This window comes from Vibrio metoecus (assembly GCF_009665255.1).
In the GTDB taxonomy this organism is placed as follows: domain Bacteria; phylum Pseudomonadota; class Gammaproteobacteria; order Enterobacterales; family Vibrionaceae; genus Vibrio; species Vibrio metoecus_B.
The window spans coordinates 980415-1095757 of record NZ_CP035686.1 but is presented as its reverse complement, the minus strand read 5'-3'; the positions used below and the strand labels follow the sequence as shown (position 1 = coordinate 1095757).

Genomic DNA, 115343 nt, shown 5'->3' with positions numbered 1-115343 from the left:
GGAACTGGCAAGGCTCGCTGAAGCAATGCAACAAGAAATCGTACGTTATAATGCTTAACTGAAGCTAACTGATTGAGGCGGAACATAATCCGCCCTTTCAGGCACATTTTCAGGCACACTCATTAAATCAGCACAACCTTGTAGAGCTTTATTCTAGATTTGGCTCCAAAAGCCTCAGAATTTGATCTTGAGCCACAAACATAACTTTGCTGAATGTTTTGTCTCTGTACTACATGCAAAGCGTGGTAGTTTGAGCCCAATAGAGCTATGGCTCTATTTATTACAACAATAAAAAGGGTTCACCTATGCATAAATCACTCTCCTTAGCCGTGCTTCTGACTCTCGTGCTGGTTGGCTGTCAGTCAGAAGAAACACAATCTACTCAACTCAGCTCACAGGCAAAGGCGGATGCGGTTGTCGCTCAAAAACGCCAATTGGCAGAATCGTTCAGCCAACATTATGCGGCATACGCGCAAACGCTAAAAACGCAGATCACCGCAGATAATCTCAGTATTTCCATGTCGGAATTGGTTGACGTGGCACCGAACTCCGAAATCAGCCAACAGTTGCGTTCAGCCGATAATCGAGTTCGTTCCCTAAAAGGGATTGAGCAATACACGGATCAATTGCTGCAATTACGCTTAGCCGATGCCTCAATGCTACAAGAATGGCAAGAGGGTCAAAGCCCGCTGTTTGCATTTGAACCCAGTGGTAACGATGAATCTTGGCAGTATATTGAGGCTTTCGATGTGTACGGACAGATCCACCAGTTAGATGTTTATCAATTACCCGATGTCCCTGTCTTTGTGGTGGATAACGATAGTGCAATCGAACTAAAAGCCGGTCTGCAAGTGATGCGAGCAGAAATGCATCGTTTGGGACAAAATTCACAGCTTGCAACAGAAGAAAGCAGCTCTGTTGAATCATCCGCTCGTGCACTCAATCGTAGCGCGGACGCGGATACCCCACCACTCTCTACCACTGTGCTGAAAAAAATCCGTTTGCAAGATGACAAAGAACCTTGGATTTCAGGACGTGCCGAAATTTACGCATTAGTTACGGGTGTAGACCCAAGCCGCGACGCCCCAACCATTGATCTGATTGATATGCCCTATCTGGATTACGACCAACAAGACTACTTCCCGAATCAAGTCGTCATCCACTGGGCTCGTTATCGTTGGGGCGCGGCAGACATGATTCTGATGGAGCAAGATGATGGCACCGACTACAAAGAGTTAGCTAAACAGCTCGTTAAAGTAGCCGAAGAAGTGCTCAAACTCATCCCAGATCCAGAGGTACAAGGTTACGCCATAATTGCTCAGATTACGGGAAAAATTATCGAGGCAATCCCAGATGGGTTACTGGTCAATGACGATGACTTTGTCGATGTGTTTTACACCTTAATGCAGGATACCTCTTACACGGATCACCCTGGAGCGAATGGTAATGCCGTCGCAACATTTGAGCCGCTCACCATCTATCCGACCAAATAATTTTTTCTACTCACATACAGAAGGCAGGCTTACACCTGCCTTTTGCCGTTCAACGGATAGTACAAATGCTTGATGACTAGGCTAAAAATGTAATCCCATTTGCAATAATTCAGCTCTTGCTTGATGCGCATCCACAAATTGAAAAGCATGAAAACCTTGCTGACGCGCCCCCATTACATTCACCAACATATCATCCATAAAGACACTTTCTTGCGGGTCCAAATGCTGACTTTCTGCCAAATATCGATAAATCGCCGGATCCGGTTTGAGTAAGCCGCACTCACTCGACACAACCGCGCCTGTGAATTTTGGCCAGAAGTCATACTGCTCTTTTAGGTAAGCGACAATTTCATTGACATTGTCCGTCAGTGCATAGAGGCGGTAGCCCGCTTGCAGCAAATCATCCATCAGTTTTTGCGTGCCAAGCAGTAACACTTGCGTTTCTTTAATGTGGAAGAACAGTTGCTCTAATGTATCGTGGGGAAGACCGAGTTGCTGATGAAACGCTTGCTTCACTTCTTTCTCGGTGTAGTGGCCTTTATTGAGATCACGCCACAGTTCACTTTTAAATACGCTTGTCGCTAATGTGGCACTTTGTTCACCCTCACCAAAGGTCAGTTGAGCAATCTCTTGTGGCGCCCATTTCACAATTACGTTGCCGACATCAAATACCACATTACGAATGGTCATTCCGGACTTCCCCTTGTTGAGTTGGAGGCAAGAGTTTAACTAACTCGCTCGCATATTATTGGCTAAAGGGTCACAAAGTAATCAAATGATTCAGGCACAAAGAAAGGCAGCACTCGAACCATTTGCTTGGGGGAAGCATCAGGAGCGATGTGCGAGTGCTGCAGTTTTGGGGATTATCGATTCGATGATCGGGTTTTGTCTGGCGTTGGAGGTGTTTGAGTAAATAACAACTCAAACAACGCAACTAACGCCATCCGCTCAATCACACAATTCGTTTGTTGAAGCCGCTGCCGGTAATGGTCTGCCATCGAGTGTTCATTGATTAGCGATTTGCACATACCCTGCACTCCTTGTTGTGTTGACATCGCTATTGTCTCTCCGATTAAGGAATCTAAAAACTGAGCAAATTGCTGCACTTTGCTCCGCTTTTGCCGTTTGAAATGCCTTATTTCGGGTGAAAGCACTCATCAAAGTAGAAATGAGGAACAAACAAAACACAGGTTTTCACCATTAGGGATGCGGATATTCACTACAATAGCCGCAAGATGACAGGAGCATGAGGTAACCGTGTCCGATCTCAATTTATTACGGTATTACGCCCGACTCGCACCATTGGGAGTCGGCAATGATATAAAAACCACCTTGCCCGAATTGGCAGAACGGCTTTTTACTAGCCCTCGTCATGCGCGAAATTTACTGGTGCGCCTCAACCAACTGGGTTGGTTAACTTGGGCACCAAAGGCGGGACGACATCATCGCTCGTCGCTGCAATTGCACACCAAACTCGCTCAGCTCAAAGAACAGCTAGCTGCAAAGCGCGTACAATTGGGCAAATATGAAAAAGCACTCGCGATATTGGATAACGATGAGATTGCTTTCGCCAGATTGCTGAAGAAAACGTCAGGGGCCACGCTTCAAGAAGGCCGACTGCATATTCAATTGACTTATAAACGTCCTTTTGAACCTTTACTGCCCCATCTTCCTCAGCGCAGCAGTGAGCGTTTCTTGATTCGTCAAATTTACAGTTGTTTGGTCAGCTCTGATACTGATGGACATGTATACCCTGAACTGGCGCATCATTGGCATTATGATTCGAAAACTTGGCAATGGACTTTTTATCTGCGTCCCGAGTTAACGTTTCATAATGGGTCTGCAATTGATGCCACAACCATCGTCAGCCTTTTTGCTAAGCTCTCTAGCCTTGAGACACACCAAGCTGAACTGGCACACATTACTGATATCAAAGCGCCAACCCTGTTCAAAGTCGTCTTTAATCTCGATCGCTCGGATCCAGGTTTTGCGGGTTTAATTTCAGGTGTGAAATACGCAATACAACCTGTCAGCCAACTCAATTACAGTCAGTGTCATGATGGGCAAATGCTACCTGTTGTCGGCTGTGGCCCCTTTGAAGTTCAAGAACACACCCATCACAAACTCAAACTTAAAGCATTCAGCCAGTTTTATGGTTGCCGAGCCTTAACCGACCGGGTCACGATTTGGCAAGTCGATGAAGAACGTTTAAGCAACCCGCTGATTGAAACTAATCAACCAGAAGCGAATACAGCCAGCTGCCATCATCAAGTGATCACCGATCTTCCTCATTCTTCTTTCGCCACTCAACATCAAAGCCGAGTTGAAGATGGGTGCTTAATGGTGTTATTTAATCAATCCGCTCCTGCGGCGCTCACTCAAGCACAAGCGCATTTATTAAGTGAAAAACTCAACCCAATCTCGATTGAAGAAAATATCCGCCAACATGGTGTGATGTTTGGAGTCGAACCCGCTTATAACCTATTACCTGTTTGGCGAGCAGTATTGAAAGCCCCCGCCCCTTCTGTAGCATTACCCAAAAAGCTGACCTTAGCACTCTACAACTACACTGCATTGCAAACGTGCGCTCAAGCAATGGCTCGATTACTGGCTGCGCAAGGTATTGAATTAGAGACTCACACCTACACGTACCGTGAACTTCAGCAACGAGCACTACATGGCGAACTGGATGAAACCTTGGTTCTGACGAACATCAACTTGGATGACAATCGCCATGCTTCTGCGTTTGCCATGCTGTTTAGTAACCCACTGCTGCACGCTTGCACCACTCCGAGAGATAAAGCTTGGCTAATGCAGCAATTAAACACGCTACGTGAACAAACGCCGCTGCCTGAGTATTTGCATCAGCTCGAACCCATCGCGTCTTTATTGGTTAGTGAATCTTGGCTTGCACCCCTTTTCCATCATAGACAAACCTTGCGTTTCCATGGGGTGTTACATGATGTTGCGCTCACCAACTGGGGTTGGCCGGATATTCGCAATGTGTGGTCGGCGGACTAGCTCTCCCAACGATTTGCCCAAAAACGCAAAAGCCAACCTCTGTAGGTTGGCTTTGAATCAGCAAAAAAATGACTGAGTTCTAGATGAGTTAGAAAGCTTTACGACGACGTAACCAACCACAACCGAAGAGCAGAGCTAAGGCAGCCCCACCTAGGCTACCGCCGCCACCTGAACGACTATCAGTTATTGGTGGTAAATCAAAAAGATTTGGGTCATGGCTAAACTGGCTCAACATCACTTTACTAAGTGCATCATCATTTAAAGTCGATCTTTCATAGACCAGTTTTACCGTATTGGTCGGTTCATACATAGAGATGCTTGCCATACCCTCGGTATTGTTCCAAAAATCCTTTTCAAGTTTACCATTGACATACACATTGAACTTATCCCAAATCGAGTTAGATGAAACGTTATATCGAAACTTTAAGCGTCCTTTCGGTAGGTTTTCCAAAACAATCAGCGACTTTTGCCCTTTTTCTAAGCTTGCCGTTTGTAAACTGTTACCTTGTACCATCCATGGATGATCATTCACATGCACTTTATGCGCAGGTAAATTTGCCAAGTAATTTACCGTCTCAGTAGATGCTGGCGCTAGAGCCTCAAAGTAGCGCCAAGCATATACATGCTCGCTACTCATGGTCGTTGAGCTAAAATCGAGTTTGATATGGCCTTCAGTAAGAGTGGTGATGTCATACTCCACATCCACATGACAAGAATCGCCGCTCGCTAGATCTGCTGGGCAGGTATTGGTTACCACCCTTATGTTTTGAGTACCGATTGAAGCGGTCGGTGTCGGTGCAGTTAAATTAATCGGATTGATACTCGTATTGGTAAATTCAAAACGCTGAGTATAGTTATCTAGGCGTACGATCCCTAGAACCTGCTTCTGACGGTAGGAAAGACCTAAACGCTGATCGTTAATCCAATTATTAAAAGCACTGAGTTTGGTGTAAACACCCGGTTTATCAGGTTGACCACAGCCTGCCCCCCAACTCACCACGCCCATTTGGGTTAAGCCACGGTTAGTACGAAAGAAAATCGGACCACCACTGTCTCCAGCACAAGAATCTTTGCCCTCAACGCCAGCACAAAACACTCCATCCCCTTGCGTCTCATAGCTACCACCTTTCTTACGGCATTCCGCAATAGGTACAAAAGGAACATCGACCTGATGTAATTTTGTGGGGTAATCACTCCTGTTGCCATTTACTTCCTTGCGAGCACCAAAACCGATAACTGTCAGTAAATCATTTTCACGCAATTCATCAAAATCAACAGGAATGGCAATAGAAGTGAATTGGTTCAATGTTGGGGTGCTTTCTAGCTCTAACACCGCGATATCATTACCACCTGAAGCATAAGCATAATTCTGATGTACATAGATTTGTTTGACTCGGATGCGCTCTGCAGCACTGATATTGTCCATATCATATGCGCCAACAATAACATCCATAGTGGAAGGATCTTTTTTATCAACACAGTGTGCCGCGGTTAACACATAGCGCTCACTGAGCAAACTACCACCACACCATGCAGAACTTTTATCACGCGTTGTTAGCGCAACCATATAAGGCCATGCGCCTACAGTCGCTTGTTCTCCACCAATAATACGGCTAGAGACTCCGGATTCCGTTCCAGAAGCACTGAACTGAAAAGATGTAAAAAGAAGTGATCCAACCACTCCTGATAAAAATGTTTTGTTCATAGATACCTCTGATAACTCCCACCCAGACTATTGATGGGAACGGTACCATACCATGAAAAAATAAAATGTAAAGCAATGTGAATAGATCATTCACGGAAATATAAGACTATGAACGAATTTCACACTAGATATCTTTTAATTATTAGTGATTTATCACTAAGTCATTCAATACTCTGCATTTATAAAAAGAGATCTTCATTCATAAAATTAGAATAAAAACTCTATTTATTGAATTAACCTCATGTTTCATAAGCACTAAGTTTTAATGAAACCGAACAAGATCTTATAAAACACAGCTCAAACATACTGATAATCAATAGGTGTTACTGTGTCTTTTCAAAAACGCTTCCAACGTCATCCGATCACTTTAGCCTGCCTGTTTGCAGGACTTTCTCACCCTATCTATGCGCAAGCCACCTGCGAGATTCAAGATTTACAGCAAGCTCGTGATCTCTCTGAGCAAATCGCCACGGCAAATCAAGCTTGCTACAGCTCGTGGTTTTATGCGCCTGCCGTGACCTTAAACAATCTTTACAGCGAAGCCTCTCTTGCGCATCTACACACGGTATTGGATGCAGAAATTACTCGTTATACCGGAGAGGCGGAGCAAGCTCGCCGATTAGAAAATTATGGCGAATTTATCCGCGCGGCTTACTACGTTCGCTATAACGCTGGCAGTGAACCTTATTCTCAAGCGCTCAGTCAGCGTTTTGCTCAATCTATCGATCGCTTTTTGCGTCATCCGCATGCTTTTGACCAAGGTCGCGAACAAGTCGGTGCCATGAAAAGCCTGAGTTTAATGGTCGATAACGTCAAACAATTGCCCTTGACGATGGATGCCATGATCTTAGCTCTGCATCGCTTTAACCAAGAGACAGCGCAAGACACGCAATGGGTGGATGGGTTAAATAATCTCTTTCGTGCCATGTCTGGCCACATTGCAAATCCTGAGTTTTATCGCTATTTAGCCGCCAACACTCAGCACATCGATACCTTATATCAATTCGCTTTGGATAATGAATGGGCATTGGATACCGATGCGGGATTTTTGGTTTACAATGCGTTACGCGAAACAGGCCGTTTGTTGGTCAGTCCTGATGCAACAACCAAACAAAAAGCGTTACAGGTTATGCAGCAGGTGATCGCTCGTTATCCATTGGGTAGTCAACATGACAAATTATGGCTCGCCGCAGTCGAGATGTTGCGCTATTACGCGCCCGATGCGTTACATGCACAAGGCATTGATTTGGAGGCAGCAAAACGTGATCTTGCCACACGCATTTTGCCAAACCGCTTTGAATGCCAAGGCCCAGCGATTATTCGCTCACAAGATCTTTCCGATACGCAAGCCGCGCAAGCTTGTCATGTGCTAAACCAAAAAGAACAAGATTTTCACCAAGTGGCGAATACGGGATTTGCTCCTGTCGCCGATGACCACAATGATCGCGTTGAAGTAGTGGTATTTGCCAATAACAGCAGCTACGTTAACTACTCTGCCTTTCTATTTGGCAATACCACCGATAATGGCGGCCAATACTTAGAAGGCAACCCTGCCGATCATAATAATCAAGCTCGCTTCATTGCTTATCGTTATGCCAATGACACCGATCTGTCAGTCCTCAATTTAGAGCATGAGTACACCCATTATCTTGACGCTCGTTTTAACCAATATGGTTCATTTAATGACAACCTCGCACACGGCCACATCGTTTGGTGGTTAGAAGGTTTTGCAGAATACATGCATTACAAACAAGGCTATCAGGCTGCCATTGAACTGATTTCACAAGGTAAATTGAGTCTGTCTGATGTGTTTGCGACCACCTACTCAAATGATACGAACCGCATTTATCGCTGGGGCTACTTAGCCGTACGTTTTATGCTGGAAAAACATCCACAAGATGTCGAAAGCCTACTGGTACTCTCACGCTCTGGGCAATTTGCACAATGGGCAGCAACAGTAAAAAACTTAGGCGAACAATACAGCGCAGAGTTTACGACTTGGCTTGATACGCTAAAAACCGACACACCAGAAACCCCAGATCCTACAGTACCCGAAACAAAACCGGAGGCGTCGATAACGGCGCTGAGTGCTAATCAATCCGTCACCCTTTCGGGACAAGCGTATAGTGAACATCTTTTCTATATTGATGTACCTGCATACAGCCGTGAATTCCAGATCACAATTGCAGGTGATGGCGATGCCGATCTCTACATGAGTTATCAAAAGATTGCGCATTATTATGACTACCAAGTCAGCGAATATACTTCCGGTAGCCATGAGAGCATTAGCGTCAAAACGGAGCAAAATGGATACATCAAACCCGGACGCTATTACTTCAGCGTGACTGGGCGTGGCGATTATTCCGCGGTCACTCTCAACTCACAACTAGTGACAGAACAGCCAAATCAACCCGATGAACCTAAAGATGATCTCGCGCCATTGGTGCTTGAATCTGCTCAGGCGCAAATGCTCACCATTCATCAGCAGCGTTATGCGGCGATCTATGTACCAGAAGGCGTCAGTGAAGTGCGTGTCTGGCTCACCGCTTCAACATCACAGGAAGGAGATATCGATCTATTCGCCGCCAGAGACTATTGGCCAACGCGCGAAAAGTTTGATCATGCCTCCACGAGTGAGGGCAGTAACGAATACTTGCGGATTCCGGTTACACAGGCAGGTTACGTGCACTTTTCTTTAAATGCACAACAGGCTGGCGGCAACGTGGAGATGGTCGCTTATCTCCATTAATGTTTAGCCTGGTTGCCCTCACTTTGGTGAGGGCAATTATCATCAAACCTCTTCTAACACCCCTTTCTCTGCTCGACAACGAGAGCGGAAAGTCAGCACTTTTTTATAGAGATCGGCATACTGCGCATTGAGCAACTCTTCTTCATTCATTAATTGATGAATGGTGTGATGGCAGTTTTTCAACAACAATTCCGTTTCCGCTTCACTCAACGACTTGGGCCAGTAGCGCGATAAAATCGTCACTACTTTCATGCATACCGTGCGCAGTGTCGGACATCTATCCAAAATTTCGATATAAATATCGAGCAGAGAGTCAATCGTGAGTTGTTTATTGCACAGGGTATGATAACGCTGTTCTAACCACTCCAATTTATCTTCATTGGCTTGTTTTAGGGCTTTCCCTAGCGCAATTTTGCTCTCTAAGAGAATTCCGGTTTCTTCATTCAACAGTGCTTCATTACACCAACTGATGCATTTTGCGAATTCAGAATCAAACGCCATCACATTGAGTAACCATGTAAAGTGATAACGGTCCTCAAATAATTCAAATGGTCTCGTTCGGTAAATTTTATTTAAAATTTCTACGGAAACCGCGAAATTACCCTCTTCCATCGCAAAATGAGCGGCGATCAATTCTAACTGTGGCAGCAGTTCTTCATGCTGGCCTTTATCATAAAGCCCTTTCAGGATCGACTTCGCTTCTTGTAACCACAGAGATCGCTGCGGCTCTTTTGCTTGCCGTACGGCATATAACAAACTGCGAATGAAATTAAGGTGCATATGATGGGTATTGCGATGGGTCTCTTTGTTGATTTCTGAATACAAACGGTAACGCTCAAGCGCCGAAACCGTGTCACCCACAGATAAACATAAGTTGGCCAGCACCCATTCTCGATCGGTGTGTCCGGGAACAATTTGGTTGGCAACCTGCAGATGGTGGATTGCTTCTGGAATCGAGTTATTACTGAGGCTGATGCTCGCGGCTTCCACCCGAGCTCGGACATTGTTTGGTGCATTTGAAAGCAGGTCTTGAATAACTTGATTGGCTTCAACATGACGCCCAGTTTGCTTTAAGGCATTCGCAAGACCAATTTTTGCCCAATCAAAGTCTTTATGTTCTAACGTTTCAAGGTAAACTTCGCGCGCGTGATCGAAACGGCGCAGCTGAGTTAAAAATTCCCCGCGAAATTTTTGGATCACGAAATAGTAATCGCTATAAAAAGGTTCCAGTTCATCACACAAACTCAGACCCAATTCTGCATCACCATCGCGTTCCGCTTGATAGAGGGCTTTAAGCGCATGTTTGCGTGAGATAGCGTTCGCCAACCGCTCCTGTAAGGTCATGATATTGAAAGGCTTGAGGATATACTCATCCGGTTTTAGTTCCAGAATGGAGTGCACAACATAGGCCGAGCTCTCTCCTGTAACTAATACAAAAACCGCCTCTTGTTTGATAAGTTTATAGTGCTTTAACTCCTCAAAAAGCTGCTTACCATTCAACCCCTTACCGAAGTTGTAATCGCAAATAAAGATATCAAATCTCTGCCTCCCGGCCATGAATACCGCAGCTCGTGGACTTTTACTCCACACTATATTTGGCTCAGTAAAACCCAGCTTGAGCAACATGCTGCGTAAACTGGCAATGACTATCGGCGCATCGTCGATGATTAAAACTTTTAATTCAGCAAAAGTAGGTACAGCCATAACTCTCGGTACTATTTTAATGTTACAAAACGCACCAATTCCATGGCCGATTTAATCCCTAATTTGGTCATAATCCTAGTCTTGTAAGTGCTTACGGTTTTTTGGTTGATATCGAGTTGTAAGGCGATTTCTTTATTCGTCAGACCTTCAACTAACATTTTCGCAACCGTCAACTCTCGCTCAGAAAGCTGAGCAAGCTCTTCTTGTTGCGCCTGTGGGCGCACATTGCTCTGCTGCGCTTGCAGTAAGATCCGGGAGCTGGTTTCCATCAAAGTATTCGCTTTGACGACGATGACCTTGTACTTATCTGGTTGAGTCTCAGGGGTTAATCCATCATGCAGCACCAAGATCGCTCCTCGATAGTAAGGCTCAAGCAACTCATGAAATGCCGCAGGACTGATTGTCGATAAAAACCGACTTTCGACGACCAATAGGTTGATCGGTAAATCGCGCAGTTTGTGCAGCGTCTGCTCAATATCTTGTGCCACAAACACCTTGCTGACGTTCTCTTCTTTATTGAGCACTTTTTGTAATGCCGTGGCGCTGAGCATATGGTTATCCACCAGCAAGATTTGCCAGCCATCATCCATACTTTTACAACCTAAACACTGACGACGATTTTTAGTGTAAAGCTCGCTCAACTGAGCAATCGGCATGGGCTTAGCGGCGTAGTAACCTTGGCAGGTATCTACCCCAAGTTGACGTAAGTATTGCCATGTCTCTTCGTTCTCTACCCCTTCGACGACGCAGTGCAACCCCAAAGATTGAGCCAGCAACAAACACATATTGGTCAATTGTTGGTGTTTGTAGTTGGTTGCCAAATCATGCACAAAGCTGCGATCAATCTTGAGTTCCGTAAAAGGCAGTTGAGCCAGTTGACCTAATGACGCGTAGCCCGTACCAAAATCATCAATCGATAACCCAACGCCATACATTCGCAGTCGAGCAAGGTTGGCCAATGAGGTCGGGGTTCCGTTGTACACCTCATGCTCCGTCATCTCTAGAGTCAGTTTGCTTGCGGGAAAGCCATACCGCTCACAGATGGAGAGAATGGGATCACAGATCGAGTGTTGCAAGTTACGTTGGCTGATGTTGACGGAAAGCTGCAAGTCAGCACCAATACTAGCCAATGCAGAGACCGACTTTTCTAATACGGTAAGGAAGAGTTTCTCATGCAAGCCACACTGCTCAATTAAAGGCAGAAACACCGCTGGACTTAACATACCATGAGTTGGGTGCTCGTAACGTACTAGCGCTTCAACGCCTACCATCGCCCCACTGCGAAAATCAAACTGTGGTTGATAGTAATTAAAAATATGATCGTGCAAAAAAGCTTGTTCGATCTCGTCACAGGTTAGCGTGATTGCAGGTTTGTGACTGGCCTCAGGCTCCGTTTGCTTTTGAAACCCCTCGACAACACGCTGTAAATCTTCCACTTCGTAAGGCTTAGGCAGGCGATCAACATAAGCGAATCCAGCCAAACTACACATGTTGTGAGTTAACTCAAGAATCGCATCTTCCACCGCGCTGAGTATCACCACACCTATCTTAGGTGCCTGTAAACTCAGTTGTGATAACAAACTGATCCCATCCATCTGCGGCATTCGAATATCGCAAAACATCAAATCGATACCCACTTTGTTACACAGTTCTAAGGCAGCAAATCCGTTTTCAGCCAAGATGACGTCATCCAACCCAAGCTGTCTTAGCTTGAGCTTCAGGCTCGTCGCCTGAATTCGATCATCTTCTACTATCATTATTTTCATAACGTTATTCGCTCTGATGCTGATGAAGCCACTGTTGTGCCTGCTCGACCACTTCATGCATGGCATTGATCAGTTGCTGCTTATCGGCCACAAGTTGTTGTGGATCGTTTTGTTTCTCAACGGTTTTAGCCAAATCGGCTAACCGCTGTAGTTGAAGGGAGCCGGCTGCCCCTTTGATTCGATGTGCCAGTGCTTTGACATCACAGTCTGGCTGATTGAGTAAAGCGATATCTTGAACAAATGACTCTGCCACCACTAATGCCATCTCTTCGCGCTCCTCTTCTTGGTAAGCGTCAAGCCAAGATTGTTCAGGTAGTGCGACCCATTGCGTTGTGAGATAGCGACTGAGAACTTTGCGCAAGTTGGCTAAGGTATAAGGCTTATAAATAACCTTATCCATACCCGCTTGCAGAGCTTGTTCCGCCGCTAGCCTCGAATCTTCTGCAGTACAACCCACAACCGCGCCTTTAAAGAGGGATATCTCTTGCTTCACTTTTCGCGTTAAAGCAAACCCATCAAGATGTGGCATATGGCAGTCAGTAATCAACAAATCATACTGCTCAGGATGTTGCGAGAGCTTTTCGAAAGCTTGCAATCCATCACTCACCAAGGTGGCACTCAAACCAAGCTCACTGAGCTGTTTTTTGATCAATAAACGGTTAATCGCATCATCATCGGCCACTAATACGTGTCCTTGTAGCAAACGAGAATGGGCAGGATCAGCTTGAGTCTGGGTCAAATTGGAGACCTCTCTGAGCCTATTGAGCAGCAAATCTGGATAAATATTGTGGCCACTCTGCTCGACCCACTCTTCATTCTCTTCTACTCGCATTCCTAGCGCTTTTGCCCAGAGCATATAAGGGGAGCGATAAGACATAGCGACGACTTGCCCACGAAACTCATCACAAGTTTGCGTCACAAGAGGCAGGCTCACTTTAATTTGCGTCCCTTGGTCAAATTCGCTCATCACCTCAATCTTGCCATTCATCAGTTCAATCAGGTTGGCGACAATTGACATACCTAAGCCTGTTCCACCAAAGCGACGAGTGATTGTGCTGTCAGCTTGCACAAAAGGAACAAACAGCGAATCGATTTGTGTTTGAGTCATACCGCAACCGGAATCTTCGACCACGATAGTTAACACTTCAGGTGCAACGTCGATTTTAAAAACCACTCGTCCTTGGTCAGTGAATTTGATGGCATTAGAAAGAAGATTGGTCACAATCTGGTTAAAACGCAAGGCATCGAAGTTCGCAAGCAGTAACGAATTCGGCGACCAAATCACATCAAACTCAATCTCTTTGAGCTGGGCACTGGCTTCAAATCCACGCAATAACGGCCCAAGTTCATCGGCTAAATTGTACAGCCCAATATCCAGCTGTAACTGCTGCGCCTCTATCTTTGAGAAATCCAAAATATCGTTAACGTGTAATTTCAAACGCTCTGCCGAGCTTATCGCATTGGTCAACAGCAGTTGGCTTTCGCTGCTTTTTAAACGTGAAGCCAAAATCTCCATCAGCCCTAGCATCGCCGCAATCGGTGTACGTAACTCATGACTGACGACTGCTAAGAAATGATTTCGCGCTTCTACCGCCTGTAACGCTTGCTCATTGGATTGACGCAGAGCCTGCTCAGTTTCTTTTAATTCCGTAATATCGTTGAACAGCGTTAAATAGTACTTGCGTTTATTAATTGGGTGAGAAATAGCACGGCGTGTCACATGGAAATAGTGTTCGCCGATAGAGCAGCTAGATTTTGGAGCTTGAATAATAATTGAGTATTCCGCTTCATGTTGGTCTGAAAGCGCAATAAATGAGCACTCAGGCTGCGGTTGAACACACCCTTTTTCACAGCAGGTGTGATAAATTTTCCGATAAGCCGCATTGGTTAAAACAACCTCACCTTTTTCATCCGAAATAAATATCATGCTCGGAATGGCGTCCAGTAGTTCCGTCAACCAACGTAGCTGCTCAGTAGATAATTTAGCAACCTGTTCGGAGCTGCGTAATTTACCGCGTAAACGACTGAGCGATAAGGTGAGGATAAGTCCGATACTTAATAAACAACACAATATGATTAAGGCATATATCAGGACTTTCTGTTTGTCATAGCCAAAATAGACCGTGACTCGGTCATAGGCACCTTTGATTTCATCAATCTCTTGTTGGCTGAAGGTGGCTAACACCTTTTGCAGCATGTTTTGTAAACCTCGGGCATCTTTGCGTAGGAGCATCGTCATATCGGCTCGAAGATCTTGCCCCTCAGTCAATGGGGAGAGTTTGAAAGCGTCTTGATGGCCATCCAACAACATCTGATTAATCAGCACCTTATTGAGAAGTGCGTGCGTAATATCTCCATTCTCTAACGCTTGCTCAAGGTCATACATGCTGCGGTATACTTTCACATCAGATAAATTCTTTTGTGCCGCAATATAAGTGTTGAACTTGCCTGTGCGATCAAGAATACCGGTAATTGGAGTGGTATAAGGCCGAGTTGTTTCTATATAACCAAATTGGATATCCGTGTATTTTCCTGTATGAATGAAATATCGATCATCTACATAAGTCATATTAAAACTAGGGATAAGATCTACTTTTCCATGACGCAGCATATCTTCTACATCTCGGCCGTAGGCAGGAACAAACTCAAATTTAAGAATACTTTTAGTACTGATTCTCTCTAATAAATCATGTACATAACCTTTATATTTTTTCTCTTTTTCATCCCAATAAGACATCGGGAATAAATCGTCTTGAATTGTATAACGAACGACTGGATTAACATTTTCATTTCGTAAAATTTTTAGATTCGCTTGATCATTAAGGAAATAAACATCTGCTGAGTTTAATTTATTTTCCGTTAACCCCTGATGATCAGCGTCAATCACTTTATTTATTGCTGACTGTAACAGTGGTTCATTGTTATTGATCAATATACGGTTTGTTTGCACTCCCAGATCTGGATCAAAAATCACTTTACCCAATGCTAGGCGCTTTTGACTTAAGTAGTGGTTTAAGGAAACATAATTTGTCACGGTCGCATCCGCAATTCCCTGACGAATCATTTCCACAGAACTGCTGTAGTTACGAGCCATAATAATATTGGGGTAACCACGATCTTTGAGAATTTCACAATAGGATGTGCCTTGAATGCAAACCCATTTCAAGCTAGCAAAGGGTTTTTCTTCCATGGCTTTATCGCGTAACCAAATAACGCGCACATTCTCATATAACGGCTTAGAAAATAAGAACTTTCCTTCACGAGCAAGGGTTTGTCCAAACCCTATCGCCATATCCGCTTTACCTATGCTGACTGCGTTAAGTAAGGCTTCGATAGTATCAAAGCCTTTGTACTCAATATTGATCCCCAGCTCTTTGGCTATCCCTGAGGCAAAGTCATGTTCAATACCTATCGGCTCTTGACCTGTCCCCCCCCAATAAGGCATCCAGACTTCTTTTAACACTGCAATGGTGACTGTGGATTTTTGCTCTAGATACGCTTGCTCATTCGGATCCAAATAATCCGCAGCACGCACAAATAATGCAAAAACACTTAACAGTAATGTAAAGAAATATCGTTTCAATCGTCACAGACCCATGGCAGAGATCACACTTATGGATAAATAATAATGTAATAAAGATAAAATAGGCAATCTTATTAATAGCTTTAGCGTAAATAAATTCTCATATTCTGTTGTAGTTATCTTTTTGAGAGAAATTTCCTACAGAAGAAAATTAGTGAGATGAATATTATTTTATTCATCACCAAACAATATCATGCAAATGCATAGCTCTGACCAAAACTTTACGTAACTATTACATTTTCCACCACATTTTGGCTTGCACTGACAAAACTATCACACCTATAATCCCCGCCGCTCAAGCTGTTGAGCATTAAAATCCTTTTGATTAGAAAATCATGGCCTTCAAGGCTATTTTTAGTCAAAAGGAAATATACTGTGTAATTACAGCATCTCGTTAGGCGAGGCTCCTGTACAAACATAGGCCACTGATCTCACGACATCCAGAGATGCCCAAGATCAGGACAGTTTTCATCGGATTAAGGTGTTAACCCAAGTGGCTTTCGCGTGAGCGAATACGTTGTGCAGTGCTGAAGCTAGGACTCGGGGATGAAGCCTTTTTCATACCATTTCCTTTTCGCTCGTCCAATTACTGCTGTTTTCTTGCATCAAAGTTCAAACAATTCAGGTCTGTCCTGAGTCACATGAGGTATGTGTGATGAATGTAATGAAAACAAACCACTCTGTTGTTGCGGCAGCACAACTGAAACAACTCAATGAATTTGCTCGCAAACTCGCGCACTCCTCACGTCGCGATAAGTGGGTGGAAAAACTGTTCAAACTCACCGAACAAGAAATTCATTTTGTTTTACAACAGCTCACTGGGGAACAACTGGCTGAACTGATCCTGTTGCTATCTCCTCCCCGTGCAGGCCATTTACTGTGTGTTATGGATACCAACGCCCTCAATCTTGGCTTGGCTTACGCCAATCCTCGTATTGTCGAAAAAGCCTTACGTAGCTTAGATGAAGACGAGCTGCATGGCGTTTTCAACATGATGAATCCGATCAATGCGGAGCGTTATCGTGAACGCCTGCGTTGGGGAGAAGAGAGCGTTGCAGCGCATATGCACACGCAACGTTTACCGCTTCTCGACTCACAAACTGTGGTCGAAGCCAAAGAGGTTCTGTACGAATCTTGGGGAGATCCGCAAGCTCGTCATCGTTTGTATGTCACCAACCAACATGGTTTGTTACTCGGTGCTATCAATCCTAAAACGCTGCTGATGGCACATTCCGATCAGGCACTGAGTGAACTTATTGAGCCACAATGTCTGACTCTCGATGCCGATCTTGACCAAGAGCAAGCAGCGCGTCTGCTGCTTGAGCACAACTTATCGGTGCTGCCCGTCGTACATCAGCAGCAGTTAGTCGGTTTTTTCCATCTTGAAGAAGCGGTCAGTATCTTGGAAAAAGAGACCACGGAAGATGCTGAAATGCAAGGTGGCTCAATGCCACTTGACGCGAGCTATCTACAAACGTCACCTTGGCAATTGTGGAAAAAGCGCATTGTCTGGCTTCTGGTGCTGTTTGTAGCGGAAGCCTACACTGGCACCGTTTTACGCTCTTTTGAGGAGCAGTTGGAAGCGGCGATCGCCCTCGCCTTCTTTATTCCGCTACTCATCGGTACTGGTGGTAATAGTGGTACGCAAATTACCACCACCATAGTGCGCGCCATGGCAGTCGGCGAAGTGAGTTTACGCAATATCGGCACCGTACTTCGCAAAGAACTGTCAACCAGCACGCTGGTTGCACTGGCGATGGCAATGGCTGCGTGGATCCGCGCTTGGACGCTAGGTGTCGGCCCTGAAATCGGTTTGGTAGTGATGCTAACGATTCTGGCAATAGTGCTATGGAGCGCGCTGGTATCATCGGTCATTCCTATGGTACTGCGCCGTATGAATGTCGACCCAGCGGTAGTCTCCGCACCGTTCATCGCGACCTTAGTCGATGGTACTGGCCTTATCATCTACTTTGAAATCGCCAAACTGATCTTGCCTGAATTGGCTTAACCCACATTGGATTGAATGGATAACGAACACCGCCAGCGTCATGCTGGCGGTGCTATATGAGGCCTTTTGCCTTGCTCCGAGGTTACCGCAAACGCAGCAAGCTGACCCGATACAACAGCAAAGAAGCTAACAAAAATCCACAACCCAACATTTTGTTAAATGGCATGGTTTCTTGGTAAATCACCACACTTAACACTAACGTCCACACCGGCTCCAACAGCATCAGTAGCGCCGCATTCGTCGGATTAGCACTCTTTTGTCCCATGGTTTGCATTAAATAGCGCAAGCTAGTGGCCAGTAAAACACTCAATGCAAACCACTTCCAGGTCACTAGGCTAATGGTCACAGGCCAACTTTCGGTTAACCAAGATAACGTGATACCCAAACAACCTGCGGTAAACAGTTGTAAGGTGGTCAATAACATAGGCGGAAGCTGACTTGAGAAACGGCTATTGAAGTTAAAATGCAGCGCCAAACAGCAGGATGCCGCTAAAAACCACAACTGATTCGCAGCAAATTGCCAAGTGCCATTCCATGCCAACAAGAATAGTCCCACGACCGCCACGGGAAGTGAAAGCCAAAAGGCACGAATCGGTCGCTGTCCGAAAATCGGCCATGCCAATAGTGGCACAAACAACATAGAGAGGCTCATGATAAATGCGCCCTCACCTAAGGTATCACTGATTGAAATGGCGTGGATCCAACAAAAAAGTGACGCGGCGAGTAAAACCCCGACCCCCATCGATTGCAAACACGCTTGACGCGATGCTTTTTTCAGCGCGCCTAAACAAAAAGGGAGTAAACAAAGTGACGCAGCAATAAAACGCAGGCCGATAAAACCAAAAGGAGGAAGTTCTTGAATCGCTTGCTTCGAGAAAACCCATCCCCCAGCAGCCAACAGAGTCGTCAATACAAGCAGCAGCTCAGCAGGAAAACGTGTACGCATTAATTATGTTGTTCATTCGGATAGTTATGACGGCGATTGTGCGCGAAATTCGTGCCGCATGCCAGTCTCTATTCTTCTTTGCGCATCCTCTTGCTTATGCTTGAACAAAAACCGAGCAAACAATCAAAGTTACTGAAAAACATAAAATTTAAGAATTAAATCCCAAGCATTATTGAAAAACAAAGAATTAAACGCCAAGTTTTTCAAAATTTCATAGTTTGCAACGTAAGCACAAATGGACAATAGCAGTGAATATGACCAGCCTCTCAAAATGATCATAACCACTAATAGGAGTAGGATTCGCCGCATTATTATTTTTAGATAAGTGAGATTTCAGTGAAAGACTCTCAGGAATTTACCCAATTTAGTGCTGCCCGTTCAACAAATTGGACTCAACATGATACTTATTGGCTACTGAGCTTATTCGGTACTGCTGTGGGTGCCGGTATTTTATTTTTACCGATTAACATTGGTCTTGGTGGTTTTTGGCCACTGGTTCTTATGGCGGTTCTGGCATTCCCTATGACCTATCTTTCGCATCGCGGCCTTGCGCGGTTTGTGCTTTCCTCTCGCCGTCAGAATGCGGATTTTACCGATGTAGTCGAAGAACATTTCGGCCAAAACGCTGGCCGTTTAATTTCCCTACTCTACTTTCTCTCCATTTTTCCTATTTTGCTGATCTATGGCGTTGGTTTAACCAATACTGTCGACAGCTTTTTAGTCAATCAAGCCGATCTAGTCTCGCCACCGCGTGCGCTACTTTCTGGCGTTTTAGTGTTTGCTCTTATCGCGATCATGCTCAGTGGCGAAAAAATCATGCTCCGCGCATTTGCTGTGATGGTTTATCCGTTAGCGGCGATCCTTGCCCTACTCTCGCTGTATTTGATCCCTTACTGGTCTATGCCTTCGTTTGATTTCCCGCAAACCAGCGATTTCTTACACACAGTGTGGCTTGCCGTTCCGGTAGTGGTCTTCTCATTCAGTCATGCGGCCGCCATTTCAAGTTTTGCCAATATCCAACGTCGTCATTATGGTCAGCAGGCGGATCACAAATCTGAGCAGATTTTACGCCGCACCAGCGTGGTATTAATTCTGTTTGTATTGCTGTTTGTTTTCTCTTGTGTGTTGGCCCTTTCACCACAAGCTCTGCAAGAGGCGAAAGCCCAAAATGTTTCCGTGCTGACGTATTTAGCGAATGTGACCGATAATCCCTTTATCGCTACCTTAGGCCCTTTGGTGGCTTTCATTGCGATTACCTCCTCTTTCTTAGGCCACTTCCTCGGTGCGCGAGAAAGCCTAACGGGATTATTGACCAAGAACCTCGGTGTCACCATGCGCTTTGCCGAGCGTATCACCATCGTCTTTCTGTTTGTCACTATTTGGATTGCAGCGATCATCAATCCAAGTATTTTGGGCATGATGGAAGCACTTTCTGGCCCAGTCATCGCGATGATTCTGTTTATCATGCCGATGATTGCCGTATTCAAAGTGCCAGCTTTACACGCACATCAAAACCGGTTCAGCACGTTCTTTGTTCTGCTCGTGGGTTTGCTTGCCGTTTCGGCTCTGATTTACAGCCTACTTCGCTGATCTTTATCCCTTGTTGGCTCCCTGACGGGAGCCAAATTCCACATTGCCGTCTTTATGATGAATAAATCCGGTACTGCCTGTCACAGAGTTCGTTGATAATCAGTGCAAGATTTCATCTTCACAACATACACTTAACTCAAGGTGTAAATCGGTTGTCGAGCAAAATGGCGGTGGAAAACATGACCCAATCCTTTTCAATTGCAGCACTTTTCGTCTTATTACTGAGCGCATGTACACCAGAAGTCCCCCCTCAAGCACTCGGCACTTTAGAGCGTGACCGCATTACGTTCAGCGCAACCAGCAATGAAATCATTCGTGAACTTCCAAAAAATGAAGGCGCTTTCGTAAAAGTGGGTGACGTTTTGGTCAAACTCGATACCCGAACTCAATCAGCCTTACTCAACCAAGCCATGGCACAACAAGCCAAAGCGCAGGCTTCGCTCAGTAAGCTGACTAATGGCGAACGACCCGAAGATCTTGCGGTCGCCCAAGCGCGAGTCGCTAAAGCAGATGCTCTCTACCAAGAAGCCGACCTCACCCTACGCCGTAAGACAGACCTTGTTGAAAAACGCCTGATCAGTCAATCCGAGGTGGATACCGCGCGATCGGCACGCGATTCCGCCCGCGCTGAGCTAGCCTCAGCCCGTGAAGAGTTCAGCAAGCTGACCGCAGGAGCACGCATCGAAGACATCGAACAAGCACGTGCGGAACTGGCCGCAGCTCAAGCTAACGTGGCTTTACAGCAGCAAAAACTGGATGAACTTACCATCATCGCAACCCGTGACGGCATCTTGGATAGCTTGCCCTATCACTTAGGTGAGCGTGTCACCGCCAATACGGTCGTGGCCATTGTACAAGCCAATCGCACACCTTATGCTCGGGTTTATGTCCCTGAAACCCATCGGGCAAGTTTTACCTTAGGTCAAACCGTGCAGATTCATGTCGACGGTATTGAAACGACCTATCAAGGCACGGTTCGGTGGATTGCCAGTGAGCCTTCATTTACCCCTTACTATGCATTAACAGAAAAAGAGCGTTCACGTTTGATGTATTTGGCCGAAGTGGATCTGCCTGAGAGTGCGATGTCACTGCCATCGGGTTTGCCCGCCCAAGTCGATTTGCCGTAAGGAGCCACAATGAGCGATTACGCCATCCATGCCGAAAATGTCGTCAAACAATTTGGGCACTTTACCGCTATAGAAAACATTAACTTAAAAGTAGAACGCGGCAGTATCTATGGCTTTTTAGGGCCGAATGGCTGCGGTAAATCGACCACGATTCGTGTGCTCACCGGCTTGCTACAACCCACCGCAGGACAGGTCAACGTACTTGGGCTCTCAATTCCCAAGCAATCCGAACTGCTACGTTTGAAAATTGGTTATATGACGCAAAAATTCTCTCTGTATGACGATCTTAGCGTTCAAGAAAACTTGCAGTTTATCGGCCAAATTTTTGGCATGGATCGACGCACGTTAAAACAGCGAACCCAAGAACAACTGAAAACCTACGGCCTGGATGAACGTCGTAAACAGCGAGTGTCAGGCATGAGTGGTGGGCAAAAACAACGCTTAGGATTAGCCGCAGCCACCATGCACAATCCAGAGTTACTGTTTCTAGATGAGCCTACTTCTGCCGTTGATCCCGAAAACCGTAGAGAATTTTGGGAACAGTTATTTGACCTTTCAGCGCAAGGCACCACGATTCTGGTTACTACGCACTATATGGATGAAGCCGAACGTTGCCACCGTTTGGCCATTATGGAATCGGGTGAAATTCGCGCTGACGATGAGCCTGAAAAATTGATGCAGCAGATGGGTGTGAATATTGTTGAGATCAAAGCTCCTGCTCTGCGCCATTTAAAAGAGCAGTTGCTTACCCTGCCGCAAATTCGCTCCGCGGCACAACTGGGGGTGCGCTTACGCGTATTAATTTATCGGCAAGTTGATGACCCCATTCTTTGGCTACGCAGCACTTTCCCACATTTAGCACAGGCAGAACTGACATTAGCACGACCAAGTTTGGAAGATGTGTTCGTCACCGTGACAGGTAAGGGGCGACAATGAACAGCCTATTTCGCATTAAAGCAGTGCTAGTTAAAGAGTTTCGTCAACTGTCACGAGATCGAATTACCTTCGGTATGGTAGTGATGATCCCCCTAATCCAACTGTTGTTGTTTGGGTTTGCCATCAATACTGATGTACGTAATATTCCTATCGGCGTCGTCGATCAAAGCCATTCCACATTCAGTCGGCTTTTAGTGGAGTCAGTGAAAGTCACCCAAGTTGTCAGCGTCAAGCAACATTACTTCACCGTGCCAGAAGCTGAACAGGCCATCGAAAGTGGCGCAATTCGCGCGGCGCTGATTTTGCCAAAAGATTTGGTGGCGCGCAGTCAGCAGCAGCGTGAACTTGGACAATGGCTGATTGATGGTTCTGACACCATGATTGCCGGCGCGCTGAGTGGCCTCAAAAATATGCCTCTCACCGACTTTACGGTGCTGAAAACCCCACAGGCCTCTCGCACTTTTGAAATCACATTGCTTTACAACCCTAGCCGACGTTCAGCCGTCAATATTGTTCCCGGCCTGCTTGGGGTCATTTTGACCATGACGATGATCCTATTCACCAGTGCCGCGATTGTGCGTGAACGCGAGCGCGGAAATTTGGAACTATTAATCACAACACCCGTACACTCGATTGAGCTGATGATCGGTAAGATCGTGCCTTATATTTTTGTAGGACTCATCCAAGTGGTGATTATTCTTGGCTTGGGGCATTTTATCTTTGCGGTTCCAATCAATGGCTCACTCAGCCAGATTTTATTTGGCACATTGCTGTTTATTTCCGCCAGTTTGACCTTAGGTTTAGTTATCTCAACCATTGCCAACACTCAACTACAAGCCATGCAGATGACGGTGTTCATTCTACTGCCTTCTATTCTGCTTTCCGGGTTCATGTTCCCGTATGAAGGCATGCCTATTGCGGCACAGTGGATATCTGAAGTGCTGCCCGCCACACACTTTATGCGGGTGATCCGAGGCATTGTGTTACGTGGTGCAGACTTAGTGGATTTGTGGCGCGATACGCTCTGGCTCGCGCTGTTTACCATTGTTGGATTACTGATTGCCGCCATGCGCTTTAAAAAATCGCTTGATTAGCCCCCAATTGGGGCAAATTAAGGCCTAGCACTGAATACTATGAATGAGATAGCGAAATAAAATGTGAGGATAGCATTAGAAAATGTACGGCAAATGAACGTTGACGATAGTGTGACTGAGTTCTAACTTTTTAACTCAGTCGCTCGAAAATCGGAGGTTTGCCAATGAAACGTAACAGTAAGAGTTTTCGCCTGAAAATGATTAAAGAGGTCGCCACACGTAGACAACGAGTGGAAAGTTGCAGCGACCCAATGGCTCGGTATATTTACGAAATGATGACCCAAGTAACAGATCCTAATGCCAACGAACCTCGCAAGTTTGCTGGTAACCATTTTGATGATCAAGTGGGAGGTTGGGTCAGTGACTTATGGTCTGAATGATCCACTCAAAACAGAGTGGGCTGAGCGTCTGTCATTTGCGGTTCACTTTCGCTCAGGCTCACTGTTTGCTTCTGACCACGCGCCTCCGCCTGCTTACGGCGATAACGCTGTCGACAGAGTTTGATCACATGCAGTTGCTGAGCTGGGGTCATACTCAACCAACCAAAACGTTCTTCCCGCTTGCGTAGGCAACCTTTGCAATAGCCTTTCTCATCGACACTACATACCCCAACACAGGGGCTGACAATATTGAAAAACTCAAGTTGCTCCATGAGTAACTCACATCCTTATTGACTGACTTCGGGCTCGGCTCTAAATCGACTAGGTTCAAAGTTTCATATAAACCATGACCTTATGCTGACAAAAACAGTGTTTTATTCACTATACTGTGCGGGTTTCCACATTCGGAGTGAATATTATGAAGCTTAGTTCAAAATCGTTACTTGCTGCAATTACCCTACCTGTATTGATGACAGCTTGTGCAAGCAATGGTGATAACGTGCAAATTACTGCTCAAGATCTTCAACACCACAATTGGCAACTGACCCAAATTGATGGCAAAGATGTGGCGAAAGATGAACACAATGAAGCCCCTCGTTTAGAAATCGGTGAAAAAATGATGGCCAGCGGCAATGCCGGCTGTAACAACTTCTTTGGTAAAGCAGAACTTAAAGATAACCAATTCCGCATCGAAAAAATGGGGATGACCATGAAGATGTGTCTAGGTGATGTGATGGATACGGAACAAGCCGTGTCACAAACACTGACCGACTGGAGCAACATCACCCTAACCAAAGAAACATTGACTCTGAAAAACGATGTTCACACTCTAACGTTCACTCTACGTGACTGGGTAAACTAACCCTCATTTCAGAGTGATTGAACGTTTAACGGCAGCGGATTAAGCTGCCGTTTTTGTATCTTCATTTCCCTATGGACAACAAGGAAACCGAGCATTTTGATTTTTTTCCTTCATAATGAAAGACAAGCATCATTTTGTCGGTCTAAGAATACGATACAGTCGAATAATAAGGACAATTCATGAAAAAACTGCTGACCTTCCTCTCTGCGTGCGCCCTTTCATTTACCGTTTCTGCGCAGTCATGGGAAGACATCACTGAAAAAGCTCGTGGCCAAACTGTTTACTTTCACGCATGGGGCGGTAGCCAAGAAATTAATAGCTATTTGCGCTGGTCAGCAGATCTACTCAAGTCGCGTTATGGCATTACTTTGCAACATGTTAAAGTGACCGATATCGCTGAAACAACCACTCGTTTAATTGCTGAAAAAGCGGCAGGTAAAAACGAACAAGGTAGTGTTGATCTCGTGTGGATTAACGGTGAAAACTTCAAATCCATGAAAAACAATGGGTTACTTTATGGCCCGTTTGTTGAAATGTTACCTAGCTGGCCAATGGTCGATCAAACTCTGCCCGTAAGCAGCGACTTTTCTGAACCTACCGAAGGGCTAGAAGCACCTTGGGGGTTGGGCAATTGGTGTTTATCCATGACAAGCAACTACTGAATAATCCTCCAGCATCATTTGCTGAATTACTCAGCTATGCGCAAGCCTTTCCAAATCGCATTAGTTACCCGCAACCACCTGAATTTCATGGCACCAGCTTCTTAAAAGCCGCTTTAATTGAGCTGACTCAGTATGCCCCAGAATTGAATCATCCTGTCGACCCCGCCACCTTCCAGCAAATCACTCAACCGCTCTGGCAATATTTGGATGAGTTGCATGCTGTCGCTTGGCGTAAGGGCAAACAATTTCCTTCAGGCTCAGCACAAATGATGCAATTGCTGGATGATGGGCAATTAGATCTCGCGATCACCTTCAACCCAAATGCGGTTTTTTCAGCGCAAGCGACCGGCAAATTAGCCCCGACCGCACAAACTTATGCGATGAAAAATGGAGCATTGACCAACATTCACTTTTTAGCGATTCCTTGGAATGCCAATGCCAAAGAAGGTGCTTTAGTAGCTATCAATTTCTTGCTCAGTGGGGAAGCTCAGTCACGTAAAGGGGACTTAGCGATTTGGGGAGATCCTTCTGTATTGAAATCGCAATATCTCAATGGCAGTGCGAAAAACACCATGCTGTTTCCCGCCATTGCAGAACCTCACCCAAGCTGGCAAAGCGCACTAGAAACCGAGTGGCAAAAACGTTACGGCAACAGTTTGAAGTAACGGTATTGCCCCATGCTCAGGTACGTTTATTGGAGCTTGATCTGTCTTTGTATCGCGCCAATCCTACCCGGATTGGCGGGGGTGGTGATCTCCTCTTTAGGCTGCCTGAGCGCGCTTGAACACTCTGCTTTTTCGTTACAAGGTTTTAGCCAAGTATGGCAATGGCAAGGCGTGGAATACGCCTTGTTGCTATCGTTCAGCTCTGCCCTATTGAGTACTTATTTAGCCCTTTTCATCAGTTTTGCCATTTTACAGCACTTCTGGTTTCATCCTCGGTGGCAACGTATCGAAAACAGCCTCTCACTACTGCTTGCTCTGCCTCATGTCGCCTTTGCGATTGGTTTTGCATTTTTGTTTTCGTCGACGGGTTGGTTTGCTCGCCTGCTGCATGAGCTATTTCAATATCGAGATCACAGCCAAGAGATCACTGGCTTGGTACATGATCCTTATGCTCTCGGCCTTACGTTGGCCTTGGCTATTAAAGAAGTCCCTTTTATTTTGCTGATCAGCTTACCGATTTTGCAGCAGTTTAATTTAGCCAGAATCCAAACCCTGAGCGCTTCATTAGGCTATTCATCTCAACAGATGTGGTGGAAAGTCGTCTTTCCACAGTGGTTACGCAAAATTCGTTTTACCTTATTTGCAGTCGCCGCTTACGCAATTTCTGTGGTTGATTTCAGTTTAGTGTTGGGGCCAACCACGCCGTCCACTTTCTCAGTATTAGTATGGCAGTGGTTTAATGAACCTGACTTGAGTTTACTGCCAAGAGCTGCATCCGGTGCGCTACTCCTCTTGCTACTTGCCAGTCTTATGTTGCTCACCATCTGGATGATCGAATGGTTAGTGACTCGTGGTTTCCGTGGTTGGCAATTGTCCGGCCGCTATGCCCCCCGTTACCACAAAAAACCTTACTTGCCCTTTTGCTGCTCACTTCAGCGATGATCATTCCTCTTACAGCAACGTGGAGCATGGCACAGCGTTGGCGTTTCCCTGATCTCTTTCCTACTCAATGGACACTACAATTTTGGCAAGACGAATGGCCAAATGTACTGCTGAACATTGAAACCAGTGTGCAACTTGCTCTGTGCTCCGGCACCCTAGCATTGCTCATTGCGGTATTCGCCCAAGAGTATCGTTTACAAAGTAAACGAGCGATCCCCGTCTATTTGATTGCGCTACCGATGTTGTTACCACAACTCTCGCTGCTGTTTGGGCTTCAAGTCTTGTCCTTAGTGGTTGCCTCAAATGCGTATGCTTTATGGGTGGTTTGGGCGCACACCTTTTTTGCTTTTCCCTTGGCTTACCTTGCACTCAGTGGCCCATGGCAAAGTTATAATCCCGATTATTCAAAAATGGCTCGCAGCTTAGGTAAAAATGAATGGCAGATCTTCTGGAAAATAAAACTGCCATTGTTATTTCCAGCCTTGCTGTATGCGTGGGCAGTGGGGATCAGCGTGAGTCTTGCTCAATATCTTCCCACCTTAATGTTGGGCGGAGGGCGTTTAACGACCATCACCACCGAAGCCGTTGCGCTTTCCAGTGGTTATGATCGCCGAGTAGCGGCGATTTACGCAATCTGCCAAGCCGTATTGCCTTTTGTGTTCTTTTCTCTTGCCCTTTTGCTCGGGCGCGTGCAAATTCACCGCCATCGGGCAGTCCAATTTAAAGTGGTATTTCATGATTTTTTCTCTCGAAAACCTCACCATCCATAGAAAAGACGGTAGCTGCCTATTGGCAGACTTTAACCTGACTATTACAGAAGGTGAGATCGTTAGTTTAATGGGACCTAGCGGCTGCGGAAAATCAACGCTACTCAGTGTGATTGCAGGGCATCTCGCAACAGATTTTACCTTCCAAGGCACACTTAAACTCGGTGATGCTCAACTCAATTCGCTACCAGCCCACCAGCGCCAAGTCGGTATTTTGTTCCAAGATGACTTACTCTTCCCACATCTGAATGTGTGGGAGAATCTCGCATTTGCACTCCCCAATACTGTGAAAGGTGAACAGCGCAAAATAATCGCGCTAGAGGCACTAAAAAACATCGCTCTCGCAGAGCTAGCCAACTCCTTTCCCGAGCAGATCTCAGGTGGACAACGGGCGCGGATTAGCTTGATGCGCATGTTGCTTGCTGAGCCAAAATTAGTCCTGCTAGATGAACCGTTCAGTAAACTGGATAAAACGTTGCGCAGCCAATTTCGTGATTGGGTATTTAGCCAACTCACTAGCGCAGGAATTCCTACCTTGATGGTGACTCATGATCATGATGATGTACCGGTAGGCAGTCGTGCCATTGAATGGCCAACTGAGGTGAACCATGCTTGATCGCTACGCTATCAAAGTGATTCGCTGGCCAGTGACTCAAATAGCCAGCGTGTTGGACAAAGCCAACATCACGGCCAACCAAGTGACACTAATGGGCTTCGCTGTTGGCGTTCTCGCGCTACCGGCCCTTGCAATGGAACAATATTGGCTCGCGCTGATTCTGATTGCCGTAAACCGCATTTGTGATGGGCTCGATGGTGCACTGGCACGCCGCCAAGGTTTGACTGATGCTGGTGGATTTCTCGACATCAGCCTCGATTTTTTATTTTATTCGTTAGTGCCTTTTGGGTTTGTTCTTGCCAATCCCGACCACAACGCGATTGCAGGAGCTTTCTTAATTTTTGCCTTTATCGGCACAGGCAGTAGCTTTCTCGCCTTCGCGGTAATGGCCAGTAAACGCGGCATCGCTAACCCGATTTATCAGCACAAGTCTTTGTATTACATGAGTGGGCTGACTGAAGGAACCGAGACCATCGCGTCCTTTGCACTGATGTGCCTCTTCCCTCAATCGTTCTCAACCATCGCTTGGGTGTTTGGCGCAGCCTGTTGGTTTACCACCACGACTCGTATTTATTACGGCTTCCAAACATTGCAACTTGCAGAAAAGAGCGAAGTAGCACAACAGTAGTCTTCTACCCTCATCGCCTAAAACCTATACGATGAGGGTAAATTTCCACCAAGCTCGCTTACTCTTTCGCACTCATCTTCAACACTGGCCAAGGCAAATCCCATGGAGACAGCCAGCTTTCAATGCCTTGACTCACCGCCTCTTCTTGCCATTTTTTACCTAAGTGTGAAAACTGGCGCGGATCACACAACCATTGGTAGACCTCACCTTGATAGGTAAAACGCAACGCAAAAGCGTGTAGATAACCACGATCGGCTTGTTCTGATTCGGAGGCGTTATAAATAGGGTCCCCGACAATCGCCGATCCTATCGATTTGAGTGCCACGCGAATTTGGTGAGTTTTTCCTGTGTGGGGTTTACATAAAAACAAGCGCTCCCACGGTGCCGCCGTTGTAGAGAGAAATTGCGTAATCGCAGGATTTTCTTGCGAGTTAACCAACTTCCATGATGAGCGACGTGAACGCTCCATGTCTCCGCAGATCAAACCTTGTTTTTTCTTCGGCTTTTTACTCCCAATCGCTAGATAGAATTTTTCAACCTGGCGCTTAGCAAAGCCTTGCGAAAGCTCACTGGCCGCAGCGGCATTTCTTGCCAATAGCAAAATACCCGAAGTCATCTTATCCAACCGATGCACCAAGTAGAGCTGGCCATCCCCGGTTTGCGTCGCCACTTCTTGCAGCAACATGGTATCGCCATCATCTTTATGGACAGATACGTTGGGGTGTTTATTGATAAGTAGAAAATCAGGATGGGTAAACAGAATATCAAACATAAATACGCCTCACTTTGCGACGTGATTATACTTAAAACCTTCTCAGCCTAAAGAAAAAGCGGCTCAAAAGCCGCTTTACTGTAAAACCTATCTCTCTGATATTTCGATTAAGCAAAAAATACCATCAACATCAGAACCGGGCAGACAAGACGCACATACCAAGGCCAGATTTTCCAGAACAGGCTGGTTTCAATATCAGGGCAACCTTGTTTTAGCTCAGACAGAATCTGATTACGATTCCAAATCCAACCAGCAATCAAAGTAATCAGCAGAGCAATAATCGGTTGTGAATAAACGGTTGTAAGCTCAATAACCAATCCGAACAGACTTGAGAAGTTCAGAACAATCACACCTGAAATCACCGTGACTAGACCACCAATCCACATTACAGCAGTAGAACGTTTTTGCTGTAACTCTTCAACAGCACAAGCTACTGGTACTTCTAACATGGAGATGGAAGAAGTTAATGCCGCAATGATCATTAATAAGAAGAAGATGATGCCAATCACCGCACCAATCGCGCCCATGGTTTCAAACATCGCTGGCAAAACCGTGAACACTAAAGTATCAGAGTTGAGTAATTCACCGGAGGTGGAGAAAATCTCTACCCCGTTGTGTTTCGCTACAAACATGGCAGGCAGAACCATCAATCCCGCAATAAATGCAACACCCGTATCAATCAATGCCACTTGAGCGGCGGTTTTTGGCAAGTTGGCTTCTTTATTAAGATACGAGCCATAGGTGGTCATCACACACACACCCAAAGAGAGTGAGAAGAAAGCTTGCCCCATCGCACTGACCACGACCTGTGGCGTGAAATGGCTAAGATCCGGAACCAAATACATTTTGAGTCCGTCCATCGCACCTTCTTGGGTGAAGATATACACCGTCAATAGACCAAACAGAACGAACAACAGTGGCATCAGTCGGGTGGACCATTTCTCGATACCATCTGCAACGCCGTTGCGCACGACAAACATGGTTAAGGCCATGAAGGCCATCATCAAAACAAGATTTCGCTCGGTACTAAAAGAGGTTAACCAATGACTGGCACTCTCTCCACCCACCAGTGTTAGACCGCTACCAAACAGTGATCCGACTAACCATCCAGCGACAATCGCATAGAAGCTGAGGATGAGAGAAACCACCACCATCCCAACCAAGCCCAGTAGAATCGCACCCACTTTGCCTTTAGGCCAAACGGCACGAAATGATCGAATCGGGTTTGATTGACCATAACGGCCAATGGTTAGCTCCGCCACCAACATAGGGTAAGCCAATAAAAACACCATACACAGGTAGACCAAAAGGAAAACGGCACCACCATTACTCGCGGCTTGAGTGGGAAACCCCCACACATTGCCAAGACCTACCGCAGAACCTGCCGCGGCCATAATAAAACCAAATCGAGAGGAAAATTGACCTCTAGAGCTACTTGCCATATTTGCTACCAATGAATTGTGTTTGCTTAGTTATTTGTGGGTGTAAACTAATAATTACACTCGATAAAGTCATCACTAACTTTAGAAGTATGGCAAGTAAATCAGTTCGAGAATAAAATTGGAAGCCCGAACAGTCTATTTTGCTACCACCAATTTGATTTTGCGGTGTGTTTGTTTATTTTTTACTCGAAAGCTGACGCCTTTCACTTGTTTTTACAAATTAATAACAAGATCATTCTGCTAAACTCTTCGATTAATTTGGCCGCTTTGCTTTCTTCTCTTATGCTTTCGCTTTACTATCCCAAATGAATTTCAGTTTCTTATTGGATAAGAATGGACAAGCTCTATCACTTTCTCACACTGCTCAGCATTGGTATCTACTGGTTATTAGTAGCGGGTGTAACTATTCGTGTGGTTCTTAAAAGGCGCGCAGTCAGTGTATCGTTGGCTTGGTTGATGGTGATCTACATCATTCCATTTGTTGGCGTGCTTTGTTATTTCCTATTTGGCGAGCTCAACCTTGGCCGCAAAAGGGCAGAACGTGCTAAAGAAATGTTTACCCCCTTTGGTCATTGGTTTCGTTCATTAAATGATTGTCAAGCTCATGTACAAGAAGGCATGGGCGCTCATATTTCTCGTATTGATGAGTTATGTAATAACCGGATGGGGATCCCAGCCCTCAGTGGCAATACCCTATCGCTTCTGAACTCTCCTAATGAAATTTTACATGCAGTGATTGAAGATATTGAACGCGCTCAGTTTCAAGTTCGCATGGTGTTTTATATTTGGCATCCCGGAGGCTTAGCCGATGGAGTTGCTTCGGCCTTGATTCAAGCCGCCAAACGTGGAGTGGATGTCAAACTTCTCCTCGACTCCGCAGGAAGCCCGAGATTTTTCCGCAGCCCTTGGGTACAAATGATGCGTGACGCTGGGATTGAAGTGGTTCAAGCCTTGGAAGTGAGTCCATGGCGTATTTTCCTGCGCAGACTGGATTTGCGGCAGCATCGCAAAATCATCGTGATTGATGATGAAATCGCCTATACCGGATCAATGAACATGGTTGACCCAGCTTACTTCAAGCAAAACGCCGGTGTGGGGCAATGGATCGATATCATGGTGCGTGTCACAGGCCCTACGGTTAACGTACTTTCTGCTATTCACTGTTGGGATTGGGAATTTGAAACGGGATTACGCCTATTCCCTCAAAGCCCAGAGTGCAGCCTTGAGCCTAATCAACCTCAGCATCCCATTCAGGTGGTGCCGTCAGGCCCGGGGATGCCAGAGAATTTAATTTCGCAAGTGCTCACCTTAGCCATCAACCAAGCTAACCGTTCTGTTTGTATTACAACGCCTTATTTTGTTCCTAGCGCAGATTTGCTCGCAACGTTGAAAATGACTGCTCAACGAGGAATAAATGTCGACATTATCATTCCGAAGAAGAATGATTCTCTGATGGTGCAATGGGCTTCGCGTGCTTTTTACGGGGAATTGCTTGAAGCCGGTGTACGCATTCATGAATTCGATGGCGGCTTGCTGCACACCAAATCCGTAGTGATTGACCAACAATTTTGTTTAGTCGGAACTGTAAATCTGGATATGCGCAGCCTGTGGCTTAATTTTGAGCTCACTCTCGCCGTGGATGATCTGGAATTTACCCAGCAAATGCATTGGTTACAACAGCAATACATTCTGCAATCTCACCCTGTGATTGAAGCGGAATGGGCACAGCGGCCATGGCACAACCGGTTTTTAGAGCGAATCTTCTATCTATTTAATCCTCTTCTGTAGTTTTCTCACTGCGCAGGGTTGCAATCCTGCGCGGCTCCGTGTTTTAAATAAACTTTTATAAAGTCAGACAAGGACAGCCGATGTCAGAAGGTAATAAAACCCGCCTAGTCACTGCGGGGCGCAATAAAAAATGGACTCTCGGAGTGGTCAATCCTCCGGTACAACGTGCATCAACCGTCGTTTTTGAGAGTGTTGCGCAAAAAAATCAAGCGGCCGTGAATCGCGCAAACAAAACTCTGTTTTACGGACGTCGTGGCACGACCACCCATTTTGCTTTTCAAGATGCCATGGTTGAAGTTGAAGGCGGAGCAGGATGCGTACTCTACCCTTGCGGCGCAGCAGCGATCACCAATGCCATTCTCTCTTTTGTAGCGCAAGGCGACCATATTTTGATGGTCGATACTTGTTACGAACCTACACGAGACTTTTGTGAAAAAGTACTCAAAAAGCTTGGAATTTCAACCACCTATTACGACCCTATGATTGGTGAAGGCATTCGTGAACTCATCCAACCCAATACCAAGGTGCTGTTTACTGAATCCCCGGGCTCTCTCACCATGGAAGTACAGGATATCCCAACACTTTCTCGCATCGCTCATGAGCATGACGTTATCGTGATGCTAGATAATACGTGGGCTGCCGGTGTGCTGTTTTCTCCATTTGAACATGGCGTGGATATTTCAATTCAAGCCGCCACTAAATACATTGTGGGTCACTCAGATGTCATGCTTGGCACTGCGGTCGCCAACGAAAAATGTTGGGAGCAGTTGCGAGAACACAGCTACTTGATGGGCCAGTACGCCTCACCTGATGATGTGTATATGGCAATGCGTGGCCTACGCACGCTCGATGTGCGTCTACGTCAGCATGAGCAAAATAGTTTACGCATTGCTCAGTGGCTACAAACACGTCCAGAAGTGGATCATGTGCGCCACCCTGCGTTAGAAACCTGCCCCGGACATGCGTTTTTCCAACGTGATTTCCAAGGCGGTAATGGGCTCTTCTCGTTTGTTCTAAAAAGCACACATCCCGCCGCCACTACCGCTCTACTCGATGGGATGAGCCATTTCCGAATGGGATTTTCTTGGGGTGGTTTTGAAAGCTTGATATTAGCGCATGAACCGAAAGCCTTTAACACTCTACGTTCCGTCGCCAATCCTCACTTTGCAGGCACATTAATCCGTGTTCATATTGGGTTAGAGGACGTAGAAGACTTGATTGCCGATCTGGAAGCGGGTTTTGCGCGCTATCATCAGGTAGCCAATGCATAAACCCTCCTCTATTTTCTGATCTGTAGGGGCTTTGGCCCCTACTGTTTGGCTGCATGGGGAGAATGGGAACATCCCGCGATATGGTCATTGACTAATCCACAAGCCTGCATAAAGGCATAGCAGATCGTTTCGCCCACAAACTTAAATCCTCGTTTTTTAAGAAACTTACTCATGGCCTTAGACTCTTCCGTTGAAGCGGGAACCTCACTCATATTTTGCCAGTGATTAATTTTGGGTTTCCCGTCCACAAACTGCCATAACGCGGCATCCAGTGAGCCGAATTCTTTTTGCAAAGCCAATGCGGCGCGCGCATTAGAAAATACTGAGGCAATTTTACCGCGATGCTTAACCACATCGTAATGAGCAATGATCACGTCAACATGACTTTCATCGTATTGCGCTAAACACTGCAAATCATAGCCCACAAAAGCTTGGCGATACCCTTCACGTTTTTTCAACACGGTGAGCCAGCTTAGTCCCGCTTGCGCTCCTTCTAAGGTAAGAAACTCAAATAACCGAGTATCGTCATGTACAGGAATGCCCCACTCATTGTCATGATATTCACGTTCTAACGGATGATTCATCGCCCATGCGCAAACCGGTTGTTCAATATCAGTCATAAAAGCCTCTCAAAATCAGATGATCATGCCCATTTATACAACGATTGATCATACCGAGAGAAGAAGGTAATTGGGATAATCTCGCACAGTCACTGAATTGCGACGAGCCGCCTCCATTTTCGCTACATCAGCCGTTTTTCATCGCAAACAAAATCTCAGCAAACAGAATTGCGCGCACAAAAAAGCGGCAACCCTGCCGCTCAAAAATGTTTAAAGGTTTTGGAATTCACGATTCACTTTAAATGCTTCGGAAGTGACATACGCTTCCATAGTACGTACTTTTCCGTCAACAGAATCCAAATCTTGCTCTAGGGTGCGCATTAATCCACGCGCATCTTGCCCTTGTACCCAAGCCTTATTTTTGAGGGTATGTTCTTGCTTTTCTCGCAAGCTCTCTTGGTAGTCCACAGGTTGCTTTTCTAGCATCAAAGCCATCGCAACATACGCCACCAGCACAAGAAAAGTTCCACCCAATAAAGCTGCCGTGATCACCAGAATACGCACCAACCACGTTTCAAGGCCAAAATAGTTAGCAAGCCCCGCACATACCCCAGCTAACTTACCATTGATAGGATCTCGGTACAGTTCTCTTTTATTCATAATGACGCCTCCAATTCGGCGCTTCGGCATCGAGAATCCGCTCAAGGTTTTCTACTCGGCCACGCAAGCGTTCAGCTTTTTCAGATAAAGAATGCAGTTGGCGCATTTCTTCGTCAGAAAGCCCAGATTCGGCTCGACGCTTACTTCGATAATGAAGGAGTAGCCAAAGCGGTGCGACAAAGATAAAAAAGACAATCAACGGCACGGCAATAAAGAATGAGGACATAATCGACTCCCAATTATTGGTCTGATTTCATCTGAGCTTTCAGCTTGCTCAGCTCTTTTTCAATGTCATCTTGAGCTTGTAACTCGGCAAACTCTTGTTCCAAAGAGCGAGCTTGTCCAGCTTGAGCATACAAATCCGCTTCCGCTTCTAACTCATCCACTTTACGTGAAAACTGTTCAAATTTCGCCATTGCTTCTTCTGTACGCCCCGCATGCAAGTGGCGCTGCACATCACGGCGATGACCCGCGGCTTGGCTGCGTATCGCTAACGCTTGTTGCTTCGCGCGAGTTTCGGTGATTTTACTTTCCAGCTTGCCAATCTCCCCCGTCAGCTTATCAATGGTTTCCTCAACCAGCGTCTGCTCGGTATGCAAGCCTTTCAATACCTGTTGTAACTTCTGCTTTTCAATCAGTGCCGCACGCGCCAAATCTTCCCTTTGTTTGGTGAGTGCCAGTGTCGCTTTGTTTTGCCAATCTTCTAGCTGCGCTTCCAGTGACTCCACTTTACGTGCCAACTCTTTTTTGTCGGCCATCGCTTTTGCAGAGTTGGTACGCACTTCAACCAGTGTATCTTCCATCTCTTGGATGATCAGACGGATCATTTTTTCTGGATCTTCTGCCTTATCCAGTAGAGCACTAATGTTGGAATTTACGATATCTGCAAAACGAGAAAAAATACCCATGACGATTCTCCTGTCAGTGTGTGAGGCAACCACGCCTCACGATGGCAGCGACAGCACCATGCTGCGCGTTGGATACCAAGAACAATCCAAATAACATGCCAAGAAAAAATTTCTTTATTTTCAAATCATTATAAATAAGCTCATTTTATGACTGAGCGTGCTATGATGAGATTCACCAATAGTTGGTCAATTTCACCACTTTGAGGAATAACGATGCAGCAGAGCTTACTTGGCGAATCACCCGCGTTTTTAGCCGTATTGGATAAAGTTTCGCGCTTAGCTCCAATTGAGCGTCCTGTGCTTGTAATCGGTGAGCGAGGAACCGGTAAAGAACTGATCGCACAGCGTCTGCACTACTTATCCAAGCGCTGGGAACATCCACTCATTTCACTCAATTGTTCAACCCTCAGTGAAGGATTGATCGATTCAGAACTCTTTGGTCACGAATCCGGCGCGTTCACGGGAGCAAAAGGTCGTCATCAAGGCCGGTTTGAACGCGCAGAGAATGGCACTCTTTTCTTAGATGAGTTAGCTACGGCCCCACTAGCGGTGCAAGAAAAGCTGCTGCGAGTGATTGAATACGGTCAGTACGAGCGCGTTGGTGGCCATCAAGTGCTGAATGCGAATGTGCGTTTGGTCTGCGCAACTAATGCTGATTTGCCTAAAATGGCCGAGCACGGTCAGTTTCGCGCAGATCTGCTCGATAGACTGGCATTTGATGTGATTCACTTGCCACCTTTACGCCACAGACCCGACGATATTTTGCTACTTGCGGAACATTTTGCCATTCGGATGTGTCGCGAACTCCAATTGCCCTTGTTTGTTGGGTTTAGCCACGATGCACGCAAGCAACTACAAGACTATCCTTGGCCTGGTAATGTTCGTGAGCTAAAAAATGTCGTTGAGCGTGCGGTATATCAACATGGTCTAAACCGCCATCCCATTGAGACTTTGATTTTTAATCCATTTCAATCAGGTGACGTTGTCACCAGTGGGAGTTCTAATAATACTGAGCCCCCAATTACAATGGCACCACGCTTCCAGTTACCAATTGACTATAAAACATGGCAGCAAGAGTTAGACATTGAATTACTGCAAGCGGCACTGACGCAAGCCAAGTTTAACCAAAAGCAAGCAGCGCACTTGTTAGGCCTGAGCTATCATCAATTTCGGGGGATGATCAGAAAATACCCCCAGATGAGTAACGAAAACACCTCGCTCTCGGATGAGTGATGTACTGTAAATACGCCATTTCATTTGGTTTTGCCGAGAAAACAATGGTAAATTAACGGGATTTTGAGGCTGACTAGTAATGCTAGCTTCGCCTCGTGACTGACTCAGATCACTATGAATGCATTTATACGATTTACCCTAGGGCTGTTCAGCATGAGTTTGCTGACAGGCTGCGGAGAACACATCGATCACAGTAAGATTCGCAGCAGCGGCTTTGTCTACTGTGGTGAGAGCGCGCCATCTACCTTTAATCCACAATTGGTCGATAACGATATCACTTCAGATGCTCTCGGTCCGCAACTCTACGACACCTTGCTCACGATTGATCCGCAAACCCAATTACCCGTACCGAGTGTAGCCAGCGGATGGACGGTCAATGCGAGCGGCACCGAGTATCTATTTACTCTGCGTCCAAATGTTGAGTTTCAAACTACCGCTTGGTTTAGCCCAACTCGGCCACTCAATGCCGATGATGTGGTTTTCAGCTTCCGACGCATCATTGACCCAACAAGCCCTTTCCACAAGGTCAATCAAGCTCAATATCCTTGGTTTAAAGGTATTGATTTCCAAAACTTACTCATCGATGTCACTGCTATTGATGACTTAACGGTGAAATTTATTTTAAGCCGCCCAGATAACAGTTTTTTGTCAAACATCGCCACCAGTCATGCCGTCATTCTCTCTTTAGAATACGCTAACCAACTGATGATTGATGATGAAAAAGAAAGGTTGGATACCTTACCTGTCGGTAGTGGGCCCTTTTATCTTGCTGAATACCATCCGCGTGATTTGATCCGCCTAAAACGCCACCCTCACTACTGGAATGGCGTCGCTAAACTTGAACAAGTGGTGTTCGATATTTCACAACGCGGTACCGGAATGCTCGCCAAATTACTGCGTAATGAATGTGATGTTCTGCATGCGCCGATCTCAAGTCAGGTGCCCGCGATTGAGCAAAATCAGGGTATTGAACTAACAACAACCCCAGCGATGAATGTGGCGTTTATTGCCGTCAATACTCAACATCCGGCACTCAATGATAGCCGAGTGCGTAAAGCACTAAACTTTGCGATTAACCGCCAGAATATTTTGGACTCCGTTTATTACGGCACTGGCAGTATTGCCTTTACGATCTTGCCTCCCACTTCTTGGGCTTATCAACAAGATGCGGTACAAATCCGATACGATCGCAATTATGCTCAAGCTTTACTGCGCGAGGCGGGCTTTGAACATGGGCTCGAATTGACCATGTCAGTTCCAGTCGATCCCAAAGCGTATAACCCCAGCCCACGTAAAACCGCAGAACTGATCCAAGCCAATCTGGCTGATATTGGCGTCACCTTGCGCTTAATTACTGAAGATCGCTCCGAACGCCAAGAACTTGCAGAGCGCAACAATATTGACCTGTTTTTGAGTGGCTGGCGAGGTGACACTGGTGACCCAGATAACTTCTTACGCCCTTTGCTCTCTTGTGATTCCAATCGAGCCGGATTGAACGTATCCATGTGGTGTGACAGTGATTTTGACTTCTTGTTGGACTTAGCTTTAGAAGCCAACAAACCACGTTATCGCCTCAATCTCTACCATCAGGCGCAAAACATCCTTAATCAAGAGTTTCCCGTGATCCCTCTTGCACATGGCATACAATTTACCGCCTACAGTAAATCGCTAACCGGGGTTCGTATGAGTCCTTTTAATGTTCAGCCATTTAATACCGTTGAGAGGGTGGCCGAGTAATGTTCGTGTATACGGTACGAAAATTTAACCTATTTATCATTACACTCTTGATCTTGACCATGGTCGGCTACAGCCTAGCTCGCTTTGATCCCCATTCACCATGGACCTTGTTCAGCTTTTGGCAAGGGTGGTCAATTTACTTGGTGCAGTTGATGGAGCTCAATTTCGGTGTCAATAAAAGTGGCGTTCCGATCCTCAGTGAGTTAGCGGTTGTATTTCCCGCCACCATTGAGCTGTGTTCGATTGCGTTCATTATGTCACTGCTGATAGGCATTCCTATCGGAACCATCGCGGGAATGCGACAAGGTAAATGGCTCGACACCATCATTTCTTTCATTTCCATGTCTGGCTACTCGGCTCCCATTTTTTGGCTCGCCTTGATGATGATTATGGTGTTTTCGCTGCACTTCCAATTTTTCCCCGTCGCAGGGCGCTATGACTTACTGTATCAGATCGAGCATGTTACCGGCTTTGCCTTGATTGATGCCTTTATGTCGCAGGCGCAATATCGCAGCCAAGCTCTCCAAAGTGTGTTGGAACATTTAACGCTCCCCTGTTTAGTGCTGGCTTTGGCTCCGACCACGCAAGTCATTGGACAAATGCGGGCGTCGGTTGCAGAAGTGATGAACCAAAACTACATCCGCGCAGCCAAAATTAAGGGGTTATCCAATTACGAGATCGTTACCCAACACGTTTTACGTAATGCCATTCCACCCATGATCCCCAAGTTTGGTGTTCAACTGTCTAGTATGCTGACGCTGGCGATTATTACTGAATCTATCTTTAACTGGCCAGGCATTGGCCGTTGGCTGCTTGATGCGCTAGCTAACCGTGATTTTATGTCGATTCAAGCCGGTGTTATTGTGGTCGGCACCTTAGTATTAACCGCCAACATTCTCTCTGATTTGCTCGGCGCAGTGGCTAACCCTTTGGTAAGGAAAGAGTGGTATGTTAAGCGATAGCATTTATCAAGAAGAACATATTCCAACCCAGTTTGAGCGTTTCTGGCGCAGCTTTCGCACCAACAATCTCGCCATGTTTGGATTATGGTGTCTACTGTTTATTGCCCTAGTCATTGCCCTATCCCCTTGGCTTGCACCTTATGATCCACAAATGCACTCCAGCAAATTATTAATACCGCCATCTTGGGATCCGACAGGTAGTGTCGATTACTTTCTCGGTACGGATGACTTAGGTCGCGATATTTTATCTCGCCTGATTGATGGCTCAATCTTAAGTGTCGGGGCCGCGGTACTCATCACTTTGATTGCCACGGTACTCGGTGGCACTATTGGTGCTTTAGCCGGCATGACCAGAGGTTTACTTTCAAGCACACTTAACCATTTGCTTGATACCGTAATGTCGATTCCATCGCTGCTGCTGGCCATCATTTTTGTCGCCTTTTTAGGGGCTGGCGAATTCAACGTACTGCTTGCGATTGGCTTAGCGTTAATTCCACGTTTTATTCGTTCGGTGTATGTGGCGGTGCATAACGAAATAGAAAAAGATTATGTGATGGCCGCGCGTTTAGATGGTGCCAATGAGTTTTATCTGCTTTGGCATTCCATCTTTCCTAACATCCTGCCAATCATCGTTACCGAGATTACCATGGCTCTTTCCATTGCTATTTTGGATATTACCGCGCTGGGATTTCTTGGACTTGGAGCACAATCGCCTAGCACGGAATGGGGCTCCATGCTGGGTGATGCCGTCGAGCTGATCTATATTGCACCTTGGACAGTAACCTTGCCCGGTCTCGCAACTATGTTTACTGTCGTGGTAATTAACCTCGTCGGCGATGGTGCACGTCAAGCGTTGAATGCAGGAGTCGAATAATGCCTATTCTTGATATTCGTCATCTGACGATTGAGATTGATACTCCGCAGGGTCTAGTAAAAGCCGTAGATCGCATGAGCCTGACCATGAACGAAGGTGAAATTCGTGGTTTAGTAGGAGAATCGGGCTCTGGCAAAAGTCTCGTGGCTAAAGCACTGGTTGGAGTATGCAAAGAGAACTGGCGCGTTACGGCTGACCGTATGCGCCTTGGAAACATTGATTTACTACAACTGACTCCACGAGAACGCAGACGCGTGATCGCACGTGATGTCGCGATGATTTTCCAAGAACCCTCCACCTGTCTCGATCCTTCTGAAGAAGTTGGCAAGCAGTTGATCGAATCGATTCCTTTCCGCACTTTTGAAGGCCATTGGTGGCAACGTTTTACGTGGCGCAAAAAGCAAGCTATCGCGCTGCTGCACAAAGTTGGCATCAAAGATCACAAAGACATCATGTCCAGCTATCCTTATGAGTTGACCGACGGTGAGTGTCAAAAAGTGATGATTGCCATGGCGATTGCTGCGAAACCGAAATTGCTGATCGCCGATGAACCAACAAACGACGTTGACCCCATCACTCAATCGCAAATCTTACGCCTACTAAGCCGGATGAATCAGGTAAACAGTACCTCAATCTTACTGATTGGCCATGACTTAACCACCATCACCCAGTGGGCGGATCGTATTACGGTAATGTATTGTGGCCAATCCGTTGAATCGGCAGACACTGCCAAGATTGTGGTCGAACCCAAGCATCCGTATACGGCAGCGCTTCTAAAAGCTATGCCAGATTTCAGCGACTGGATTCCCCATAAGCAGAAATTACAATCACTGCCCGGCTCAATCCCGCCGCTGCAACATTTACCCATCGGTTGTCGCTTGGGGCCTCGTTGCCCGTATGCACAACGTCAATGTGTAGAAATGCCACGTTCACGTTGGGTCAAGAACCATAAGTTTTCCTGTCATTTCCCATTGAATATGGAGACACCACAATGAGTGCGCTGTTAGAAGTCACTAATCTACATAAAGACTTTGTCACTCGCTCCGGTTTTTTACGCAAACAGATCCAACATGCGGTGAAACCCGTTAGCTTTACTCTGGAAGCGGGACAAACCATTGGTTTTATTGGGCAAAACGGTTCAGGAAAATCCACGCTCGCACGGATGTTGGCGGGCATGGTCGCACCAACGGGCGGTGAAATCCGAGTAAACGGTGAGCTTTTAGAACACAAAGACTATTCGACGCGCTGTAAACTCATCCGGATGATTTTCCAAGACCCAAATACCTCGCTCAATCCACGTTTACAGATCGGGACAATTCTAGAAGGACCGCTGAAACGAAACACCAGCATGCCCCCAGAAGCCCGCATGCGCCGCGTAAAAGATACCTTGCAACGAGTGGGTTTATTGCCAGAACACGCCTACTTCTATCCTCAAATGCTAGCAACAGGACAAAAACAGCGGGTCTGTTTGGCACGCGCCTTAATTTTGCAACCATCGATCATTATTGCCGATGAAGCGTTGAATGGTCTGGATATGGCGATGCGTTCGCAAATCCTCAATCTCTTTCTGGAACTGCAAGAAGAGATGGGCGTGTCATTTGTGTATGTATCGCAACATATTGGGGTGATTAAACACATCACCGATAAAATTATCGTGATGCATGAAGGCGATGTAGTGGAATCCGGTGATACCCATGAAGTGTTGGCCAGCCCGCAACACCCGATCACTCAACGTATGATCGAAAGTCACTTCACCAAAGCACCGACGTTTAAATATTAAGTCATGCATAAAGGGATCGTTGTTGGGCTACTCACCCTACTTAGCCTTAAGGCTCTAGCTCAAGACAACTGGCGCGATCCCGCTTTTATCGAACAAGCCTTTCTCGCCGTAGCGATGCACAACGAATATTCCGCAGGTGAAAAACCGCTGAGCAAATGGCGCAAGCCCATACGGATTTATTTTGAACATCAAGTCCCTGATAGCGTTCTGCATGAACAGCTTGCGCGAGATCACCTGAGCCATCTTTCGAGCATAACCCAGCACCCAATTCAAGTAGTGACCGACAAAGCTCAGGCGAATGTGATTTGGGTATTCACCCGACAATCAAAGTGGCAGCAGGTATTAGAAGACGTTGCAGGAAAAGCAGCCATACAATCGATGCATGGCGCCATTTGCCAAGCGAGTTACCAGAGCGACGTAGTGACTTCTGAAATTATTTCCGCATCGGTTGTGATTCCCGTCGATCAAGCACGTGACCACGGCAAACTGTTGGCCTGTATCGTGGAAGAAATTACTCAAGTGATGGGGCTGCCTAATGATTCAGAGCTTGCCTATCCTTCCATCTTTAACGATAAAACCCCAGAAGATTTGCTATCTCCCCTTGATGTGGTTTTACTGTGGCTACTCTACGAACCCGAACTCACTACGGGCATGAGTCAACGCCAAGTCCGGTCGGTGATCCGCACCAAACTCAAACAATATCAGCAGCAAGGTAGATTAGAAGAAGCGGTGCAAGAGGCACACTCTTCACCGCTCTATGAATGGCTTCGTTAGTTCTCAGCCCATACTCGATCAGCGACGATTTGCCAGTTTTTTCAGTTCAAAATCAAATTCATCAGGGAATAGAATCACCCCTTCTTCGTTGTCGTTTGGAAAAACCACCACGGATAAATCGTCTTGCTCTAAACCTTGTGTCCAGCGACTAAACCATTTGTTAAGCCCAATCGATTCGGGTTCACACTCTGCCCAATCCCCCGTTGCCCACGCTTGTGCAAACTCACGATGTGGCCAAACAGGAACGCAATCTTCCTCTTCCGTATTGAGCATTACGCAACCGTATTCATCTTTTAAAATCCATACTTGCTGGCTAGCCACAATCTCTTTCAGGCAATAGTTGAATCGTTGCTCTTGGTCATATTGATTGATGAGCGCCATCTGCTCTGCGGTTAATGGATTAGACATCTTCTTTCCCCATTGGAATTCATGGCTCTTTCCGAGCGAAAGATTGCAGGACAATGCCTACAACCAGAGATAAAAAACGCCCACGGCATACTAGCGTGAGCGTTGCTTAAGGAGAATGTTAACCGCGAAGTGGCGATCAAGCCAGTTCCGTTTGCAGCCAAGGCCAACCTTGCTTCTTACGGCTGAGGGTGTTTTCCATCATCAGTACGCCGTCTTTTTCATGCTTAGCCAATTTTTCTGACCATTCACCTTTAAACAACAAACGAGTTTGTGCTGTGGTGATGTCGGTCAGCATCAGTGCTGCGAGTGCCAGAGACTCTTCATCACAACGACGTTGCAGATCGGCTTCGAGGGCTTCAATCATATCGGCGACTTGCTCTAGCGTAGCCAGTTCAACCTGACCGACCACCAACTCACGGCCATTGAATGGGTAAGCTTTAAGATCTTTTTCGACCAACTGCGCTGCGCTTAAACCTTCAATGTCAGTTTTGGCAATCAGTAGCGCTTTGATAAAGCCTTCCAGATCGGTAATTCCGGCCAATACCGCTAACTCAGCAACAGCGTCTCGATCTTTTTGAGTGCAAGTTGGAGAAGCAAAACCCACAGTGTCAGACAGAATGGCAGAGATCATCAGTAACGCAAGTGGGCGAGTGATTTCTGCATTTTCCATCTTAAAGAGATTGAACAGAATCGTGCTGGTACAACCCACAGGCCAAATCCACGCTTCCAGTGGATTCACCGTCATCACATCGCCTAAACGGTGGTGATCGACAATACCGAGGATCTCAGCTTGGTTTAGGTCATCCGGAGCTTGCGCTAAATCGGTGTAATCCACTAACCACACCTGTTCGCCCGCCACACTGGTACGTAATTCTGGTTGCTCAACGCCTGCCACATTCAGAATATGTTGCGTTTCACGGTTGATTTCACCTTGGCGTACCGCCTTCGCTTCTAAACCACGAGCTTTTAAAAACTCGGCTGCCACTAATGCACTACAAATACTGTCACTGTCTGGGTTCTTATGACCAACAACTAAAATCATCCTGTTACCTATTTTCTCTTTTGCCATCAAGCTGGCGTAAACAAAGGGTGCACTCTACTCAATTTAATATTTTCTTTATGGCGCTAAATCAAAAAAACCTTTTTCTTCCATCGGTAAGTCTCGAATCTCAGGTGATTTTACGATCGAAAGTCACCGCAATGTTTGCTCTTTGGGGCATACAACGTATAATCACGCAGTTTCTATCATTAACTGGAGGATTTCTGATGATTGTAACTAACCAAATTCAAAGGGCATGGTTGGGTTAACGGAAAGTCCGTTTTCAATTCTATTATCGCACTACGCGACTTCTCCCTTCCCTTCTCAATTTGCCCAGTCAAACTGGGGGAATTCTATTTAATCAACGAATTAAACCCTGAACTATGATTTAGTGGGTGCTTTCGCGCACCGGGAAAATTCGCAATGAACAACACAATGACATCTTCTCAGCCTTACACATTGACACAACTTGGCTGGAAACCTTTTTTTCAACAACAACTGACACTCGAAGATTACGAAAACACGCAAATCTGCCGCGTCGTTGCTCATCATCGCAGTGGTTATCAGCTTTGCAGTGAACAAGGGCATTTTCATCTCGCCATTCATCACGCTCAACCGAAAATGACGGTGGGCGATTGGGTTTTGCTAGATGAACAGCAGCAATTTAAACGCCTACTTGAACGCCAAAGTGAACTGAGCCGAAAAGCGGCGGGAAGTAAAGTGGCAGAGCAGTTGATCGCCACCAATGTTGATACACTGTTTATCGTCTGCTCACTCAATGACGACTTTAACCTCAGCCGTATTGAACGCTATCTGAGCATCGCCAAAGAAGCGCAAATCGAACCTGTGGTGGTACTCACCAAAGCCGATTTATCTGAACAAGCAGAACAAAACATCGCGCAAGTTCAACAACTCAGTGCAACGTTATTGGTAGAGGCAGTAAACGCGCTCGATCCTAACAGCGTAGAAGCCTTACGGCCGTGGTGCACAAGAGGCAGAACCGTCGCATTTATTGGCTCCTCTGGCGTCGGGAAATCAACCTTGACCAATACCTTGCTTGGTCGAGAAACCCAACTCACCGGCGGGATCCGTGAAGATGACAGTAAAGGTCGCCATACCACTACCGCGCGTTCGGTTCACATGATCCCTGATGGTGCGTTGATCATCGATACACCGGGAATGCGTGAGCTCCAACTTGTCGACTGTGGCGAAGGGGTTAGCGAGACGTTTTCAGACATTGAAACCTTAGCGTTACAGTGCCGTTTTAAAGATTGCCAACATCAAACTGAGCCGGGGTGTGCAGTTCAACAAGCGATCAGCAATGGCACTTTGGAAGCAAGGCGCTTACAAAACTATTTTAAGTTACAGCGAGAGCAGGCTTATAACTCCGCCACACTCGCTGAGCAACGAAATAGAATGAAGCAATTTGGGAAGATGTGCCGTAATGTAAGCAGTGACAAGCAGAAACTCAAAACCAGTTATTAATCCCAATTAACACCGCTTTTGCTTAGCCGAATGAGTGTTCACCCATTTTGGATAGGCAAAAGCGGCTGTTTCAAATATTCCGTTTGGCTTCATCACCACTAACCTACTGTCAATATGGCTCTGCTCTGTAGCCCCTTCGCCAAATTGACGACGAGAAATTTACTGGGCTCACTGCTCAGAAGCTCACCACTCCAATAGTCATACCACTGTACTGGATGGTTGGCGACCAAAGTAAACTCCTGCTCCTTACCTTGAAAATTAAACAAACAATGTAGGTCATTCTTATCGGTCAACGACAAAAATGCATGATGCAAACTCAGCGAAGTTAGCTTAGATGAGTTCTGGTTATATTGAAAACGCTTGAGTAACCGCTTAAGGCTCTGCTTCGCAAACGGAGTCAGCTTCGGCAGTGGATCACCCGACAGCAGCAAGCCACCACTGGCTAACAGCAAATTACGATGAAACTCATAACTGGAACGATCGGCACTTTGGTTTGGTAACGGAGTTAACGTTAAGCAATCTGGGTCGATTTGCCACAACTGTCTGTGTTGCCAACTGCGCATTAAGGTTTCACGAGCCATTTGGCAAAAGCGATCAGCATTGCGCTCCACATCGTCCGACACTCGCATCGCATCCACCAAACCTAGCGATGGCCACATCGGAGCATTACAGCCCAGTAGCCACGCATCGCCTGCGCCTTCAGCAATGGCTTGCATGCCCATTCGATACGCTTCTACACCCGTAACACCCGATTGAAAACGCTGGCCTTGTAGCGTTCCCCAGTAGTTGGCATCCAGCTTAAACAGTTCAACGCCCCACTCTTCACGCAGGGTTTTCACCACTTGGGTCAAGTGCTCTTGCACATCCGGATGAGAACCATCCAACACATACCAAGGCGTACAGCGCCAACCGCCATAAGTGATCTCTTCGGCTTTGAGTGGCTGACCTGCGGCATTTTTCACAAACCAGTCCGGATGCTGACGAAAAACCGCCGAATCCGCTTCCGCGATAAAAGGCGCAAGCCAGATAGCGGGCTTTTTACCTTGGGCTCGAATATCGGCAATCACTTGCTGAATACCACTGGGAAACTTTTGTGATGGCGTGAGCCAATCGCCCATAAACGCTTGATAGCCGTCATCCAATAGCACCCATTCCAGCTCAGGGTGACGCTCTGCTAATACCGCCACGTTATCTTTGATGTCTTGTTCGGTGACTTCTGCATAGTAGGCATACCAAGAACACCAGCCCATCGGTGCAGGGTCTTTGAGATGGGGTCTTGGTGGATGATGGCGCGAGATCGCCTCTGCATAGGCTTGGTAAAGCTCCGACATGGATTCACCTTCTAAGCAAATCACCGACTCTAACTGATTGGTGACCCAGTCTTGCGGACGTGTCTCTTCTCCATCAATAAAAGCACTCAGTATCCAGTGTTGCGGATGACGATGCACTTCAAAAAAGCCCGCAAATCGCCGGCAAGAAGTAAAACCAAACAACAAATAACGGCCAGCGGCCTCTATCATCAAAGTATTGTAAAAACGCTTTGGCGCATCATGAGGGTAGATGCGGTAACTGAGATTGTTATCAGGACAACGTCCGACTTCTTGGATATGGCTTAGCGTTCCAGAGGCTTGTGAGAGCATTTGGAAACCATCACCGACTAAGCGCGCATCTGACTCGACATCCAACACCGTGCTAAATAGCGGATAACGGCGTTCAAAAGGACGATTGTGTAACCCAATATACTGTGCGGAGAGCTCATTGTCCGAAATCTCCAGTTCAATATCCGTTTGCTGCGCTAGGATCTCTCGCCCATTGGCTAGTCTTAAGTGGCTCATTGACTCTCTCCTTTTTGCCTGAGTGTCGACGTAAACATCCACGCATTACGTTAGATATTTCACGTTTTACGTGATCCACAGGTTTGATTGGCGACAGATTAAGCGGATTGACGGCTAAAAGAGAAGAAAAAAGCCAGCGATGAACGCTGGCTTGAGGGATAACGCGCATTTTGCGTTAACAGAGACGATTAGATGACTTCGATTGGGCCACCAAATGACGTCACGGGTGGAACTTCACCACGGAATTTCTCAAAATCGACGATACAGGTATTCGCCGAAGTGGCTTGCGCCAACTCTGACGTTCCCAGATCCAGAGTGAGCGTATTGGGATCGCCGTAAGTACAGATCGCGCCCACTTTTTCTGTCAGCGGGCCATACCAAGCGCCCTCTTCAATACGGATCACACCGCGTGGGTAGCTTTCACTCAGTACCGCACCAGCTAACAGTTGACCACGATCGTTGTAGACGCGCACCAAGTCACCCTCTTTAATGCCTTTGGCTTTCGCATCCGCAGGGTTGATGTACACAGGCTCGCGACCTTGCACCGCGTAAGTGGCACGGAACGCTTCCGCTTCACACATTTGTGAGTGCAGACGCTTGTCTGGGTGGCATGATTGCAACCAGAACGGATATTTATCAGAGCCCGGACCACCGTGTGAACGTTCGGTTTTCTCAAACCACATTGGGTGTTCTTGGCAGTGTTCATAGCCATAGCGGCCGATCTTACGCGAGGTAATTTCGATAAAACCAGAAGGCGTACCCAGTGCATTGATTTCGGGATCTTTGCGGAAATCCGCATGACGAACCCAAGGTGTGCCAGTACCAAAATCAAGGAAGCCTTTCTCCCAGAACTCATCGAATTCCGGCATAGAGAACTTGCCATCGTTGGCTTTCTTACATTCGTCATACAGTGAGCGTACCCACTCCATCTCATCCATGCCACGGGTGTACTCTTTTTCACGGCCGAAACGACGAGTCAGCTCAGCCATGATTTCAAAGTCAGTACGTGACTGGAACAGTGGATCAACCAAACGATGCATCGCAATCAGACCTTTACCTGAGTAGGAACCGTAAGAGTCGATGTCGTTACGTTCCCACTGAGTACAAGCTGGCAGTACGATGTCAGAGAAGCGGCAGGTTGCCGTCCAGCTGAAATCAATCGTCACCACGGTCTCCAGTTTCTGGAATGCCCGCTTCATCTTGTTACGGTCTTGGTGGTGGTGCCAAGGGTTACAACCCGAAATGACCATCATCTTGAAGCCCGGCAGAGTCACCGTGTTACCGTTGTGGTTGATCTTTTTACCCGGCTCAAGAATCGCATCAATCCAGCGAGCAACCGGAATCGTGCTGCTGTAACCATTGAAGTCATTGTTGTCCCACTTTGGCTGCGCACCTTGATCGAGGTTACGTGGGAAGCCACCAGGGCCAGCAAAACCGGTTGAAGGCACACCGATACCTGAATAGTGGTGACCGTAAGAGATACCACCGCCCGGCAAACCAATTTGACCAATCATCGCCGCCAGTACCGCGCCCATCCAGTACGGTTGTTCACCATGTTCTTGACGTTGGATACACCAACCAAACAGCAGCTGAGTACGACCATTCACCAGCATACGGGCGAAATCGCGGATCGCATCGGGTTTCACGCCACAGATTGTCGCTGCCCACTCAGGCGTTTTCTCAACCTTATCTTTGCTCTTACCCAATACGTAAGGAATGAACTCTTCAAAGCCCAAGCAGTAAGTTTCGATGAACTTCTTGTCGTACAGGTTTTCGGTATACAGCACATGCGCAACCGCCAGCATGAACGCCACGTCAGTTTGTGGGTTGATGTACAAGTGATCATTTTGCAAGAAACGCTGTGTCTTGTTCTTCACTGGGTCAACGGAAACCACGTTGATCTCGCCTTTCGCGACTTTCTCTTTTAATTGATCGAGATAGCCGAAAGACTGGTGCGTTTCACAGTTCCAACCCACTTGCAGGTTTTTCACTGGATCGTTTGCCCACAAGATGATGTTGTCCGAGTTGTCTAAAATCTCGCTCCAAGAGGTACCTTGCGCGTAAACTTCGGTTGAACCCAGTACGTAAGGCATGATGGTTTGACCTGCACCGGTCGAGTAATCCCCGACTTTGGTGATGTAGTTACCATGCATACCCACAGCGCGCTGCATCATCGCGGTACAGTTGTGGAAAGCACCGGTTTGGTTCCAACCGGTTTGACCTGCGTGCAGCGCCCAAGGGCCGTATTGCTTCTGAACACGCTCTAATTCACGGTAGAACAGATCCATCGCTTCATCCCAAGTCACGCGGATAAAACGGTTGTTACCGCGCGTTTCAGCGCTGTATTTGTGTTTTTTCAACCAATCGAGGCGCACCATTGGGTAACGCACGCGAGATGGGCTGTACAGAATGCCTTGAATGCCGTTCAACATTTCCGTTGGGTGGGTATCCAACTCCAACGCTTTCAGCTCTTGTACCTTACCGCCGTAGATGTGGGCGCGGAAGGCGCCCCAGTGAGAACCAGAGACTTTCCAAGTTCCCGTGGTTTCTGCCGCTTGGGCAGAAACTGAGGTCAGTAGGCTTGGGCCAATAATCGACGCCGCACTGGTGGTTGCGACACCTTTCAGAAAACTTCTTCGTGTAATCGCCATGTTATGACTCCGTATGACGTTGCTTAGTGATGGCCTTCAGCGAAATCTGAAGAGTGTTTTTGCAGGTACTTGAGTACCAGTGCTTCACTGTCGGTATCGAAGTTAACGAATGCCAACATACCGTCGAACATGCCAGGCCAAGTGTTGGCATCAAAGTGTGCTTCATCCGGTTGGGTATGACAGACAGAACAGTTGGTTTGGTATGCTTCACGCGCTTTTTCCCAAATTGGGTTGATGTCGTTCAGCATGGCTTCTTTTTTCATCCACACTTTCGCGCTCACTTGTTCCCATGGCAAACCAGTCAAATCATCAACTTTCTGCTCGCCCGTGGTCACAATCGCATCCGACATCGCGGCATCTTTCAGAAGTGAAGCTACCGCAATGTTCATACCGAAGTCTTCTTGGATCACACGGCCAAAGCCTTTCGATTTACGCCAGCCATCGATTTCAACTTGCATCATGTCGCCTTTTTCGGCTAACACTTTCACTTCAGAAGCTGGGTTGAGTAGACCCGCTTCAACCTTACCTTGCTCATCTTCATACACAGGGAGGAAACGCACGCTGACCAAGGTTCCACCATTGGAGTATTTGGTGTTCGACGCCATGCCTTCCAGTTCGCCAATCAAGCCACTTGAGCTCTCCATGTTTTTCGGCAAGTTGTGCGCAATGCCTTTGTGACAGTCGATACAGCTTTGATCGCGCTCAGCCGCTTGCTTCATTTGGATGCGTGCCGTCGCGGACATTTGGTCAAAATCCATCGAGTCGTAGTTGTGGCAGTTTTTACATTCCAGAGATTTGTTTGCCGCAAAGCGATCCCATTCGTGTTTTGCCAATTCAATCCGGCGCTCTTCAAACTTTTCAGGCGTATCTAAATCACCAAAGATCTGTGCGAACACTTCTTTCGAGGCTTGCATCTTACGCGCGATTTTTGCCGTCCATTCATGGGGAACATGGCAATCAGGACAAGTCGCACGTACGCCAGAGTGGTTTTTCCAGTGCACTGTGGTTTGCAGCTCTTGGTATACGTTGTCACGCATGGTATGGCAGCTAACACAGAACTCTTCGGTATTGGTGGCTTCCAATGCGGTGTTAAAACCTCCCCAGAAAATCACCCCAGCGATAAAGCCACCGAGAGTCAGTACACCCAAGCTAATGTGTACCGCGGGACGCGTCATGGTGCGCCACATTTTCAAAATTAACGATTTCATCTTCATTGTCTCTTAATTATCGAATTCAGTCGTAAACCTGCGGATTAAAAACCGCTGTGTGCGCCCGGAGGACCAAACACAAACATCTGCAGCATCCACACGATAAATCCATACCCACCTACAAACGCGACGCTTAAAATGGGAAAGAGAACCACTGTGATGAAGAGGAATGACTTCCACTCCAGAGAGCGTTTTTCACCGCCTTCAGTTTTTTTAACATCACTCATACATTTGCCTATATCTTCGCAAGAATTTTTGCCGTTCCAGATGATTACAATGAACGTCAAGCAGGATTGATTGACGCAAATGTTAGACCATAGCTTTATTGTGGTTCAATCGAAAATCGACTCACAAGCCTTGTTATTCCATAGTTTTTTGAGTTAGAACGGAGATGTGATCGAATAAAAAATGACGTGAAAAAATATGAACAGTTATGACAAATTAATATTGTTTTAACCCTGTAAAAACAGAAACAAAGTCACAACAAATTGAGATAAAAAACGATGAGACAGCGCAAGGTGAACAATAAATTTGAGTGCAGCAACATCACCTGATGTCTCTCGCCAACACTTCAACAGCCCATCAACATTGGTTTTCCACTACGCCCCAACAAAGCGCAACTGCACAACCAATGTGCAAGATTTTTAAGATATTTCTGCAAGGCAAGGTTACACACGCAGTTTACTCTGAGTTATCCACAGAAAATGTGGATAAGGCCATCACGATCCAAAAGCCTTTGCACCGATAAGGCGAAAAGCAATACCAACTGCTCTCGCTTACTTTTCGACGCATAAAAAAATCCCCGAGTAAAACTCAGGGACTTTTCAGAAATAGCTAATATTCAGTAATGAAATCAGTCTTTAAGGTAAATCAACCAGTACCACATACCTACAAACACACCGCCCCCAACAATATTGCCTAAAGTCACAGGAATAAGGTTGTTGACGATGAAGTTAACAAAGTTGAGATCCGCATAGTTGGCGATATTCGCGCCAGTCATCGCCCAGAAACTGTCTGGTGCAAAATATTTAATACCAATCGCCATCGGCACTTGGAACATATTGGCAATACAGTGCTCAAAACCTGCCGACACAAACATAGCTACAGGCAGAATCAGTACCATGACTTTATCCGTCAGCGAACGCGCACTAAAGGTCATCCATACGGCTAAACACACGAGAATGTTACACATCAATCCAAGGGCAAAAGCCTGTAAAAACGTATGGTGCAGCTTGTGCTGAGAAATCGCCATCGCGTTGAGACCAAGCTGGCCACCATCTTCCATGAACTGACGAGTCGCTAGCATAATCAATACAAGGATTATCGACCCACATAAGTTACCGAAATAGACCACAGTCCAGTTCCGTACCAGTTCTTTCCACGAGATTTTGCCGCTCGCCTTCGCCACTAGGATCAATACCGAACTGGTGAATAATTCACCGCCAGTAATCACCACCAGAATCAAACCGAGGCTGAAGGCCATGCCACCCAGCAATTTGGTGACACCGTAAGGCATATCATGCGCCCCTGTGGTCACCACTGTGTAAAACACAAACGCAATACCGATTTGAATACCTGCGGAGATCGCAAGCAAGAATGACTTATACGCGGCTTTTTTGGCTTTACCTTCACCAGTAATGGCCGCACGTTCAGCCATTTGCGGAGGGAGAAGGGAATCGAATTGGTTATGATCCATGAGCTTGTTACATTTTGACACACAACAGAAGAGGTGGCGGATAATCGCTCTATTTCCTCTTTTGTTCAAGGGCTATTTTTCATGTTTACGAAAAATGTTTAGATCGAGAGCTGTCGCAGTGCCATCCTCCAATACGTTGTCCTCTTAGCCGCATTTTCCCTGGCTTTAGGCGCTGAAAAAAACGCCAGATCGGGTGAAGATAACAGTTCTGCTTGTACAACGTTGCGTGTTGTCTTCCGTCAGCCTATTGTTGCCGCAACAACAGCTTGAAAAGGTAACGCCCATGAAATTCACTCAACAGCATATTGATGAGCTTAATCTACTCCTGCAATTTGATTTAAGCAGCGCAGCCACAGGAATCAAAGTACGCCACGATGCATCAGAAGCGGTGCAAGCTGCAGTGACCCGCTTGTATAACAAAGGATTATGTACACAACCCGATGGCGGTTACCTCACTGATGAAGGCATCGAAATCGCAGAGCACGCGGATCGTGTCTTGCGCGTATTAAACGCCTAACTTTCCTTACAATGAGCGCTGTACAGCGCTCATTGCCTTTCTACCCTTTATAAACCTGTGTTACGGTAACCAGTGTTAAACACTCGAAAAGATTAAAGGAAAGATCATGCAACGAGTAGCCGTGATTGGGGCTGGCTGGTTAGGTTTACCGCTCGCACAATGGCTTAAGCAACAAGGTCATACCGTATACGCCACACGCACTACCACACAGGGTGTTGAAACGACACAGCAACAAGGCATCGACAGTTTTCTCTGTCAATTAGATAAACCGGATGGTTTGAGCCAAGCGTTGCGCGACAGAGAGTGCGATATCGTGATTGGCTGCTTCCCTCCCGGCTTTAGACAAGGCTATGGAGAAGATTATGCCAAGCATTGGCAGACGCTAGTGTGGCAAGCTAAACAAGCCCATGTTCAAAAAATCATCATGATCAGCTCAACCTCTGTTTATCCTGACATTGCCAAACCGATGAATGAGAAAGATGCCTCTTTAGCACTCGCGCTGGATAACGCCGCATTTGATATTAAAGCGCGCATTCTACTCAAAGCTGAGCAACACGTTGTCACTTCAGGATTGGATTACACGATTGTGCGATGCAGTGGGCTGATTGGCCCTCATCGACACCCTGCCCGCTTTGTTAGCAAAATGCCAAACGTCAGCCGGCTTGCGCCCGCCAATATGCTGCATCTTTCCGATGCGATTGGTATTGTGCATTTTGCGCTACAACAACTGCCACGCACGATTATTAATGCAACAACACCAACAACGGTCAGCAAAGCGGAATTCTATCAAGCGGCACTTCAAGCGATTGGCAGTTCGCTTCCTCTTCCCACAATCACGGATAAAGCCGATAAACTTATCTTGTGTGACAAATTATTGGCAGCGGGCTATCACTTCCACTTCACTCATACATTAGAGGCAGTGCAAGGTTATGAGTAAACACTTGTATCAACACATCGAAACGCTGTGGGATTATTTGCAACTTCATCAACAACCTAAGCCTGCCGATGTTATCTTGGTTTTGGGCAGCAATGATCTTCGCGTGGCAGAACATGCGGCAAAACTCTACCACCAAGGCCTTGCCCCTCGTGTGCTTTTCTCCGGTGGATTTGGTCGCTTTACGCAAGGCGTATTCCAACAAACTGAAGCCGAAACCTTTGCGGCTATCGCCAAGGAAGCAGGCGTACCAGAAGAAGCTTTATTGCTTGAAACACAGTCCACCAACAGTGGCGAGAACATGCTTTTCAGCCATCAAGTGTTAACCCAGCAAGCTCATCCGGCACAACGTATTTTGTTGCTACAAAAGCCTTATATGGAGCGCAGGGCTTACGCTACATTCCTGCAACAATGGCCAGAAAAGGTAGAGAGCGTGCAAGTTACCTCTCCTGGTGGTGGTTTTTTTGACTACTTAACCTCCGAACTCACGAGCGATTTTGTGCTCAACGCCATGTTAGGTGATTTTGAACGTATTCGTGACTATCCTGTTCTTGGGTTTCAAATCGAGCAGCCGATTCCAGAGCCCGTTACGCTGGCGTATCAAACCCTATTGTCATTTAAATTTACCCCATAAATGCGATGAGTTGGCATCGCATTTGCTTACTATCAATCTTGGAGTGACCTCCGTTTTCCGAATAGCAAGAAAGGAGTCTGATTATGGAATTGCAACGTCATCACTGCTATGACCTGATTCATATGGGTATGCGTGAACTACTTGAGGATCGTATGGGTTACTACTCCGCGCTCGACTATCAACAAACTTTGTATGGCATGACGGGGAAATCCAGTTGCTTAACCATGTCGGATGATGAGTTAACGTCCACTTTGCAAGCCTTAAAGAATGAAGGTTACTTAGTCGATTTCAACGCCCACCCTTTACGTTAACCACAAGGAACATACTGCTCACTCCACGGTTCAAACTTAAGGGTGTATGACCAAACTCGAAGGTATTGACGCATTTTTGCTCAATACCTTGCAGTGCGCTATGATTCGTCATCTATACTGATAACTATCATTATTACTATTAATCACGTCAGCACTGATTAGGTCACCCATAAGGTTGAACAAACCATGCCCCCTATCGATACTCAACAAATCATTGTTCCACCAAGCATGCTGGATTCTTGGCAAGAGATCGTCGATCTGATTGCGGAGATCACGCAATGCCCAGCATCGCTCATCATGCGTATCCATGAAAGTGATATCGAGGTTTTCACCAGTAGCCGAACTGCGGGTAATCCCTATAAACCCAAAGCAAAGGATTCTCTTGGTCACGGTCTCTATTGTGAAACCGTCATTAAAGAAAAACGCATGTTGGATGTACCCAACGCCCTTGCCGATCCTGACTGGGAAAACAATCCCGATATCAAATTGGGGATGATCTGTTACTGCGGATTACCTGTATTTTGGCCTGATGACACCCCATTTGGCACCATTTGTATCTTGGATAACCAAGAGCGGCATTTTGATGATCGCGTCCATTCATTACTGTCACGCTTTCAATCAGCGGTTGAAGGGCAGCTCGAAACCTTGTACCACAAAGCCGAGTTACGAAAACTCAATCAAGAACTGGAAATGAAAGTCGCAGAACGTACCCAAACGTTAGCCGATCTCAGTACAAAATTGCTCAAAGAGATTGAACAACGCACGGTTGCGGAAGATTTCGTCGAATTCCATCGTCATTTCGATCCACTCACCAAACTGCCCAATCGAGTTACCCTTACGGAGCGTTTACAACCTCAACTTCTCAATATCGCAGATGACCAGCAGATCACACTGATTTACTTTAGTCTGCGTAACTTTAAATCGGTGAACGACAGTTATGGCTACCAAGTCGGTGACCAAATTCTATCCGCACTCTGCCAACGCTTAAGCCACAATTTGCCAGAAAACTGGCTATTAGCTCGGATCGTCGGCTCAGAATTCGTTCTGACTGCGCGGCATAAGCGTAGCCAAAACGAAACCAAAAAAGTGATCAATCGGGTTGTTCAAGCATGCACTATGCCTTTTAACACCAACAACTTGAACATTACTCTACAATGCCATTTAGGCGTAACACTCGCCCCAATGGATGCAACCGATTCGCTCAGTTTCATTCAGCGAGCAAGCTCAGCCATGAGTTGGGCTAAAAAAGAGGGTATACCCATTTCCTTCTTTAATTTGGCGGCACAAAAAGCCACCGAAGAACGCTTACAACTTGAGTCACATCTGCTGCACGCTTTACGTCTTGGTGAACTCGCCGTTCATTTCCAACCTATCGTCGACTTAAAGCAGAACGGAAAAGTGATTGGAGCCGAAGCCTTATTGCGTTGGCATAACCCACAATTGGGGAATATCACGCCCGATCGATTCATTCCGTTAGCGGAAAGTAATGGACAAATTATTGAGATTGGCTATTTCGTTCTTCATCAAGCCCTTAGAAAAGCCGCAGAATGGTATAAATTAACCACATCGCCGTTCAAAATTGCCATTAACATTTCTCCAATTCAATTTCGTGAGCAACGATTTGTCGAATACCTCAAAGACATGATGACGCTCTATCAACTCCCTCCTGGTACCATTGAACTCGAACTGACAGAAGGCATTTTGTTACAAGATGAACATTACGCGCAAAGTGCTTTAGCCCAACTTCGCCAACAAGGCATCAGCATTTCACTGGACGACTTCGGAACGGGTTACTCCTCATTAAGTTACTTACAGAAATACTCATTTGATACCTTAAAAATTGATCGTAGCTTTATTAATCAGTTGGAATACAACGAGCAAAACCGTGAGCTAACCCGTGCGATTATTGCGATGGCGCATAAGCTCAACATGGCGGTCATTGCGGAGGGCGTGGAAAAAGATTATCAAGCCGATTTCGTGCGCACCGAGGGGTGTACTTTTGCTCAAGGCTATCTGTATGGCAAAGCGATTCCGGCCGATGACTTTACCCAACTGTTGACCTAAATTGCGATCAACCTATCTCACAGTAACACTGCAAACTTAGTTAATTTATGTCGAATGCGGATTGGCTATTCAGCTCTGAGGCGACTTTCGTTAGACTGTCGCCAATCATTTGACTGGACGTACCCAAAATGAAACAACTGCTCGACTTTATCCCGCTCATCATCTTTTTCGCCTTATACAAGTTCTACGATATTTACGTTGCCACGGGCGCTTTGATTGCCGCGACGGCTGTACAAGTGATCGTCACTTACGCCATCTATAAGAAAGTAGAAAAAATGCAGCTCATCACATTTGTGATGGTCGCCCTGTTTGGTGGAATGACGCTCGCACTGCATGATGACAACTTCATCAAGTGGAAAGTCACCATTGTCTACGTGGTGTTCGCGCTGGGCCTCACGGTGAGCCATCTCATGGGCAAATCCGCCGTCAAAAGTATGTTGGGCAAAGAGCTGACGCTACCTGAAACAGCATGGTCTACCATCACATGGGCGTGGGTTGGTTTTTTCAGCCTCTGCGCTGCACTCAACCTATACATTGCTTACCACCTCCCTCTCGATGTGTGGGTCAACTTTAAAGTCTTTGGCCTGCTTGCTGCGACGTTAGTCTTTACGCTACTGACTGGCGGATACATCTATAAACACCTTCCTAAAGAGCAAAAAGAGAAAAACCAGTAAATTCCACTGGTTGCAAAGGGGTGATCCATTGACTGATTTGTGGTTATAATCCGCCCCTCATCCACAGCGACCGTATCCGGTCGCTGTTTCGTTTGCTGTGGATAACCAAATGAGTCAAATTGTGAATTCTCCGAAAGGCCAGCTTCTGCTGCGCACGCTGGCAATGCCTGCCGACACTAACGCCAATGGTGATATTTTTGGTGGCTGGATCATGTCTCAGCTCGACTTAGCCGGTGGCATCCTTGCCAAAGAGATCTCCTGTGGACGGATCGTGACCGTTTCGGTCTCAAGTATCACATTTAAAAAACCGGTCAAAGTCGGTGATGTCGTATGCTGTTACGGCGAATGTACTAAAATCGGCCGAACCTCGATGTCAGTCAATCTCGAAGTCTGGGTGAAACCGGTTAAAGAAGATGGTGTGGGTGATCGTTTCCAAGTCTGTGAAGCAACCTTTAACTACGTCGCGATTGACACCAATGGCCGCCCAAGAGCGATAAGCCTAAGCAACGGATCACAGAAATCATCTTGATAAGCTGTGTTTCACCACTGACTTGCGTAGAGTATTGACTTTGCGTTTATACCGAAACGTCTTGATGTGATTGGTAGGCGGTAAGTTGGCAGGGTTATAGTCAGTAGATAAGGAAGGAAATGTATGTGGTATGTCATTTTTGCGCAGGATGTAGAAAATTCTTTAGAAAAGCGCCTTAGCGTACGCCCAAAGCATCTTGAGCGTTTACAACAGCTGCAAGATGCAGGTCGTCTGCTCACTGCAGGCCCCATGCCAGCCATTGATTCGGATAATCCGGGGCAAGCAGGTTTCACTGGCTCTACTGTGATTGCCGATTTTGCATCACTGACTGAAGCACAAGCATGGGCTAATGCTGACCCCTATGTGGCAGCTGGCGTATACGCTAATGTGATTGTTAAACCTTTCAAAAAAGTATTCTGATATGAAAAATATTGTCCTGAGCAGTTTGATCGCATCGACTCTTCTTCTCGTCGGCTGCAGCTCTGGCTTAGCTGAGAAAGAGCGCAACCTAGAGTTATTAGCGGGAAATCGAGCTAGCTTACTCTCGACTGAACTGCCTCTAGAGTTTGGTCCGCTGAACATTTTACGTGCAACAGCAAAAGGCAGTAGCATTGAGTTAATGATGGTGTACAACGCCGATGCGAAAAATGCCAAACCCACCGAGCAAGTGCTGCAAAGTGCATTAAAAACCTTTTGTACCAATAAAGATATTGCTGCGAATCTTGATGTCGGGATCAGCTATCGAATCCAAATGCGCAACACGCGTGGTCAGCTGATGGTTGATCAGTTGGTAACAAAAGAGACTTGTACCAAAGGTTAAGCCCCTTATTTAACAAGTGTTCGCGTAAAAACAAAGGCCTCATCATGAGGCCTTTGTTGTTTTCAATGAGAGAGATTACGCTTGCCACTCACTACGCAGAGTTTTCGCCGCGTTGACCATGTTGGTCAGTGCTGCTTCTACTTCTGGCCAGTTGCGGGTTTTCAGACCACAGTCAGGGTTGACCCACAAACGCTGTGCTGGAATTTTCTCTGCTGCTTTGCGAAGCAGATCTTCAATCCATGCTTGCGCTGGAATGTTAGGCGAGTGAATATCGTACACACCTGGGCCAATTTCGTTCGGGTAGTTAAACTCTTCAAACGCTTTGAGCAGCTCCATGTTGGAACGCGATGTTTCAATGGTGATCACGTCGGCATCCAATGCCGCAACCGATTCGATGATCTCGTTGAATTCGCTGTAACACATATGGGTGTGAATTTGCGTTTCCGGACGCGCACTACCCGCGGAAATCTTAAACGCTTGTACTGCCCAATCTAAATACGTTTGATGATCGCGTTTTTTCAGTGGTAAACCTTCACGAATCGCGGGTTCATCAATTTGAATAATATTGATGCCTGCATCTTGCAGATCCGCCACTTCATCACGCAGTGCCAACGCTAATTGCTGAGCAATCTCTTGGCGGCTGATGTCTTCACGTGGGAAGGTCCAGCACAGAATGGTCACAGGCCCCGTCAACATCCCTTTCATCTGTTTAGAAGTCAGAGATTGCGCGTAAGTTGACCACTCCACCGTGATTGGTTTTTCACGTTCGATATCCGCCACCACAATCGCTGGTTTTACACAGCGTGAACCGTAGCTCTGTACCCAACCAAATTGAGTGGTTTGGAAACCAGCGAGGTTCTCAGCAAAGTATTCCACCATGTCGTTACGTTCGGCTTCACCGTGGACCAGCACATCTAACCCTAGTGCTTCTTGGCGTTTCACTGCATCAGCAATATGGCCTTTCAGTGCTTGCACATACTCTTGCTCGCTCAGTTTGCCTTGGCGATACGCGCTACGCTCAGTACGGATCTCACCCGTTTGTGGGAAAGAGCCGATGGTTGTGGTCGGTAAGAAAGGCAGACCCAACACTTCTGCTTGGTGATGAGCACGCTCAATATAAGGCGCACTCCGCTCTGCCAATGCTGCAGTAATATTGTTGATACGCGCTTGCACAGAAGCCTTGTTCACCGTGTGAGAAGATTTGCGCGCAGCAATCGGCTGGCTGTAGGTATCACACGCTAAAATTGCGGCGGCATCCCCCTCCAGAGCACGGCCGAGCAAGGCGACTTCCGTCACTTTCTGCTTGGCAAACGCAAACCAGCTGCGGGTTTCCGCGCTCAGATCGCCCTCCAGATCCAGATCGACTGGGCTGTGCAGCAGTGAACAGGAACTGGCGACCCACAAACGCTCACCCAGCAAGGTTTTCACTGGCTGCAAACGAGCCAGAATAGCACTCAAATCCGCACGCCAAACGTTACGGCCATTAATGACCCCCGCAGAAAGCACCCAATCGGAGGGCAAGCGGTTCACAATAGTTTCGAGCTGCGCTGGAGCGGCCGAAATATCCACATGCAAACCATCGACAGGCAGTTCGACGATCTTATCGAGCGTGTCTAGAACTGAATCAAAGTAAGTGGTCAGCAGTAGTTTTACGTCACCACGAATCACTTGATAAGCCAGTTTAAAAGAATCTCGCCAACGGGGTTCTAATTCTAAGGCCAGAACAGGCTCATCAATTTGTACCCACTTCACGCCTTGCTTCGCCAGCTTGCTCAGAATCGCTTGGTAAGCGGTCAATAGACGTGGCAACAGCGTTAAACGATCAAACCCTTCTTCCACTTCTTTACCTAAATACAGATAACTGATTGGGCCAAGCAGCACAGGTTTTACATCATGACCCGCTTGCAGCGCTTCATTCACCTCTTCAAACAGTTGTGGCCAACTCACATTAAACGTGTCGTGAGAGCTGAACTCCGGCACGATGTAGTGATAGTTAGTGTTGAACCACTTGGTCATATCAGAAGCCGCGCTACCCGTTCCGCAACCACAGGCATTTTGTGACTGACCACGACCGACACGGAACAAAGTATCTAAATCAGGAAAACCGTGACTGTGACGCTTAGGCACATGACCCAGCAATAGTGTGGTGGTGAGTACATGGTCGTACCAAGCAAAGTCACCCGCGGTCACAAAGTCTAATCCGGCTTCTTTTTGCAATGCCCAGTTTTGTTGACGAATTTGGCTGCCGACCAGTTTCAAAGCCGCTTGGTCAATCTCACCACGCCAGTATTTTTCAAGAGCAAATTTAAGTTCGCGTTTTTCGCCAATGCGGGGATAACCAAGAATGTGTGTCGTTGTCATGTGAAAATCCTTTGTCTGTTCTTAATAGGTCGTAGAAGCTCTAAGCTGCCTCAGCACATCGAAAGATGTCTGGATGGCTAAACTATCGCGTTGTACGCCTTCGAGGACAAGGTTCATTTATTCAACTTGTTTATTAGTAATTTTCATGTTGGAACTGGCGATTATCAATTTACCTTTACTATTTATAACCAAACTGCTTGGAGTTGCAGGTAGGCGGCAAGTGAGTTCATCCCCATGAGCATAGACACACTATGTGATTGGGGTGAACGAATGTAGCCAACACCGCTGCGGCTTCAAGCAGGAAGGTTATAGCCATCTAGATGTTTACAGCTCCGAAAAATCGGCGTAACTTAGCTAAAAATTCATGTTGGCTTAGGGATAAGTGAGGAGAGTTCATGATAGAGCTGAAACATTTAAAAACGCTGATCTCGCTACGCGATACCGGTTCACTGACCGCCACCGCGACCTCGTTGCATCTCACCCAGTCTGCGCTCTCACATCAGATTAAAGACTTGGAAGCGCGAATTGGCGGGCAGCTTTTTTTGCGTAAAACACGCCCAGTGCGTTTTACCGCCGAAGGCGAAATTTTGCTGCGTTTGGCGGACGATGTGTTACCCAAGATGGCGCGAGCAGAAAATGAACTGGCGAGCTTGAAGGAAGATGTGAATGGACGCCTGCACATGGCGATTGAGTGCCATTCCTGCTTTCAATGGTTGATGCCGGCCTTGCGTGAATATCAGATCGGTTGGCCAAGTGTGGCGCTGGATTTTTCTTCTGGTTTTGGCTTTGAACCTCTGCCCGCACTATTAGCGGGGGAATTGGATCTGGTGATCACCTCGGATATTTTGCCGCGCTCAGAAGTGCATTATGAGCCGCTGTTTGATTTTGAAATGCGCCTTATCACCGCCACCAACCATCCATTGGCTGACAAAGCCGGTATTGAGCCCCAAGATTTGATCGATCAAACCATGCTCACCTATCCGGTGCAAAAGCAAAGATTGGATGTGGTGAAGCACTTTTTGCAACCCGCAGGCGTTGAGCCCGCACGCTGGAAGCAAGCCGACAATACCTTGATGCTAGTACAAATGGTCTCTGCTGGATTAGGTGTTGCGGCTCTACCGAATTGGGCAATCAGCGAGTTTTCACGCCAAGGATTAATTACCAGTAAACCGTTAGGCAAAGGCTTATGGCGCAGACTGTTTGCGGCAACTCGTCACAGTGAAAAAGATAAACGCTACCTGCAAGCCTTTTTCGCAACCGCACGCCAACAATGCAAAAGCCACCTTGATGGGATCAAGATGGCTTCACTTTAGGCATCATTACCGAGCATAAGCTTTGAACTGGTTGGTAAGAGGATCGTATTGATAACCCAGTACGTCTAACTTACCGACCAGATGTTCAATATCCATTTCATACGTGCTGATCAACTCATCCAGACTGTCACATTCCAAACGCAGTTTTTCATTGACGATGCCCAGCAAAATCACGCTATCGATATTTCGTATGTTGCTCAGATCCATCACATCACTCCTGATTGAATGTCTTCATTCAGCGTTTCCGCTCCCCAACCTCATCAAGCATAGTCGCTATTTGGGGAACGAAAAGTGATCTGTACGACTCATCGCACTGAGCAAAATTAAAGTGGAATCTGGTAAAGGCCGTGCAAACCGGTTGCCGATGCCAGAACCAAAATCTCAGCCGCCACCAGTTGCCATTTGTTCACCGTTTTACCGGAGATCAAATGCCAGCACCAGATAACGACCCCAGCAATCAATAAACCAAAACTCACTAGGATCGGCATCACCAATGCTTGAAGCTGTTGCTCACTCAGGCCAGAAATATAAGGCAAGAGACACAATGCCGTCAGCATAGCAGACACAAGACCTACTACCGGCAAAATGCGGTGAAAGGCTTGTAGCCGAGAGCGCGCCAGAGTCAGTAACAAATGCCCGAACATCGCGCCAAGCAGGAAAATCGCCGCAAAAATAGTGAGCGACGCTGGCCATGCTGGCGCTTCGCTGATCAAAATTCCCACATACGCTAATGCCAAGCCATTGGCTAAATACAATACCCATAACGGGCCTTCTTCACGGGTCTTTTTGGTCTGCACTTGTGAATAAAAGTAAAACAGCGCAAACACCACCATAAAGGCTTCAATTTTGATCGAAGCAATAGCGAGCCACAACACAGCCAATGCAGGCAGAACCTTATGAATACGTCCACGTTGCCCGGGGCATATTTCACCCTTGACCAACACCAGAGTCAAAATGATTTGTGCACCCAATAACATGGGAGCGAATACGGAGATCAGAGAATAAAGCATAGTTTGCCAAACCAGAGAGCTATCGAAGCCGCCGATAATAGCAAACCTAAATCAAGAACCCCAAGCGGCGATATGTTAATTTCCTCTCCTTAGAAAAGAGAAATGTGACACTGACTACTCAGACCAGATCGCAAATTGATTAAAAGTTCAGCACCTCAAGTAAATGCGGGGGCGACAAAGCATCACAATGCGTTATAGTTCAATCCTAACTATAATCAGAGGCTTATATGAAGAATAAATACTTAGTTGGCATATTGTGCGTTTTGCTTGCCGGTTGTGCCGTAAAGCAAATTCATCGTCCTTTACAGCCTGATCAGCGTTGGATTACCCAAACGCTCCCAAATGGTCTTACCTATCATCTTTACCCAGATACGGAACAAGAAGTTTCGATTCGTTTGTATGTACATGCAGGCTCTATGCAAGAAACCGCCGAACAAGCAGGTTATGCTCATTTCGTCGAGCATATGGCTTTCAACGGAACCCGACACTATCAACACAATGATGTGATCCGCATGTTTGAGCAAAGCGGCGCACAATTCGGCGCGGATTTTAACGCTTTTACTGGCTATGACCGCACCGTTTATCAGCTTGATCTGCCGAACTCGGAAAATATCGATAAGGCTCTGCTATGGTTTGCTGATATCGCCGATGGTCTGAATTTTGATACTGATGAAGTAGATAAAGAAAAAGGCGTGATTTTGGGAGAATTCCGCGCATCGCGAACGGAAAACCTCAATATCAATCAACAATTTTACCAACACATGATCCAAGGCACTTCCTACGCTGAGCATGATCCCCTAGGCACGCGTGAATTAGTGCAAACCGCCACACCAGCCAGTTTAAGTGCTTTTTATGAACAGTGGTATCAACCTCAGCTAACCGAGTTAGTCATCACCGGTAATTTTACCCTTGAACAAGGCCAACAATGGGTGGAGAAATATTTCTCCACTTGGGCAACCGGAAACACTGCCTCTCCGGCATCGATTTATGATCACCCACAAAACCGACAAGATCTTGTGACACCAATCATTGCTGGAGAATCTCCTAGCTTAACTCTGGTTTTTCCTCAAGGTCGCGTCGCCATCACTGATTTCGCTGAGCAGCAAGAATTTTGGCGTGATGATGTCACGGAACAACTCATACAAGCGCGCCTAAATGCTGCGTTCAGTGATGCAGCACAAGCTACAGTGGGCATCTATTCCACTCGCTATGTGATTGAAGATCAGCGTTACTCAATCATCAGTGTGGCCTTTGCCAGCGAACAAAGAGAGAAAGTACAAGGCATACTATTAGACACACTCGCTTCGCTCCGTGATTATGGTGTCACCCAAAATGAGCTCGACATTGTCTTGCGCGGTTATCGTGAAAGTTTGACCTACCTGCAAGACAATCGCGCATCAATGACGCCGGTTGAGCATGCAAACCAGAGAGTCTTTGCGATTGGAGCCAACGAACCAATACAGTCTGAGCTCGATTATAAAGCCAGTTTGACTGAGTTTCTAAACGCGGCACAACGGAAAAACATCAACCAGCATATTGAACAGCAACTTCGTCAGCACAGCGTATTGGTGATTGGTGCAGCGGCCAATGAAGACGTCGCAATGCTGAACAACACACTACCTCAATTACGAAAAGCACTCGCATTGCCTGGCATTGAACCGATCGATCCTCAGGTGGACAGCCCGTTTAAGTTACAAACCGTCGCGGGCGAGATTGTTCAGCAGCTCGATATAAATGAAGAGCCGCCAGTCACTTACTGGCAACTCGATAACGGTATTCAGGTTTACTATTTGCGCAACCCTGAAGCAAAAGATCAGGTGTATTTAGAGTATTCCAGTGCTGGTGGACAAGCCGCCTTGCCGTCAGATTTACTGCCTGCCGCAGAAATTGTGCCTTTTATTGCCGTACGTAGTGGCTTGGGGGAATTGAGTGGGTCGCAGTTTGAGCACTATTTGCGTCAAAAGAATATTGGATTTTACAACTATATCGGGGCAACCAGTCACGGCATTGAAGCGACCAGCAAAACTCAGGAATTACCTGAGCTGCTTGAAGCGCTGCATATGCTGATCACCACAATCAAAGTGAACCCCGAACAGATGGAGGCAGTGAAAAACGAGTTTACCCAGAACCGTAATGCCTACTTTGCCTCACCTTTTGGTTCTTTCTTCCGTGCAGTGACGGACCAAAGTTTTATTGAAGGAAGCCGTTATCGTTTACACACGCCAGAGCAAGTTTCTCAAGTGACAGCGCAACAAGTTGAGCAAGTGCACCAGATCCTGTTTGGCAAACAGCGCAATAATACCTTGGTGGTGGTTGCCAATATTGAACAATCCCAACTGACCCCTCTGTTACGCCAATACATTGCTAGCTTGCCACTGGCAAAAGAAACCCTTCCCGTGATGACCAACCAATTAATCAAACCGGTCGCTCCACGCTTAGAATTGGCACTGAATAATGAAAATGCCACCCAGTATGCGCTGCGTATTCTCTCTGAAACCCCATCTCGTGACGCTAAGCTGGTGTTCATTGACGATATTGTGCAGCGGATTGCAACCCAGCGTATGTTGGCAGAGGTACGCGAACACAAGAGTTTAGATTACACACCACAAGTGGTGTCCTATTCGGTGGATGGTGAACCGCTCAATGATTGGATCTTCTCTGCGTTAGTTGATCCGAAAAATCAGCAACAAGTCGCGGCTGTAATGCACGATGTGGTACAAGAGCTTGTAAAAGGAGTCAGTCAGCAAGAGTTGGATGTGGTGACGCAGAAGTTTCTGATCGACATGAAACCGCTTTACAAAACCCCAGCACAGCAAGCCTTTTTCATGCAACGCTACGCGATTCATCAATACGGCATTGAAGCGACCTATAAGATTGAGGCCGTAACACAATCCATCACGCTGGATGACGTTAACCAGCGTATTAAACAGCTATTCGGCCAACAAACCACTCAACAAGAAGTGATTTTTAAACCTAAAGAATAGTAACCACATCAGGCAAATTATTTATTCCATAAAGCCCGTTCTTCGGGCTTTATTGCTAATCCAAACTCGCTAAATAATCTAACAGGCGATGGGCGGTAATAATCCCTTTATAGGCTTTACCAGAAACGAGCACCCAAGGAGTGCTGGGATATTGGCGAGTTAAAAACGGAATTTGAGCAACATCATACTCCGCCGACAGCGTAGTAAATTGTGTTTGCATAAATTGGTTCACCGGCTTGCGCCACATGGCGGCCTCACGCGCGGTTTCCAGCTCCGTTCCCATCGTAGGGGTCAGGTGTAGATTCAATGATGCCCTATCAACTAAGCCGACACACTCGCCAGCAGTCACCACCGGCAGAACATCGGATTGAGTGGCCTTAAAATACTCCACCGCAAGCGAAAGAGGGTCTCCGGGGTCGAGTCGATATTGAGTGAACATCGCCAAACTTTGCAGTGATGTAGGTTCTTGGTGCTGTTTTTCCTCCTCACGAGTTGCCAGCTTAAAGTGTTTGCGATACTCCATCGCATGAATGAGGTTATGCAGTGGCAACGGCTCGGTAAAGAAAAAGCCTTGCAGTAAATCCACCCCTAGTGATTTGAGAACATGCACTTCATATTCAGTTTCAACACCTTCCGCCACCACCTTAACCCCAAGCGTATGCGCTAAGTCAGTCATCATTTTGACAATCGCATAACGGCGTGAACCAATTTCAATCCCTGACACAAATTCACGATCTATCTTCAGGAAATCAAACTGGCATTCCGTCAAGTAAGTGAATGATGAAAAACCCTTTCCAAAATCATCAATCGCAATGGTCACGCCCATAGCTCTTAAGTTTTCGATGACTTGGTTACCATGGGTATGAAAATCAAAATAAGCACTTTCCGTTAATTCAACAGTAATACTTTTGGCGTGGCAGGGCTGGGTCGCAATCAGGTTGGCGGCATTACGCAGTATTTGCTCAGGCCCCAGATGGCTGTTCAGCGAACGGTTAACAGTAAGGCCAACATGGTGGCCAAATAACGTTTGAATTTTCGATAAATCATTTAATGCCTTACGCCCCACTAAGCAATCCAATTGGTCGATCAACTCCAACTCTTCCGCAATCGAGATCAACTCCTGAGTTGTGGCATGCAAAACATCTGGCGCCTGAAAACGGCAGAGCGCCTCAAACTTCACAATTGACCATGTTTGGCTATCAATAATCGGTTGATAGAAAACATCAACATCTTCGTTTTCTATCCATTTTTGAACCCACTTTTCCAACGATTTTCGCCGCTCGATTTGTTGATGAATCGCGCGGTCATAAAAATTAATATGCCGACTCTCTCCCGCGTGATGCTCTAACATAGCTTGTACTGCGTGTGAAATTAGGCGCTCCACCTTATCCGTATCCATCCCCAATACGGATACCCCAAGCCGTCCTTTGGTCATGGCTTGATGCACGACCTGGCCACCACGTTGATACAACTCAGCAAAAAACTGCCGCAAGGTGCGATGCAAACCATTTAACGCCGGATGATCGCCCTCTTTCTCCGATTCTAATAGGCACAGAAAAATCCCCTCGCCATGATAACCACATAGCTGAACCTGCTCATTTTTCGCCAAACTGCCCGCTAGCCGACGAATTTCCGCATAATATCTGTCGCTACTGAATTGCGGCTGTATGGCTAACACGAAACTGGTGGCGGTTGCCGAAGGCAGAGCACGCTGTTTTAGCAGCTCAACAAACTTGGTTAAGGTAGGCAATTGAGTCAGAAGCTCAATATCACCGGCTTGTTTATCAATCACCCGATCCAGATGCTGCGCGAGATCGGTGGTAAAGCCGATATAAAATGTTTGATCTTTCTGTGGACTCAATCGTTTAACCAGAAGATCTTGTGGCCAAATTTCACCAGAAGCGCGCTGAGATAAAATCGTACCACTCCACCAACCTTGTTCACGCAGTTGGTGCCACATGTCGAGATAAAAGTGTTGCGAATGCTTACCTGAATTAAACACACTGGTTTTTAAACCCAGTAAGTCACTTTGTTGGTAGCCCGTCTGCTGCTCGAAATAGCGGTTACAGGCCAATATTCGGGTTTGCTCATCCGTAATCACCACACCGTGGTGGCTATTATCAAATAAAGCATCAAATGCGAAAGCGGATTCCATACCAGAATGGAAAATCAGCAGTGGGGTAATGCTGCCACTGATGATGTGACTGCTGACCTCTTCAACCGTAAACGCCACCAACGCAACCAGTTTTTCCGCACTCACTAACAAGCTGTTCACGCTCTGAGGGGCCGTATTCGCTTGTGCCAAGAAACGGGCAGCGTGCTCACGCTGAGTAAGTGGTAGATACTCCAGAAAATCCTCAGGTTTACCGATAGGGCAATGCTCCCCCACCAATGATTGCCACATCACCACATCATAATCCATGTGTTGACTGGTCACCTCATAGCACCAATCCACTGGAATATAACGAGGTTGTGAACCGGAAATCTGTGATTGTGCGGTTAATAAGTTCACATTCATCCTGCATCCCTAACTGATGACGTAAGTTTATTCTATGCTCACCTTAAAGCAGCTTTCACTGACATACCATTAACTCTAACGCATAATACGGCCTGCACTCTAACTAAAGTATTAGTTGTCTGGCGCTAAGCTGCCAGTTTTCTCTTGCTTAGTAAGCGGGTTTAGCGAGAGCTCGTACCTGTTGCTAAAAATAAACCCCCAAAAATTTCGGGGCGATGTTACGGTAGATACTGGCCTTGCAAGCCGCTATAATGCCGCCCTCTTAATCTTGAGGCCAAAATATGCACAGCGAAGTAACCCCTATCCACCACTACAAAAAGTACTGGGCCGAGTGTTTCGGCACAGCACCATTTTTACCGACCAGTCGTGAAGAAATGGACCAATTAGGCTGGGATAGCTGTGACGTTATTATTGTAACTGGCGACGCTTATGTTGATCACCCAAGCTTTGGTATGGCTATCATCGGCCGCTTGCTCGAAGCACAAGGCTTCCGAGTTGGGATCATTGCGCAGCCAGAATGGCAAACTAAAGATGCCTTCATGGCGCTTGGCAAACCGAACCTGTTTTTCGGTGTGACTGCCGGTAACATGGACTCAATGATCAACCGCTACACTGCGGATAAAAAAATTCGTCACGACGATGCGTACACCCCAAACAACAAAGGCGGCATGCGTCCTGATCGTTGTTCATTGGTTTACTCACAACGTTGCCGTGAAGCCTATAAAGATGTGCCGATTGTGCTTGGCGGTATTGAAGCCAGCTTGCGCCGTGTCGCGCATTACGATTACTGGTCAGACAAAGTTCGCCGCTCAATTTTGCTAGATGCGAAAGCCGATATTTTGTTGTTTGGTAACGCAGAGCGTGCGCTGGTTGAAGTGGCTCACCGCTTAGCCAATGGCGAATCGATCAATAAGATGGTTGATGTACGCGGCACGGCTGTCAATCTGGCACAGGTACCAGAACACTTTAAGATCATCGATTCCACCCGAATTGATCAGCCAAACAAACCGTTTGTGCCAAGCAACCCGTATGAAGTGGAAACGCAGTGCACAACCAAAGGTGATGAAAAAGAAGAAGCCAAACCCATCACCATTCGTCCATCACGTCACGATGCGAAAACCACTGCGGTGCGTCTACCTTCGTTTGAAAAGCTGGTCAATGACCGTATTTTGTACGCGCACGCTAGCCGCGTATTGCACTTAGAAACCAACCCTTATTCTGGTCGTGCGCTGGTTCAGCGTCATGGCGATCGTGAACTGTGGGTTAACCAAGCACCGATCCCACTCACCACGGAAGAGATGGATTTCGTGTTTGGCCTGTACTACGCCCGTGTACCGCACCCTAAATATGGCGATGCGAAAATTCCGGCGTATGACATGATCAAAACCTCGGTCAACATCATGCGTGGCTGTTTTGGTGGCTGTTCATTCTGTTCTATCACTGAGCACGAAGGACGCATCATCCAGAACCGTTCACAAGAGTCAATCATCAACGAGCTGAAAGAAATCCGTGACAAAGTGCCGGGCTTCACCGGTGTGATTTCGGACTTGGGTGGCCCGACAGCGAACATGTACCGCCTCGGCTGTTCAGATCCGAAAGCGGAAGCGAACTGTCGTCGCCCAAGCTGTGTGTTCCCGGGTATCTGTCATAAGCTGAATACCGACCACAAACACACTATCGATCTGTATCGTGCAGCGCGTGATGTGGATGGCATTAAGAAAGTGGTGATCGCTTCTGGTGTACGTTACGACTTGGCGATTGAATCTCCAGAGTATGTGCGTGAGCTGGTTACCCACCACGTCGGCGGCTATTTGAAGATCGCTCCTGAGCATACTGAAAAAGGCCCACTGAGCATGATGATGAAACCAGGCATGGGTACTTATGATCGCTTTAAAGAGCTGTTTGAAAAATACAGTGCTGAAGCGGGCAAAAAACAGTATCTGATCCCTTACTTCATCGCCGCTCACCCGGGTACTGAAGATGAAGACATGGTCAACCTCGCGCTGTGGCTGAAATCCAACAACTACCGTTGTGACCAAGTGCAGAACTTCTACCCATCGCCAATGTGTAATGCTACCGCGATGTATCACGCAGAAGTGAACCCGCTGAAACGCGTGAAATACAAGAAACCGGAAAAAGTGCCAGTCGCGAAAGGTGAAGCGCAACGTCGCTTGCATAAAGCACTGCTACGCTACCATGATCCAGCCAACTGGCCGATGATTCGCGAAGCGCTGATTGCGATGGGCAAACGTCATCTGATTGGTGACCGCCCTGAGTGTCTGATCCCAGAGAAAGATTCAGACCTAGTCACCCCAGCACAAAGCCGCAAATCAGGTCGTCATGGCGCGAATCGTTTTGCGACCAAGCATACTCATAGCCAACCGGGTTTTGATGCGCTACGTGGTAACAAATCTGGCGGCCAAGGTCGTCCGAACAGCGGTAATAAATCCAATCAGGGCAAACCAACCGGTGGTAAACCGACAGGCAGTAAGCCTGCGGGCAACCAACCTGCTCGCGGTGAACAAAACCGAGGCCAACAAGGTCAACGTGGTTCAGCGACAGGCGGTAAACCACAAGGTTCTGGTCGTCCTGCCAGCCGTGGTAATACTCAACGCCAGACACAACGCGCACGTTAAATCTATACCTCTTTCAGCCTCCCATTTGGGAGGCTGAATGTTTTACCTCAAAGCATCGGTACCACCGAAAGCAGTAACAATCCTCCCATCGCCCCATTAAACCAACGCACATAATTGGGATGATTCATCCAGTAACTCAGTTGCTTGCCTGCGGCAGTCCACACACTGACTGAAGGTAAATTCACTAACGCAAACACCAACGCAATCAAACCGAGCTGTAGCCAACTCGCATTCGGGTTAAATACACTCACCGCAGTGAGCGCCATTGACCAACCTTTGGGGTTCACCCACTGAAACAGCGCCGCCGCCACGAAAGACATTGGCTGATACTCTTGCCCATCTTTGGATGGTCGGCTCAGGGCAATTTTGACCGCCAGATACACCAAATACAAAGTGCAGAGAATTTGTAGCCCTTGCTGGATCAGAGGATAGCGCTGAAACAGTTCCGTCAAGCCCACTCCCACCAGCAATACCATGATGCTAAAACCAAACGTAATCCCCAGCATGTGCGGGATAGTGCGCAGAAAGCCAACATTGGCTCCCGATGTCATCAGCATGATGTTGTTAGGGCCTGGCGAAAAAGTAGAAACAAAAGCAAACGCCAACAGCGGCCCGAATAAGGTGTAATCCATAACGATGTTCTCGATTAATGTCAGATGCAAAAATATTAATCGCTCCCTGACGCAATTTTGTGTTTATATGAGCGAACAAAACACTGAATGCACAACAAAAGAGAATCATGGATAGGTTTGACGAAAGAATATTGCAAGAGCTGCAACTTGATGGCCGAGTTTCCAATGTGGAGTTGGCCGAGCGCGTGGGGTTATCGCCCTCTGCAACCCTACGTCGCGTGCAAGATTTAGAGCGTAAGAAAATTATCAAAGGCTATCGCGCAGTATTGGATAAAAACCAGCTTGAGGTCGGTTTTATCGCGTATGTGGCGATTGGCTTAAACAGCCATACCAAGCAATCACAGCTCAGCTTTGAGCAGCATGTCCGCTTTGCCAAAGAAGTGGTGGAATGCCACAACATCACTGGCATGAACGAATACTTGCTGCGCGTGGAAACCAAAGATCTGGTGGCTTACAAACGCTTCCATGCCGATGTGCTTGGTGAATGTGCGGTAGTCAAATCCATTACCACCATGGTGGTGATGGATTCGCCCAAAGATGAGCGGCAGTAACCTTGCTGATCACGCACGAGTCAACTCTCGTCTCTGTTTAAGGAAGCAATTGATACTCTTGCTCAGAGACACTCTCTAGCCATTCGTTACTCGCCCCTTGCGCAGGGATCGCCACCGCAATGTGCGAAAACCAGCTGTCTCGCGCTGCACCATGCCAGTGCTTTTTGCCTGGGGCGATATAAACAGTATCTCCAGGATGCAATTCCCGTGCGGGGCAGCCCTCCTCTTGGTACCAACCTCGCCCAGCCGTCACCAGCAACACTTGCCCACCTTGATGATGAATGTGCCAAAAGTTGCGACATCCCGGCTCAAAGGTCACATTAAAAACCGGCAAATCAGTCTGGTTAAGCAACGCTAAATAGCTGATACCAGAAAAGTAATTAGCATAGGCTTGGTTTATCTCACCCAATGGAAAACAGCTCACTGAAGACCATTCTTGTAGTGAAGACAGCACTTGGGATCGACGATCGGCAGGATGATGACTCATGATGAAAATACCTCTGAGATGAAATTAAGATTTAGTCAAAACACCTCCATAAGCTATGCCCTCAACCGCTCATTGCGCTAACCTATTTCTCGCGAATGATTGCCTAAAAATCCAAAATGGAATTTTTCCCCTTTGTCACAGCTCACAGATAAAGACACAAAATACGAAAATACCCATTAATAAACAGTAAGATGTAAACAACAAACACAAAACACCCACTTATTATGTGTCATCTTAAGCTTATCTAATCCTCTTCACATTCATACGAGAGATGCTATAAATACTCTAGTTTTCGCACCTAAATACCACAGAGCCAATATGCAACCTCTTCCTAACATCTCGGCAGCCACTCGTCTCCTCGCTTCACAGATTGAGCAATGGACAGGTCAGAACAACCAGATGGAAACTGCGATCAGCGGCCTGCGGCTCAGCCGTTGGACAAGTGAAACCCAACCTGTAAGCTATACGCACAAATCCAGTCTTTGCCTGATCGCACAAGGGAAAAAGCGTGTTTTTCTCGGTGAAGAGTGCTTTGTATATGATGCCAACCATTTTTTGATTTCCTCAGTCGATCTGCCCGTGATTGCCAACATCATGGAAGCCAGTGAAGAGACCCCCTACTTGGGGATCATTCTTGAGTTAGATATGCAGGAAATTTCTCAGTTGATTGTGGATAGTCAATTTACTTTTGAGCCCAATCATTCGCCGTCACAAAGTATTGCTGTAGGTCAGCTATCCCTTCCGATCTTAGAGGCCTTTACCCGCCTAGTCGCCTTACTTGATGAACCCGCCAACATCAACATTCTTGCGCCTCTCATCAAGCGCGAGATTTTCTATCGGCTATTGCAGACTGAACAAGGTGCTCGGCTGAGCCAGATTGTTGCTCCCGGCAGTCATAGTCATCAAATTTCCAAAGCCATTGATTGGCTCAAGCACAATTTCGTCAAACCTTTGAATGTCAGCCAGCTTGCCAACTCAAGTGGGATGAGTAAATCCGCGTTTTACACCCACTTTCGCGCAATGACGGCGATGACTCCGCTGCAATTTCAAAAGAAGCTCCGCCTCAGTGAAGCTCGCCGTTTAATGCTCGCTGAAAATATCGATGCCATGACTGCCACCTTTAAGGTTGGCTACGAAAGCCCGTCACAGTTTAGCCGAGAGTACAGTCGACTTTTTGGATCCCCGCCAGTCAAAGACATCAAAACACTGCGTACCGCAAACCTGCTCTAAATTCGAATACAAGATACAAGATGCATGATGATCATTTCATTCGTCCAACAGTGCTAACAAGAAATAGGACACATGGAGGATTAAGCAATCAATCCAACTAGCAATATGGCAACTGGATTTATAAAATTATATAAAACAGTAAATTAGATTAAATCCAATAACAAAAAATGAATGGCGCGATAAAAGCAAATCATCGATTAGGAAAAATAGGCAAGAATCAAAGAGGATTGGATATTCAGTCACTCCCCTTAACTGCGTAAGATGAACCACAAATAGAGCCATGCTTGCCCGAATTCAGTTTGAAAATGGCAAGCCGCAGGCTTAACTCATCGACCTTAGAGAAGGAAGTGACCATGCAACTCGATTTTTCCTACTACAACCCAACCAAAATTCATTTTGGTCGCACCGCACTTGAAAAACTGCAAGATGAACTCCCCCACTATGGCGAAACCGTCATGCTGGTGTATGGTCGCAATGCGATAAAAACCAATGGTCTTTATGACCAAGTGCTCGCCATGCTCAGCGCTGCGGGGAAAAACGTGGTGGAATTATCCGGCGTAATGCCGAACCCAACTTACGCCAAAATGATGGAAGGTGTTGCCAAAGTTCGTGAACATAAGGTGTCCCTGATTTTAGCTGTCGGTGGTGGCTCGGTCATTGACTGTGCAAAGGGCATTTCCGTATCAGCCTACTGTGAAGGCCAAGATCCATTCCAAAAATACTGGATAGAGTTTCAAGATGTGGATCATGAGATCGTTCCTGTGGCCTCAATTCTGACGATGGTCGGAACAGGTTCAGAAATGAATGGCGGCTCGGTGATCACTCATGAAGCGATGAAATACAAAGCGGGGCGCGTATTTCCTGCCAACGTGTTTCCAAAGTTTTCGATTCTAAATCCAGAATACACCTTCACTGTACCTCAATATCAAATGGTATCCGGTGTGTTCGATACCATGTCGCACCTGATGGAGCAATACTTCTCCGATCAAGGCGCCAACACTACTGATTATGTGATTGAAAGCCTTTTAAAATCATCGATCGATAACTTACGGTTAGCACTACAGAACCCGCAAGATTACGAAGCGAGAAGTAATTTGATGTGGAATGCAACGTTAGCACTCAACACAGTCACAGGGCTTTCCAAGAGTCAGGACTGGCAAGTCCATATGATTGAGCATCAGCTCGGAGCTTACACAGATTGTGCACACGGCATGGGATTAGCGGCGATTTCGTTGCCTTACTATCGCTTAATTTACCCCTATGGATTGGAAAAATTCGTGCGTTTTGCCACTCAGGTTTGGGGCATTTCACCAGAAGGGAAAAGCCCAGAGCAAATCGCTCAGGCCGGACTGGATGCGCTAGAACACTTCACGCAGGAATGTGGCATTGTCACGTCATTAGCCGAGCTGGGAGCAACCAAAGCTATGCTGCCTGAGATTGCACAATCGACGATTATTTTTGGTAACGGTTATAAAACGCTAACCAAAGAAGAAGTGCTCAACATCCTCGAAGCCTGTTATTAATCTGACACCGGTTCAAGGGCTACGCTCATTTTCCACTGCCTAGAGTGGAGCCCTTACAAAAAAACGCCTTCCAAATGGAAGGCGTTTTCATATCAAGCCCTGATGGGTCTCGACTATTCCGTCAACTCACCGGCCAATTCTTCGGCGAATTTCTGCTCCGCCGTTTTTGGCTTTTCGGTTTGCGCAAAACCGCGTAGCCCCACCACATGTACGTGCTCGTGATCTTTAAACACTTTACGTACCAGTTTGTAAGTGGTGCCCTTCTCTGGGCTGATGTTCTCTGGCGCAGCAATCAGTAACTGCATATCCAGACGCTCACACAGCTCAAACAAGGTGGCGATGGATTTGGCATCCAGACGCGCGGCTTCATCAAGGAACAACAGGCGACACGGCACAATATCTTTACTGCGCAGACGACGCGACTCTTCTTCCCAGCTTTGTACCACCATCAGCAGGATTGACTGACCGGTACCGATCGCTTCACCGGTCGACAATGCGCCCGATTCCGCTTGCAGCCAACCATCCGAACCACGGTTGACTTCCACACTCAGCTCTAGGTAGTTACGGTAATCCAAAAGCTCCTCACCCAGCACTTGCGGTGAACGTTGACCCATATCGATGTGTGGGTTCACACGTTGGAACAGCTTGGCCATCGCTTCTGAGAAGGTGTAACGCGCACTTTCAAACAGATCTTTGTGTTGCGCTTGCTGCTCAGACAATCCTGCCAGCAGGATTTCATGGCTTTCACGCACTTTCACATTCAGGCGCACGCCATTCACCTGACCAAAGGAGATATTCGACAGTCCTTGGTTGAGCATGCGAATACGGTTCTGCTCACGCTGAATGGTTTTGCGGATAATGCTGGCAACCGAATCTGAACTGATCGCCAAACGCTGTTCACGTTGAGTCAACTCTTCGGTTAGACGCGCCAGCTCCACTTCCATCTCTTCAATCGCTTCGACCGGATCGTCGGTGCGAATGATGTCTTGACGAATGCGCTCACGCAGATGCTGATACACCGCAATGTAGAACAGCACTTTACGCTCAGGACGCGAGTTATCTTCCGACTGACGCAGTGCATCGCGCAGATCTTCATTGTTGGCGACCGCTAGACGCAGCGCACCCAAGGATTTATCCGACATTGAACGCAGTTCATCGGCCGACAGGTAAGCCAGCTCACGCTTGTGCAGACGACGCTCAACATCATTTTGGCGCGCAAGACGTAAGACTGAGCACCAACCCGCTTTCGCGTTGACCACGAAAGTGCGCAGGTCTTGATAATCTTTCTCGACTTTCTTCATGCGCTTCACTAGCGCTTTCATTTCCAGCTCAGTAGATGTGATGGTGCGTTCGTATTCACTCTTACGGCTGCGCGAAGTGTGTAGACGTTCTTGCAGCTCATCACGACGACGCTGAGCACGCTCAATCGCACCTTCGTCGGCATGCACGCCAAACTCTTGTAGCTCTTGTTTGAACTCTTGCACCGTTTCTAGCTTAGCTTGGTGCGAACTTTTCAGTGACGCCAACAGCTGATTGTATTGGCTGAGCTGAGCTTGCGCCTGTTTCAGCTCTTCACGACTACGGGTACGTTCACTTTCCGCCTGCACCAATTTTGCTTTGAGCTGTTCACTCAGCTCACTGCTTTGGTTAAGCAGATCCACCGAGTCGGAATAAGCAAAGTGATGACGACGTTCAAGCAGATCCGACAGCGCAAAAATTTGCGCTTTGAGTTGCTGCAGTGCTTGGTCAGCTTGCTGGTATTGCTGCTCCAACGCATCAAACTGCTCTGGGTCGGCATCGAGTACCGCCGCGACTTTTTCCAGCTCGCTGATGGTGCGGCCATGCGCAGCGATAAAGGCTTTTGCCTCACTCAGCTGTTGCAGTTTCTCTTCAAGCTCGTGGTAACGCGCTTCGAGCGACTCTTCGTCAAGTAGACCCATCTGTGGCGCAAGTTTGTCCAACGCAGCTAAAGCTTGCTTGCTCGCTTGCAACTGGCTACGCAGTTGCTGCTCTTGCGCTTCAAATTCGCTGATGGAGCGCAGCAGTTGATTACGCTTATCGCGCGCCGTCGCCAAGGCTTGCTCAGGATCGGCATCAAACGCCACTTGCAAGTGCATCGCCACAAACTGGTTGAAGCTGGCGTACAGACGTTGCAGCTTTTGCGAATCGAACGAAGCTTTGGCGTGTTGCTCAACTATTTCATCACGCTCTTCACGCAGCAGCTCTAAACGCTGCTCACGCGCCGCGCGGCCAAACAGTGGAATGGCTGGGAAGCGCGAATAGCGCATTTGGCGCTGGTTAAGCTGAACGCACACCGCACCTTCCAGCTCTTCGGCATTGAATGAGCTATCATCAAACGCATCTACATCGCCTTCGATGAGGTAGAGATCTTCCGGACAGTCATCCAATTCAACCAGTTTTTCTTTAATGCCAGAGAGATCCGACACCACAATCGCGTGACGCGCAGGACCGTACATCGCACTGAAATACGGCGCATCATCAATGGTGATGTCGTCATAGATTTCCGACAGCAGCACACCGCCTAGCGTATCCGCTAAGCCTTTCAGACGCGGATCGTTAGAGCCACCCGGAGAAGCTAAACGCTCAATTTCGCTATCGAGTTTCGCGCGACGCTCGGCGAGCTTATCTTTCGCCATGGATTGGGCTTTTTCCAGCTCCAACACTTGCTGCATGTGCGCCATGACAGACTGACTATCCGCCAGTTCTGCACCACTTTGCTCGCGTAGCGTTTCTAACGCATCGTTGGCTTTGATCCATGCAGGCGCAATCGACTCAAAACGTGCGATTTGCGTTTGCAGTTCTTGCTCTTGATGGCGTAGCTGACCACGCTGTTCACGACAGTTTTCCTGCTCGGTTTCCAGCTCTTCTAGCAGTGCAGAGTGGCGCTCACGCTCTAACTCTACGGTTGCGGCATCATCCAACGCCACCATATGTTGCTTGTGGTATTGGGTTGCCAGCTCACGCACGCTGCGTTGTTGCTCAAGCTGACGCTCAAGGTCACGTTGTTGAGCTTGCCACTGCGCTTCATTTTGCACCACATGTTGAGCTTCACGCGCTTGGCGGATCACTTGCTGTGCTTGATGAGCTGCTTCACTGCGCGCTACCTCACCCAGTACGCGTTTCACCAGTTCAAACGCATGGTTGAACTGCTGCGCCGCGGCCGAAGACATATCCAGCTTGTGCTTGAGTGCCAACAGTTCGCTGGTGCGCGTTTCCTGCTCCGCTTTCAGTTGAGTTGCTAACGCTTGCGCACTTTCTGCAGTGAGTTCTGGCTTATCCAGTAAGCGGCGCGCTTTATCGAGCGCTTGCACGGCTTGTTGATATTGCAGAGCACGGGTCTGCTGCACATCAAGAGCTTGCTGATAATCGGCCAATTGCGATTTGAGGCTATCGACTTCCTCTTCGCTAATGATCGCACGCTCTTCAGCCTGCATCACTCGTTCATTGGCTTCTTCGACCACCATCATCTGCTCTTCGAGGCGGAAATTCAGCTCTTCGAGATCTTCTTGATAGCGTTCAATTTTTTCTTGCTGACGCAGCGCGTTTTGCACCAATTGCAAGTGGTCAGACGCGCCTTGGTAATCTTGCTCCAGCGCCGACTCTTGCTCAACCAGCAGTTCTAACTCTTCGTGAACACGGTTCAGCAAGCTGTTTTGTTCAATCAGGGTTTCACGAGAAGAGAACAGCTCACCGCGCAGAACTAAAGTTTGTCCCACTTTGTTACGACGATCATTGGCGTGGCGCATGTAGTCCGCGGCTACATAGTTGGTCGATTCGGTGATCAGGTGTTTGAACAGATCGCGATCCGCTTGCGTGGTCTTGATCGCTTCCAGCGTCATGCGGTTTTCACGCAGCGCGGATTCCATATCTTGGAACGCTTTCTTCACGCCGCCATTTTGTGGTAGCAGATAATCACGCAGTGAACGGGTGATTGCACTGGAAATACCGCCGTAAAGCGAAGCTTCAATCAAACGGTAGAATTTTGAACGGTCTGAGCTGTTACGTAGCTTTTTCGGGATCACGCCAAATTCAAACATCTGCGCGTGGTAGTCCACAATCGACGGGAAAGATTTGAAATGTGTGCCTTCAATATGACCCACAGCATCTTTCACTTCGTTGATTTGGCGAACACGCGCATGTTTGTCGGACACGGTTTCAATCAGCACATCCGTCGGCTTAATGTGACTAGGCAGACCTTGGATCAAGAAAGGTTTGATATCCACTTTCTTATCACGTCCCGCCACTTGTTGCAGCTTCACCGCAAACAGTAAACGTTGGTTACGTGAGTTCACTACATCCAACGCCGCGTAACACGCACCCGCTTGCAGCTTACCGTACAAACCTTTATCGCGCGAGGCTTGTGAGCTTCCGGCTTCTGTGGTGTTACGGAAATGGAGCAAGCTTTGGTCTGGGATCAAAGCGGTAATAAACGCCGCCATGGTGGTAGACTTACCCGCACCGTTACCACCAGATAAAGTGGTCACTAAATTATCAATGTCAAAGGTACGCGCAAAGAAGCCGTTCCAGTTGATCATGGTTAGCGATTGATATTTACCTCGTTCAATCATGCTTCATCTTCCCACTCGGTTTGCTCTTCGTCGTACTCGGCTGTTGGGTTTTCCAACAGGCTTTGCTGGCTTGGTTCTGGGGTATGCACCACGGCTTCACCATCACGGATTAGGCGTAGCTGCGCTTCACGCACATCACCGCCCAAACGCACATCCGCACCAAAACGAAATACCGCTTCAGTGATGCGGAATTTGCCCGTATCACCAATAGTGATCACCATACCGAGGCGACGTAAACGGCGCAGCGAAGTACGTACTTTTTCAAACAGCTTCTCGCGATCCAGATCCGAGCCGCTGGCACGGTTGGTCACCAGCTTCATCAGCTTCTTCTCTTCCACCAAGGTCAACAGCTCATCGTACAGCTCTTGGTTGGTGAAAATACCTTCGTGCGCTAAACGCTCAGGACTCAGATAGAGGAAGCAGAGCACTTTACCCACCAACATATCCAGCTCAGAGAGCACACTGCGGTTGATAAGAGAAGTGGAACGAGGACGCAGATAGAAAAAGCCTTCCGGCGCGCGCACCAGTTCGGTGTGGTAGCGTTGATAAAACAGCGCCAAATCCGGTTCAAAATCCGACAGGAAGGCGTGGTTATCCAAATCGTCACTGGAAACATGACGCCCCGCACGCAGCAAACTGTCTAACGCTGGGAACAGCGGGTTCGCAATCGCTTTGGCCAGATTCTCTGGCATGTATTCATTAATATCGGTCGATGACATTCGCTTGTACCTTTGCGCCAAAATCGTTGATCGCCGTCCAGTCAGGCTGGATAGCGCGGTAGTCGGACTCGGAGTAACCCAGCCTTACCGCTTGGTCGACAACCATTCGGGCTAAATCGAAATGATGGGTTCGTGGATGGCTGGCTAGGTAATCACGCAGCACAAGGGCTAAATCAATCGCTGCGCCCTGCTCTTTATGCACTTTCAGCATGTCGCCAATCCGCTGCGCAAGTTCATCGTTCACTTGTTGCAGTTCTTCGTATTCCACTTCCATCGGCACATGACCGGTAACTTCTTCGTCACGCAGGGTCAAGGTTTCATCACGCAGATCGGATAGACGTTCTGCATCGGCGAAAGTGAGATACCAAGGTTGTTCAAAATAGTCGTTCATTGACTGACGCAGACGTTGGCTGAACGCGCGGTTCTGGTCCATATCAATCGCGGTACGAATAAACTTGTGGACGTGGCGGTCGTAACCGATCCAAAGATCAATCGACTGCTGACCCCAGCTCGTGATGCGGTCAAGCTTCATCTGCAGCGCAAACAGTGTCTCTTCGATGAAGTCCAATTCCAGATCGCCATACACGCACTCCTGAATATCGAGGATTTGCGTTTGCAACTCATCGCCTGCCGCTTGCAAGGTATCTTGCAGCTCACGCAGTTTGGCGGAAGTTTCGGACAGCAAAGCTTCACAGTTGTTGATCGCATCGCGCCAATCTTTATTCAGCAAATCAGCAATCTGTTCTTTGACCGATTGTTGCTGCTCATCCATCACACGCTGGTTGAGATCGATGCGGTCAAAGATTTCACTGACCGAATATTTGAGCACACCAAACACGTTTTTGCGCCAATGAGCGACACTGCCACCCTGCTGCGCAGATTCCACGGCCTTCGCCATCTCATCCGCGACCATAGAGAGTTGGATGGATAGTTTGAGTTTGGAAAATTCGCGATGACGAACATAGTAATCGGTAATGCCGATCGCTAAAGGAGTCAGACGGTAGATGCTGGCACCTTCCGTCATTTCGCTGGTAAAGCGGCTTAATAAGCGCTGCTTGACCAGATCATTAATCGCATTGTTAGCCCGAAAGGCTGAGGCTTCTCCCGATTCTGCAAACAAGCGCGTCACTATCGCGAATGCATCGTGAAGTTCCCCTTCTCCGAGCTCTTCATCAAATCTTTCATTACTGAGCACAGCAATCGCGAGCAAAAATGCCAGCCGCTCAGTAGGCAGATTCAATGAGAAGTCATACTGTTTTACCCAAGTGACGAGTTCGTCGATGGGCTTTTGCACAGTATCCTGAGTAAACTCACTCATTGTGTTTCCTGTTATTGTTTTTTCTTAGCCCATACGTGAATGTATCGGCCCAATGAGAGGTAAGGCTCCTGACGGCAGAATTTGCGCTCCAGTGCCACCAAATCCTCATACTGGTATTCGCCCATGTTTTTCATGTTTCCGATGTAATCACTGAAACAACGAATACCGGATTTCCCGCAGATCTCAAAACCCGATTCTTCGATCCATTGGAAGACCTCTTCGGGGAGCAAGCCTTTCTGCGGTTGTAATTTAAACCTTTTACGGTGCGGCATATCTTCTAGCACGTGCGGAATGTTGCCACACACGGCGTTTTTGTAAACCAAACCGTGATAGTTGTAAAACATCACCGACACCATGCCACCCGGTCTAACTTGCGCCAACAAATTTTGCAACGCCGGTTTGGGCTCCGCTAACCATTCCATCACCGCATGAAACAGCACCAAATCCACGGGCGCATCAAGGTGTGCTTGAATCGTCTGCACTGGTGAGTGGACGAAGCGATACTGCTTAAGCAGGCCATTGTTTGCAATATCCTGTTCGGCCAATTGCAACATTTCCGAAGAAAGATCACAGAGTGTCACTCGATGCCCAAGGCGAGCGATTTTTTGCGATACTTGCGCCAAGCCGCCACCCGCATCGAGCACGTGCAAGGGAACTTTTTGCGTGTCCAGTTGACTGAGAAGCTGCTCCAAATCTTCCCAAACAATGACTTGGCGGATCTCACCTTTGTCAGAACCGTATATATTTTTTGCAAATTTGTGGGCAATATCGTCGAAATTGCGATCTTCTGTCACAGTAGCTTGAGTTATGATAACGAACCGTGCCTGCTATTCTGTCATACGAATGGCAGGAATAAAGAGGCTTCGACTCTTTTTATACTCAAGTGCTGTTTTTTCGGACTATTTTCTCTATGTTTGAGCTGAAAAAAATTTTTTCTTCACTGTTGATGCCTCTGCCAGCACTGCTGATCATTGGTTTCGTGGGCCTGATGCTGATCATGTTCACGGCAAAACGTAAAACTGGCTGCCTAGTGGTATTATTCTCTCTCACTGGGTTATTTCTGGTTTCCTTTCAACCTGTGGCGACTCGTTTGTTGATGCCCCTTGAACGTACTTACACGGCATTTTTACCCGTAGAAGGTACTCTTGACTACGTGATGGTGCTCGGTAATGGCCATGTGGTTGATGATGACATCCCCCCCACCTCCGAGCTTACTCGTGCCGCACTTATGCGTTTAACGGAAGGCATTCGTATTAGTCGTATGTATCCGGGTTCTAAGCTTATCCTCTCCGGTTACGCTGGCGGCAGCGAAGTTAGCCACGCTCGGATGATGGCGCGTGTCGCTTTGGCGTTAGGCGTACCTAAATCGGATATTATTTTGCTGGAAACCGCCAAGGATACTTGGGAAGAGGCACGCCAAGCGGCCGCTTTCGTGCAACAAAAGCGTATGGTGCTCGTCACCTCAGCAAGTCATATGAAGCGCGCGATGCGCGAATTTGAATCGGCAGGTTTAACGCCAATTCCAGCACCAACTAACTACTTAGGCCATCTCAATATTGTTCAGCCTTGGGATAAATACATTCCTAAATCGCGCTATCTTGAGCAAACCGAACAGTATTGGTACGAAACCTTAGGCCTATTGTGGCAAAAACTGCGTGATACTGTTGCCGGTGATGGCAGTGAACAGGTACAGGTAGGAACGCCCTCTGTCGTAGAAGAAGCTCCGACAACGCCCTAATCGTTCCCCCTCCGCTAAGTCGTTACAAACATAAAAAAACCGGCAATATGCCGGTTTTTTATGTTTGGGATGAGCCTAATGCAAACACATTGAGTGTAAATCAGTTTAATCCCCTGCAAACATATACCCTTCACCGTGAACGGTGACAAAAATTTGCGGGTTCTTCGGATCCATTTCCATCTTGGCGCGCATACGTCGAATCAACACATCAATAGTACGATCGTTTGGCGCATCCACACGATGACTGATCATGTTCAAAATACGCTCACGACTCAGCACTTGATTAGGATAAGAGGAAAGTGCAACTAACAACTCGTATTCTGCTTTGGTGAGTTTCACCGGCTCACCATTTCGGCTCAAAGCACGACGCTGTATATCGAATGTCCACTCACCAAAGTAAACCAACGTATCGTCTGCCTTCTCGCTGTATTTATCGCGGCGAGCCAACGAAATACGCCACAACAAGTTTTTCACTCGAACTTGTAGCTCACGCAAATCGACGGGTTTAGTCACATAATCGTCGGCGCCCATTTCAAGGCCAACAATTTTATCGATACTGTCTGTGCGTCCTGTCACTAAAATAATGCCAATCTCCGACTGGCCACGCAGTTCTCGCGTCAATAACAGTCCATCTTCACCAGGCAAATTAATATCCAGCAAGACTAAATCGATGTCATTGAGCTCAAGTGCTTCTCTCATTTGTGCGCCACTTTCCGCTTCTGTTACTTGGTAACCTTCATTTTGAAAGTAACCGCTTAACTTACTACGGGTGACGAGGTCATCTTCAACCACAAGTACGTGATAACTCATAGTGCACCATTTTAAATAACGGGATTTATCGCTCACTCATTCTATTCATATTTGTTAATAACTCGAGAAATATCGTGAGAAAACTCACCTTTCCTTGATACAACGCAAGCTTTATTTAACAGATTAACAACGTATTCTTTTCTTTTCACAAACTGTCATATTTTGCATGATTGCTGTTCATTTTTATGGTTTAGACTACGCGTCAATCGATTGGGAGAGCAAACATGATCCAAGAACTGAATATCCTCAATGAAAAACGCGCAGAAATTTATTGGTGGCTTTCGAGTCTCTTTTTTAAAGAACTGACTGAACAAGATATCGCCCATTATCACTCAGTTGAAATCCGTACTTTCTTAACCGCACTTGCCGATGAGGAAAGCTTAGCGATGGAAGTGAAAAGTTTGATCGATGCACTCAATCGCTTGCAAGATCGCCAAGATGCACAGTTGGAACTTGCCGCTGATTTTTGCGATCTATTTTTAAAGTCCGATCGTGACTCAGCGTTACCCTATGCATCTGTCTACACAGACAAAGGATTACTCAATGGCAAGCCCGCACAACTCATGCGTGAATTACTCAGCCACTATAACGTGAATGTGGATCCGAACCTTAATGAGCCCGCCGATCATCTCGCGATTCAACTCGACTTTCTTGCGCATCTTGTTATCAGCAATACCCCGAATAAAGAAGGCTCCGAGGTTAACTCAGCTCTCAAGACACAATCTGATTTCATTACTCAACACTTATTGAGTTGGTTACCCCTTTTTGTTGAACGTTGTACTCAGTTTGATGCGTTTGGTTTTTACGCGGCGGCAGCTCGGTTAACGTTGGCATTTTTACAGCAAGATCAACGTTACATCGATGAACTAGGTCAGCGCATTCAATAACAACACGTCTATTTTTATGCCCCTAACTTTACCATTGCAAAAAGCCAGGGGCATAAACAAATCAATTGTGAAAGAACTTAAAGTTTGATGAATGAATTTCGTTGCGGCGGATACATTTGCAGTCTAAAATCCACCCGCAAACGATAAAAACGAATAAAAATGTAAACCGCTGTTTCTTGGCGGTTTTTGTATTTTTATTACTTTAGGCATGATGATTGAAGCGCTTTACGTACGGTATATGTAGTTCCTCGCCGCACAGAGTGTGAAGATTCGCTCAGTCTCGCCTTACTTCTGCTGATTTAATTAACCAATAACATTCGCTGGCATCAGCAGTCATCGACAGGAACACTCTATGGCTACGATTAAAGATGTGGCGCGCCTTGCAGGCGTGTCTACCACCACCGTTTCTCACGTTATCAATAAAACTCGCTTTGTGGCAGAAACCACCCAAGAGAAAGTGATGGAAGCGGTTAAGCAACTCAACTATGCACCGAGTGCGGTCGCACGTAGTTTGAAGTGCAACACTACACGCACCATTGGCATGCTAGTGACTCAATCAACAAACCTGTTTTTCTCGGAAGTGATCGATGGTGTGGAAAGCTACTGTTACCGTCAAGGTTATACTTTGATTCTGTGTAACACGGGCGGCATCTATGAAAAGCAGCGTGATTATATTCGCATGCTGGCCGAAAAACGTGTGGATGGCATTTTAGTCATGTGCTCTGACCTGACTCAAGAGCTGCAGGAAATGCTCGACGCTCACAAAGACATTCCAAAAGTAATCATGGATTGGGGCCCAGAAACGTCGCACGCTGATAAAATCATCGATAACTCAGAGGAAGGTGGCTATCTCGCGACCAAATATCTGACGGATCGTGGACATACCGATATTGCCTGTTTAAGTGGTCATTTTGTCAAAGCCGCTTGCCAAGAGCGTATTCAAGGTTTCCGCCGAGCGATGGCTGAAGCGCACTTACCCGTGAATGAAGATTGGATTCTAGAAGGTAATTTTGAGTGTGATACCGCAGTCCTTGCCGCCGACAAAATCATTGCTATGGATAAGCGCCCAACTGCCGTATTCTGCTTCAACGACACCATGGCATTAGGTCTAATGAGCCGTTTGCAACAAAAAGGGATTCGTGTTCCTGAAGAAATATCCGTGATTGGTTACGATAATATCGAACTGGCCGAATACTTCTCTCCACCACTGACCACAGTGCACCAACCTAAGCGTCGTGTGGGTAAAAATGCGTTCGAAATTCTGTTAGAGCGTATTAAAGATAAAGAACACGAGCGCCGAATTTTCGAGATGCATCCTGAGATCGTCGAACGCGACACTGTGAAAGACTTGACAAAATCCTAACTTTCTTGACAATTCACAGAGCCTATATTTGAAAGCTTGTCACATAAATATGACAAAACTAATGTAGAGCGAGTATTATTAACATGGCTCATTCTCACAATTGAAATATCAGTATGTGAGAATGACCCAAGTTTGGTTATTTTTTATCAGGAAAAATGTCACGCACAGGGCAAACCATTTGAAAGAATGGGACGCAAAGCCTCCGGCCTAAACCAGAACATAGGTAGGTAGCGGGGTTACCGATGGCAAAAATGCATACACTATGTTGACTCATCATTGACACGGCAGTTGCATGCTTTTGCTAATTTTCTCGGACCTGATTTGGTGGCGTATGTAACAATACTCCGAGACTAACAGCATGGATAAACCAGTATTAAAAGATTCAATGCGGCTCTTTGAGCAGCTAGGACGTGTGAAATCTCGTTCAATGTTTGGTGGCTTTGGTATTTTCGTCGACGAAACTATGTTTGCGCTTGTGGTTAACGATACTCTGCACATCCGTGCAGACGATGCCACAATCGAAAAGTTCAAGCAGCAAGGTTATGAACCTTATGTTTACAAAAAGCGTGGTTTCCCCGTCGTCACTAAGTACTACGCTCTACCTGATGATTGTTGGAGTAATCCAACCTCTATCCTAAGTGAAGCTCGTATTGCGCTTGAGGTCGCTAAGACCGAACGTGAAACACAAGCACAAGCGAAGCCTGACCGTTTGAAAGATCTTCCCAACTTGCGTTTAGCAACGGAAAGAATGCTCAAAAAAGCCGGTATCGAAAGCGTTGAGTCTCTACACTCTTTCGGTTCTGTTGAAGCGTATAAAGCCATTCAACGTACCCATTCGGCAGAGGTTAGTCTTGAGCTGTTATGGGCTTTAGAGGGGGCAATCGAAGGTAAACATTGGTCAGTGATCCCACAAAATCGTCGTGACGAACTACTAAGACACCTTTGATTTCTCGTTTTGAGTTTGTCTTTCCTCGCCAAGTTTGTATGAATACTTTGAGTAAAATCTGATAACGCGTCCACACGGGCGCGTTATTTTTTTGAAAGAAATACGGCGCTTCCCCTGTCTTCTACTTCATAGCCCTAGTTCATACCAATCGGGCGAATTTATTTTGAGTCGATATACTTATACCCAAGTCCTGATGCATTGCCTTCATTACCAATGGGATAAGATATTCCACTTATGGCTATCAAAAGCCTCAATATCAAAGTGCTGACTAGGTACCACTCATGAACAAAAAGCTCATTATTGCCCTTATTTTGATCGCGATAACGGCGATCTTGGTGACACAATTTAGCCATTATCTGACGTTAGATGTGGCCAAAGCCAAGCAAGCCGAATTGGCAAACTACATTGATGCACATCTTGTACAAGCTGCGCTTATCTATTTTGTGTTGTATGTCCTGTTGACTGCCTTTTCGGTCCCAGGCGCCACTGTTGTCACCCTATTGGGTGCAGCACTGTTTGGGTTTTGGCTCAGCCTTCTGCTAGCCTCATTTGCGAGTACGATTGGGGCAACTCTTGCTTTCCTCAGCAGCCGCTTTTTATTGCGCGACTGGGTTCAAGCTCAATTTGCCGATAAGCTGTTAACCATTAACCAAGGTGTCGAACGGGATGGAGCCTTTTATTTGCTCTCGCTACGCTTAATTCCCATTTTCCCCTTCTTTTTGATTAACTTGGTCATGGGTCTCACGCCTATTTCCATTTGGCGTTACTATTGGGTCAGCCAATTAGGGATGTTGCCTGGCACAGCAGTTTATCTCAATGCCGGCACTCAACTAGCCGAAATCTCTAGCTTGAGCCAGATCGTTTCTGCACCAGTGCTCGCCTCTTTTGTGTTGTTGGGTGTATTTCCTGTTGTGGTGAAATGGTTCATGAATAAACTTCAACGGCGCCCTGTTTCATCACCGATGAAATGAGCTTGGGCTAGAACCCCCATCAACCATGATGAAAATTTATACTGCAAATCATCCATTAGAGGCTCATATCTTGATGCAGTTGTTGCATCAACAAGGGATCCCGTGTGAATTGCGTGGAGAGATGCTGTTTGCGCTGCGTGGCGAGCTCCCGATGGATTCCAGCAGCGCACCATCACTTTGGTTAAAGAAACCTCAGCAGAAAACCGCCGCCGAGCAAATCATCGCTGAGTATCTTAATCCGCCGAAACAATCTCGCTGGTTATGCCCACAATGCGGCGAAAGCCATGAAGGGCAGTTTAGCGTTTGTTGGCAGTGTGGATTTACCCAATGTAATGAATAAAAGTGTTAACGGATTTGGCGCTGGATAAACTCGATAGAACGCTGATTAAACAGCTCAGGCTGCTCGACATTACATACATGCCCACAATTTGGAATTTCATACAGTTCACTCTGCGCATGCAGTGCAACCATCTCCTTCACCGGATGGATAAACATGTAATCCTTCTCACCCATCAAATATAAAGTGGGGATCGGTAATTCACGGTCACGGAAGTAGCGCATCATGGGATTAACTTCAGCCGTTAAGGTAAACCAGCGCTTAAACTCTTTTTGACACAGCTTTTGCGCTTCACGGATAAAGAGATGTCGTGACTCTTTTTGGCTGCGCTGCGGCATCACTATGTAAGCAAATAGCCGATACAGCCACATATACGGGATGAGGTGTTTGCTCAAATGCCCTAGCCTAACCAACAGTTGTGAGCGCGCATTAAGCCGCGTTACCGCACCACCAAGCACCATGGAACTAACACGGTGTGTCGCAAGCTCGGCAAGGTTACGGACGATGATCGTACCGAGGGACATTCCCACAAAATGGGCTGACTGGATTTTCAGATGATCCAATACTCTCAGCACATCAAGGGTGACCGTTTTGAAAGTATAGCGATTGGCTATCCAATCTCTGAGCAATTGGTTTGATTTACCATGACCACGCAAATCGATGAGTAGCAAGTTAAAATGCTGACGATAGGCTTTGATCTGCTTAAACCAAATTGAAGAGCTGCCTCCTGCGCCATGTACGAAAACCACCCACTCGCGACTGGTAGGATGAAGGTAGGTTTTATGAAACAGAACTTTTTCAGCAATGGCAGACATTGGCACCTCGTTATTACGCAGGCCAAGACTACCATAAACCGTGTGTGGAAAATCACTTCAGTTGTAAGAAACTGTTGAGCAGAGCAGAAAATAATGGCACCTAAAGGTGCCTTAGCTTTAAAATTTACCTCTAACCAAATCGCGCCAAACGATACATTTTCATGTATTCCTGTGCCGACTCCTCCCAGCTGAAGTTTTGCTGCATCGCACGTTGCTGTACTTTGAGCATCTCATCAGGTTGTTGGAGATAAAACAGCAAGGCACGCTGCATGGTGATCAGCAACGCTTCAGGTGTGGGTTCTTGATAACCAAAACCCGTCGCACGCTCAGGAAACTTATCGTAATCGTTCACCGTGTCTTTCAACCCGCCGACTTCTCTTACGATAGGTAAGGTGCCATAAGCCATGCTGTAGATCTGGTTCAACCCACATGCCTCAAACTCGGAAGGCATTAAGAAGAAGTCGGATCCAGCTTCAACCCAGTGGGCTAAACGCTCACTGTAGGTCTCGACAAAAGCAAACTTATTGCGATGAGAGTGAGCAATTTTATTCAGTCGCGCTGCGACCTCTGGCTCACCAGTCCCGACAATCACCACCTGGACATCATTACGTAAGAACTGCTCCAAAATAGGTAACAGGTAATGAAAGCCTTTTTGGTGTGTTAAACGACAAACCATGCCAAACATAGGAACATTGGCAACAGGCAAATGTAACTCTTCTTGCAACGCGGTTTTGCACAACGCCTTGCCCTTGCGCATCGATTGTGGTTCATCACTGTAAGTGGTTGGCAAATAGTGATCCGTTTGTGGGTTCCACTCACTGTAATCACAGCCATTCACAATACCGTGCAAATCCCGAGCGCGACGAACAAAATCATCGACTAAACCATGCGCGCCGAGCGGCGTTAAAAGCTCTGAAGCATAATTAGGACTTACTGCGTTAATTTTATCGGCAAAGGCAATCCCGGCTCGCAACATACTGACATGGTCATGACCATATTGCAGAAATTCCATACCCGATAAATTAAGCTCTGGAATGACTTCCAATTGGTGGTAAGAAAAAATCCCTTTGAAAATGGCGTTATGCACCGTGAGCACGCTTTTGACTTGTTCAAAAAAACTGTCATAGCGGTAACGCGTTTTCAGTAGAAAAGGAACTAAGCCGGTGTGCCAGTCATTGGCGTGAATAATATCCGGTTGAATCCCCAATTTAGGGAGTACGTCCAAACACGCTGCGGAGAAAAAACCAAATCGTTCACCATTATCGGTATACGCTTGGTTATTCTCGGCATACAGAGCCGGGCGATCAAAATAGGCTGGGCAGTCTATTAAATAGACCGGGATCCCTTCTAACTCGCGTTTAAGCACTCGATAATGAGTGTGCGGCCAGTGAGTAAGTTCCGTTTCTAGGACTAACTCCGCCTCTTCTCTACCCGGAACTGAACGATAAGCAGGCAGCGCAATCGCTACCTGCTGATGCAACGCTTTCAACGCCTGTGGTAGGGCTTTTGCCACATCAGCTAAGCCACCACTTTTTACCAGCCCCTGCACTTCCGACACGGTAAACCAAACGTTGAGTTGTTCCATTCTAGAATCCTACCTTTGAACCTTTTGCAATTACCACAATACCTTCATCGGAAACGTGGAAACGTTTTCTGTCCATTTCCAGATCTTCACCAATGATAGTACCTGCGGCAATCTCAACATCTTTATCGATAATGGCGCGCTTAATCGTGCAGCCAGCTCCAATTTTTACGTCACCCAAGATAACAGATTCACTGATCAAAGAGCCAGCAGCAATGTTACTACGGAAGCCCAACACCGATTTATAAATGGTTGATCCTTGAATATAACTTCCCCCAGAGATCAAACTGTCTGTCACTTTGACTTTTTTATCCTTCACATCAACAAACGTTGCGGGTGGCAAAGGCGGGTAATAGGTGTGTAGCGGCCAGCTACGGTTATACAAAGAAAATGGCGGTTCTTTATCGAGCAGATCCATATGAGCAGACCAGTAGGACTCAATGGTACCCACATCACGCCAGTAGGTAGATTCTTTCTCGCCTTTGATTTTGTTGGTCGTGAAGTCATACACGTACACTTTACCGCGTGGGAACATCTTCGGAATAATGTCCTTGCCAAAGTCATGGCTAGATTGGCTATTCTCAGCATCTTCACGCAACTCTTTGCTGAGCGTTTCTGCTTCAAAAATGTAGTTACCCATCGAGACTAGCGCCCACTCAGGTTCACCGGGGATCGACTTCGGACAACTCGGTTTCTCTTCAAATCCCACCATTTTGCCGTGTTCATCGACCTCGATGACGCCAAACTGTGAAGCTTGACTGATCGGCATACGCAGTGCAGAAACGGTCAATTCTGCTTCCATGCGGCGATGGAAATCGAGCATTTGGCGGATATCCATCTTATAGATATGATCTGAGCCAAAAATGCAGACTTGATCTGGGGCAACAATTTCCACAAAGCGTAAGTTTTGATATATCGCATCGGCAGTGCCTTCATACCAACGTTTTCCATCACGCATTTGCGCAGGAATAATGTCGATAAAACGATCCGTGATCCCCGAGAGATTCCAGCCCTTTTTCATGTGTAGATACAAAGACTGTGATTTGAATTGCGTCAATACGTAGATACGCATCAAATCGGCGTTAACAAAGTTATTGAGTGCAAAGTCGATTAAGCGGTAGCTTCCGCCAAAAGGAACTGCCGGTTTGGTACGGGTTTCAGTCAACGGTTTCAACCGTGACCCCTCGCCACCCGCCAAAATCATGCCTAATACTCCAGCCATGTGTTGTTCTCCATTCTTTTATAATATTTACCGAACCACGAAATAGGTTTTGCTTTGGGGGCTATATGGTGCGGTGCTCCATGCTTACCGATGGCAAATTAGTACGACAGCCAGCACAAATGTGCTGAATAAACAATGCAATCGGTTGGCTATACGTTATCGAATCCGCAGCAGAATACCAATCAATTTCTTGAAATCTCCGTGGTCAAAAGGTGAATGATGGAAAAGACTTATTCCAACTCACACTCTGTTGGTGGTTCAATTACATAAACCTAACAGTAAAAAATAACGCAATATTGAATTACTGAAGTGGGTTCACCTCCTGATTGATAGAAATGGCCTAGCGAAATACTTCGCCCAATACACTGAAAAGAATGAGTAGAGGATAAAAATCGGACTGAGAAAGAGCGTTTGGATCGGAGTGCAAAGATTTGCGAGGAGGTAACTCCGGATCCGGCTAAGGAAGCTCAGATTGAGTGGTTAATCTCATAGTAAGGAGGAAGAGAAGTGAAGACTCTCTCTTGAGTCACACTCTGGTAAATTGATGGTGAAAGACATCAATAGCGTGTGAAATTTCTCAGAATCGCTTCGCAAAGGGTAATACAGAAATAAGACAAGGCAGCACGAGGCTGCCTTGTTGTAGCGTGGAAATGACGGCGTGACACTATTTCGCGTTTTTACGCTTATCCGTCACCAGCCATTTGCCGTCTTGGTAGATCGCCATCCAACCTGATGGTTTACCATCCGTTTCGGTACGAACGTAATGTTCTTTCTCTTTACGAGAGAAACGCACTACAGCCGGTAAACCGTCAGGATCCTGCGGCGGAGCCGACGTTAGATATTGGTATTTTTCTGGTAACCGTTCTGCGAAACGCTTCAATTCTTCCACTAAAGGCGCGCGAGTTTCACGAGATTTAGGGAAATTGCTAGCAGCCAAGAACAAACCAGACGCACCATCACGTAACACAAAATACGCATCCGAGTTTTCACATGGAAGTTCAGGGAAATGCACAGGCTCTTCTTTCGGTGGCGCAACTTCACCATTTTTCAGGATCTTACGCGTGTTTTTACAAGTGTCATTGGTGCAGCCCATGTATTTACCAAAGCGACCATTTTTCAGCACCATGTCTGAGCCACACTTGTCACATTCGACCGTTGGACCTTCGTAGCCTTTGACTTTGAACTCGCCTTCTTCAACGATAAAACCTTCACAGTTCGGGTTGTTACCACAAACATGCAGTTTACGTTTATCGTCGATTAGATACGCATCCATCGCCGTTTCACAGATAGAACAACGTTTCTTGGCACGTAGAGCGGCGGTTTCAACATCTTCTTCTAAGACGTTGATAACGCCCTCTTCATCACCCAGATTGATAGTGGTTTTACAACGCTCTTTTGGTGGCAATGCATAACCAGAGCAGCCTAAAAACACGCCTGTCGACGCGGTACGGATACCCATTGGGCGCGAACAGGTTGGGCACAAGATGTTCGTCATTACAATGTGGTTAGGCTTCATGCCGCCGACACTTTCATCTTGTTCTGCGGTTTCTAGATCACGACTGAAATCAGCGAAGAACTCATCCAGCACTGCCGTCCAATTCACTTCACCTTCCGCGATTTGGTCGAGTTTTTGTTCCATACGTGCTGTAAAGTCGTAGTTCATCAAATCGTCAAAATTTTCATCCAGACGATCGGTCACGATTTCACCCATCTTTTCTGCGAAGAATCGACGCTGGTCAACTTTCACATAGCCACGATCTTGAATCGTTGAGATGATCGAAGCGTAGGTTGATGGACGACCAATCCCGCGCTTCTCAAGCTCTTTAACCAACGCAGCTTCTGTAAAGCGTGCTGGCGGCTTAGTAAAGTGTTGTTTCGGATCTAGACTGACTAACTTTAGGCTGTCGCCGACTTTCACTGGTGGCAAGATCTGATCTTCATTTTTACCCAGCGGACGCTGTACGCGAGTCCAACCATCAAACTTGAGAATTCGACCTTTCGCTTTCAGAGTAAACTCAGCCGCTTTGACACTGACGGTGGTTGAATCGTATTGCGCAGGTGTCATTTGACACGCGACAAATTGATTCCAAATCAGCGCATAGAGCTTGTGTGCATCCGCTTCCATCCCTTCCAGATCGTCAGCAGTGACAGTGACATCCGAAGGACGAATCGCTTCGTGCGCCTCTTGCGCATTTTGCTTGCTGCCATACACGTTCGGCTGACTCGGCAAATAGGCTTCGCCGTAATGCTTAGTAATATAGCCACGTAGATTGTCTACTGCTTCTGCACTCAAGTTAGTTGAGTCAGTACGCATGTAGGTGATGTAACCCGCTTCATAAAGACGCTGAGCGAGCATCATGGTCTTTTTCACCCCGTAGCCTAAGCGTGTACTTGCCGCTTGCTGCAAGGTAGAAGTAATAAATGGTGCACTTGGTTTGCTGCTCGTTGGCTTGTCTTCGCGTTTGCACACTTCGTACTGCGCTTTATTGAGCGCAGCAACCGCTGCCAAAGCTTCAGTTTCGTTCACTGGCTTGAACGCTAGGCCATCTTTTTGTGCCACCAGCAGACGGAAATCTTGCTTGTCTGCGGTCAATGTATCCGCGTTGATGTCCCAAAATTCTTCAGGAACAAATGCTTTGATTTCGCGCTCACGCTCAACCAAAAGTTTCACAGCAACAGACTGTACGCGACCTGCAGAGAGGCCACGTGCCACTTTTTTCCATAGCAGTGGTGAAACCATGAAGCCCACCACGCGATCCATGAAACGCCGTGCTTGCTGAGCGTTAACGCCATCCATATTCAGCTCACCAGGTTGTTGGAAAGCCTGCTGAATCGCGTTTTTGGTGATCTCGTTAAAAACTACTCGTTTGTATCGCTTCTCATCGCCACCGATGATCTCACGAAGGTGCCAAGCGATGGCTTCTCCCTCGCGGTCCAAGTCGGTTGCGAGATAAACGCTGTCAGCGTCTTTTGCAAGCTTTTGCAGCTCCGCTACCACTTTTTCTTTGCCGGGCAGAATTTGGTAATTCGCTTCCCAACCATGATATGGATCGACACCCATCTTTTTGATCAGTGCTGAGCGTTCTTTTTCACGCTTTTGCTGCTCTTTATCAGCGATAGATAGCTTTTTAGTCGACGCAGCGGCCGCTTTACCAGTCGGTGTGGTGGTTTGCCCTGCCGTAGGCAGATCACGCACGTGTCCCACACTGGATTTCACGATAAAGTCTTTACCAAGGTACTTATTGATAGTTTTGGCCTTGGCTGGCGACTCGACGATAACGAGTGATTTACCCATATTGACTCAAGTGTCCTTCATCATTTGGCGATTTCTAAATCGCATGACGTTCTAAAATGTAATTCTTTTTTTACTATCGAGCCAGATAACAAGAAGATCAACTTGTTTTTTATAAAAGCTTTTTATTTGCTCGACAAATCGACGAAATGTTGTTCTGCTGTCAAAAACGCGCTCATACTAAAGTGAAGCGCGCCACACCGCGACCCCAAAACAACGAAATATGCAATAACTCACAAATTCATTAACAGAATAAATCGTCTTTTTTCTGCGTTCTGTCAAGGCTATAACCTGTTACACCCTTATACTGTCCGTTTCAGAAAGTAAGGAGTGATACCTATGAACCATAAAACACCTATCAGCGAATTCGACCTGTTACTGATCGCAAACCAGATAATTCAAGACCATGAGAGCTACCTCGACGGCATGCGTGCTACTCATGTGGAAGAGAAAGAGGGTGTGTTGGTTTTCAAAGGTGAATATTTTCTCACTGAACAAGGTCTGCCGACGGAGAAAACTACGGCTGTATTCAATATGTTCAAATACCTCGCTCATCAGCTCTCACCTGAATTTACCGTTCAAAAATAATAAAAGCCTCGTAATGAGGCTTTTATTTCATAAAGTTACAACCCATGTTTCTAAAAAAGTGGCCGTTTATGGCTACTTTTTGGTTAGGCGCTACTGGCTTAACTGTGCAAACTTCTCAAAATAATCTGGGAAGGTTTTTGAAGTGCATTTCGGGTCATTGATCGTCACCTGTGTATCACTCAACGCGACCAGAGAAAAACACATGGCCATGCGATGGTCATCATAGGTATCGATCGCTGCATGGATGAGCTTGGCTGGCGGAGTGATCACAATGAAGTCCTCTCCTTCCTCTACCGTAGCACCCACTTTACGCAATTCAGTAGCCATCGCCGCCAATCGGTCGGTCTCTTTCACGCGCCAGTTGTAAACATTACGAATGGCCGTTGTACCTTTGGCAAACAGCGCTGTTGTGGCAATCGTCATCGCCGCATCTGGAATATGGTTATAATCGAGATCCACTGCATTCAGTTCGCCGCGGCGAGCAATGACGTAATCATCACCCCACTCAATCTGTGCACCCATTTTCTCTAAAGCATCCGCAAACTGAATATCACCTTGGATGCTGTTTTTACCAATGCCCGTCACTTTCACTTCACCGCCTTTAATGGCAGCAGCAGCAAGGAAATACGAAGCAGATGACGCATCACCTTCGACTAAAAAATTTCCAGGTGAAACATAAGATTGGCCTGCAGGGATCACAAACTCTTGGTAATCGTGGTTGATCACCTGTACGCCAAATTGTTCCATGATGTGCAGCGTAATATCGATGTACGGTTTGGAAACCAATTCACCCACGATTTTGATGGTCACTTTCCCTTGAGCCAGTGGGGCTGACATTAAAAAGGCCGTCAAAAACTGGCTAGAGATAGAACCATCGATAGTCACGGTGCCGGCTTGCAGCCCAGTGCCTTGAATACGTAGCGGCGGGAAATTTTCCTGCTCCAGATACTCAATTTGCGCTCCAGCTTGACGCAGCGCATCCACGAGATGGCCAATTGGGCGCTCTTTCATGCGTGGCTCACCCGTCAACACATAGTCGCCTTGACCAAGGCATAGAGCGGCAGCCAAAGGGCGCATAGCCGTGCCAGCATTACCTAAAAACAGCTCTAGTGGTTGAGTGGTTTGAAACGCTTGGCCAAGGCCTTCTACTTCACAGGTGGTTTTGTCTGCCGAGAGTTGATAGTTCACGCCAAGCTTTGTTAATGCGTTGAGCATATGGCGAATGTCATCGCTATCAAGCAAGTTAGTCAGACGAGTCTTTCCCGAAGCCAAAGCCGCTAATAGTAATGCGCGGTTTGAAACACTTTTAGAACCGGGAAGATTCACTTCCCCTGAGATGAGATTTATCGGTTGTAGAGTTAAGCTTTCCATTGAGTGTTGTGTTTCCTTGCGCCGCTGAAAGTCCTTGTGATTATGGGGTCGCGACGAAAATTCTTCGTATCCGCAGACTAACCAAATTCAATCACGATCGCTAGCCTTAATCTTGCTCACAATGAATTTTTATTTCTATTTATGCATTTCGGTTTCTCCCTCATTTTTCTATAAGCGGTAAGATTGGCAAATGCATATAAAATCACTAAGATCGCCGCTCACGACCTCTACTGATGGGTCAGTGATAAGCGTGCCAGCCCACTCACTTCTGCAATTGATCGTAAGGACTTGCAAGGTAAACCAATACAATGGCGATTTATCTCACTGAGTTAGAACAGGAAGACCTCTCCTTCCCCTCTCCATTTACAGCTTTAGAAGAACCTAACGGCTTGTTAGCCTTTGGCGGCGATCTCAGCCCTGCGCGAATTTGGATGGCTTACCAGAACGGGATTTTTCCTTGGTATGGGCCGAATGACCCGATTCTATGGTGGAGCCCCTCACCACGAGCCGTGTTTGACCCAGCCCAATTTCAGCCAGCAAAAAGTGTCAAAAAATTCCAACGCCAGCACCAATACCGGGTTAGCTTGAACCTTGCGACTTCGAACGTTATTGAATTGTGTGCATTAACTCGACCAGCAGATCAACGTTGGCTAAATAGCCAAATGCGCCAAGCTTATGGGGAACTTGCGAAGCAAGGCCGTTGCCATTCGGTAGAAGTGTGGCAAGACGAACAACTGGTGGGTGGACTTTATGGTATTTCGGTCGGCCAACTGTTTTGTGGTGAATCAATGTTTAGCCTCGCAACCAACGCTTCAAAGATTGCACTCTGGTATTTTTGTGACCATTTTTCGGGACATCAAGGGCAGTTGATTGATTGCCAAGTCATGAACCCTCATCTTGAATCTTTGGGCGCCACCACGCGAAGCCGTGAACAATTTATCCAATCATTGCTATCTTTTAAGGAGAAACCGGTGCTTAGTGGCTGTTTTGAACCTCAGTGGCTCACCACACCGGCTTCGCCAGTGCTTTCGAGGATTGATGCATGAGCTCAGACATTCAGCAAATTCGTATTGGATTAACCAACAACCATCCTTGTAGCTACTTGGGGGATCGGATGGAGCGGGTCGCGGTGGCTATCGACCCACAGATGCAAACGCCCGACACCTATGAAGTCTTAATGGCCAATGGTTTTCGGCGCAGTGGCGACACTATTTATAAGCCGCATTGTGACCACTGCCAAGCCTGCCAAGCGCTGCGCATTCCTGTCCCTGACTTTACTCCGAGCAAAAGCCAAAAACGTTTACTTAAACTGTTGAGCAGCCATTTCCATTGGCAACTGAAACCAGAGATGGATGAGAATTGGTATCAGCTTTACGCACGTTATATTTTTGCACGCCATCGTCATGGTTCGATGTACCCTCCCAATAAAATGGAATTTGCTAAATTTGCTCAAGCAAAATGGCTCAATACCCAATATTTGCATCTTTATGAAGGCGAAAAGTTGGTTGCCATTGCGGTTACCGATTTGCTCCCTAACAGTGCGAGTGCATTTTACACCTTCTATGATCCTGACATTACACTCTCTTTAGGCACTCTCGCGGTGCTTTGTCAGCTCAGTTACTGCCAACAAACCAAAAAGCAGTGGCTTTATTTGGGATATCAAATCGATGAATGTCCAGCAATGAACTATAAAGTCCGGTTCAATCCGCATCAAAGGCTAGTAAATCAACGTTGGCAAGGGTAGAATACGCCGCAACTTCCCATATTGAACGTTTAATGGCAGAATCCGCGCCGTTAAAGATCGCCAAATTTCTAAAGAGGATTAAATGGCTAAAGAAGACGTAATTGAGATGCAAGGCACTGTCCTTGATACTCTTCCTAACACAATGTTCCGTGTAGAGCTTGAAAATGGTCACGTGGTGACAGCTCACATCTCTGGAAAAATGCGTAAAAACTACATCCGCATTCTAACTGGTGACAAAGTCACTGTAGAGATGACTCCTTACGATTTGTCTAAAGGTCGCATCGTCTTCCGTGCTCGTTAATTTCTGATTGTCGAACACAAAACAAAAAGCGGAGCCTAAGCTCCGCTTTTTATTGCCCTAAAGAAAGGGCAACATCGACTCTTTGAGTGAATACTGATTTCACGTAGCGAGTTTGCGCTCCAAATTCAAAGCATAAAAAAGGCGCTCTACCGCGCCTTTTTAGGATAAGAGCAAACTCTCTTACTCGATATCAATCACAGCAAATTCGACTTCAGGATTCACATCAGCATCGTAATCAATGCCTTCAATGCCAAAGCCAAACAGCTTAATGAACTCTTCTTTGTACATGTCGTAATCGGTCAGCTCACGTAGGTTCTCTGTAGTAATTTGCGGCCACAGGTCACGACAGTGTTGCTGAATATCATCACGCAGCTCTAAGTCATCCAAACGCAGACGGTTGTGGTCATCCACTTCAGGCGCAGAGCCATCTTCTTTGTACAAACGTTGGCTGAACATGCGGTAGATCTGTTCCATACAGCCTTCATGTACACCCTGTTCGCGCATTTTCTTGAAGACCATGGCGATGTAGAGAGGCATAACAGGAATCGCTGAGCTTGCTTGAGTCACAACCGATTTCAATACCGCGACGTTCGCTGTTCCGCCTTTGGCAGAGAGTTTCTCGTTCAGCGCAGTCGCTGCACGATCTAAGTCCATCTTGGCACGGCCTAAAGCACCATCCCAGTAGATTGGCCAAGTCAATTCAGTACCGATGTAGCTATAAGCAACGGTTTTGCAACCTTCTGCCAGTACATCCGCTTCTTCAAGCGCTTGAATCCACAGTTCCCAATCCTGCCCCCCCATTACAGTGATCGTGTCAGCGATTTCTTGTTCAGTCGCTGGCTCAACACTGGCTTCGATGATCACATCTTTATTGGTATCGACCGCAGTAGAGGTGTAAGTTTCACCAATTGGCTTCAGTGCTGAACGCACCAACTCACCCGTGTCTGGCATCTTACGTACTGGAGAAGCCAGTGAGTAAACCACCAGATCAATTTGACCTAGGTCTTGCTTGATCAGCTCAATCGCTTTTTGTTTTGCGGCATGAGAGAACGCATCACCGTTAAGGCTTTTCGCGTACAAACCCGCTTCATGAGCCAATTTGTCAAATGCCGCAGCATTGTAGAAGCCCGCTGTACCTGGCTTTTTGTCGGTACCTGGCTTTTCAAAAAATACGCCGATGGTTGCCGCACCACCGCCAAACGCCGCAGCGATGCGTGATGACAGACCATAGCCGCTAGACGATCCGACAACCAACACGCGCTTAGGTGCATTTTTGATTGGACCTTGCGCTTTTGTGTAGGCAATTTGTTCTTTTACGTTCGCTTCACAACCCACTGGGTGCGTTGTTGTACAGATAAATCCACGAATTTTAGGTTTGATGATCATATTCAAATTCCTTAAAAAATCGTGGCTAGGATAAAAGGTTCAGACACAAATCGCATCTAATTTCTCTCAATTTCGCCGAAAATGGCCAGTGGTTGGATCACTCAATCGAGCATTTTTCTGGTTATGCTCACAAAAAGCTCAACCGACAAAAATAAAGAGGGCTTCTTGATGAGAAGCCCTCGACACACTATGTCACTCGTTATGCCACACTATTTAGTTTAGGTTTAGTGGTTTGATGGGTGTGGATTTGCGAAAAATCATGGCTGAAGTGATCCACTTGAATCGCACGGCTACGCAGTTTTTCAGCAGCCAGAATAGATGCCACCTCATCTGCGCTCAACACACCCGCTTGCTGGGCTTGTGCCAAGCGATCGGCCAATAACCCTTTACGTGCCACTTTGCCCTCTTTTACGCCTTGTTGCAGTTTACGTTCTAAGCCTTTAACGCTGTACATGGCTAAAAATGCTTTTTCCATCAAGCCTACGCTATCATCTTCGTCTTTACCTATGTAGCAAAGTTGGGTCAAGCGATCACGATGTGCTCCCGGTGTCATTAGGCTTTCAGCCAACTTCACCGCCAGCTCATCACTCGGTGGAGCAAAGTGGTTGCCCAGCGGGAATAGTAGACCTTTAAGCAGCGCGCCGACACCGGTTACAGGGTAGTTACGGTACGCTTGATTGAGCGATTTGGCTGCGTGGTGCAAGCAGTGTTGCATCGCATAATGTACGTAATCCAGATCCGCTTGATGACGACCTTCGTCCTCATACTTTTTTAGTACCGCAGAACCCATATACAGATAACTCAGCGCATCACCTAGACGGGCTGAAATCATCTCTTTACGTTTCAGCTCGCCACCTAACGTCAGCATGGCAACATCCGCACTCACCGCTAAAGCACGGCTCAGACGAGTCATTTGCTTATAGTAGTTTTGAGTTGGGCCACTCATATTGGCTTTAATGAAGCGTGACCCCGTCAGCGCAGCAAACAGAGCACCAAAACTATTTTTGGTCGCGTGGGCAATGTGCTTAAACAGCAGATCGTCAAACGCTTTTTCGCCCTCGTGTTGATCTGGATTCGCCGCAGCTTCCATCTCTTTTAAGACATAAGGATGGCAACGTGTCGCACCCTGACCGAAGATCATCAGGTTACGCGTCAAAATGTTCGCCCCTTCCACCGTGATTGCTACTGGCACTCCGAGATAATGCGTTGCCAGATAGTTCATCGGGCCATCTTGGATCGCACGACCAGAATGGATATCCATCGCATCATTCAAAATGGTGCGCGCAATTTCCGTCATGTGATACTTGGCAATTGCCGTGACAATCCCCGGTTTTTCTTTGAGATCCAAAGAAGTGGTCGTCAAAGTACGGGTCGCTTCCAGCAAGTAGGTTAAACCGCCGATACGTCCCATGGCTTCTGCCACGCCTTCAAATTTACCAATCGACATCCCAAACTGTTTACGCACATAGCCATAAGCCCCTGTTGTGCGTGCGGTTAGGTGGCCAATTGCCGTACCCAGTGCAGGCAATGAAATACCACGTCCTGCCGAGAGGCACTCCACCAGCATGCGCCAGCCTTTACCTGCGTAATCCGCTCCACCAATTAGCCAATCGATAGGAATAAACACATCTTGACCGCGCGTTGGGCCGTTCATAAAGGCCAAACCTAGTGGATCATGACGTTCACCAATCTCTACGCCTTCATGAGAAGCGGGGATCAGCGCACAAGTAATACCGATATCTTCTTTATCACCCAGCAAATGCTCTGGATCACTCAGTTTGAATGCCAAACCCAATACCGTTGCCACCGGAGCCAGCGTGATGTAGCGTTTGTTCCAACTTAAACGAATGCCCAGTACTTCTTTGCCTTCATGTTTTCCATAACAAACCACGCCCTGATCAGGAATGCCACCTGCATCGGACCCCGCTTCTGGGCCGGTTAGTGCAAAACAAGGAATGTCAGTGCCGTCCGCTAAACGTGGCAACCAGTAATCTTTCTGTGCTTGAGTTCCGTAGTGAGACAAAAGCTCACCGGGGCCTAATGAGTTAGGCACCATCACCGTTACCGCGGTACTGATACTGCGTGTAGCAATGCGTGACACGATGGTAGAGTTGGCTAGCGCAGAGAATTCACGACCACCATATTCTTTGGAAATGATCAGCGAGAAGAAGCGCTCTTTACGTAGGAAATCCCAGACCTCTTTCGGTAGATCGCGATCTTGTTTCACTATCTTGTAGTCATCTAACATACTGAGCAGTGTTTCTAGCTCGTTATCGATGAAAGCCTGTTCTTCGGCTGACAAGGTCGGTTTAGGGTAATGGTGCAGTTTGGTAAAATCAGGCTTACCAGAGAACAGTTCGCCATCCCACCATACACTGCCCGCTTCCATGGCTTCCTTCTCTGTTTGTGATAGAGGAGGAAGCACTTTTTTAAACATTTTGAAAGCGGGGTCACTGATCCATTTTCTGCGTAGAGAGCTCATATTCAGATCCTTTTGTTCACTGGTTATCCCTTTCCACTTGACGCTTTAGCGGTATAGGGAAATGTCATCTTATTATGTTTATCAATCGGTTATTTAATTCGCTGCCACACCGGCGGCGAGGTATGGAATCAGTTGATCAACCACAGACTTCGGATCAACTTTGCTTCCAAAAGCGTTTTCTGCAATCTCAGCCAATGCCTGACTAGAGGCCATAGTAAAGACGCACGTACCTAAGGTGAAATGCAGCCGCCAAAACAACGTTTCGCGCGTTAAGCTGGGATTCGCCTTAAGCACCGAATCGGTAAATAAGGTCAATACATCGTTGTAGCGATTGGTAATGAACCAACGTAAATGCCCTTGAACGTCGGTATAGCCTCGCCCAATCAATAACATGAAGCGGCTGGTGCCATTAGGGCGGATTTCATTGAGCGAACGCAGTGGAACTCGCAGAGCTTCAAATACCTCGGCCATGTCGTAATTCTCACGCTCATTCAGCAGCTCTAATGAATGTTTCATCTCAGGCATAAAGGCTTCTAGATAACGATTAAGTACCGCGCGAACTAAGGTTTTCTTATCGCCAAAATGATAATTAACCGATGCCAGATTCACTCCGGCCTTACTGGTGATGGTACGCAAAGAGGTATCATTGAAACCGTATTCGGCAAAAAGTCCTTCTGCCACATCGAGTATTTTTTCCTTAGTACTGCTGCGTAATGCCATTTCAATCACTCGTATCAAACAACTGTTTGAAATATACTCTCGACACATTTTATTAACAAGCGATTAACCTCACATTTTCCATCCATGGTCAGACCAGAAGATGTTAAGTGCTTGCTCAGTGATGAAAAAAACCTTCCATAAAAAAATTAAAAAATTTTTGCGAAATGTCGGAACTCTTTGCCAACCCCCCAGTCTGAATAGACGTGATTGACAGAGCTTTGAGAGTTTTACTGGCCGTCAAACTTGTTTCTCGACCGACTGTCACCAATTACGCTGCTTTTTCCTTTTTATTAACTCCTATACTTGTGTACGCCCAAAATCAGATTGTTTTGGGCGTTTTTTTATTGGTCGTTTTTCAGTTAACGTCCCCTTGTTACTCAAGCAGTAGCAGTTCGGCACAATGTGCGTATAATGGCCGCCCCCATTCGTTGCTCGACTAACCTATGCTGATCACCCAATCACCCATCACTGAACACCGTTTTGAAGGGCAAACCTTTTACCTGAAACGAGATGACAAACTTCATCCACATTTCAGTGGTAATAAGGCCCGAAAATTAATGGCACTGTTGGAAGGGGATTTTCCTGATGTCACCACATTAATCAGCTACGGTTCGGCACAAGCCAACTCACTTTACTCTTTTGCCGCTCTCGCCAGACTACGTGGCTGGCGCTTAGAGTTTTACGTTGACCACATTCCCGCTTGGCTGAAAAATTATCCGATCGGCAACTATCGTGGTGCGCTGGAGTTGGGGGCAACCATTATTGAAACGCGTCCACTAAGTGCTAAGCATCCACGAGAATTTATTCAGCAACAACGCAAGCCAAATGCCGATTGTTTGGTGATTGAAGAAGGAGCTCGCAGCCCATTTGCAGAGCCGGGAATCAAACAACTAGCGTTAGAAATGCTCGAATGGATCCGCCACCACCCCCAACAAGATTGGGTGGTTGCTTTGCCATCAGGCACAGGAACGACAGCTCTCTATTTGCACAAGTACTTACAGCCACACGGTGTTGAAGTCATCACTTGCCCATGTGTGGGTGATGAGGCTTATTTGCGAGAGCAGTTTTGCATGTTGGGTGAAAGCATTCACCCCACCATTATTAACCCGCCAACTAAACATTACTTTGGTCATCTTTATGAGGAAGACTATCAGATTTGGCAAAATTTAATGGCGCAAACCCATATCGAATTCGACTTGTTGTACGACCCGCTGATGTGGCGTTTATTGTCAGTTTGGCGTGGCGAGAACCCAGACCGAAACTTGCTTTATCTACACCAAGGAGGTTTACTGGGTAATGAGAGTATGTTGCCGCGCTATGAGAGGCAGTTTACCTAAATGGATATCGGAGGCCTGATGCGAAAATTGATTGGGGCAATCGTTCTATTAAGTTACAACGTCGCGTTGCAAGCGGCACCCACAACGACAACAGCTACGCTACCCGTGGTGGTAAGTGATGATATCGCCAAGCGTGTGTGCTACTACCAAGATCAAGCTTATTCCGAAGGCGCGGTGATTGTGGTGGGTGAGATCTATCTTGTTTGTCAGCGAGCCAATGATTTTGAAACCAATGGCCCGTTGAAATGGTTGCCACTAAATGGGCAAACCAACGAAACACCGAAACCTAAGCTAGTCCACCCATAAGGGTATATTTCACTTCGAGGTATTCTTCAAGGCCGTGCTTTGCCCCTTCTCGACCAAGGCCTGACTCTTTGATGCCGCCGAAAGGAGCTAACGTAGTGGAAATTAACCCTTCATTGATTCCCACAATACCCGCTTCCAATGCTTCACTCATACGCCATGCTCTGCGTAAAGACTGCGTATAGCAGTAGGCCGCTAACCCAGAATCGGTCGCATTGGCGCGCTCAATCACCTCTTGCTCTGAACTAAAGCGAAACAGTGCGGCCAACGGTCCAAAGGTTTCTTCGCTCGCCACTTGCATATCATCCGTCACTTCAGTCAAAACATGAGGCTCAAACAAACGGCTTCCGACTTGAGGCCGCTCACCAAACACTACCCTCGCTCCTTTGCTTTGGGCATCCACAATATGTGAGGTGACTTTAGCTACGGCGGCATCGTTGATCAGCGGGCCAATGCTCACCCCCTCGTCCAAACCATTACCGACTTTGAGCTTGCTGACCCGATCCACCAACTTGGCAGCAAATTGATCGTATACCGCGTCATGCACATAAATCCGGTTTGCACATACGCAGGTTTGCCCGGCGTTACGAAATTTCGCCACCATCACACCGTCAATCGCAGCATTAATATCGGCATCCTCAAACACAATAAACGGCGCATTTCCTCCTAGCTCAAGCGAGAGTTTTTTCACACTGTTGGCTGATTGTGCCATCAAAAGCTTGCCAACCCCAGTTGAGCCAGTAAATGAGAGTTTGCGTACCGTTTTGCTTTCCGTCAGTACACGCCCGACTTCAATCGCATCGCCAGTCACCACTTGAAACAAACCATCAGGGATTCCCGCTTGTTGCGCGAAGTCGGCCAAGGCTAAGGCGGTAAACGGCGTATCCGGTGCCGGTTTTAATACCACGGCACAACCGGCAGCAAAGGCAGGAGCACATTTACGGGTAATCATCGCTGCCGGGAAATTCCAAGGCGTAATTGCGGCAACAACGCCAACAGGCTGACGTGAAACCAAAATACGCGCATCGGTTTTATGGGATGGGATCAACTCACCATACGCACGTTTAGCCTCTTCGGCATACCATTCAACAAAACTAGCAGCGTAGTGAATCTCCCCCTTGGATTCTGCCAATGGCTTTCCTTGCTCAAGCGTTAATAAGGTCGCTAGCGACTCATGATGTTGTTCGATCAACTCGTACCAACGACGCAACACTTTCGCTTTGGTGTCTGCCGTTTGGTTACGCCAAGCAACTTGCGCTTTTTCTGCCCCCGTAATCGCCCTTTGTACTTCAGCGCCAGTTAACTGCGGAACACTGCCGAGAACAGAGCCATCAAGCGGGTTAGTCACCCTTTGCCTTGCATTTTGCTCGCCAGAAATCCACTGCCCATTAATGAATGCACTTTGGTGAAAAAATGGAAAATCGGTCGAAAACATAAGAAGGCTCCTCATCAAACCATGCTTTGAAGCAACACCCTTGCCGCTACACACTATTGCGCGAGCGGGATTGGCAATAAAAAACGCATATTGCTCCTATCAAATCCAAATGAAAAGTCATTCTTACCGTGAATAGCTATCAAGTTGCGATAAACATTAATGAGGGAGTCTTGCGTAAGCCATCATAAAAACGCGGACGATCTCCTCCATCATCGCTTGTTGTTGCTCGGCATTCGGTCGTTCAATCGCCGCAAACAGTTGTGGCCATAGAAATTGACCATGAAAGAGATTCATCAGTGTAGCGGCCATCTGACTCAGCCCCATATCTTGCAACTGCCCATCCTGAATAGCGGCCTCTAGCCAAGCACCTAACACAGGATCTTTCGCTCCCATTAGGGAGAGATACTGCTGAGTTAATGAAGGATCGCGAATAAACTCGCCAACAATCATGCGCACCACATCAAGGCCAATGTGTTGATACAGCACCTCGACTTTAACCATCAGGTACTCCAGTAACTGCTCCGCCAATGAGCGATCATGTTGATACTCAAAAGCAAAGTCATTGGGTTGCACCACTAGCGCGTTAATCACTTCGATAAATAGCAATTCTTTGCTCGTAAAGTGGCGATATAAAGTACGCTTTGAGGTACCTGCCCTTTCACAAATACGATCCATATTCGCAACATGAAACCCAAACTGAATAAATTCTTCTTTTGCGGCCTCAATTAAAGCGAGACGTTTTTGTTCACTTAGCTTCATACCGGAATTTCTCTCAAACTAATCAGGCTTCACTATAACCTGAAATCACAACAAGTACACTTTCAAGTTTACTTTTTTCGCAATCTCAAAGTATGATCCGCAACCATGGCATTCAGGGAATCAGAAACCATCATCGGAAAACCTATGTTTAGGTGTGTTTATACCTTTATCCCCAAGCGGATAATACTACTGAGTCAATTGAATGAGATTACGAACATTACTATTACTGACATTCCTCTCCCTTCCTACACTCACTTGGGCGGATGATTTTTCACTGCCCATTTGGAAAGAAAAGGCCGAAGCCCTCGGCTATGAATTACCCAACCCGATAGGCTTTAGCCTCAGCTACATGACTATGGAGCAAGGGATCAATGTCGATTCAATCGCTATCCAAGGGCTCGGTAAGCTCCCATTGCAACTGCAAGCGGATCCGGGCAGACAATACACCGAAGTGTTGACTCTACGCGCCGACGTGTGGCTATTTCCATTTCTTAACTTGTATGGCCTCGTCGGAAAGTTGGATGGCTACTCAACAACGGATGTCAACGTTAAATTTCTCGGTTCCCCAACACCACCGATTAAAGATTTTCGCCTCGATCTCGATGGTTACACAACAGGCGTCGGTGGTGTTCTCGTGGGAGGTTATCAAAACTGGTTTGCCTTGGTGGATGCGAGCTTTACCCAAAGCCGCTTAACAGTGATTGATGGCAGTATCGATGCGTTGGTGATCTCGCCTCGGGTCGGTTACGACTTTCATCAGCACGGCCACCCGCTGCGTATTTGGGTGGGGGCTATGTATCAAGATGTCGAACAAACGTTACAAGGCTCGTTATCTGATTTGGGGCTTCCAAGCAAACTCACCGCGCTCCTACCGAAAGATGCAGGCTTTGAGGTCAAACAACATTTACAAACGCCGTGGAATCCGCTGGTCGGGATGCAATATCAACTCAATGACAGTTGGTATTTGCTTGGCGAGTTCGGTTTTGGCGATCGCCAAAGTCTATTTTTCTCTCTCGATAGACGGTTTTAGCTCAGCGATTTCAAACCGTTAACACAGCAAAATCAACATCATATTGGCCAACCGCCTTGAATACCGCCATCGCGCAGCAGAAACACGCCAGACTGCAAGTAAGATTTCAGCAATTTAATGGGTCATATACTGGAAACGCAGAAATAGCAGGAAGCTGGGAGCTGGGAGCTGGGAGCTCTTTAATGCTCAGGGTGAAAGATGGCTTAGCCAAGAGTTTAGCTTTCAGATACCACTTGCCGATGAGGGCTATCCCGCATTAGTGGAAACCCTTTCTTTAGGGTTGGCACAGCTTTCTGTTCAGATACAAATGGCGTTGGTGAGACAATAAACTCAGTGAACCATAAATGTACACTTACGAGTTTACTTTTGCACATTGCTCAAGGTATGATGCGCAAAATGTTACTTGCTACGCAGAAAATGGGCGTTAAAAGCAAGTGGATGAACCATGCTGAATACACAGCTATTCATCAGATACTGATACAAGATCCTTCTTCCTGATGAGACATTGAGGAGCAACACATTATGACTCGGCCTTTCATTCGTTCTGTCATCACTAAACGCACGTTATTGAGTGTGGTTGTGGGTTCAGCATTACTGCTAGCCGGCTGTGGCGAAGCACCACAAGTCAGCACTCCAGCCCCGATTATCAAGCCAGCATTAACCGAGATTGTCGCAAATCAACGCGCTTCCGATCTCACGTTTAATGGCGTAGTGCGCGCCGCTCAGCGCGCTGATCTTGCTTTTCGCATCAGTGGCCGCTTAACGGATATCGCGGTAAAAGAAGGCGACCAAGTGAAAAAAGGCCAATTACTGGCGAGCCTCGACTCACGAGATGCCAAAACGGCGCTAGAAGTTGCGCAACTTGAGCTAAAAAATACCGAACAAGAGTACCGCCGCGCCAAAGCCATTTTTGAGAAAACCCAAGCCATTTCTAAAGCCGAGCTGGATAAAGTCACCAATCGCTACGACCTTGCCAAAAACCGTGTGGAAGAGGCCAAACGCAAACTGGAGTACACCCAAATCACCGCCCCGTTTGATGGCGTCATCAGTGAAAAAACCATCGAGAATTTTGCTCAAGTGCAAGCCAATCAAGTGATCATGATTTTGCAAGATCTGAATGATTTGGAAGTAGCGATTGAGATCCCGCATCGTGTCATGCTCTCAGGTGTACGCAATACCCGCGCGATCGCCGAGTTAAGCGCGATTCCTAATCAGCAATTTGATTTACAGCTGCGTACCTACTCCACTCAGCCAAGTTCGGATTCACAAACCTACTCTGTAGTGCTTGGTTTTGAAGATTTGAAAGGCTTTCGCGTAATGCCCGGCATGTCAGCTAAAGTGATCCCGGTTGCCGACAATCCAACCGCTGAAAACACGCTCATCACCCTACCACTCACCGCCCTAGTGCCAGATAACCAAGGCAAACAATTTGTGTGGGTAGTCAATGCGCAAGACCAAGCGGAAAAACGTTACGTCGACATCGGTACTACCTACAAAGACCGCGTGGTGATCACCCAGCATCTCAAACCGGGTGAGCAGGTTATTATCGCGGGTGTTTCGAGTGTGCGCGAAGGCATGACCGTTCGTCCCTACACGGATAACAACGGAGCCCAATAATGGATATTGCACGTTATACCCTTGCCAAACGCACCAGCGTTTGGGTGCTGATAGCCCTGACCTTGATTGGCGGCTACATCAGCTACCTCAAATTGGGTCGTTTTGAAGATCCTGAGTTTGTGATTCGCCAAGTGGTGATTGTGACGCCTTATCCGGGTGCCACCGCGCAAGAAGTTTCCGATGAAGTGACCGATGTCATCGAAGGTGCGGTGCAAGCGCTGCAAGAGCTAAAAGAAGTCAAATCGGTTTCGATGCAAGGCCGCTCTGAAGTGACGGTAGAAATCAAACTCGAATTTGCCAAATCCTCCGCGCAGTTGCAGCAGGTATGGGACAAATTACGCCGCAAAGTCGCGGATGCGCAGCGCCAACTGCCTCCCGGTGCCGGCGCTTCAATCGTTAACGATGACTTCTCTGACGTGTACGCGCTGTTTTATGCGGTAACTGGAGAAGGCTTTAGCGACAAACAGCTGCAAGACTACGTCGATACGCTGCGCCGTGAACTGGTTTTAGTGCCGGGTGTGGCCAAAGCCGCCACATTGGCTGAGCAGCAAGAAGCGATCTTTATCGAGATGTCCAGCGAACGCATGGCGGAATTTGGCCTTTCGGTTGAACGCGTGCTGCAAGTGCTACAAAAGCAGAGCCTAGTCACCGTTGCAGGCAGCGTCGATGCTCAGCAGATGCGCATTCCGGTGATCCCTAAATCCAACATCAGCTCCTTGGCTGACCTCACTAATTTGCAAGTGGCGGTCGGTAGCAACAATGCGGTGGTACGCCTAGGTGATATTGCCAACATCAGCCGTGGCTACACCGAGCCAGCATCGATGCTGATGCGCTATAACGGTCAGCGTGCGATTGGTTTTGGTATCTCGAACGTCACCGGCGGTAACGTGGTCGAGATGGGCGATGCCGTCAAAGCACGTTTGGCTGAACTTGAAAGCCAGCGCCCACTGGGCATGGATCTGCATGTGATTTCGATGCAGTCTGACTCGGTGCGCGCTTCGGTGGCCAATTTTATCGATAACCTGATTGCCGCTGTCGCCATCGTGTTTGTCGTGCTCCTGCTGTTCATGGGCGTACGCTCAGGCGTCATTATCGGTTTTGTTTTGCTGCTTACTGTTGCCGGTACCTTATGTGTGATGCTGATTGATGACATCGCCATGCAGCGGATTTCGCTCGGCGCACTCATCATCGCCCTCGGCATGTTGGTGGATAACGCGATTGTAGTCACTGATGGCGTACTCGTGCGTTTTCAGCAAGAGCCGAACGCCGATAAACAGCAAGTGGTCTCTGAGGTGGTCAATGCCACAAAATGGCCACTGCTGGGCGGTACGGTGGTGGGCATTTTTGCCTTCAGCGCAATTGGCCTCTCTCCTTCCGATATGGGCGAATATGCCGGCTCGCTATTTTGGGTGATCCTCTACTCGATGTTTTTGAGTTGGGTGTTTGCGGTGACCGTCACCCCCATGCTGTGCCATGACTTTCTACGCGTTAAAGCTCCCACCAAAGAGGCGAAACCGTCTAAATTGGTGACGGGTTATAAAGCCGTACTGCAATGGGTGTTAAGCCACCGCGTGGTCAGCTGTGCGATGCTACTCGGCACCTTAGTGGCTGCGGTGTGGGGCGCTC

Annotated in this window: 96 protein-coding genes, 2 pseudogenes and 2 riboswitches (2 of these 100 cut by a window edge); of the genes and pseudogenes, 57 read left to right on the top strand and 41 right to left on the bottom strand. The window is 47.0% G+C overall.

The window, feature by feature from the left end:
• Both EPB59_RS05060 and EPB59_RS05055 read left to right on the top strand, forming a co-directional pair.
• On the top strand, positions 1–58 hold the final stretch of the coding sequence (locus EPB59_RS05060; protein WP_154171730.1) for a methyl-accepting chemotaxis protein. 1649 nt of this gene lie to the left of the window's left edge; the window shows 58 of its 1707 coding nt (coding positions 1650–1707); its start codon lies off the left edge, out of view; its stop codon occupies positions 56–58.
• Between the two features lie 247 nt (positions 59–305).
• On the top strand, positions 306–1493 hold the full coding sequence (locus EPB59_RS05055) for a DUF3103 domain-containing protein (RefSeq protein ID WP_154171729.1): 1188 nt from the start codon (positions 306–308) through the stop codon (positions 1491–1493).
• Positions 1494–1574: 81 nt separating this feature from the next.
• Here the strand turns inward: EPB59_RS05055 and EPB59_RS05050 are convergent, their stop codons facing one another.
• Entirely contained in the window at positions 1575–2183 is a 609-nt protein-coding gene (locus EPB59_RS05050) for an HAD family hydrolase (RefSeq protein WP_154171728.1), read from the bottom strand.
• Between the two features lie 567 nt (positions 2184–2750).
• Here EPB59_RS05050 and EPB59_RS05045 point away from each other — a divergent pair.
• Complete coding sequence (locus EPB59_RS05045) at positions 2751–4514, top strand: SgrR family transcriptional regulator (protein WP_154171727.1); 1764 nt, start codon at positions 2751–2753, stop codon at positions 4512–4514.
• Between the two features lie 88 nt (positions 4515–4602).
• Here the strand turns inward: EPB59_RS05045 and EPB59_RS05040 are convergent, their stop codons facing one another.
• The gene (locus EPB59_RS05040) at positions 4603–6219 is read right to left on the bottom strand and encodes a S1 family peptidase (RefSeq protein ID WP_154171726.1); all 1617 of its coding nucleotides are present in this window, start codon (positions 6217–6219) and stop codon (positions 4603–4605) included.
• Between the two features lie 328 nt (positions 6220–6547).
• Here EPB59_RS05040 and EPB59_RS05035 point away from each other — a divergent pair, with 328 nt between their 5' ends.
• Positions 6548–8968 (top strand): M9 family metallopeptidase, encoded by a 2421-nt coding sequence (locus tag EPB59_RS05035; protein WP_154171725.1) that lies wholly within the window; start codon positions 6548–6550, stop codon positions 8966–8968.
• Between the two features lie 42 nt (positions 8969–9010).
• On the opposite strand, the gene EPB59_RS05030 is transcribed toward EPB59_RS05035, so the two are convergent.
• Genes EPB59_RS05030 through EPB59_RS05020 form a run of 3 tightly spaced genes read right to left on the bottom strand, consistent with a single transcriptional unit; the run spans position 9011 to position 15883 of the window.
• A complete protein-coding gene (locus EPB59_RS05030) occupies positions 9011–10672 on the bottom strand; it encodes a response regulator (RefSeq protein WP_055051784.1) in 1662 nt (553 codons plus the stop codon).
• A gap of 11 nt (positions 10673–10683) precedes the next feature.
• Positions 10684–12438 (bottom strand): two-component system response regulator VieA, encoded by a 1755-nt coding sequence (vieA, locus tag EPB59_RS05025; RefSeq protein ID WP_154171724.1) that lies wholly within the window; start codon positions 12436–12438, stop codon positions 10684–10686.
• A gap of 4 nt (positions 12439–12442) precedes the next feature.
• The gene (locus EPB59_RS05020) at positions 12443–15883 is read right to left on the bottom strand and encodes an ATP-binding protein (RefSeq protein WP_195707093.1); all 3441 of its coding nucleotides are present in this window, start codon (positions 15881–15883) and stop codon (positions 12443–12445) included.
• 521 nt (positions 15884–16404) lie between these two features.
• Positions 16405–16574: riboswitch (M-box (ykoK) riboswitch) on the top strand.
• A 102-nt stretch (positions 16575–16676) separates the two neighbouring features.
• Between EPB59_RS05020 and mgtE the strand changes: the two genes are divergently transcribed.
• Positions 16677–18029, top strand: a complete 1353-nt coding sequence (gene mgtE, locus EPB59_RS05015; protein ID WP_055051786.1) for a magnesium transporter — start codon at positions 16677–16679, stop codon at positions 18027–18029.
• A gap of 82 nt (positions 18030–18111) precedes the next feature.
• Here the strand turns inward: mgtE and EPB59_RS05010 are convergent, their stop codons facing one another.
• Positions 18112–18975 (bottom strand): DMT family transporter, encoded by an 864-nt coding sequence (locus EPB59_RS05010; RefSeq protein WP_055051787.1) that lies wholly within the window; start codon positions 18973–18975, stop codon positions 18112–18114.
• Positions 18976–19311: 336 nt separating this feature from the next.
• Between EPB59_RS05010 and EPB59_RS05005 the strand changes: the two genes are divergently transcribed.
• The 5 genes from EPB59_RS05005 (at position 19312) to EPB59_RS04985 (ending at position 24102) form a co-directional block, all read left to right on the top strand.
• The gene (locus EPB59_RS05005; RefSeq protein WP_154171723.1) at positions 19312–20565 is read left to right on the top strand and encodes an aromatic amino acid transport family protein; all 1254 of its coding nucleotides are present in this window, start codon (positions 19312–19314) and stop codon (positions 20563–20565) included.
• 179 nt (positions 20566–20744) lie between these two features.
• A complete protein-coding gene (locus EPB59_RS05000; protein ID WP_055051836.1) occupies positions 20745–21692 on the top strand; it encodes an HlyD family secretion protein in 948 nt (315 codons plus the stop codon).
• Between the two features lie 9 nt (positions 21693–21701).
• The gene (locus EPB59_RS04995) at positions 21702–22628 is read left to right on the top strand and encodes an ABC transporter ATP-binding protein (protein ID WP_154171722.1); all 927 of its coding nucleotides are present in this window, start codon (positions 21702–21704) and stop codon (positions 22626–22628) included.
• Positions 22625–23722, top strand: a complete 1098-nt coding sequence (locus EPB59_RS04990) for an ABC transporter permease (protein WP_055051790.1) — start codon at positions 22625–22627, stop codon at positions 23720–23722. Before EPB59_RS04995 ends, EPB59_RS04990 begins: the two co-directional genes overlap by 4 nt.
• 164 nt (positions 23723–23886) lie before the next feature.
• Positions 23887–24102, top strand: a complete 216-nt coding sequence (locus EPB59_RS04985; protein ID WP_000828209.1) for a hypothetical protein — start codon at positions 23887–23889, stop codon at positions 24100–24102.
• Positions 24103–24107: 5 nt separating this feature from the next.
• On the opposite strand, the gene EPB59_RS04980 is transcribed toward EPB59_RS04985, so the two are convergent.
• Positions 24108–24374: a DUF1289 domain-containing protein gene (locus EPB59_RS04980; protein WP_154171721.1), complete on the bottom strand. Its 267-nt coding sequence runs from the start codon at positions 24372–24374 to the stop codon at positions 24108–24110.
• A gap of 146 nt (positions 24375–24520) precedes the next feature.
• Here EPB59_RS04980 and EPB59_RS04975 point away from each other — a divergent pair, with 146 nt between their 5' ends.
• From EPB59_RS04975 to EPB59_RS04955, 5 genes and pseudogenes are all read left to right on the top strand, one after another.
• Positions 24521–24964, top strand: coding sequence for an META domain-containing protein (locus EPB59_RS04975; RefSeq protein ID WP_000778139.1), 444 nt, complete (start codon positions 24521–24523; stop codon positions 24962–24964).
• Positions 24965–25143: 179 nt separating this feature from the next.
• A pseudogene (locus EPB59_RS04970) lies at positions 25144–26216 on the top strand (ABC transporter substrate-binding protein); the annotation flags it as partial.
• A gap of 87 nt (positions 26217–26303) precedes the next feature.
• A pseudogene (locus EPB59_RS04965) lies at positions 26304–28003 on the top strand (ABC transporter permease).
• Positions 27969–28616 carry an ATP-binding cassette domain-containing protein gene (locus tag EPB59_RS04960; protein ID WP_154171720.1) on the top strand — a complete coding sequence of 216 codons (648 nt, stop codon included), beginning with the start codon at positions 27969–27971 and terminating at the stop codon, positions 28614–28616. Before EPB59_RS04965 ends, EPB59_RS04960 begins: the two are co-directional and overlap by 35 nt.
• Positions 28609–29244, top strand: coding sequence for a CDP-alcohol phosphatidyltransferase family protein (locus EPB59_RS04955; protein ID WP_154171719.1), 636 nt, complete (start codon positions 28609–28611; stop codon positions 29242–29244). The genes EPB59_RS04960 and EPB59_RS04955 overlap by 8 nt, the downstream gene beginning before the upstream one ends.
• Positions 29245–29302: 58 nt before the next feature.
• Here the strand turns inward: EPB59_RS04955 and EPB59_RS04950 are convergent, their stop codons facing one another.
• Positions 29303–30016 (bottom strand): TIGR01621 family pseudouridine synthase, encoded by a 714-nt coding sequence (locus EPB59_RS04950; RefSeq protein ID WP_154171718.1) that lies wholly within the window; start codon positions 30014–30016, stop codon positions 29303–29305.
• A gap of 107 nt (positions 30017–30123) precedes the next feature.
• Positions 30124–31410 (bottom strand): sodium-dependent transporter, encoded by a 1287-nt coding sequence (locus EPB59_RS04945; protein WP_241666227.1) that lies wholly within the window; start codon positions 31408–31410, stop codon positions 30124–30126.
• A 381-nt stretch (positions 31411–31791) separates the two neighbouring features.
• Here EPB59_RS04945 and cls point away from each other — a divergent pair, with 381 nt between their 5' ends.
• Together cls and EPB59_RS04935 are read left to right on the top strand one after the other, a co-directional pair.
• Positions 31792–33246 carry a cardiolipin synthase gene (gene cls / locus EPB59_RS04940; RefSeq protein ID WP_154171716.1) on the top strand — a complete coding sequence of 485 codons (1455 nt, stop codon included), beginning with the start codon at positions 31792–31794 and terminating at the stop codon, positions 33244–33246.
• Between the two features lie 80 nt (positions 33247–33326).
• Positions 33327–34517, top strand: a complete 1191-nt coding sequence (locus EPB59_RS04935; protein WP_154171715.1) for a cystathionine beta-lyase — start codon at positions 33327–33329, stop codon at positions 34515–34517.
• A gap of 38 nt (positions 34518–34555) precedes the next feature.
• On the opposite strand, the gene EPB59_RS04930 is transcribed toward EPB59_RS04935, so the two are convergent.
• The 4 genes from EPB59_RS04930 to pspA all read right to left on the bottom strand — a co-directional run bounded on the left by EPB59_RS04930 (position 34556) and on the right by pspA (position 36645).
• The gene (locus EPB59_RS04930; protein WP_055051799.1) at positions 34556–35137 is read right to left on the bottom strand and encodes a DNA-3-methyladenine glycosylase I; all 582 of its coding nucleotides are present in this window, start codon (positions 35135–35137) and stop codon (positions 34556–34558) included.
• 210 nt (positions 35138–35347) lie between these two features.
• Positions 35348–35737, bottom strand: a complete 390-nt coding sequence (pspC, locus tag EPB59_RS04925) for an envelope stress response membrane protein PspC (RefSeq protein ID WP_055029741.1) — start codon at positions 35735–35737, stop codon at positions 35348–35350.
• On the bottom strand, positions 35730–35963 hold the full coding sequence (pspB, locus tag EPB59_RS04920) for an envelope stress response membrane protein PspB (protein ID WP_154171714.1): 234 nt from the start codon (positions 35961–35963) through the stop codon (positions 35730–35732). The genes pspC and pspB overlap by 8 nt, the downstream gene beginning before the upstream one ends.
• 13 nt (positions 35964–35976) lie before the next feature.
• On the bottom strand, positions 35977–36645 hold the full coding sequence (gene pspA / locus EPB59_RS04915) for a phage shock protein PspA (protein WP_055033547.1): 669 nt from the start codon (positions 36643–36645) through the stop codon (positions 35977–35979).
• Between the two features lie 213 nt (positions 36646–36858).
• Between pspA and pspF the strand changes: the two genes are divergently transcribed.
• The 7 genes from pspF to EPB59_RS04880 all read left to right on the top strand — a co-directional run bounded on the left by pspF (position 36859) and on the right by EPB59_RS04880 (position 44005).
• Positions 36859–37878 carry a phage shock protein operon transcriptional activator gene (gene pspF / locus EPB59_RS04910; RefSeq protein WP_095477076.1) on the top strand — a complete coding sequence of 340 codons (1020 nt, stop codon included), beginning with the start codon at positions 36859–36861 and terminating at the stop codon, positions 37876–37878.
• A 153-nt stretch (positions 37879–38031) separates the two neighbouring features.
• Positions 38032–39615 (top strand): ABC transporter substrate-binding protein, encoded by a 1584-nt coding sequence (locus EPB59_RS04905; protein ID WP_195707058.1) that lies wholly within the window; start codon positions 38032–38034, stop codon positions 39613–39615.
• Entirely contained in the window at positions 39615–40577 is a 963-nt protein-coding gene (locus tag EPB59_RS04900; RefSeq protein ID WP_055051802.1) for an ABC transporter permease, read from the top strand. The genes EPB59_RS04905 and EPB59_RS04900 overlap by 1 nt, the downstream gene beginning before the upstream one ends.
• Entirely contained in the window at positions 40564–41451 is an 888-nt protein-coding gene (sapC, locus tag EPB59_RS04895) for a putrescine export ABC transporter permease SapC (protein WP_154171713.1), read from the top strand. Before EPB59_RS04900 ends, sapC begins: the two co-directional genes overlap by 14 nt.
• Complete coding sequence (locus tag EPB59_RS04890) at positions 41451–42446, top strand: peptide ABC transporter ATP-binding protein (RefSeq protein WP_055051804.1); 996 nt, start codon at positions 41451–41453, stop codon at positions 42444–42446. Before sapC ends, EPB59_RS04890 begins: the two co-directional genes overlap by 1 nt.
• Positions 42443–43231, top strand: a complete 789-nt coding sequence (locus tag EPB59_RS04885; protein ID WP_154171712.1) for a peptide ABC transporter ATP-binding protein — start codon at positions 42443–42445, stop codon at positions 43229–43231. Before EPB59_RS04890 ends, EPB59_RS04885 begins: the two co-directional genes overlap by 4 nt.
• A 3-nt stretch (positions 43232–43234) precedes the next feature.
• The gene (locus tag EPB59_RS04880; protein WP_154171711.1) at positions 43235–44005 is read left to right on the top strand and encodes a DUF2927 domain-containing protein; all 771 of its coding nucleotides are present in this window, start codon (positions 43235–43237) and stop codon (positions 44003–44005) included.
• Between the two features lie 18 nt (positions 44006–44023).
• Here the strand turns inward: EPB59_RS04880 and EPB59_RS04875 are convergent, their stop codons facing one another.
• Together EPB59_RS04875 and EPB59_RS04870 are read right to left on the bottom strand one after the other, a co-directional pair.
• Positions 44024–44413 (bottom strand): DUF2750 domain-containing protein, encoded by a 390-nt coding sequence (locus tag EPB59_RS04875; protein WP_154171710.1) that lies wholly within the window; start codon positions 44411–44413, stop codon positions 44024–44026.
• 136 nt (positions 44414–44549) lie between these two features.
• Complete coding sequence (locus EPB59_RS04870; protein ID WP_154171709.1) at positions 44550–45455, bottom strand: manganese-dependent inorganic pyrophosphatase; 906 nt, start codon at positions 45453–45455, stop codon at positions 44550–44552.
• Positions 45456–45875: 420 nt separating this feature from the next.
• Here EPB59_RS04870 and rsgA point away from each other — a divergent pair, with 420 nt between their 5' ends.
• On the top strand, positions 45876–46937 hold the full coding sequence (gene rsgA, locus EPB59_RS04865; RefSeq protein ID WP_154171708.1) for a ribosome small subunit-dependent GTPase A: 1062 nt from the start codon (positions 45876–45878) through the stop codon (positions 46935–46937).
• Between the two features lie 98 nt (positions 46938–47035).
• On the opposite strand, the gene EPB59_RS04860 is transcribed toward rsgA, so the two are convergent.
• The 5 genes from EPB59_RS04860 to focA form a co-directional block, all read right to left on the bottom strand.
• Positions 47036–48772 (bottom strand): glycoside hydrolase family 36 protein, encoded by a 1737-nt coding sequence (locus EPB59_RS04860; RefSeq protein ID WP_154171707.1) that lies wholly within the window; start codon positions 48770–48772, stop codon positions 47036–47038.
• A 188-nt stretch (positions 48773–48960) separates the two neighbouring features.
• Positions 48961–51423, bottom strand: a complete 2463-nt coding sequence (torA, locus tag EPB59_RS04850) for a trimethylamine-N-oxide reductase TorA (protein ID WP_154171705.1) — start codon at positions 51421–51423, stop codon at positions 48961–48963.
• A gap of 23 nt (positions 51424–51446) precedes the next feature.
• Entirely contained in the window at positions 51447–52631 is a 1185-nt protein-coding gene (gene torC / locus EPB59_RS04845; RefSeq protein ID WP_055051812.1) for a pentaheme c-type cytochrome TorC, read from the bottom strand.
• A gap of 44 nt (positions 52632–52675) precedes the next feature.
• On the bottom strand, positions 52676–52858 hold the full coding sequence (gene torE, locus EPB59_RS04840; protein WP_055027695.1) for a trimethylamine N-oxide reductase system protein TorE: 183 nt from the start codon (positions 52856–52858) through the stop codon (positions 52676–52678).
• Between the two features lie 626 nt (positions 52859–53484).
• Positions 53485–54327 carry a formate transporter FocA gene (gene focA, locus EPB59_RS04835; RefSeq protein ID WP_000349974.1) on the bottom strand — a complete coding sequence of 281 codons (843 nt, stop codon included), beginning with the start codon at positions 54325–54327 and terminating at the stop codon, positions 53485–53487.
• A 283-nt stretch (positions 54328–54610) separates the two neighbouring features.
• Here focA and EPB59_RS04830 point away from each other — a divergent pair, with 283 nt between their 5' ends.
• From EPB59_RS04830 to EPB59_RS04790, 9 genes are all read left to right on the top strand, one after another.
• Complete coding sequence (locus EPB59_RS04830) at positions 54611–54844, top strand: TIGR02647 family protein (RefSeq protein WP_000673329.1); 234 nt, start codon at positions 54611–54613, stop codon at positions 54842–54844.
• 106 nt (positions 54845–54950) lie between these two features.
• A complete protein-coding gene (locus EPB59_RS04825; protein ID WP_154171704.1) occupies positions 54951–55781 on the top strand; it encodes an NAD(P)H-binding protein in 831 nt (276 codons plus the stop codon).
• Positions 55774–56412, top strand: a complete 639-nt coding sequence (locus tag EPB59_RS04820; RefSeq protein ID WP_055051814.1) for a YdcF family protein — start codon at positions 55774–55776, stop codon at positions 56410–56412. The genes EPB59_RS04825 and EPB59_RS04820 overlap by 8 nt, the downstream gene beginning before the upstream one ends.
• Before the next feature lie 83 nt (positions 56413–56495).
• Positions 56496–56723 carry a hypothetical protein gene (locus EPB59_RS04815; RefSeq protein ID WP_000422993.1) on the top strand — a complete coding sequence of 76 codons (228 nt, stop codon included), beginning with the start codon at positions 56496–56498 and terminating at the stop codon, positions 56721–56723.
• 186 nt (positions 56724–56909) lie between these two features.
• Positions 56910–58787: a sensor domain-containing phosphodiesterase gene (locus EPB59_RS04810; protein ID WP_154171703.1), complete on the top strand. Its 1878-nt coding sequence runs from the start codon at positions 56910–56912 to the stop codon at positions 58785–58787.
• Between the two features lie 128 nt (positions 58788–58915).
• Positions 58916–59461, top strand: coding sequence for a septation protein A (locus EPB59_RS04805; protein ID WP_055051816.1), 546 nt, complete (start codon positions 58916–58918; stop codon positions 59459–59461).
• Between the two features lie 109 nt (positions 59462–59570).
• Positions 59571–59990: an acyl-CoA thioester hydrolase YciA gene (gene yciA / locus EPB59_RS04800; RefSeq protein ID WP_154171702.1), complete on the top strand. Its 420-nt coding sequence runs from the start codon at positions 59571–59573 to the stop codon at positions 59988–59990.
• A 123-nt stretch (positions 59991–60113) separates the two neighbouring features.
• Positions 60114–60410 (top strand): YciI family protein, encoded by a 297-nt coding sequence (locus EPB59_RS04795; protein ID WP_154171701.1) that lies wholly within the window; start codon positions 60114–60116, stop codon positions 60408–60410.
• Position 60411: 1 nt separating this feature from the next.
• Entirely contained in the window at positions 60412–60810 is a 399-nt protein-coding gene (locus EPB59_RS04790; protein WP_154171700.1) for a GspS/AspS pilotin family protein, read from the top strand.
• A gap of 75 nt (positions 60811–60885) precedes the next feature.
• On the opposite strand, the gene metE is transcribed toward EPB59_RS04790, so the two are convergent.
• Positions 60886–63171: a 5-methyltetrahydropteroyltriglutamate--homocysteine S-methyltransferase gene (metE, locus tag EPB59_RS04785; RefSeq protein WP_154171699.1), complete on the bottom strand. Its 2286-nt coding sequence runs from the start codon at positions 63169–63171 to the stop codon at positions 60886–60888.
• A 395-nt stretch (positions 63172–63566) separates the two neighbouring features.
• Here metE and metR point away from each other — a divergent pair, with 395 nt between their 5' ends.
• Positions 63567–64484: an HTH-type transcriptional regulator MetR gene (gene metR / locus EPB59_RS04780; protein WP_154171698.1), complete on the top strand. Its 918-nt coding sequence runs from the start codon at positions 63567–63569 to the stop codon at positions 64482–64484.
• Positions 64485–64490: 6 nt separating this feature from the next.
• Here metR and EPB59_RS04775 read toward each other — a convergent pair whose 3' ends face one another.
• Together EPB59_RS04775 and EPB59_RS04770 are read right to left on the bottom strand one after the other, a co-directional pair.
• Complete coding sequence (locus tag EPB59_RS04775; protein WP_046121527.1) at positions 64491–64691, bottom strand: DUF4250 domain-containing protein; 201 nt, start codon at positions 64689–64691, stop codon at positions 64491–64493.
• A 116-nt stretch (positions 64692–64807) separates the two neighbouring features.
• The gene (locus tag EPB59_RS04770; protein WP_154171697.1) at positions 64808–65494 is read right to left on the bottom strand and encodes a hypothetical protein; all 687 of its coding nucleotides are present in this window, start codon (positions 65492–65494) and stop codon (positions 64808–64810) included.
• Between the two features lie 227 nt (positions 65495–65721).
• On the opposite strand from EPB59_RS04770, the gene EPB59_RS04765 reads away from it, so the two are divergent.
• Complete coding sequence (locus EPB59_RS04765) at positions 65722–68478, top strand: M16 family metallopeptidase (RefSeq protein WP_154171696.1); 2757 nt, start codon at positions 65722–65724, stop codon at positions 68476–68478.
• Positions 68479–68533: 55 nt separating this feature from the next.
• Here the strand turns inward: EPB59_RS04765 and EPB59_RS04760 are convergent, their stop codons facing one another.
• Entirely contained in the window at positions 68534–70996 is a 2463-nt protein-coding gene (locus EPB59_RS04760; RefSeq protein WP_154171695.1) for an EAL domain-containing protein, read from the bottom strand.
• 281 nt (positions 70997–71277) lie between these two features.
• On the opposite strand from EPB59_RS04760, the gene EPB59_RS04755 reads away from it, so the two are divergent.
• The gene (locus EPB59_RS04755; RefSeq protein ID WP_154171694.1) at positions 71278–73632 is read left to right on the top strand and encodes a YgiQ family radical SAM protein; all 2355 of its coding nucleotides are present in this window, start codon (positions 71278–71280) and stop codon (positions 73630–73632) included.
• A gap of 47 nt (positions 73633–73679) precedes the next feature.
• Here the strand turns inward: EPB59_RS04755 and EPB59_RS04750 are convergent, their stop codons facing one another.
• Positions 73680–74264, bottom strand: coding sequence for a LysE family translocator (locus EPB59_RS04750; RefSeq protein ID WP_162922647.1), 585 nt, complete (start codon positions 74262–74264; stop codon positions 73680–73682).
• A gap of 107 nt (positions 74265–74371) precedes the next feature.
• Between EPB59_RS04750 and EPB59_RS04745 the strand changes: the two genes are divergently transcribed.
• A complete protein-coding gene (locus EPB59_RS04745) occupies positions 74372–74815 on the top strand; it encodes an Lrp/AsnC family transcriptional regulator (protein WP_000373561.1) in 444 nt (147 codons plus the stop codon).
• 37 nt (positions 74816–74852) lie between these two features.
• Here the strand turns inward: EPB59_RS04745 and EPB59_RS04740 are convergent, their stop codons facing one another.
• The gene (locus EPB59_RS04740; RefSeq protein WP_154171693.1) at positions 74853–75302 is read right to left on the bottom strand and encodes a cupin domain-containing protein; all 450 of its coding nucleotides are present in this window, start codon (positions 75300–75302) and stop codon (positions 74853–74855) included.
• Positions 75303–75620: 318 nt separating this feature from the next.
• On the opposite strand from EPB59_RS04740, the gene EPB59_RS04735 reads away from it, so the two are divergent.
• The gene (locus EPB59_RS04735; RefSeq protein WP_095471042.1) at positions 75621–76532 is read left to right on the top strand and encodes an AraC family transcriptional regulator; all 912 of its coding nucleotides are present in this window, start codon (positions 75621–75623) and stop codon (positions 76530–76532) included.
• Positions 76533–76885: 353 nt separating this feature from the next.
• Entirely contained in the window at positions 76886–78055 is a 1170-nt protein-coding gene (locus tag EPB59_RS04730; protein ID WP_094392437.1) for an iron-containing alcohol dehydrogenase, read from the top strand.
• 113 nt (positions 78056–78168) lie between these two features.
• Here EPB59_RS04730 and mukB read toward each other — a convergent pair whose 3' ends face one another.
• Genes mukB through cmoM form a run of 4 tightly spaced genes read right to left on the bottom strand, consistent with a single transcriptional unit; the run spans position 78169 to position 85475 of the window.
• Entirely contained in the window at positions 78169–82644 is a 4476-nt protein-coding gene (gene mukB, locus EPB59_RS04725; protein WP_154171692.1) for a chromosome partition protein MukB, read from the bottom strand.
• On the bottom strand, positions 82641–83363 hold the full coding sequence (mukE, locus tag EPB59_RS04720; protein WP_000099368.1) for a chromosome partition protein MukE: 723 nt from the start codon (positions 83361–83363) through the stop codon (positions 82641–82643). The genes mukB and mukE overlap by 4 nt, the downstream gene beginning before the upstream one ends.
• Positions 83344–84681 carry a chromosome partition protein MukF gene (gene mukF, locus EPB59_RS04715; RefSeq protein ID WP_154171691.1) on the bottom strand — a complete coding sequence of 446 codons (1338 nt, stop codon included), beginning with the start codon at positions 84679–84681 and terminating at the stop codon, positions 83344–83346. Before mukF ends, mukE begins: the two co-directional genes overlap by 20 nt.
• Before the next feature lie 11 nt (positions 84682–84692).
• Complete coding sequence (cmoM, locus tag EPB59_RS04710; RefSeq protein WP_154171690.1) at positions 84693–85475, bottom strand: tRNA uridine 5-oxyacetic acid(34) methyltransferase CmoM; 783 nt, start codon at positions 85473–85475, stop codon at positions 84693–84695.
• 116 nt (positions 85476–85591) lie between these two features.
• On the opposite strand from cmoM, the gene elyC reads away from it, so the two are divergent.
• Entirely contained in the window at positions 85592–86419 is an 828-nt protein-coding gene (gene elyC, locus EPB59_RS04705) for an envelope biogenesis factor ElyC (RefSeq protein WP_055051832.1), read from the top strand.
• A gap of 105 nt (positions 86420–86524) precedes the next feature.
• On the opposite strand, the gene torR is transcribed toward elyC, so the two are convergent.
• Positions 86525–87229, bottom strand: a complete 705-nt coding sequence (gene torR / locus EPB59_RS04700) for a two-component system response regulator TorR (protein ID WP_084981078.1) — start codon at positions 87227–87229, stop codon at positions 86525–86527.
• A gap of 224 nt (positions 87230–87453) precedes the next feature.
• On the opposite strand from torR, the gene torD reads away from it, so the two are divergent.
• The 5 genes from torD to EPB59_RS04675 all read left to right on the top strand — a co-directional run bounded on the left by torD (position 87454) and on the right by EPB59_RS04675 (position 91736).
• Positions 87454–88116, top strand: coding sequence for a molecular chaperone TorD (gene torD / locus EPB59_RS04695; RefSeq protein ID WP_154171689.1), 663 nt, complete (start codon positions 87454–87456; stop codon positions 88114–88116).
• A gap of 352 nt (positions 88117–88468) precedes the next feature.
• Positions 88469–89479 (top strand): HTH-type transcriptional repressor PurR, encoded by a 1011-nt coding sequence (gene purR / locus EPB59_RS04690; RefSeq protein ID WP_000201020.1) that lies wholly within the window; start codon positions 88469–88471, stop codon positions 89477–89479.
• A 158-nt stretch (positions 89480–89637) separates the two neighbouring features.
• Positions 89638–89723: riboswitch (cyclic di-GMP riboswitch) on the top strand.
• A gap of 114 nt (positions 89724–89837) precedes the next feature.
• On the top strand, positions 89838–90425 hold the full coding sequence (locus EPB59_RS04685; RefSeq protein WP_055033572.1) for a TfoX/Sxy family DNA transformation protein: 588 nt from the start codon (positions 89838–89840) through the stop codon (positions 90423–90425).
• Between the two features lie 281 nt (positions 90426–90706).
• Positions 90707–91396 (top strand): TVP38/TMEM64 family protein, encoded by a 690-nt coding sequence (locus EPB59_RS04680; RefSeq protein ID WP_154171688.1) that lies wholly within the window; start codon positions 90707–90709, stop codon positions 91394–91396.
• 28 nt (positions 91397–91424) lie between these two features.
• Positions 91425–91736 (top strand): DUF2007 domain-containing protein, encoded by a 312-nt coding sequence (locus EPB59_RS04675; RefSeq protein WP_154173178.1) that lies wholly within the window; start codon positions 91425–91427, stop codon positions 91734–91736.
• 5 nt (positions 91737–91741) lie between these two features.
• Here the strand turns inward: EPB59_RS04675 and EPB59_RS04670 are convergent, their stop codons facing one another.
• The 4 genes from EPB59_RS04670 to topA form a co-directional block, all read right to left on the bottom strand.
• Positions 91742–92548 (bottom strand): alpha/beta fold hydrolase, encoded by an 807-nt coding sequence (locus EPB59_RS04670; protein ID WP_154171687.1) that lies wholly within the window; start codon positions 92546–92548, stop codon positions 91742–91744.
• A gap of 130 nt (positions 92549–92678) precedes the next feature.
• On the bottom strand, positions 92679–94133 hold the full coding sequence (glgA, locus tag EPB59_RS04665) for a glycogen synthase GlgA (RefSeq protein WP_154171686.1): 1455 nt from the start codon (positions 94131–94133) through the stop codon (positions 92679–92681).
• 1 nt (position 94134) lies between these two features.
• Positions 94135–95352, bottom strand: a complete 1218-nt coding sequence (glgC, locus tag EPB59_RS04660; RefSeq protein WP_055051172.1) for a glucose-1-phosphate adenylyltransferase — start codon at positions 95350–95352, stop codon at positions 94135–94137.
• Positions 95353–96016: 664 nt separating this feature from the next.
• On the bottom strand, positions 96017–98647 hold the full coding sequence (gene topA, locus EPB59_RS04655; RefSeq protein ID WP_154171685.1) for a type I DNA topoisomerase: 2631 nt from the start codon (positions 98645–98647) through the stop codon (positions 96017–96019).
• 336 nt (positions 98648–98983) lie between these two features.
• Here topA and EPB59_RS04650 point away from each other — a divergent pair, with 336 nt between their 5' ends.
• Entirely contained in the window at positions 98984–99232 is a 249-nt protein-coding gene (locus EPB59_RS04650; RefSeq protein WP_154171684.1) for a YciN family protein, read from the top strand.
• A 90-nt stretch (positions 99233–99322) separates the two neighbouring features.
• Here the strand turns inward: EPB59_RS04650 and aroA are convergent, their stop codons facing one another.
• Complete coding sequence (gene aroA / locus EPB59_RS04645) at positions 99323–100603, bottom strand: 3-phosphoshikimate 1-carboxyvinyltransferase (protein ID WP_154171683.1); 1281 nt, start codon at positions 100601–100603, stop codon at positions 99323–99325.
• A 308-nt stretch (positions 100604–100911) separates the two neighbouring features.
• On the opposite strand from aroA, the gene aat reads away from it, so the two are divergent.
• The 3 genes from aat (at position 100912) to infA (ending at position 102648) form a co-directional block, all read left to right on the top strand.
• Positions 100912–101649, top strand: coding sequence for a leucyl/phenylalanyl-tRNA--protein transferase (gene aat / locus EPB59_RS04640; protein WP_154171682.1), 738 nt, complete (start codon positions 100912–100914; stop codon positions 101647–101649).
• Positions 101646–102347: an arginyltransferase gene (locus EPB59_RS04635; protein ID WP_055051167.1), complete on the top strand. Its 702-nt coding sequence runs from the start codon at positions 101646–101648 to the stop codon at positions 102345–102347. Before aat ends, EPB59_RS04635 begins: the two co-directional genes overlap by 4 nt.
• A gap of 82 nt (positions 102348–102429) precedes the next feature.
• The gene (gene infA, locus EPB59_RS04630; protein ID WP_001040192.1) at positions 102430–102648 is read left to right on the top strand and encodes a translation initiation factor IF-1; all 219 of its coding nucleotides are present in this window, start codon (positions 102430–102432) and stop codon (positions 102646–102648) included.
• A 180-nt stretch (positions 102649–102828) separates the two neighbouring features.
• On the opposite strand, the gene fabV is transcribed toward infA, so the two are convergent.
• From fabV to EPB59_RS04615, 3 genes are all read right to left on the bottom strand, one after another.
• Positions 102829–104034 carry an enoyl-ACP reductase FabV gene (gene fabV / locus EPB59_RS04625; RefSeq protein ID WP_154171681.1) on the bottom strand — a complete coding sequence of 402 codons (1206 nt, stop codon included), beginning with the start codon at positions 104032–104034 and terminating at the stop codon, positions 102829–102831.
• Between the two features lie 199 nt (positions 104035–104233).
• Positions 104234–106516 carry an acyl-CoA dehydrogenase gene (locus tag EPB59_RS04620; RefSeq protein WP_055051165.1) on the bottom strand — a complete coding sequence of 761 codons (2283 nt, stop codon included), beginning with the start codon at positions 106514–106516 and terminating at the stop codon, positions 104234–104236.
• A gap of 93 nt (positions 106517–106609) precedes the next feature.
• A complete protein-coding gene (locus tag EPB59_RS04615; protein WP_055051164.1) occupies positions 106610–107236 on the bottom strand; it encodes a TetR/AcrR family transcriptional regulator in 627 nt (208 codons plus the stop codon).
• A gap of 443 nt (positions 107237–107679) precedes the next feature.
• Here EPB59_RS04615 and EPB59_RS04610 point away from each other — a divergent pair, with 443 nt between their 5' ends.
• A complete protein-coding gene (locus tag EPB59_RS04610) occupies positions 107680–108573 on the top strand; it encodes a 1-aminocyclopropane-1-carboxylate deaminase/D-cysteine desulfhydrase (protein WP_154171680.1) in 894 nt (297 codons plus the stop codon).
• Positions 108574–108591: 18 nt separating this feature from the next.
• Entirely contained in the window at positions 108592–108879 is a 288-nt protein-coding gene (locus tag EPB59_RS04605) for a DUF1496 domain-containing protein (RefSeq protein ID WP_154171679.1), read from the top strand.
• On the opposite strand, the gene EPB59_RS04600 is transcribed toward EPB59_RS04605, so the two are convergent.
• Together EPB59_RS04600 and EPB59_RS04595 are read right to left on the bottom strand one after the other, a co-directional pair.
• Positions 108860–110311, bottom strand: a complete 1452-nt coding sequence (locus tag EPB59_RS04600; RefSeq protein WP_195707057.1) for an NAD-dependent succinate-semialdehyde dehydrogenase — start codon at positions 110309–110311, stop codon at positions 108860–108862. The two genes, EPB59_RS04605 and EPB59_RS04600, sit on opposite strands and share 20 nt — an antisense overlap.
• Before the next feature lie 156 nt (positions 110312–110467).
• A complete protein-coding gene (locus EPB59_RS04595) occupies positions 110468–111070 on the bottom strand; it encodes a TetR/AcrR family transcriptional regulator (protein WP_154171677.1) in 603 nt (200 codons plus the stop codon).
• A 202-nt stretch (positions 111071–111272) separates the two neighbouring features.
• Here EPB59_RS04595 and EPB59_RS04590 point away from each other — a divergent pair, with 202 nt between their 5' ends.
• The 5 genes from EPB59_RS04590 to vexD form a co-directional block, all read left to right on the top strand.
• Positions 111273–112100 (top strand): TonB-dependent receptor, encoded by an 828-nt coding sequence (locus tag EPB59_RS04590; RefSeq protein WP_154171676.1) that lies wholly within the window; start codon positions 111273–111275, stop codon positions 112098–112100.
• Between the two features lie 56 nt (positions 112101–112156).
• Positions 112157–112360 carry a hypothetical protein gene (locus tag EPB59_RS04585; RefSeq protein WP_431355106.1) on the top strand — a complete coding sequence of 68 codons (204 nt, stop codon included), beginning with the start codon at positions 112157–112159 and terminating at the stop codon, positions 112358–112360.
• Positions 112327–112428, top strand: a complete 102-nt coding sequence (locus tag EPB59_RS19005; protein WP_431355112.1) for a hypothetical protein — start codon at positions 112327–112329, stop codon at positions 112426–112428. Before EPB59_RS04585 ends, EPB59_RS19005 begins: the two co-directional genes overlap by 34 nt.
• 194 nt (positions 112429–112622) lie before the next feature.
• Positions 112623–113717, top strand: a complete 1095-nt coding sequence (locus EPB59_RS04580; protein WP_154171675.1) for an efflux RND transporter periplasmic adaptor subunit — start codon at positions 112623–112625, stop codon at positions 113715–113717.
• On the top strand, positions 113717–115343 hold the 5' portion of the coding sequence (gene vexD / locus EPB59_RS04575) for an efflux RND transporter permease subunit VexD (protein ID WP_154171674.1). The gene runs 1424 nt beyond the window's last position; the window shows 1627 of its 3051 coding nt (coding positions 1–1627); it begins with the start codon at positions 113717–113719; its stop codon lies off the right edge, out of view. Before EPB59_RS04580 ends, vexD begins: the two co-directional genes overlap by 1 nt.

Excerpts from the sequence above, each read along its gene's own strand:
- EPB59_RS05055 (WP_154171729.1), top strand. The coding sequence starts at position 306 with ATGCATAAATCACTCTCCTTAGCCGTGCTTCTGACTCTCGTGCTGGTT.
- EPB59_RS05050 (WP_154171728.1), bottom strand. The coding sequence starts at position 2,183 with ATGACCATTCGTAATGTGGTATTTGATGTCGGCAACGTAATTGTGAAA.
- EPB59_RS05040 (WP_154171726.1), bottom strand. The coding sequence starts at position 6,219 with ATGAACAAAACATTTTTATCAGGAGTGGTTGGATCACTTCTTTTTACA.
- EPB59_RS05030 (WP_055051784.1), bottom strand. The coding sequence starts at position 10,672 with ATGGCTGTACCTACTTTTGCTGAATTAAAAGTTTTAATCATCGACGAT.
- vieA (WP_154171724.1), bottom strand. The coding sequence starts at position 12,438 with ATGAAAATAATGATAGTAGAAGATGATCGAATTCAGGCGACGAGCCTG.
- EPB59_RS05020 (WP_195707093.1), bottom strand. The coding sequence starts at position 15,883 with ATGCCTTATTGGGGGGGGACAGGTCAAGAGCCGATAGGTATTGAACAT.
- mgtE (WP_055051786.1), top strand. The coding sequence starts at position 16,677 with ATGAATGTAATGAAAACAAACCACTCTGTTGTTGCGGCAGCACAACTG.
- EPB59_RS05010 (WP_055051787.1), bottom strand. The coding sequence starts at position 18,975 with ATGCGTACACGTTTTCCTGCTGAGCTGCTGCTTGTATTGACGACTCTG.
- EPB59_RS05000 (WP_055051836.1), top strand. The coding sequence starts at position 20,745 with ATGACCCAATCCTTTTCAATTGCAGCACTTTTCGTCTTATTACTGAGC.
- EPB59_RS04995 (WP_154171722.1), top strand. The coding sequence starts at position 21,702 with ATGAGCGATTACGCCATCCATGCCGAAAATGTCGTCAAACAATTTGGG.
- EPB59_RS04990 (WP_055051790.1), top strand. The coding sequence starts at position 22,625 with ATGAACAGCCTATTTCGCATTAAAGCAGTGCTAGTTAAAGAGTTTCGT.
- EPB59_RS04985 (WP_000828209.1), top strand. The coding sequence starts at position 23,887 with ATGAAACGTAACAGTAAGAGTTTTCGCCTGAAAATGATTAAAGAGGTC.
- EPB59_RS04980 (WP_154171721.1), bottom strand. The coding sequence starts at position 24,374 with ATGGAGCAACTTGAGTTTTTCAATATTGTCAGCCCCTGTGTTGGGGTA.
- EPB59_RS04975 (WP_000778139.1), top strand. The coding sequence starts at position 24,521 with ATGAAGCTTAGTTCAAAATCGTTACTTGCTGCAATTACCCTACCTGTA.
- EPB59_RS04960 (WP_154171720.1), top strand. The coding sequence starts at position 27,969 with ATGATTTTTTCTCTCGAAAACCTCACCATCCATAGAAAAGACGGTAGC.
- EPB59_RS04955 (WP_154171719.1), top strand. The coding sequence starts at position 28,609 with ATGCTTGATCGCTACGCTATCAAAGTGATTCGCTGGCCAGTGACTCAA.
- EPB59_RS04950 (WP_154171718.1), bottom strand. The coding sequence starts at position 30,016 with ATGTTTGATATTCTGTTTACCCATCCTGATTTTCTACTTATCAATAAA.
- EPB59_RS04945 (WP_241666227.1), bottom strand. The coding sequence starts at position 31,410 with ATGGCCGCGGCAGGTTCTGCGGTAGGTCTTGGCAATGTGTGGGGGTTT.
- cls (WP_154171716.1), top strand. The coding sequence starts at position 31,792 with ATGGACAAGCTCTATCACTTTCTCACACTGCTCAGCATTGGTATCTAC.
- EPB59_RS04935 (WP_154171715.1), top strand. The coding sequence starts at position 33,327 with ATGTCAGAAGGTAATAAAACCCGCCTAGTCACTGCGGGGCGCAATAAA.
- EPB59_RS04930 (WP_055051799.1), bottom strand. The coding sequence starts at position 35,137 with ATGACTGATATTGAACAACCGGTTTGCGCATGGGCGATGAATCATCCG.
- pspC (WP_055029741.1), bottom strand. The coding sequence starts at position 35,737 with ATGAATAAAAGAGAACTGTACCGAGATCCTATCAATGGTAAGTTAGCT.
- pspB (WP_154171714.1), bottom strand. The coding sequence starts at position 35,963 with ATGTCCTCATTCTTTATTGCCGTGCCGTTGATTGTCTTTTTTATCTTT.
- pspA (WP_055033547.1), bottom strand. The coding sequence starts at position 36,645 with ATGGGTATTTTTTCTCGTTTTGCAGATATCGTAAATTCCAACATTAGT.
- pspF (WP_095477076.1), top strand. The coding sequence starts at position 36,859 with ATGCAGCAGAGCTTACTTGGCGAATCACCCGCGTTTTTAGCCGTATTG.
- EPB59_RS04905 (WP_195707058.1), top strand. The coding sequence starts at position 38,032 with ATGAGTTTGCTGACAGGCTGCGGAGAACACATCGATCACAGTAAGATT.
- EPB59_RS04900 (WP_055051802.1), top strand. The coding sequence starts at position 39,615 with ATGTTCGTGTATACGGTACGAAAATTTAACCTATTTATCATTACACTC.
- sapC (WP_154171713.1), top strand. The coding sequence starts at position 40,564 with ATGTTAAGCGATAGCATTTATCAAGAAGAACATATTCCAACCCAGTTT.
- EPB59_RS04890 (WP_055051804.1), top strand. The coding sequence starts at position 41,451 with ATGCCTATTCTTGATATTCGTCATCTGACGATTGAGATTGATACTCCG.
- EPB59_RS04885 (WP_154171712.1), top strand. The coding sequence starts at position 42,443 with ATGAGTGCGCTGTTAGAAGTCACTAATCTACATAAAGACTTTGTCACT.
- EPB59_RS04880 (WP_154171711.1), top strand. The coding sequence starts at position 43,235 with ATGCATAAAGGGATCGTTGTTGGGCTACTCACCCTACTTAGCCTTAAG.
- EPB59_RS04875 (WP_154171710.1), bottom strand. The coding sequence starts at position 44,413 with ATGTCTAATCCATTAACCGCAGAGCAGATGGCGCTCATCAATCAATAT.
- EPB59_RS04870 (WP_154171709.1), bottom strand. The coding sequence starts at position 45,455 with ATGATTTTAGTTGTTGGTCATAAGAACCCAGACAGTGACAGTATTTGT.
- rsgA (WP_154171708.1), top strand. The coding sequence starts at position 45,876 with ATGAACAACACAATGACATCTTCTCAGCCTTACACATTGACACAACTT.
- EPB59_RS04860 (WP_154171707.1), bottom strand. The coding sequence starts at position 48,772 with ATGAGCCACTTAAGACTAGCCAATGGGCGAGAGATCCTAGCGCAGCAA.
- torA (WP_154171705.1), bottom strand. The coding sequence starts at position 51,423 with ATGGCGATTACACGAAGAAGTTTTCTGAAAGGTGTCGCAACCACCAGT.
- torC (WP_055051812.1), bottom strand. The coding sequence starts at position 52,631 with ATGAAATCGTTAATTTTGAAAATGTGGCGCACCATGACGCGTCCCGCG.
- torE (WP_055027695.1), bottom strand. The coding sequence starts at position 52,858 with ATGAGTGATGTTAAAAAAACTGAAGGCGGTGAAAAACGCTCTCTGGAG.
- focA (WP_000349974.1), bottom strand. The coding sequence starts at position 54,327 with ATGGATCATAACCAATTCGATTCCCTTCTCCCTCCGCAAATGGCTGAA.
- EPB59_RS04830 (WP_000673329.1), top strand. The coding sequence starts at position 54,611 with ATGAAATTCACTCAACAGCATATTGATGAGCTTAATCTACTCCTGCAA.
- EPB59_RS04825 (WP_154171704.1), top strand. The coding sequence starts at position 54,951 with ATGCAACGAGTAGCCGTGATTGGGGCTGGCTGGTTAGGTTTACCGCTC.
- EPB59_RS04820 (WP_055051814.1), top strand. The coding sequence starts at position 55,774 with ATGAGTAAACACTTGTATCAACACATCGAAACGCTGTGGGATTATTTG.
- EPB59_RS04815 (WP_000422993.1), top strand. The coding sequence starts at position 56,496 with ATGGAATTGCAACGTCATCACTGCTATGACCTGATTCATATGGGTATG.
- EPB59_RS04810 (WP_154171703.1), top strand. The coding sequence starts at position 56,910 with ATGCCCCCTATCGATACTCAACAAATCATTGTTCCACCAAGCATGCTG.
- EPB59_RS04805 (WP_055051816.1), top strand. The coding sequence starts at position 58,916 with ATGAAACAACTGCTCGACTTTATCCCGCTCATCATCTTTTTCGCCTTA.
- yciA (WP_154171702.1), top strand. The coding sequence starts at position 59,571 with ATGAGTCAAATTGTGAATTCTCCGAAAGGCCAGCTTCTGCTGCGCACG.
- EPB59_RS04795 (WP_154171701.1), top strand. The coding sequence starts at position 60,114 with ATGTGGTATGTCATTTTTGCGCAGGATGTAGAAAATTCTTTAGAAAAG.
- EPB59_RS04790 (WP_154171700.1), top strand. The coding sequence starts at position 60,412 with ATGAAAAATATTGTCCTGAGCAGTTTGATCGCATCGACTCTTCTTCTC.
- metE (WP_154171699.1), bottom strand. The coding sequence starts at position 63,171 with ATGACAACGACACACATTCTTGGTTATCCCCGCATTGGCGAAAAACGC.
- metR (WP_154171698.1), top strand. The coding sequence starts at position 63,567 with ATGATAGAGCTGAAACATTTAAAAACGCTGATCTCGCTACGCGATACC.
- EPB59_RS04775 (WP_046121527.1), bottom strand. The coding sequence starts at position 64,691 with ATGGATCTGAGCAACATACGAAATATCGATAGCGTGATTTTGCTGGGC.
- EPB59_RS04770 (WP_154171697.1), bottom strand. The coding sequence starts at position 65,494 with ATGCTTTATTCTCTGATCTCCGTATTCGCTCCCATGTTATTGGGTGCA.
- EPB59_RS04765 (WP_154171696.1), top strand. The coding sequence starts at position 65,722 with ATGAAGAATAAATACTTAGTTGGCATATTGTGCGTTTTGCTTGCCGGT.
- EPB59_RS04760 (WP_154171695.1), bottom strand. The coding sequence starts at position 70,996 with ATGAATGTGAACTTATTAACCGCACAATCACAGATTTCCGGTTCACAA.
- EPB59_RS04755 (WP_154171694.1), top strand. The coding sequence starts at position 71,278 with ATGCACAGCGAAGTAACCCCTATCCACCACTACAAAAAGTACTGGGCC.
- EPB59_RS04750 (WP_162922647.1), bottom strand. The coding sequence starts at position 74,264 with ATGGATTACACCTTATTCGGGCCGCTGTTGGCGTTTGCTTTTGTTTCT.
- EPB59_RS04745 (WP_000373561.1), top strand. The coding sequence starts at position 74,372 with ATGGATAGGTTTGACGAAAGAATATTGCAAGAGCTGCAACTTGATGGC.
- EPB59_RS04740 (WP_154171693.1), bottom strand. The coding sequence starts at position 75,302 with ATGAGTCATCATCCTGCCGATCGTCGATCCCAAGTGCTGTCTTCACTA.
- EPB59_RS04735 (WP_095471042.1), top strand. The coding sequence starts at position 75,621 with ATGCAACCTCTTCCTAACATCTCGGCAGCCACTCGTCTCCTCGCTTCA.
- EPB59_RS04730 (WP_094392437.1), top strand. The coding sequence starts at position 76,886 with ATGCAACTCGATTTTTCCTACTACAACCCAACCAAAATTCATTTTGGT.
- mukB (WP_154171692.1), bottom strand. The coding sequence starts at position 82,644 with ATGATTGAACGAGGTAAATATCAATCGCTAACCATGATCAACTGGAAC.
- mukE (WP_000099368.1), bottom strand. The coding sequence starts at position 83,363 with ATGTCATCGACCGATATTAATGAATACATGCCAGAGAATCTGGCCAAA.
- mukF (WP_154171691.1), bottom strand. The coding sequence starts at position 84,681 with ATGAGTGAGTTTACTCAGGATACTGTGCAAAAGCCCATCGACGAACTC.
- elyC (WP_055051832.1), top strand. The coding sequence starts at position 85,592 with ATGTTTGAGCTGAAAAAAATTTTTTCTTCACTGTTGATGCCTCTGCCA.
- torR (WP_084981078.1), bottom strand. The coding sequence starts at position 87,229 with ATGAGTTATCACGTACTTGTGGTTGAAGATGACCTCGTCACCCGTAGT.
- torD (WP_154171689.1), top strand. The coding sequence starts at position 87,454 with ATGATCCAAGAACTGAATATCCTCAATGAAAAACGCGCAGAAATTTAT.
- purR (WP_000201020.1), top strand. The coding sequence starts at position 88,469 with ATGGCTACGATTAAAGATGTGGCGCGCCTTGCAGGCGTGTCTACCACC.
- EPB59_RS04685 (WP_055033572.1), top strand. The coding sequence starts at position 89,838 with ATGGATAAACCAGTATTAAAAGATTCAATGCGGCTCTTTGAGCAGCTA.
- EPB59_RS04680 (WP_154171688.1), top strand. The coding sequence starts at position 90,707 with ATGAACAAAAAGCTCATTATTGCCCTTATTTTGATCGCGATAACGGCG.
- EPB59_RS04675 (WP_154173178.1), top strand. The coding sequence starts at position 91,425 with ATGAAAATTTATACTGCAAATCATCCATTAGAGGCTCATATCTTGATG.
- EPB59_RS04670 (WP_154171687.1), bottom strand. The coding sequence starts at position 92,548 with ATGTCTGCCATTGCTGAAAAAGTTCTGTTTCATAAAACCTACCTTCAT.
- glgA (WP_154171686.1), bottom strand. The coding sequence starts at position 94,133 with ATGGAACAACTCAACGTTTGGTTTACCGTGTCGGAAGTGCAGGGGCTG.
- glgC (WP_055051172.1), bottom strand. The coding sequence starts at position 95,352 with ATGGCTGGAGTATTAGGCATGATTTTGGCGGGTGGCGAGGGGTCACGG.
- topA (WP_154171685.1), bottom strand. The coding sequence starts at position 98,647 with ATGGGTAAATCACTCGTTATCGTCGAGTCGCCAGCCAAGGCCAAAACT.
- EPB59_RS04650 (WP_154171684.1), top strand. The coding sequence starts at position 98,984 with ATGAACCATAAAACACCTATCAGCGAATTCGACCTGTTACTGATCGCA.
- aroA (WP_154171683.1), bottom strand. The coding sequence starts at position 100,603 with ATGGAAAGCTTAACTCTACAACCGATAAATCTCATCTCAGGGGAAGTG.
- aat (WP_154171682.1), top strand. The coding sequence starts at position 100,912 with ATGGCGATTTATCTCACTGAGTTAGAACAGGAAGACCTCTCCTTCCCC.
- EPB59_RS04635 (WP_055051167.1), top strand. The coding sequence starts at position 101,646 with ATGAGCTCAGACATTCAGCAAATTCGTATTGGATTAACCAACAACCAT.
- infA (WP_001040192.1), top strand. The coding sequence starts at position 102,430 with ATGGCTAAAGAAGACGTAATTGAGATGCAAGGCACTGTCCTTGATACT.
- fabV (WP_154171681.1), bottom strand. The coding sequence starts at position 104,034 with ATGATCATCAAACCTAAAATTCGTGGATTTATCTGTACAACAACGCAC.
- EPB59_RS04620 (WP_055051165.1), bottom strand. The coding sequence starts at position 106,516 with ATGAGCTCTCTACGCAGAAAATGGATCAGTGACCCCGCTTTCAAAATG.
- EPB59_RS04615 (WP_055051164.1), bottom strand. The coding sequence starts at position 107,236 with ATGGCATTACGCAGCAGTACTAAGGAAAAAATACTCGATGTGGCAGAA.
- EPB59_RS04610 (WP_154171680.1), top strand. The coding sequence starts at position 107,680 with ATGCTGATCACCCAATCACCCATCACTGAACACCGTTTTGAAGGGCAA.
- EPB59_RS04605 (WP_154171679.1), top strand. The coding sequence starts at position 108,592 with ATGCGAAAATTGATTGGGGCAATCGTTCTATTAAGTTACAACGTCGCG.
- EPB59_RS04600 (WP_195707057.1), bottom strand. The coding sequence starts at position 110,311 with ATGTTTTCGACCGATTTTCCATTTTTTCACCAAAGTGCATTCATTAAT.
- EPB59_RS04595 (WP_154171677.1), bottom strand. The coding sequence starts at position 111,070 with ATGAAGCTAAGTGAACAAAAACGTCTCGCTTTAATTGAGGCCGCAAAA.
- EPB59_RS04590 (WP_154171676.1), top strand. The coding sequence starts at position 111,273 with ATGAGATTACGAACATTACTATTACTGACATTCCTCTCCCTTCCTACA.
- EPB59_RS04580 (WP_154171675.1), top strand. The coding sequence starts at position 112,623 with ATGACTCGGCCTTTCATTCGTTCTGTCATCACTAAACGCACGTTATTG.